This window comes from Corynebacterium sp. DNF00584, assembly GCF_001552965.1.
Taxonomy (GTDB): Bacteria; Actinomycetota; Actinomycetes; order Mycobacteriales; family Mycobacteriaceae; genus Corynebacterium; species Corynebacterium phoceense.
Genome location: NZ_KQ959728.1, coordinates 1 through 113570, shown reverse-complemented (window position 1 = coordinate 113570; position 113570 = coordinate 1). Strand labels below are relative to the sequence as shown.

97 protein-coding genes and 1 pseudogene (1 of these 98 running past the window's edge) are annotated in these 113570 nt (G+C 64.4%); 51 read left to right on the top strand and 47 right to left on the bottom strand.

The window, feature by feature from the left end; translation table 11 throughout:
* Positions 1-412 carry the 3' portion of a DUF3151 domain-containing protein gene (locus HMPREF0307_RS00925; RefSeq protein ID WP_066485111.1) on the top strand. It extends 8 nt beyond the left edge of the window, so only the last 412 of its 420 coding nucleotides appear in the window; its start codon lies beyond the left edge, outside the window; its stop codon occupies positions 410-412.
* A 60-nt stretch (positions 413-472) separates the two neighbouring features.
* Here HMPREF0307_RS00925 and HMPREF0307_RS00920 read toward each other — a convergent pair whose 3' ends face one another.
* The 3 genes from HMPREF0307_RS00920 to HMPREF0307_RS00915 form a co-directional block, all read right to left on the bottom strand.
* Positions 473-724 (bottom strand): hypothetical protein, encoded by a 252-nt coding sequence (locus HMPREF0307_RS00920; protein ID WP_066485101.1) that lies wholly within the window; start codon positions 722-724, stop codon positions 473-475.
* Complete coding sequence (locus HMPREF0307_RS13405) at positions 721-855, bottom strand: hypothetical protein (protein ID WP_255356834.1); 135 nt, start codon at positions 853-855, stop codon at positions 721-723. Before HMPREF0307_RS13405 ends, HMPREF0307_RS00920 begins: the two co-directional genes overlap by 4 nt.
* Before the next feature lie 91 nt (positions 856-946).
* Entirely contained in the window at positions 947-2008 is a 1062-nt protein-coding gene (locus tag HMPREF0307_RS00915) for a Cj0069 family protein (RefSeq protein ID WP_066485099.1), read from the bottom strand.
* Positions 2009-2311: 303 nt separating this feature from the next.
* Between HMPREF0307_RS00915 and HMPREF0307_RS00910 the strand changes: the two genes are divergently transcribed.
* From HMPREF0307_RS00910 to HMPREF0307_RS00900, 3 genes are all read left to right on the top strand, one after another.
* Positions 2312-3169 carry a sulfurtransferase gene (locus tag HMPREF0307_RS00910; protein ID WP_066485097.1) on the top strand — a complete coding sequence of 286 codons (858 nt, stop codon included), beginning with the start codon at positions 2312-2314 and terminating at the stop codon, positions 3167-3169.
* 174 nt (positions 3170-3343) lie between these two features.
* Entirely contained in the window at positions 3344-5122 is a 1779-nt protein-coding gene (locus HMPREF0307_RS00905; RefSeq protein ID WP_066485091.1) for an acetyl/propionyl/methylcrotonyl-CoA carboxylase subunit alpha, read from the top strand.
* Positions 5123-5361: 239 nt separating this feature from the next.
* Complete coding sequence (locus HMPREF0307_RS00900) at positions 5362-8178, top strand: class I SAM-dependent DNA methyltransferase (protein WP_066485090.1); 2817 nt, start codon at positions 5362-5364, stop codon at positions 8176-8178.
* Between the two features lie 186 nt (positions 8179-8364).
* Here HMPREF0307_RS00900 and HMPREF0307_RS00895 read toward each other — a convergent pair whose 3' ends face one another.
* From HMPREF0307_RS00895 to HMPREF0307_RS00880, 4 genes are all read right to left on the bottom strand, one after another.
* Positions 8365-11796: a pyruvate carboxylase gene (locus HMPREF0307_RS00895; RefSeq protein WP_066485083.1), complete on the bottom strand. Its 3432-nt coding sequence runs from the start codon at positions 11794-11796 to the stop codon at positions 8365-8367.
* 316 nt (positions 11797-12112) lie between these two features.
* The gene (locus HMPREF0307_RS00890; RefSeq protein WP_066485081.1) at positions 12113-13264 is read right to left on the bottom strand and encodes a bifunctional 2-methylcitrate synthase/citrate synthase; all 1152 of its coding nucleotides are present in this window, start codon (positions 13262-13264) and stop codon (positions 12113-12115) included.
* A gap of 192 nt (positions 13265-13456) precedes the next feature.
* Positions 13457-14386 (bottom strand): methylisocitrate lyase, encoded by a 930-nt coding sequence (gene prpB / locus HMPREF0307_RS00885; protein WP_066485079.1) that lies wholly within the window; start codon positions 14384-14386, stop codon positions 13457-13459.
* A 1-nt stretch (position 14387) separates the two neighbouring features.
* Positions 14388-15911 carry an MmgE/PrpD family protein gene (locus HMPREF0307_RS00880; protein WP_066485070.1) on the bottom strand — a complete coding sequence of 508 codons (1524 nt, stop codon included), beginning with the start codon at positions 15909-15911 and terminating at the stop codon, positions 14388-14390.
* 221 nt (positions 15912-16132) lie between these two features.
* Between HMPREF0307_RS00880 and HMPREF0307_RS00875 the strand changes: the two genes are divergently transcribed.
* Together HMPREF0307_RS00875 and HMPREF0307_RS00870 are read left to right on the top strand one after the other, a co-directional pair.
* Positions 16133-17446 (top strand): short-chain fatty acyl-CoA regulator family protein, encoded by a 1314-nt coding sequence (locus tag HMPREF0307_RS00875; RefSeq protein WP_066485066.1) that lies wholly within the window; start codon positions 16133-16135, stop codon positions 17444-17446.
* Between the two features lie 275 nt (positions 17447-17721).
* On the top strand, positions 17722-18540 hold the full coding sequence (locus tag HMPREF0307_RS00870; RefSeq protein WP_066485060.1) for an Ltp family lipoprotein: 819 nt from the start codon (positions 17722-17724) through the stop codon (positions 18538-18540).
* A 30-nt stretch (positions 18541-18570) separates the two neighbouring features.
* Here HMPREF0307_RS00870 and HMPREF0307_RS13510 read toward each other — a convergent pair.
* The 5 genes and pseudogenes from HMPREF0307_RS13510 to upp form a co-directional block, all read right to left on the bottom strand.
* Positions 18571-18999, bottom strand: a pseudogene (locus tag HMPREF0307_RS13510) (DUF1345 domain-containing protein); the annotation flags it as partial.
* A 153-nt stretch (positions 19000-19152) separates the two neighbouring features.
* The gene (locus HMPREF0307_RS00860) at positions 19153-20613 is read right to left on the bottom strand and encodes an NAD(P)H-quinone dehydrogenase (protein ID WP_369799404.1); all 1461 of its coding nucleotides are present in this window, start codon (positions 20611-20613) and stop codon (positions 19153-19155) included.
* Between the two features lie 300 nt (positions 20614-20913).
* A complete protein-coding gene (locus HMPREF0307_RS00855; protein WP_082723161.1) occupies positions 20914-22167 on the bottom strand; it encodes an amidohydrolase in 1254 nt (417 codons plus the stop codon).
* A gap of 89 nt (positions 22168-22256) precedes the next feature.
* The gene (locus HMPREF0307_RS00850) at positions 22257-22649 is read right to left on the bottom strand and encodes a helix-turn-helix domain-containing protein (RefSeq protein ID WP_066485050.1); all 393 of its coding nucleotides are present in this window, start codon (positions 22647-22649) and stop codon (positions 22257-22259) included.
* Between the two features lie 136 nt (positions 22650-22785).
* Positions 22786-23421 carry a uracil phosphoribosyltransferase gene (upp, locus tag HMPREF0307_RS00845; RefSeq protein ID WP_066485047.1) on the bottom strand — a complete coding sequence of 212 codons (636 nt, stop codon included), beginning with the start codon at positions 23419-23421 and terminating at the stop codon, positions 22786-22788.
* Positions 23422-23490: 69 nt separating this feature from the next.
* Here upp and HMPREF0307_RS12775 point away from each other — a divergent pair, with 69 nt between their 5' ends.
* The 3 genes from HMPREF0307_RS12775 to HMPREF0307_RS00835 are packed head-to-tail and all read left to right on the top strand — an operon-like array spanning position 23491 to position 26107.
* Entirely contained in the window at positions 23491-23793 is a 303-nt protein-coding gene (locus tag HMPREF0307_RS12775; RefSeq protein WP_141628602.1) for a transducer protein Htr23, read from the top strand.
* Positions 23794-23797: 4 nt separating this feature from the next.
* A complete protein-coding gene (locus HMPREF0307_RS00840) occupies positions 23798-24862 on the top strand; it encodes a C40 family peptidase (protein WP_082723160.1) in 1065 nt (354 codons plus the stop codon).
* A gap of 6 nt (positions 24863-24868) precedes the next feature.
* Positions 24869-26107 (top strand): hypothetical protein, encoded by a 1239-nt coding sequence (locus tag HMPREF0307_RS00835; RefSeq protein WP_066485038.1) that lies wholly within the window; start codon positions 24869-24871, stop codon positions 26105-26107.
* 133 nt (positions 26108-26240) lie between these two features.
* Here HMPREF0307_RS00835 and HMPREF0307_RS00830 read toward each other — a convergent pair whose 3' ends face one another.
* The 3 genes from HMPREF0307_RS00830 to HMPREF0307_RS00820 form a co-directional block, all read right to left on the bottom strand.
* Positions 26241-27284: an alpha/beta hydrolase gene (locus HMPREF0307_RS00830; RefSeq protein WP_066485032.1), complete on the bottom strand. Its 1044-nt coding sequence runs from the start codon at positions 27282-27284 to the stop codon at positions 26241-26243.
* Positions 27285-27286: 2 nt separating this feature from the next.
* Positions 27287-27796, bottom strand: coding sequence for a hypothetical protein (locus HMPREF0307_RS00825; protein ID WP_156435888.1), 510 nt, complete (start codon positions 27794-27796; stop codon positions 27287-27289).
* Positions 27797-27922: 126 nt separating this feature from the next.
* Positions 27923-28933 (bottom strand): amidohydrolase family protein, encoded by a 1011-nt coding sequence (locus HMPREF0307_RS00820; RefSeq protein WP_231724977.1) that lies wholly within the window; start codon positions 28931-28933, stop codon positions 27923-27925.
* Between the two features lie 39 nt (positions 28934-28972).
* Here HMPREF0307_RS00820 and HMPREF0307_RS00815 point away from each other — a divergent pair, with 39 nt between their 5' ends.
* On the top strand, positions 28973-30340 hold the full coding sequence (locus tag HMPREF0307_RS00815; protein ID WP_066485582.1) for a D-alanyl-D-alanine carboxypeptidase family protein: 1368 nt from the start codon (positions 28973-28975) through the stop codon (positions 30338-30340).
* 48 nt (positions 30341-30388) lie between these two features.
* Here the strand turns inward: HMPREF0307_RS00815 and HMPREF0307_RS00810 are convergent, their stop codons facing one another.
* The 7 genes from HMPREF0307_RS00810 to HMPREF0307_RS00780 all read right to left on the bottom strand — a co-directional run bounded on the left by HMPREF0307_RS00810 (position 30389) and on the right by HMPREF0307_RS00780 (position 36718).
* Positions 30389-31351 (bottom strand): RDD family protein, encoded by a 963-nt coding sequence (locus HMPREF0307_RS00810; RefSeq protein ID WP_066485023.1) that lies wholly within the window; start codon positions 31349-31351, stop codon positions 30389-30391.
* A gap of 161 nt (positions 31352-31512) precedes the next feature.
* A complete protein-coding gene (locus HMPREF0307_RS00805; RefSeq protein WP_066485020.1) occupies positions 31513-32607 on the bottom strand; it encodes a YhjD/YihY/BrkB family envelope integrity protein in 1095 nt (364 codons plus the stop codon).
* 58 nt (positions 32608-32665) lie between these two features.
* Positions 32666-33718 carry a tryptophan--tRNA ligase gene (gene trpS / locus HMPREF0307_RS00800; protein ID WP_066485017.1) on the bottom strand — a complete coding sequence of 351 codons (1053 nt, stop codon included), beginning with the start codon at positions 33716-33718 and terminating at the stop codon, positions 32666-32668.
* A gap of 167 nt (positions 33719-33885) precedes the next feature.
* Positions 33886-34077: a hypothetical protein gene (locus HMPREF0307_RS00795; protein ID WP_066485014.1), complete on the bottom strand. Its 192-nt coding sequence runs from the start codon at positions 34075-34077 to the stop codon at positions 33886-33888.
* Positions 34078-34192: 115 nt separating this feature from the next.
* Positions 34193-35104 (bottom strand): exodeoxyribonuclease III, encoded by a 912-nt coding sequence (locus HMPREF0307_RS00790; RefSeq protein ID WP_066485011.1) that lies wholly within the window; start codon positions 35102-35104, stop codon positions 34193-34195.
* A 10-nt stretch (positions 35105-35114) separates the two neighbouring features.
* Positions 35115-35399, bottom strand: coding sequence for a hypothetical protein (locus HMPREF0307_RS12415; protein ID WP_066510857.1), 285 nt, complete (start codon positions 35397-35399; stop codon positions 35115-35117).
* Between the two features lie 131 nt (positions 35400-35530).
* Positions 35531-36718, bottom strand: a complete 1188-nt coding sequence (locus HMPREF0307_RS00780) for an MFS transporter (protein ID WP_082723170.1) — start codon at positions 36716-36718, stop codon at positions 35531-35533.
* Between the two features lie 323 nt (positions 36719-37041).
* Here HMPREF0307_RS00780 and HMPREF0307_RS00775 point away from each other — a divergent pair, with 323 nt between their 5' ends.
* The 6 genes from HMPREF0307_RS00775 to HMPREF0307_RS00750 all read left to right on the top strand — a co-directional run bounded on the left by HMPREF0307_RS00775 (position 37042) and on the right by HMPREF0307_RS00750 (position 44465).
* On the top strand, positions 37042-38151 hold the full coding sequence (locus HMPREF0307_RS00775) for an iron-siderophore ABC transporter substrate-binding protein (protein ID WP_066484994.1): 1110 nt from the start codon (positions 37042-37044) through the stop codon (positions 38149-38151).
* A 192-nt stretch (positions 38152-38343) separates the two neighbouring features.
* Positions 38344-39267 carry a FecCD family ABC transporter permease gene (locus HMPREF0307_RS00770; protein WP_369799411.1) on the top strand — a complete coding sequence of 308 codons (924 nt, stop codon included), beginning with the start codon at positions 38344-38346 and terminating at the stop codon, positions 39265-39267.
* Positions 39264-40316 carry a FecCD family ABC transporter permease gene (locus tag HMPREF0307_RS00765; RefSeq protein WP_066484992.1) on the top strand — a complete coding sequence of 351 codons (1053 nt, stop codon included), beginning with the start codon at positions 39264-39266 and terminating at the stop codon, positions 40314-40316. Before HMPREF0307_RS00770 ends, HMPREF0307_RS00765 begins: the two co-directional genes overlap by 4 nt.
* Before the next feature lie 49 nt (positions 40317-40365).
* On the top strand, positions 40366-41178 hold the full coding sequence (locus tag HMPREF0307_RS00760; protein WP_066484987.1) for an ABC transporter ATP-binding protein: 813 nt from the start codon (positions 40366-40368) through the stop codon (positions 41176-41178).
* Positions 41179-41204: 26 nt separating this feature from the next.
* Entirely contained in the window at positions 41205-42122 is a 918-nt protein-coding gene (locus tag HMPREF0307_RS00755; RefSeq protein WP_066484984.1) for a siderophore-interacting protein, read from the top strand.
* Between the two features lie 126 nt (positions 42123-42248).
* Positions 42249-44465: an NADP-dependent isocitrate dehydrogenase gene (locus tag HMPREF0307_RS00750; RefSeq protein ID WP_066484980.1), complete on the top strand. Its 2217-nt coding sequence runs from the start codon at positions 42249-42251 to the stop codon at positions 44463-44465.
* A gap of 158 nt (positions 44466-44623) precedes the next feature.
* Here the strand turns inward: HMPREF0307_RS00750 and HMPREF0307_RS00745 are convergent, their stop codons facing one another.
* Positions 44624-45430: a MerR family transcriptional regulator gene (locus HMPREF0307_RS00745; protein ID WP_066484977.1), complete on the bottom strand. Its 807-nt coding sequence runs from the start codon at positions 45428-45430 to the stop codon at positions 44624-44626.
* Positions 45431-45618: 188 nt separating this feature from the next.
* On the opposite strand from HMPREF0307_RS00745, the gene HMPREF0307_RS13230 reads away from it, so the two are divergent.
* Complete coding sequence (locus HMPREF0307_RS13230; RefSeq protein ID WP_066484975.1) at positions 45619-47580, top strand: site-specific DNA-methyltransferase; 1962 nt, start codon at positions 45619-45621, stop codon at positions 47578-47580.
* Positions 47581-47592: 12 nt separating this feature from the next.
* On the top strand, positions 47593-50556 hold the full coding sequence (locus HMPREF0307_RS00735; protein ID WP_066484972.1) for a restriction endonuclease: 2964 nt from the start codon (positions 47593-47595) through the stop codon (positions 50554-50556).
* On the opposite strand, the gene HMPREF0307_RS00730 is transcribed toward HMPREF0307_RS00735, so the two are convergent.
* Positions 50553-51953 (bottom strand): phytoene desaturase family protein, encoded by a 1401-nt coding sequence (locus HMPREF0307_RS00730; protein WP_148138797.1) that lies wholly within the window; start codon positions 51951-51953, stop codon positions 50553-50555. The genes HMPREF0307_RS00735 and HMPREF0307_RS00730 overlap by 4 nt on opposite strands.
* Before the next feature lie 282 nt (positions 51954-52235).
* Between HMPREF0307_RS00730 and HMPREF0307_RS00725 the strand changes: the two genes are divergently transcribed.
* The 3 genes from HMPREF0307_RS00725 (at position 52236) to HMPREF0307_RS00715 (ending at position 56292) form a co-directional block, all read left to right on the top strand.
* Positions 52236-53465: an amino acid permease gene (locus HMPREF0307_RS00725; protein WP_231724974.1), complete on the top strand. Its 1230-nt coding sequence runs from the start codon at positions 52236-52238 to the stop codon at positions 53463-53465.
* A gap of 331 nt (positions 53466-53796) precedes the next feature.
* Positions 53797-54171, top strand: a complete 375-nt coding sequence (locus HMPREF0307_RS00720) for a hypothetical protein (RefSeq protein ID WP_066484959.1) — start codon at positions 53797-53799, stop codon at positions 54169-54171.
* A gap of 45 nt (positions 54172-54216) precedes the next feature.
* Positions 54217-56292, top strand: a complete 2076-nt coding sequence (locus HMPREF0307_RS00715) for a M3 family metallopeptidase (protein WP_066484955.1) — start codon at positions 54217-54219, stop codon at positions 56290-56292.
* Positions 56293-56466: 174 nt separating this feature from the next.
* Here the strand turns inward: HMPREF0307_RS00715 and sucD are convergent, their stop codons facing one another.
* Complete coding sequence (sucD, locus tag HMPREF0307_RS00710; RefSeq protein WP_066484952.1) at positions 56467-57384, bottom strand: succinate--CoA ligase subunit alpha; 918 nt, start codon at positions 57382-57384, stop codon at positions 56467-56469.
* Between the two features lie 30 nt (positions 57385-57414).
* Positions 57415-58629, bottom strand: coding sequence for an ADP-forming succinate--CoA ligase subunit beta (gene sucC, locus HMPREF0307_RS00705; RefSeq protein ID WP_066484947.1), 1215 nt, complete (start codon positions 58627-58629; stop codon positions 57415-57417).
* Positions 58630-58801: 172 nt separating this feature from the next.
* Here sucC and HMPREF0307_RS00700 point away from each other — a divergent pair, with 172 nt between their 5' ends.
* Entirely contained in the window at positions 58802-59992 is a 1191-nt protein-coding gene (locus tag HMPREF0307_RS00700) for a saccharopine dehydrogenase family protein (RefSeq protein WP_066484935.1), read from the top strand.
* Positions 59993-60068: 76 nt separating this feature from the next.
* Here the strand turns inward: HMPREF0307_RS00700 and ppc are convergent, their stop codons facing one another.
* Positions 60069-62789 (bottom strand): phosphoenolpyruvate carboxylase, encoded by a 2721-nt coding sequence (gene ppc, locus HMPREF0307_RS00695; protein ID WP_066484931.1) that lies wholly within the window; start codon positions 62787-62789, stop codon positions 60069-60071.
* Positions 62790-63071: 282 nt separating this feature from the next.
* Between ppc and HMPREF0307_RS00690 the strand changes: the two genes are divergently transcribed.
* Together HMPREF0307_RS00690 and HMPREF0307_RS00685 are read left to right on the top strand one after the other, a co-directional pair.
* Entirely contained in the window at positions 63072-63302 is a 231-nt protein-coding gene (locus HMPREF0307_RS00690) for a helix-turn-helix domain-containing protein (RefSeq protein WP_066484925.1), read from the top strand.
* Between the two features lie 39 nt (positions 63303-63341).
* On the top strand, positions 63342-63584 hold the full coding sequence (locus tag HMPREF0307_RS00685) for a helix-turn-helix domain-containing protein (protein ID WP_066484917.1): 243 nt from the start codon (positions 63342-63344) through the stop codon (positions 63582-63584).
* Here the strand turns inward: HMPREF0307_RS00685 and pdxT are convergent.
* Together pdxT and pdxS are read right to left on the bottom strand one after the other, a co-directional pair.
* Entirely contained in the window at positions 63581-64231 is a 651-nt protein-coding gene (gene pdxT / locus HMPREF0307_RS00680; RefSeq protein WP_066484914.1) for a pyridoxal 5'-phosphate synthase glutaminase subunit PdxT, read from the bottom strand. The genes HMPREF0307_RS00685 and pdxT overlap by 4 nt on opposite strands.
* A gap of 4 nt (positions 64232-64235) precedes the next feature.
* The gene (gene pdxS, locus HMPREF0307_RS00675; RefSeq protein ID WP_066484911.1) at positions 64236-65123 is read right to left on the bottom strand and encodes a pyridoxal 5'-phosphate synthase lyase subunit PdxS; all 888 of its coding nucleotides are present in this window, start codon (positions 65121-65123) and stop codon (positions 64236-64238) included.
* 80 nt (positions 65124-65203) lie between these two features.
* On the opposite strand from pdxS, the gene HMPREF0307_RS00670 reads away from it, so the two are divergent.
* Positions 65204-66553 (top strand): MocR-like pyridoxine biosynthesis transcription factor PdxR, encoded by a 1350-nt coding sequence (locus HMPREF0307_RS00670; RefSeq protein ID WP_066484909.1) that lies wholly within the window; start codon positions 65204-65206, stop codon positions 66551-66553.
* 35 nt (positions 66554-66588) lie between these two features.
* Here HMPREF0307_RS00670 and HMPREF0307_RS00665 read toward each other — a convergent pair whose 3' ends face one another.
* From HMPREF0307_RS00665 to HMPREF0307_RS00655, 3 genes are read right to left on the bottom strand one after another with little or no spacing between them, the layout of a single operon-like run.
* Positions 66589-67266, bottom strand: coding sequence for an anti-sigma factor (locus HMPREF0307_RS00665; RefSeq protein WP_066484906.1), 678 nt, complete (start codon positions 67264-67266; stop codon positions 66589-66591).
* Positions 67263-67826: a sigma-70 family RNA polymerase sigma factor gene (locus tag HMPREF0307_RS00660; RefSeq protein WP_230384013.1), complete on the bottom strand. Its 564-nt coding sequence runs from the start codon at positions 67824-67826 to the stop codon at positions 67263-67265. The genes HMPREF0307_RS00665 and HMPREF0307_RS00660 overlap by 4 nt, the downstream gene beginning before the upstream one ends.
* 53 nt (positions 67827-67879) lie before the next feature.
* A complete protein-coding gene (locus HMPREF0307_RS00655) occupies positions 67880-68239 on the bottom strand; it encodes a hypothetical protein (protein WP_066484898.1) in 360 nt (119 codons plus the stop codon).
* A gap of 189 nt (positions 68240-68428) precedes the next feature.
* Between HMPREF0307_RS00655 and HMPREF0307_RS00650 the strand changes: the two genes are divergently transcribed.
* Complete coding sequence (locus tag HMPREF0307_RS00650; RefSeq protein WP_066484890.1) at positions 68429-70033, top strand: cytochrome c biogenesis protein DipZ; 1605 nt, start codon at positions 68429-68431, stop codon at positions 70031-70033.
* Between the two features lie 41 nt (positions 70034-70074).
* A complete protein-coding gene (locus HMPREF0307_RS00645) occupies positions 70075-70683 on the top strand; it encodes an MBL fold metallo-hydrolase (protein ID WP_066484883.1) in 609 nt (202 codons plus the stop codon).
* 98 nt (positions 70684-70781) lie between these two features.
* On the opposite strand, the gene HMPREF0307_RS00640 is transcribed toward HMPREF0307_RS00645, so the two are convergent.
* The 3 genes from HMPREF0307_RS00640 to HMPREF0307_RS00630 form a co-directional block, all read right to left on the bottom strand.
* The gene (locus tag HMPREF0307_RS00640; RefSeq protein ID WP_369799410.1) at positions 70782-71567 is read right to left on the bottom strand and encodes an SPFH domain-containing protein; all 786 of its coding nucleotides are present in this window, start codon (positions 71565-71567) and stop codon (positions 70782-70784) included.
* A 66-nt stretch (positions 71568-71633) separates the two neighbouring features.
* A complete protein-coding gene (locus tag HMPREF0307_RS00635; protein WP_066484871.1) occupies positions 71634-72290 on the bottom strand; it encodes a hypothetical protein in 657 nt (218 codons plus the stop codon).
* A 24-nt stretch (positions 72291-72314) separates the two neighbouring features.
* Positions 72315-74912: a nitric-oxide reductase large subunit gene (locus HMPREF0307_RS00630; protein WP_066484869.1), complete on the bottom strand. Its 2598-nt coding sequence runs from the start codon at positions 74910-74912 to the stop codon at positions 72315-72317.
* Positions 74913-75412: 500 nt separating this feature from the next.
* Between HMPREF0307_RS00630 and HMPREF0307_RS00625 the strand changes: the two genes are divergently transcribed.
* The 3 genes from HMPREF0307_RS00625 (at position 75413) to HMPREF0307_RS00615 (ending at position 78699) form a co-directional block, all read left to right on the top strand.
* On the top strand, positions 75413-75628 hold the full coding sequence (locus HMPREF0307_RS00625) for a hypothetical protein (protein WP_066484867.1): 216 nt from the start codon (positions 75413-75415) through the stop codon (positions 75626-75628).
* Between the two features lie 153 nt (positions 75629-75781).
* Positions 75782-77113 (top strand): O-acetylhomoserine/O-acetylserine sulfhydrylase, encoded by a 1332-nt coding sequence (locus HMPREF0307_RS00620; RefSeq protein ID WP_066484858.1) that lies wholly within the window; start codon positions 75782-75784, stop codon positions 77111-77113.
* Between the two features lie 437 nt (positions 77114-77550).
* Positions 77551-78699 (top strand): homoserine O-acetyltransferase MetX, encoded by a 1149-nt coding sequence (locus HMPREF0307_RS00615; RefSeq protein ID WP_066484850.1) that lies wholly within the window; start codon positions 77551-77553, stop codon positions 78697-78699.
* 146 nt (positions 78700-78845) lie between these two features.
* On the opposite strand, the gene HMPREF0307_RS00610 is transcribed toward HMPREF0307_RS00615, so the two are convergent.
* Both HMPREF0307_RS00610 and HMPREF0307_RS00605 read right to left on the bottom strand, forming a co-directional pair.
* A complete protein-coding gene (locus HMPREF0307_RS00610; protein WP_082723159.1) occupies positions 78846-79238 on the bottom strand; it encodes a DUF3017 domain-containing protein in 393 nt (130 codons plus the stop codon).
* Between the two features lie 13 nt (positions 79239-79251).
* Positions 79252-80109: a bifunctional methylenetetrahydrofolate dehydrogenase/methenyltetrahydrofolate cyclohydrolase gene (locus HMPREF0307_RS00605; RefSeq protein ID WP_066484849.1), complete on the bottom strand. Its 858-nt coding sequence runs from the start codon at positions 80107-80109 to the stop codon at positions 79252-79254.
* 24 nt (positions 80110-80133) lie between these two features.
* Between HMPREF0307_RS00605 and HMPREF0307_RS00600 the strand changes: the two genes are divergently transcribed.
* Positions 80134-80604 carry a tRNA (cytidine(34)-2'-O)-methyltransferase gene (locus tag HMPREF0307_RS00600; RefSeq protein ID WP_066484846.1) on the top strand — a complete coding sequence of 157 codons (471 nt, stop codon included), beginning with the start codon at positions 80134-80136 and terminating at the stop codon, positions 80602-80604.
* 91 nt (positions 80605-80695) lie between these two features.
* On the opposite strand, the gene HMPREF0307_RS00595 is transcribed toward HMPREF0307_RS00600, so the two are convergent.
* From HMPREF0307_RS00595 to HMPREF0307_RS00585, 3 genes are read right to left on the bottom strand one after another with little or no spacing between them, the layout of a single operon-like run.
* Positions 80696-82120 carry a PH domain-containing protein gene (locus HMPREF0307_RS00595; protein ID WP_369799403.1) on the bottom strand — a complete coding sequence of 475 codons (1425 nt, stop codon included), beginning with the start codon at positions 82118-82120 and terminating at the stop codon, positions 80696-80698.
* Complete coding sequence (locus HMPREF0307_RS00590) at positions 82117-82590, bottom strand: PH domain-containing protein (protein ID WP_369799402.1); 474 nt, start codon at positions 82588-82590, stop codon at positions 82117-82119. The genes HMPREF0307_RS00595 and HMPREF0307_RS00590 overlap by 4 nt, the downstream gene beginning before the upstream one ends.
* A gap of 38 nt (positions 82591-82628) precedes the next feature.
* A complete protein-coding gene (locus tag HMPREF0307_RS00585; protein ID WP_082723158.1) occupies positions 82629-84767 on the bottom strand; it encodes a BCCT family transporter in 2139 nt (712 codons plus the stop codon).
* Positions 84768-84986: 219 nt separating this feature from the next.
* Between HMPREF0307_RS00585 and HMPREF0307_RS00580 the strand changes: the two genes are divergently transcribed.
* The gene (locus HMPREF0307_RS00580) at positions 84987-85181 is read left to right on the top strand and encodes a hypothetical protein (RefSeq protein ID WP_066484840.1); all 195 of its coding nucleotides are present in this window, start codon (positions 84987-84989) and stop codon (positions 85179-85181) included.
* A 31-nt stretch (positions 85182-85212) separates the two neighbouring features.
* Complete coding sequence (locus HMPREF0307_RS00575) at positions 85213-85668, top strand: hypothetical protein (RefSeq protein ID WP_066484837.1); 456 nt, start codon at positions 85213-85215, stop codon at positions 85666-85668.
* Here the strand turns inward: HMPREF0307_RS00575 and HMPREF0307_RS00570 are convergent.
* Complete coding sequence (locus HMPREF0307_RS00570) at positions 85661-88906, bottom strand: error-prone DNA polymerase (RefSeq protein WP_066485563.1); 3246 nt, start codon at positions 88904-88906, stop codon at positions 85661-85663. The genes HMPREF0307_RS00575 and HMPREF0307_RS00570 overlap by 8 nt on opposite strands.
* Positions 88907-89036: 130 nt before the next feature.
* Between HMPREF0307_RS00570 and HMPREF0307_RS00565 the strand changes: the two genes are divergently transcribed.
* The 3 genes from HMPREF0307_RS00565 to HMPREF0307_RS00555 all read left to right on the top strand — a co-directional run bounded on the left by HMPREF0307_RS00565 (position 89037) and on the right by HMPREF0307_RS00555 (position 91844).
* Positions 89037-89915 carry a MetQ/NlpA family ABC transporter substrate-binding protein gene (locus HMPREF0307_RS00565; RefSeq protein ID WP_066484834.1) on the top strand — a complete coding sequence of 293 codons (879 nt, stop codon included), beginning with the start codon at positions 89037-89039 and terminating at the stop codon, positions 89913-89915.
* A 211-nt stretch (positions 89916-90126) separates the two neighbouring features.
* Positions 90127-91170 (top strand): methionine ABC transporter ATP-binding protein, encoded by a 1044-nt coding sequence (locus tag HMPREF0307_RS00560; RefSeq protein WP_231724972.1) that lies wholly within the window; start codon positions 90127-90129, stop codon positions 91168-91170.
* A complete protein-coding gene (locus tag HMPREF0307_RS00555; RefSeq protein WP_066484832.1) occupies positions 91167-91844 on the top strand; it encodes a methionine ABC transporter permease in 678 nt (225 codons plus the stop codon). The genes HMPREF0307_RS00560 and HMPREF0307_RS00555 overlap by 4 nt, the downstream gene beginning before the upstream one ends.
* Before the next feature lie 56 nt (positions 91845-91900).
* Here HMPREF0307_RS00555 and HMPREF0307_RS00550 read toward each other — a convergent pair whose 3' ends face one another.
* A complete protein-coding gene (locus HMPREF0307_RS00550) occupies positions 91901-92779 on the bottom strand; it encodes a sucrase ferredoxin (protein ID WP_066485557.1) in 879 nt (292 codons plus the stop codon).
* Positions 92780-92875: 96 nt separating this feature from the next.
* On the opposite strand from HMPREF0307_RS00550, the gene HMPREF0307_RS00545 reads away from it, so the two are divergent.
* Positions 92876-93505, top strand: a complete 630-nt coding sequence (locus HMPREF0307_RS00545; RefSeq protein ID WP_066484829.1) for an AMIN-like domain-containing (lipo)protein — start codon at positions 92876-92878, stop codon at positions 93503-93505.
* On the opposite strand, the gene HMPREF0307_RS00540 is transcribed toward HMPREF0307_RS00545, so the two are convergent.
* Together HMPREF0307_RS00540 and HMPREF0307_RS13225 are read right to left on the bottom strand one after the other, a co-directional pair.
* Positions 93502-95073: a Y-family DNA polymerase gene (locus HMPREF0307_RS00540; RefSeq protein ID WP_066484827.1), complete on the bottom strand. Its 1572-nt coding sequence runs from the start codon at positions 95071-95073 to the stop codon at positions 93502-93504. The genes HMPREF0307_RS00545 and HMPREF0307_RS00540 overlap by 4 nt on opposite strands.
* Before the next feature lie 47 nt (positions 95074-95120).
* Positions 95121-95525: a hypothetical protein gene (locus HMPREF0307_RS13225; protein WP_230383985.1), complete on the bottom strand. Its 405-nt coding sequence runs from the start codon at positions 95523-95525 to the stop codon at positions 95121-95123.
* A 482-nt stretch (positions 95526-96007) separates the two neighbouring features.
* On the opposite strand from HMPREF0307_RS13225, the gene HMPREF0307_RS13505 reads away from it, so the two are divergent.
* The 3 genes from HMPREF0307_RS13505 (at position 96008) to HMPREF0307_RS00530 (ending at position 97444) form a co-directional block, all read left to right on the top strand.
* The gene (locus HMPREF0307_RS13505) at positions 96008-96208 is read left to right on the top strand and encodes an aldo/keto reductase (protein ID WP_369799409.1); all 201 of its coding nucleotides are present in this window, start codon (positions 96008-96010) and stop codon (positions 96206-96208) included.
* A 290-nt stretch (positions 96209-96498) separates the two neighbouring features.
* Positions 96499-96756, top strand: coding sequence for a hypothetical protein (locus HMPREF0307_RS12770; RefSeq protein WP_141628582.1), 258 nt, complete (start codon positions 96499-96501; stop codon positions 96754-96756).
* A gap of 10 nt (positions 96757-96766) precedes the next feature.
* A complete protein-coding gene (locus HMPREF0307_RS00530; protein ID WP_066484822.1) occupies positions 96767-97444 on the top strand; it encodes an SDR family oxidoreductase in 678 nt (225 codons plus the stop codon).
* On the opposite strand, the gene HMPREF0307_RS00525 is transcribed toward HMPREF0307_RS00530, so the two are convergent.
* On the bottom strand, positions 97441-99354 hold the full coding sequence (locus HMPREF0307_RS00525) for an FAD/NAD(P)-binding protein (RefSeq protein ID WP_231724970.1): 1914 nt from the start codon (positions 99352-99354) through the stop codon (positions 97441-97443). The genes HMPREF0307_RS00530 and HMPREF0307_RS00525 overlap by 4 nt on opposite strands.
* A 105-nt stretch (positions 99355-99459) precedes the next feature.
* Here HMPREF0307_RS00525 and HMPREF0307_RS00520 point away from each other — a divergent pair, with 105 nt between their 5' ends.
* Genes HMPREF0307_RS00520 through HMPREF0307_RS13500 form a run of 6 tightly spaced genes read left to right on the top strand, consistent with a single transcriptional unit; the run spans position 99460 to position 105979 of the window.
* Positions 99460-101112, top strand: a complete 1653-nt coding sequence (locus tag HMPREF0307_RS00520) for a TIGR04028 family ABC transporter substrate-binding protein (RefSeq protein WP_066484819.1) — start codon at positions 99460-99462, stop codon at positions 101110-101112.
* Complete coding sequence (locus HMPREF0307_RS00515; RefSeq protein ID WP_066484816.1) at positions 101112-102080, top strand: ABC transporter permease; 969 nt, start codon at positions 101112-101114, stop codon at positions 102078-102080. The genes HMPREF0307_RS00520 and HMPREF0307_RS00515 overlap by 1 nt, the downstream gene beginning before the upstream one ends.
* A complete protein-coding gene (locus HMPREF0307_RS00510; RefSeq protein WP_066484813.1) occupies positions 102080-102901 on the top strand; it encodes an ABC transporter permease in 822 nt (273 codons plus the stop codon). Before HMPREF0307_RS00515 ends, HMPREF0307_RS00510 begins: the two co-directional genes overlap by 1 nt.
* Positions 102898-104508, top strand: coding sequence for a dipeptide ABC transporter ATP-binding protein (locus HMPREF0307_RS00505; RefSeq protein WP_066484811.1), 1611 nt, complete (start codon positions 102898-102900; stop codon positions 104506-104508). Before HMPREF0307_RS00510 ends, HMPREF0307_RS00505 begins: the two co-directional genes overlap by 4 nt.
* 13 nt (positions 104509-104521) lie before the next feature.
* Entirely contained in the window at positions 104522-105757 is a 1236-nt protein-coding gene (locus HMPREF0307_RS00500) for an alkylhydroperoxidase domain protein (protein WP_066484809.1), read from the top strand.
* Between the two features lie 51 nt (positions 105758-105808).
* Positions 105809-105979, top strand: a complete 171-nt coding sequence (locus HMPREF0307_RS13500; protein ID WP_082723168.1) for a PspC domain-containing protein — start codon at positions 105809-105811, stop codon at positions 105977-105979.
* Between the two features lie 57 nt (positions 105980-106036).
* Here the strand turns inward: HMPREF0307_RS13500 and HMPREF0307_RS00495 are convergent, their stop codons facing one another.
* Positions 106037-106690, bottom strand: a complete 654-nt coding sequence (locus HMPREF0307_RS00495; protein WP_066484806.1) for a LuxR C-terminal-related transcriptional regulator — start codon at positions 106688-106690, stop codon at positions 106037-106039.
* A 2-nt stretch (positions 106691-106692) separates the two neighbouring features.
* The gene (locus tag HMPREF0307_RS00490; protein WP_066484805.1) at positions 106693-107838 is read right to left on the bottom strand and encodes an ATP-binding protein; all 1146 of its coding nucleotides are present in this window, start codon (positions 107836-107838) and stop codon (positions 106693-106695) included.
* Between the two features lie 112 nt (positions 107839-107950).
* Between HMPREF0307_RS00490 and HMPREF0307_RS00485 the strand changes: the two genes are divergently transcribed.
* The 5 genes from HMPREF0307_RS00485 to HMPREF0307_RS00465 are packed head-to-tail and all read left to right on the top strand — an operon-like array spanning position 107951 to position 113533.
* Positions 107951-108964 (top strand): PspC domain-containing protein, encoded by a 1014-nt coding sequence (locus tag HMPREF0307_RS00485; RefSeq protein WP_066484804.1) that lies wholly within the window; start codon positions 107951-107953, stop codon positions 108962-108964.
* Positions 108964-110574, top strand: a complete 1611-nt coding sequence (locus HMPREF0307_RS00480; RefSeq protein ID WP_066484801.1) for a permuted SH3 domain-containing protein — start codon at positions 108964-108966, stop codon at positions 110572-110574. Before HMPREF0307_RS00485 ends, HMPREF0307_RS00480 begins: the two co-directional genes overlap by 1 nt.
* On the top strand, positions 110571-111242 hold the full coding sequence (locus tag HMPREF0307_RS00475; protein WP_066484795.1) for an ABC transporter ATP-binding protein: 672 nt from the start codon (positions 110571-110573) through the stop codon (positions 111240-111242). The genes HMPREF0307_RS00480 and HMPREF0307_RS00475 overlap by 4 nt, the downstream gene beginning before the upstream one ends.
* Positions 111239-112510 (top strand): ABC transporter permease, encoded by a 1272-nt coding sequence (locus HMPREF0307_RS00470; RefSeq protein ID WP_066484792.1) that lies wholly within the window; start codon positions 111239-111241, stop codon positions 112508-112510. Before HMPREF0307_RS00475 ends, HMPREF0307_RS00470 begins: the two co-directional genes overlap by 4 nt.
* 9 nt (positions 112511-112519) lie before the next feature.
* Complete coding sequence (locus tag HMPREF0307_RS00465) at positions 112520-113533, top strand: threonine aldolase family protein (protein WP_066484786.1); 1014 nt, start codon at positions 112520-112522, stop codon at positions 113531-113533.
* Positions 113534-113570: the final 37 nt, after the last annotated feature.

The window sequence follows — 113570 nt, the reverse complement described above, 5'->3', positions numbered from 1 at the left end:
GAAAGACATGCTTGCCCCGGATCCCATCCTGCTGCCGGAAGACCCCGGCCACGACGTCACCGACCTTACGCAGGGCGCCGTCGAACACCCCAGCTCCCCGCTCGTGTGGGCGCTGCTCGCCGAAAAGGAGCTCGCCCGCGTCCGCGAGGACGAGGCCTTGCCCACCGCCTACATCACGGCCTACGCCCTCGCCCGTACCGGCTACCACCGCAGCCTCGACCGCCTGCGCGGCAACGGCTGGAAGGGCTGGGGTCCAGTCCCCTTCGCCCACGTGCCTAACCAGGGCGTCCTACGCTCCTGGGCCGCCCTCGCCCACGCCGCCCAGGCCATCGGCGAGACAGACGAGTACGACCGTCTGCGTCAGATGCTCTCCGACGCGGACCCGGACTGCGTGGCGCAGCTGCTCGACTAAGGCGCGCTTCACGCGCGACAGAACGGGACCCCATGTGGCTTGACGGATACCTCGAGCAATTCAGAAACCGCCTCGCCGATTTCCTCGCGGAGGCCGCGTGCCCACGGGGATGGTCTGCGCCGCGGCGAACCTCACGGCACCACGCATGCCGGACCAGACGATGACAGAACCCTCGCGGCGAGCAGCGCCGTGCGCAGGGTGACCAGAGCCGACGTCGTTGATGAGTCCCTCGCCATCGAGGATGGAGATGACGCGGCGGTTGACGCCGGCCTTCTTCACGATGGAGGTGGCGACGGCATCGGAAGGGCTCATGACGGCGCCGGCCGCAACGCCGTGGCGTAGAGCAGCGGCGGGAGGATGAGGTCGGGCTCGATGTCGAGCTCCGGGACCGGTGTGACGACAGCGACGACGACGCTCACCACGAGCAGCATGATGACTGCCACGACGATTTAAAAAAGCACCTCCCGATCATATGGGAGGTGCGGGTCATCGCCAGATTCCTAGGTTCTCGCGTTGACCGTGAAGGCACGTGCGCTACGCGTCGGCCGCCTCGACGCGGGAGATGGCTTCCGCAGCGACCTTCTCCTGGATGCCCATGTCGAGCTCCGAGGTGAAGCCCACGCAGGAGCAGTTGATCTCGCCGAGGACGTAGGTATCCTCGCCGTTCTCGCCGTCGGCGAGCATGAAGTCCGCGGTCCAGATGAGCGGGACGTGGCCGGTCTCGCCAAGCTTCTCGGCGATGACGGGGCGGGCGCGCTCGAACATGGCGAGCAGCTCCGGCCAGGCTTCCGGCTTGTCGTAGGTGTACTTCGCGCCAGAGAAGAGCGTCGCGGAGAAGTTGTCGCCACCCTCGGCCGGCTTCTTGTGGACGATAAAGACCGGCTCATTGCCCACGAGGAGAATGCGGATTTCGCCTTCGACAATGCGCGGCATGAAGCGCATGTCGACGAGCATGCCGTTGTCGCCGATGATGTACTGGTCGCAGAAGTCCATGAACTCGCCCAGCGTGTAATCATGCGTCTTGTTGTCGACAGCCTCGGTGCACTTGAGCGCCGTGTCGAGCGGCAGCGCGGTGCCCGGCTCGACGGAGGCAGCCAGATCTGCATCAGCGAGGCGAACGCGCCAAATGCCCTCACCCGTGGAGCCGCGGTTCTGCTTGAGCACACGCTCACCGAAAGACAGGGAGGTAGGGAAGGTCTCGTGGAAGTCGGAGACCTCGTAGTAGGCCGCAGTGTCTTCCGGCACGAGCGGGGTGTCATTGAGCTTAACCAGAGCGTCCTTGGCGCCGTAAGCCATCATGTCGGCCGGGGTGGACATGCCCACGAGCCCGGCGTCCGCCAGCTTGGTGAGCAGCTCGAAGTAGCCCTTCTCGCCGCCGGGGATGTTGCCGGGGTTGACGCGCGAGATGTAGGCGTCAAAGTTCTGGGAGACGCGCTCGAAGATCTCGTCCGCGTTGTCCGGGTGGAAGTAGATGACCTCCGAGTCCCATCCGTTGGCCTTGATGGCCTCCACGATGGGCATGGTGTCCTTGCGGTGGCCGTCCGGTCCCTTGTCGGAGCCGCCTTCAACCTCAAAAACCACGATTGCCTTGTGCACAGCAATTTACCTTTCGTCCCTGGGAAAAATTGTTGTGGGCGCGTAAAGGGAATTCCTCCGGCCCTCGCCTAAAAATTACCTGAGTACACTCGTTTTCGCGCGCTAAAGAAACCGTGATTAACCCCACCTACCCACGGCCCACGCACCCCACCTGCATCGTTGTTATAACCAGCCCCCCACGTGTATCCGAGACCACATTACGTTACCCCTTGTTGGGTATCGCGGTATTGTAAAAGGGCTAAAGACTACGCTAGGGAGTTCACCCTCAGCCCGTCCTGAATCAACAGAAAGGCCACCAGGACCATGATTGAGACCGACCCAAATCCGTCGTTCCAGGACTACGCCGTTCCTTCACGCATGGTTTCCGCGCCGTGGCTGTCCGCCCGCTTGGGCATTCCTGGCTTGCGCGTCATTGAGGTCGATGAAGACAACCTCCTCTACGACATCGGCCACATCCCCACGGCCACACGCATCAACTTCCACACGGATCTGCTGGACAAGCTCACCCGCGACATCATCGGCCCCGAGGATTTCGCAGCACTCATGCGCTCCAAGGGCATTCACCGCGACGACACCATCGTCGTCTACGGCGACAAGAACAACTGGTGGGCCACCTACGCCCTGTGGGTCTTCGAACTCTACGGCCACCCAGACGTCCGCCTCCTCGACGGCGGCCGTGACGCCTGGATGAACGAGGAACGCGATACCTCCTACGCCGTCCCGGAGCACCCGGAGTCCGAGTACCCCGTCACCGAACGCGACGACGCGGACCACCGCGCCTTCGTCGCCGAATTGGGCGACGCTTCCCTCGTCGACACTCGCCCCACCGAGGAGTACCAAGGCATCGCCACGGAGTTCTCCCCCAAGGGCGATTCTTCCTACGGCACGACCATCCGCCACGGCCACATCCCGGGCGCCGTCAACCTGCCGTGGTCACTCGCCGTGCATTCCAACGGCGCCTTCCGCTCACGCGCCTCGCTCGACGAGGCCTACGCGGAACTCGATCCAAAGAAGGACACCATCCTCTATTCGCACCTCGGTAGCCAGGCAGCCCACACGTGGTTCGTCCTCAAGTTCCTCTTGGGATTTGAGAAGGTCCGCAATTATGACGGCTCCTGGGCCGAGTGGGGCAACATGATCCGCATGCCCATCGAGCGCTAAACCCTTCACACCACCGAACGAGCCCTTACCGACACGCCGCACCGTCTTTAACCGCGACAAAAGTGCAGGTAAGGGCTTTGTCGATCAAATTTCTAGAAACCTGACGGATCACTCATGTTTTTGTGTGCGATAATAGTCCGAGCACAAACAAACTAGGAAGGTTTTAAATAAGCCGTGACTGTTGAAACCAAGAAGATCACCAAGGTGCTCATCGCCAACCGCGGTGAGATCGCCGTGCGCGTCATCCGTGCCGCACGTGACGCTGGAATTGCCTCTGTCGCCGTCTACGCCGAGCCGGACGCGGACGCCCCGTTCGTCGCACTCGCTGACGAGGCCTTCGCCTTGGGCGGTCAGACCTCTGCCGAGTCGTACCTCGACATTGCCAAGATTCTCGACGCCGCCGCGAAGTCCGGCGCCAACGCCATCCACCCGGGCTACGGCTTCCTCTCCGAGAACGCCGAGTTCGCCCAGGCCGTCCTCGACGCCGGCCTCATCTGGATTGGCCCCTCCCCGCAGTCCATCGCCGATCTCGGCGACAAGGTGACGGCCCGCCACATTGCGGAGCGTGCCGATGCCCCCATGGCCCCCGGCACCCCGGACCCGGTCAAGGACGCCGCCGAGGTCGAGGCCTTCGCTGACCAGCACGGCCTGCCCATCGCCATCAAGGCCGCCTTCGGCGGCGGCGGACGCGGCATGAAGGTCGCCTACGAGCGCGACGAGGTCGCCGAGCTCTTCGAGTCTGCCACCCGTGAAGCCACCGCCGCCTTCGGCCGCGGCGAGTGCTTCGTCGAGCGCTACCTCGACAAGGCCCGCCACGTCGAGGCCCAGGTCCTCGCCGACCAGCACGGCAACGTCATCGTCATGGGTACTCGCGACTGCTCCCTGCAGCGCCGCTTCCAAAAGCTCGTCGAGGAGGCCCCAGCCCCGTTCCTCACCGATGAGCAGCGCGCCACCATCCACGAGTCTGCCAAGCGCATCTGCCGCGAGGCTGGCTACTACGGCGCCGGCACCGTCGAGTACCTCGTCGGCTCCGACGGTCTCATCTCCTTCCTTGAGGTCAATACCCGTCTGCAGGTCGAGCACCCGGTCACCGAGGAGACCACCGGCTTCGACCTCGTGCGCCAGCAGTTCCGTATCGCCGAGGGCCTGCCACTGGAGATCACCGAGGATCCCGCTCCGCGCGGCCACGCCTTTGAGTTCCGCATCAACGGCGAGGACGCTGCCGCGGGCTTCATCCCGGCACCGGGCACCATCGTCCAGTACTCCGAGCCCGCCGGTCCCGGCGTGCGCGTCGACTCCGGCGTCCAAGCTGGCACCGTCGTGGGCGGCAACTTCGACTCCATGCTCGCCAAGCTCATCGTCTGGGGTGAGGACCGCGAGCAGGCCCTGCAGCGCGCCCGCCGTGCCCTGGCCGAGTACACCGTCACCGGCCTGCCCACCGTCATCCCCTTCGACCGCGCCATCGTCGAGGACCCCGCGTTTACCGCAGAAGACGGCTCCTTCGGCGTCTACACCAAGTGGATCGAGGAAGAGTGGGTCAACGGCCTGCCGCCGTACACAGATCCGGACGCCGACGCTGGCGCGTCGGCAGAAGACAACGAACCCGGCCAGAAGTTCGTCGTCGAAATCGGCGGACGCCGCGTCGAGGTCGCCCTGCCGGGCAATCTCTTCTTCGGCAACACCGGCGGACGTAAGAAGACGAAGAAGCGTCGCGGTGGCGGCGCCAAGGCAGCCGTCTCCGGCGATACCGTGGCAGCGCCCATGCAGGGCACCGTCATCAAGGTCAACGTCGAAGAAGGCGCCGAGGTCAATGAGGGCGACGTCGTCGTAGTCCTCGAGGCCATGAAGATGGAAAACCCCGTCAAGGCCCACAAGTCTGGCACCGTAAAGGACCTCAAGGTCGAGAACGGCACCCAGATCAACAAGGGCGAGCCCATCCTCGACATCAAGTAGGACATCCCACCCTAGCGGCATCGCTTGCCGATGCCCCCTCACCCAAGCCCGCAGCATGCCGGGGCATCGCTTGCCAGTGCCTCGTTGCCACCACCTCTGCCGCCGCTTGCTCCCCTGCACGCGGCGGCAGAATCATTTCTGCAACTCTGCGCAATCGCACTTGACACCGCCCACCCGTCCCTCGCACAGATTCGGTGTTTCGGCCTTGTGTCTGTCGTGCGCATGAGACAATTGCCTACATGGCTGAGATGACACATGCGCAGCGTGTTGCTGCTGCTAGAGATTTCGCTTCGCGGTGGAAAGACCGGGGTGCTGAGAAGTCAGATACCCAACAGTTTTGGATTGATTTGTGCTCCGAGGTGCTGGGGATGGGAAATCAGACCACGGCGTTGCATTTTGAGTCTCGTACCTCTGGCGCAGGCTGGATCGATGTTGTGGTCCCCGATGCGAAGACGTTCATTGAGCAGAAGTCGCTCGGCATCGACATGGACAAGCCGGAGCCGCGCCAGGGCACGATGGTCACGCCGTACCAGCAGGCTAAGCGCTATGCGGACCAGCAGCGTAACTCCAAGCGCCCGGACTACATTGTCATCTGTAACTTCGGTGAGTTCCGCATTCATCATCTTGATGATGACTTTCCAGAAACCGAGTATGAGTCCTTCAAGCTTGAAGAGCTGCCCGAGCAGCTGCATCTTCTCGACTTCCTGGTCAACCCGCAGGCGCAACGTGCCCGACGCGAGCAGAAGGCATCACTGCAAGCTGGCGAGCTTATCGGCAAGCTCTACAAGCTGCTGCGCGAGCAGTACGTTGACCCGGATTCTGCCGCATCCCAGCATGCACTCAACGTGTTGTGTGTGCGCTTGGTGTTCTGCCTGTTTGCCGAGGACGCGGGCATCTTCCCGAAGAACGCGGTGTTGAACTACTTAGCCCCTTTCAATGCGTCCGCGTTGCGTCTCGCCCTCAAGCGCCTGTTTATCCAGCTCGATACACCGTTAGACCAGCGTGACCCGTATGATGAGCAGGCACTTGCGGTCATGCCCTACGTCAACGGTGGCCTGTTCACAGGCACAGATGTTGAGATCCCTAACTTCACAGACGAAATTCGCGAGCTGCTCATTACCGAGCTGTCGGCGGATACGGACTGGTCGCACATTAGCCCAACGATCTTCGGTGGTGTCTTTGAGTCCACACTCAATCCTGAAACTCGTCACCAAGGGGGTATGCACTACACCAGTCCTGAGAACATTCACAAGGTCATTGACCCGCTGTTTTTGGATGCGTTGACCGATGAGCTGACAGACATCATCAATGAGCCGGGTGTGGGTGCAGTCAAACGGCGCAACAACCTCAAGCGCTACCACGATAAACTTGCCAGCCTGACCTTTTTCGACCCTGCTTGTGGTTCGGGCAACTTCCTCACTGAGACCTATATCAGTCTGCGCCGCTTGGAAAACAAGGTGCTCTCTGAGTTAGCGAATGACCAGACCGCGCTCGATTTTGGCGGTGAGTCCTCACAGATCAAGGTGCATATTAGCCAGTTCTACGGCATTGAGATCAACGACTTCGCGGTATCGGTCGCGCAGACTGCGCTTTGGATTGCCAAGCTACAAGCCGACGCGGAGACCGAGATTCTCACCTCAGCAAACATCGATAACCTTCCGCTGCGCGACTCTGCGAACATCATGCTTGGCAACGCGCTACAGCTCGACTGGGCAGACATCCTTGAACCGGACCAGTGCAGCTTCGTTATTGGAAACCCACCATTCTTGGGCGCGCGTAACCAGTCCAAGGAACAAAAGGCCGAGCTACAGGCCACGTTCAAGTCCATCGGTGCGACGAAGAACCTGGGCAACATCGACTACGTAGGCGGCTGGTACGCCAAAGCCGCCAAGTACTTAGGCGACTACGACATCCGCGCAGCCTTTGTCTCAACCAACAGCATCTGCCAAGGTGAGCAAGTCGCGAACGTATGGAGCCGTCTCTGGGACATGGGCATCCGCATCGACTTCGCACACGACACGTTCAAATGGACCAACGGCGCAGCAGACCAAGCAGCCGTCTACTGCGTCATCGTCGGCTTCTCCAAGATCGGAGGACCAAAGACACTCTTCCACTACCCCACAGTGACGGGCGAGCCTGAAATAAGCCACCCGAAACAACTAAACGCTTACCTCAAGGACGCGCCCGAGGTCTTCGTATGGAGCCGGTCTAAGCCGCTCTCAGATGTACCCAGTATGGGGATTGGCTCGCAACCTATCGACGATGGAAACTACCTGTTCACAGCCGAAGAGAAAGCGGAGTTCCTGGCCGCTGAGCCGAGGGCAGCGCCCTTCTTCCACCGCTGGTACGGCTCGCGCGAGTTCATCCAAGGCGTTGAGCGTTGGGTCATGTGGGTCGGCGATGCTATGCCGGCACAGCTTCAAAGCTTGCCCCGGGTGAGAGAACGAGTCGAAGCAGTTAGGGCATACCGCCTGAAGTCAAGGCGATCACAGACGCTGAAGGCCGCTGAAACTCCACAACGATTCGGGACGCAGATTATTGCGACCTCGAACTCTCTACTCATCCCTGAAGTGTCTTCTCGGCGCCGAAACTACATACCTATCGGATTCATCACGCCGGAAAACTTTTGCTCGAACAAGGTAAAGCTAGTCCCCGAAGCCACGAGATACCATTTCGCAGTGCTTCATTCTCGGTTACACAATGCATGGATGCGCGTAGTCGGCGTTCGCCTGAAGTCCGACTACAGCTACTCAGGCAGGATTGTTTACAACAACCTCATCTGGCCAGATGTCACGCCCGAACAGGAAGCGGAAATTGCCCAGCTCGGCCAGGCCGTGCTCGACGCACGCGCCCAGTACCCAGACTCGACCATCGCGCAAATGTATGACCCCGACAACGACTGGATGTACCCCGAGCTCACTAAGGCTCACGCGGCACTGGATGCAGCTGTCGAGCGTGCCTATGGTCTAGAACCCGGTTGCGAAGAAAAGACCATCGTGGAGCACCTATTCAAGCTCTACTCGCAAGCCGTAGAGAAAGCTGAAAAGGCTTCCTAGCAGGAAAAGAAAGTCTCACCCAACGCCGGACAGCTATAGTCAAAAGCGCAGTTTTAACGCGGGCCAAAGACGACTCGCACTGTGTGCTGAAGGGATTTAGGCGGCATCGGCAGCCTCCTGCGCCATGATGACAGCCCACCGGACCTGCAGGTTCGATGGGCTGTACGCTGGGTGAGCTACCTGGTATTACTTAATGACGGCAATGAGGTCGCCACCCTCTACCTTGGTGGCCTTGCCAATGGCGACACGCTCGATGACGCCATCCTTGGTCGCGGAGATGGAGGCTTCCATCTTCATGGCCTCAATAACTGCAACCTGGTCACCGGCCTTGACCTCGTCGCCCGCAGAAACGGTCGGGTTGACCACACCAGCGAACGGAGCGGCCACGTGGCCCTCGTTGCTCGGGTCGGCCTTCTCGACGGTGGCGACGGTGGATTCGACGTTATTGTCGCGGACCTTCATCGGGCGAATCTGACCGTTGACCGTCAGGACAACGTTGCGCATACCCTTCTCGTCGGCTTCGCCGAGCGCATCGAGGCGCACAGTAATCGGCTTGAGGTCAGCACGGTCGTTGGATCCGTCAGCGAAGTAGTGAACCACGTACTCGTGGCCTTCTTCCAGACCGTAGAGGAACACCGTGTCCGTGAGGGCCTCCGTGTTTCCGTACTTACGACGGAATTCGTTGAACTCCTCAAACTGCTTCGGGAAGAGCAGGCGGTTGAGGGAGTCACGGCGTTCCTGCGAGTTATCGGAGTCAAGGTGCGGCTGCTCTTCAGCGGGCACCTCCTTGACGGTCACCTCGCCCGGCGTACGGCCCTCGAGGACGCGGTCGCGCAGCTCCGGCCAGCCGCCCGGAGGGGTACCGAGCTCGCCGCGCAGGAACGCGATGACGGAATCCGGGATGTCGTACTTGGACGGGTTGGCCTCGAACTCGGCCGGGTCCACGCCAGCACCCACAAGCTGCAGGGCGAGGTCGCCCACGACCTTGGAAGACGGGGTGACCTTGGTCGGACGGCCGAGCATCTCGTTGACGGCGGCGTAGGTGTCCTCGATGACCTCGAAGCGGTCCTCGAGGCCCAGAGCGGTCGCCTGAGCGCGCAGGTTGGACAGCTGACCACCCGGGATCTCGTGGCGGTACACGCGGCCAGTCGGGCCAGGAATACCCTTCTCGAACGGCTTGTAGAGCTGGCGGACGGCCTCCCAGTACGGCTCCAGATCGGAGACGGCCTTGAGGTCGAGGCCAGTGTCGCGCGCGGAGTTGGAGAATGCCGCGACGATAGCAGACAGGGACGGCTGCGACGTGGTACCGGCCAACGGAGCGGAGGCACCGTCGACGACATCGGCACCGGACAGCGCCGCCGCGTAGTAGGTCGCCATCTGGCCACCCGCAGTGTCGTGGGTGTGGACGTGCACCGGCAGGTCGAATTCCTTGCGCAGTGCCATGACCAGCTTGGAGGCAGACTCCGGACGCAGCAGGCCCGCCATGTCCTTGATAGCCAGCACGTGTGCACCCGTGCCCACGATTTCCTCGGCGAGCTTGAGGTAGTAATCCAGCGTGTAGAGCTTCTCATTCGGAGAGCACATATCGCCGGAGTACGCCATGGCAACCTCAGCCACGGACTTGTCATTCTCAAGGACAGCCTCGATAGCCGGACGCATCTGGCTCACATCGTTGAGGGCGTCGAAGATACGGAAGATATCGACACCAGACTTGGCGGCTTCGTCCACAAAGGCGTGGCACACCTTGTCCGAGTACGGCGAGTAGCCAACCGTATTGCGGCCGCGCAGCAACATCTGAATATTCTGGTTCGGCATGGCCTCACGCAGCAGGTCAAGGCGAACCCACGGGTCCTCCTTGAGGAAGCGCATCGCGACATCGTAGGTCGCTCCGCCCCACGCCTCCACCGAGTAGAGGGACGGGGTCATGCGGGCCACGGCCTCCGCGGCGGAGACGAGGTCAGTACCGCGCACACGGGTGGCGAGCAGCGACTGGTGCGCGTCACGGAATGTCGTGTCCGTAACGCCGAGAGCCTGCTGATTGCGGATCTTTTCTGCCCAAGCCTTCGGACCCAGCTCAAGCAGATCGTCACGAGAACCACGCGGCAGCTCAGAGTTGCGATCGAATTCTGGGAGCTTGTCGAACGGACGAAGCGCGGTCGGACGCGTGCCATTCGGCTTGTTCACGGTGACGTCCGCGATGTAGTCGATGATACGGCCGGACTCGTCCACAGCCGGCGGAGCCTTGAGCAGGTCCGGGTGGGACGCGATAAAGCTGGTGTCGACGCGGGTCTCGGTGAAGTCCGGCTCGCGCAACAGGGCGCGCAGGAAGCCGATGTTGGTGGCAACGCCGGCGACGGTGAACTCGTTGAGGGCGCGCTGTGCACGGGCGACAGCCTGCTTGAAAGTGACGCCACGGCAGGTCATCTTCACCAGCAGGGAGTCGAAGTTCGGGGAAATCTCGGCGCCGACGGCAGTCGCGCCATCGAGACGCACGCCCGCACCACCCGGAGAGCGGTACGTGGTCAGGGTGCCGGTATCCGGGCGGAAACCGTTGTTCGGGTCTTCAGTCGTAATACGGCACTGCAGGGCCGCGCCGGTGATGTGGATATCCTCCTGGTGCAGACCAAGCTGCTCGAGGGACGCGCCCGCAGCGATGTGCATCTGCGACTTCACGATGTCGACACCGGTGATTTCCTCGGTAACGGTGTGCTCGACCTGGACACGGGGGTTCATCTCGATGAAGACGTGGTTGCCGCGCTCGTCCACGAGGAACTCGACAGTGCCAGCGCCCTCGTAGTTGATGTGCTGGCAGAACTTCACGGCGTCCGCACAGATGCGGTCACGCAGTTCCGGATCCAGCGTCGGAGCCGGAGCGATCTCCACGACCTTCTGGTGACGACGCTGCACGGAGCAGTCACGTTCGAAGAGGTGGATGACGTTGCCCTGGCTATCGGCGAGGATCTGGACCTCGATGTGCTGCGGCTTAATCACGGCGGTCTCAAGGTAGACGTGACCGTCGCCGAAGGCAGCCTCGGCCTCGCGGGAGGCCTCCGCGCACTTCTCGCGCAGCTCAGACTCGTTCTCGATGAAACGCATGCCGCGTCCGCCGCCGCCTGCGACTGCCTTGACGAAGAGCGGGTAGGTGAAGTCCTTGGAGTACTCGACGAGCTTGTCCACGTCAGTGGACGGCTCGGAGTCCTTCAAGGTCGGCAGGCCCGCCTCCTGAGCGGCGTGCACCGCAGCGGCCTTATCGCCGGTGAGGTCCAGGGTCTCCGGAGTGGGTCCAATGAACTTGATTCCGGCCTCGTTGCAGGCACGGGCAAGGTCCGCGCGCTCAGAGAGGAAGCCGTAACCCGGATAGATGGCATCCGCGCCCGACTTCTTGGCGGCACGAATCACCTCATCGATATCGAGGTAGGCCTTCACCGGGGCACCCTCGGCGCCAATGCGAACGGCTTCGTTGGCGAATGCACGGTGGAAGGAGTTGCGATCCTCACGTGGGTAAATTGCAACGGTCTTCGCGCCAATTTCGAAAGCGGCACGGAAGGCACGGACAGCAATTTCGCCGCGGTTGGCTACAAGCACCTTGTTGAACGTCGGTAACGCGGTGGCAGACACTGCAGTAGGTTCCTTTCGGATTGTGGTCATTGGTTCACGTTGCTACGAGGTAGTTCAGAAAACTAATGCCAGCACGGGTGATCCACATCTCAGATTAGTAGTGCGTGATGCACGATGCGAACACGATCCCACACTATTGGTACTAAAGGGGGGTAAAACGTCCCGAAGGCCGGACGCCCGACGTATAAAGTCTGGCGCCGGCCGGGGAAATTCAGGGGCAACGGAGGAGTGTAGGGGGTTCCGTTACAGATAGGTCATAGGAAACGTCGTTCCCTCCGGGGTGACGCCAGGAATACCCCGGCGCCACAGGCGGCGATTAGAACTGCTTCGGCGGAACGGAGCGCTGAGCCTCACCGTTGTAGGCAGACAGCGGGCGGATGAGCGAGTTGTTCTCGTTCTGCTCCACGATGTGTGCGGTCCAACCGGTGATACGGGACATCACGAAGATCGGGGTGAAGAACTCGATGTCGAAGCCCAGGATGTGGTACGCCGGGCCCGTCGGGAAATCGAGGTTCGGCTGAATCTTGATGGAGGTGTTGTCGTACATGGTCTTTGCCATGATTTCGTACATCTCCACCCACTGCTCCTGGCCGTGCTCCTTGGCCAGCTCGCGGAAAGCGGCCTCCATGGTCGGAACGCGGGAGTCACCGTTCTTGTAGACGCGGTGACCGAAGCCCATCACGAGCTCCTTGTTCTTGAGCTTGTTGAGGGTCCACTCTTCGGTCTTCGCCGGGTCGCCAACCTCAATGAAGTTGTGCATGACGGCCTCGTTCGCACCACCGTGCAGCGGGCCCTTGAGGGCGCCGATAGCACCGACGACTGCGGAGTAGGTGTCGGACATCGTGGAGGTGATGACGCGCGCGGTGAAGGTGGAGGCGTTGAAGGAGTGCTCAGCGTAGAGGATGAGCGACTTGTCGAAGGCCTCGATGTCGGCGCGGGAGTTGGCCGGGGAGCCCTCTTCCTCACCGAAGACCATCCACAGGAAGTTCTCGGCAAAGCCCTTCTTACGCGACGGCTGGATGTAGCCTTCACCGCGGCGACGACGGATGTCGAGCGCGATGATGGTCGGGATCTTGGCCATCAGCTCGAGAGCGGTACGACGGATGTGCTCGGAGTTCTTGGTGTAGGCCTCCGGATCCTGAGCGCCGATGAAGGAGATGGCGGTGCGCAGGACGTCCATCGGGTGGCAGGACAGCGGCATCGACATGATGAGGTCGATAAGGTGGCGGTCCAGGTGGCGCAGAGCCTTCTCACGTGCAGAGAAGCGGATGAGCTCCTCCTGAGTCGGAAGCTCGCCGTTCCACAAAAGGTAGGCAACCTCTTCGAAGGAGCAGTAGCGTGCCAGCTCCTGAACGGGGTAACCACGGTAGGTCAGGGAGTTGGTCTCCGGGACGACCTTGGAGACGGCGGTCTCGTCAACGACGACGCCGTACAGGCCCTTGCGGATTTCGGGGGTGTTCTCAGACATTGTGTTCTCCTTGTGCTTGGAAAAGTGTGTGGGACGAAAGACGCCACGAACCGTGGCGCGGTTCTTTTACTTGGATTGAAGGAACGACGTTCCAAGAAGGTTCGCCGCTGTGCGCTCGAGGCACGGGGTTCCGCGCTTCGAACGCAGTAGCTCGTCATACCGGCGAAGCGCCGGTCGGCAGGAGCCGGGGTTTTACTCGAAGGTCGGCTTGTAGGAGTCCTTGGAGTAGGTGAACACCGCCTGGTCGAAAGCGTTGTACTCGTTGTAGCGAACAAGTTCGTACAGGCGAGAACGGTGCTGCATGCGCTCGAGCCACTCAGTCTGGTTGCCCTCTTTCTCCATGAAGCGGAGGAACTCTTCGGTGGCGCCCATGGCGACACGGAAGGTGGACACCGGCCAGATGACAGCGTTGTAGCCCAGGTCCTCGATTTCCTTGGCGGACAGCAGCTCGGTCTTGCCGAACTCCGTCATGTTCGCCAGGAGCGGGGTATCGACAGCGGCGCGGAACTTCTCGAAGTCCTCCTTGGAATAGAGGGCCTCGGTGAAGATCATGTCGGCTCCAGCGTCGGCGTAGGCCTTGGCGCGTTCGATGGCGTCGTCGATGCCGTGGATGCCAGCGGCGTCCGTACGGGCGCAGATGATGAAGTTGGGGTCGCGGCGCTCGTTGACCGCGGCGGAGATGCGGCGGACCATGAGGTCGGTCGGGACAACTTCCTTGCCGTCGAGGTGGCCACAGCGCTTCGGGTTGACCTGGTCCTCAAGGTGCATGCCGGCGAGGCCAGCGTCCTCAAGGGCCACCACCGTGCGAGCCGAGGACATCGGCTCACCGAAGCCGGTGTCAGCGTCGACGAGGACCGGCAGGTCGGTGGCGCGAGCAATCTGGCCGGAGCGGTGGGCGACCTCAGTGAGAGTGGTGAGGCCGATGTCCGGCAGGCCCAGGTCGTTAGCGAGGACGGCGCCCGAGATGTAGACGCCTTCGAAGCCGCCGATGTCCTGGATAAGACGCGCGGTGAGCGGGTTGAAGGCACCCGGGAGGCGGGTCAAACCCGGCCCCTCCAGGGAGGCGCGGAACTCCGCGCGCTTCTCGGCGTTGGTCTTGGTAGAACCAAACAGTCCAGCCATGTTAGAAAATTCCTTCCGGCTTCTTGGGGGCCTTCGCGAGGTGGTCCGGGGTGACACGGACGTTGAGCTCGTTCAGGTCGGTGAGGTTCTCGAGGTCCTGGACGGCGGCGAGGAAGCGCTCCTGCTCTTCCTCGGAGACCTTGCCAGCGGCCAGCTTCTTGAACTTGTTGATGTACTCCTCGCGGCCGAACGGACGGGCGCCGAGCGGGTGAGCATCAGCGACGGCGCGCTCGTCCTCGATAACGGTGCCGTCCTTGAAGGTGATGACGGCCTTGCCGCCGAACGCCTTCTCGGAAAGGTCGTTGGAGTGGTAGCGGCGGGTCCACTCAGGATCCTCGACGGTGGAGATCTTGTGCCACAGCTCGATGGTCTCCGGGCGGTGCTTGCGCTCGTCGGAGTAGGAGTGCTCGTAGTCCCAGTCGCCGTCCTCGAGGGCAACGGCGAAGATGTACATGATGGAGTGGTCGAGCGTCTCGCGCGATGCGTCCGGGTCCATCTTCTGCGGGTCGTTCGCACCGGTACCGATGACGTAATGGGTGTGGTGCGAGGTGTGGAGGACGATGGACTCGATGTCCGCCAGGTCGCGGCCCTCCTCGGCGAGGCGCTTCTTCAGCGCGAAGGCCATGTCGATCTGGGCTTGTGCCTGGTACTCCGCGGAGTGCTCCTTGGTGTAGGTGTCGAGGATGGCGCGCTTTTCTTCGCCCTCGGCCGGCAGCGGGATGGTGTAGGTGCGCTCCGGGGAGTGCAGCATCCATGCGATGAAGCCGTCCTCACCTTCCCAGATGGGAGCCGGGGCGCCCTCGCCGCGCATCGCGCGGTCGACAGCCTCGATGGCCATCTTGCCGGCGAATGCCGGAGCGGAGGCCTTCCAGGAGGAAATCAGGCCCTTGCGGGACTGGCGGGTCGCGGTGGTGGTGTGGAGAGCCTGGCCGATGGCCTGGTAGATGGTGTCGACATCGAGGTTCAGCATGGTACCGATACCAGCGGCGACGGACGGGCCGAGGTGAGCGACGTGGTCAATCTTCCACTCGTGAAGGCACATGCCCTTGACGAGGTCGACCTGGATCTCGTAGCCGGTAGCGATACCGCAGATGAGGTCCTTGCCGGTGAGGCCCTTGTGCTGTGCGACGGCAAGGATCGGCGGGATGTTGTCGCCCGGGTGGGAGTACTCGGCGGCGAGGAAGGTGTCGTGGTAGTCGAGCTCGCGGACGGCGGTGCCGTTGGCGAGTGCGGCCCACTCGGCGGAGTACTTACCATCAACACCGAAGACGGTGGACCCGTTGCCGCTCGCATCCGAAGAATGAGGATGCGACTGAGCCATGACGCGGGCGGAGGTGACCGGGCCGCGGACGACGGACGCCATAGCAACGGAGGCGTTGTCGATGATGCGGTTGATGATCATGTCCTTGGTGTCGGCCGGAACCTCGACCTTGTCTGCGGCAACCTTGGCGATCTTGTAGGCGAGGTGCTCCTCAATCGGGAAATCCTCGGCGGACTTGTGGGTGCGTACTTCGTGATTAATCACCGGAATTTAAACTCCTTTTTAAGTGTGGAAGCGTGGAGTGCATCGCAAGGAAAGCGAGCGACGCACTGTGGCACCGCGTTGTTGCGATAGCAATCACATTACTTTTTTCGACGTGCCCTAGGCCACAAGTGACCTTTGCGTAAATTTGTGGCATTATTATGCATACTCTGTAAAAGCTGTAAAACTCGCAGCCAGGACGCAGATCTGAAGGAGCACCATCCATGAGCAAGCACTACGCGGGGGCACGAATCCACGCGCTCCGCAAGCAACGCGGGCTGACGCAAGTCGCCATGGCCAAGACTTTGGGGCTATCCACGAGCTACCTCAACCAGCTCGAAAACGACCAACGGCCACTCACTGTGACCGTGCTCATGCAGCTATCGCAACGCTTTAATGTGGACCCCAGCTACTTCTCCACAGAAAAAGATTTGCATGCCATCACGGAGCTGCGCCTCCTCTTCCCCGGCGCGGAAGAAGACACATTGGCAGACCTCGCCGGCCGGTTTCCTGAGCTCATGCCGGGACTCACCCGCGCCGCCGCCCTCGTCCCCCGCGAGCAAGAAGGCCCCTTCGAAGCCGTCCGCGAGTTTTTCTATAACGCGCACAACTACATCCATGAACTCGATGTTCTCGCGGAGGAACTCGCCGGCCAGCTTGGCCAGCGCGTTTTCCGTCGGGCTCGCCTTGCCTCGCTCCTCGAAGAGGAACTCGGCGTCTCGGTGCGCTTTGGCCGCACCGGCCCTCGCCGCGAATTCGATCCGGTCCGCCGCGAGCTCAATCTGCGCGGCGGCCTCACCGAAGCGCAGCTGGTCTTTGAGATGTCCTTGCAGTATTGCCTTCTCGCCTATCAAGACCTCTGCGACAACCTCGTCTCCGAGTTGCCCGAAGGCGTCGCGCGCGACATCGGCAGGCTGGGCCTCGGCCAGTACTTCGGCGCCGCGGTGACCATGCCATATAACGAGTTCCTCGCCAAGGCGGAGGAATCCCGCTACGACATCGACATGCTCGCCGGTGACTTCGGCACCGGATTCGAGACCACTGCCCAGCGCCTGTCCACCCTTCAGCGCCCCGGCAACACGGGTGTGCCCTTCTCCTTCATTCGCACAGACCGCGCCGGCAATATCTCCAAACGCCAGTCCTCCACGAGTTTCCACTTCGCCCGCTCCGGCGGCACGTGCCCGCTCTGGGTCGTCCACCGCGCCTTCGAGACCCCCAACCGCATCACCCGCCAGGTCGCCTCCATGCCCGATGGCCACACCTCCCTCTGGATTGCCCGGCACGTCCAGGGTCCCGCCAAATCCTTCGGCACCCCGCGCAAGGAGTTCGTAGTGGGGCTTGGCTGCGACATCACGCAGGCCGATCGCCTTGTTTACGCGGACGCCCTGAACCTCTCCCCCTCCGCCGCCACGCCTATCGGCCCCGGCTGTCTCGCTTGCCCGCGCACCGACTGCCCGCAGCGCGCCTTCCCGCAGCTAGGCCGCACCATCCGCCTCAATCTCAATACGACAGCGGACCAGGCGTACGACACCATTTAAGGCGCAGGCTCGGCACCCTTGCACCAGCTTGCCGATGCCCCCTTTTCTTTCCGCTCGCACGAGCGTTCTAGGCCCCGAGCCTCCATGTCACCTGTGCGCGAGAAACTACCTGTGTTCCGCGCGAGAGGGCATCCGGTCTCTTTCCCTTTCCCGGAGGCCGGGCCTCGTTCGGAACACCTCTCCTCTCGAGTCCTCTCCACCCGTGCCCTGCGCAGGAATGCGCAGGGCGTGGCCCCACGAGTATCTCGCTTCTTCTCACAGAAAGGTGTCATTCCATGACCACCCCCAACCCCTACGGCTCTCCTCTTCCCTCCTCCCCTGAGCCTTCCTCTGCAGCATCCTCGTTCGCCCCCGTTCAGCCGGAAAAGAAGGCGAAGAAGAAGCGTCGCTGGCCGTGGATCGTCGGCGCGGCCGCAGTCCTCCTCATTGGCGGGGCGCTTACCAACGGCGGCGGAGATGATTCCTCCACCACGGCGTCCTCGTCCTCAGAAGCAACCACCACTGCGACAGTCGAGTCCGCCGGACAGGAGGGCACTGACACTGCGACAGCTGTACCAGCCGATCTCGTCTCGAACGGCGCCGCGAACACCGGAGCCGTCGGGTCCGGAAAGGCAGACAACGCCGCAGGCTCGGACGTCTCCCCTGAGTTCCGCAACGCGCTGCGCTCCGCAGAGAACTATCTCAAGCTCAAGGGTTTTTCCAAGGCCGGCCTCTACGGCCAGCTCACGTCCGAATTCGCCGATCACTACTCGGCCGAGGCGGCACAGTACGCGGTCGACACCGTCGAGGCAGACTGGAACGCAGAGTCGCTCCAGGCTGCAGAGAGCTACCTCGACCTCAAGGGCTTCTCCAAGGCTGGCCTCTATGACCAGCTCACCTCTGACGTTGCCGATCAATTCACCCCGGAGGAAGCACAGTATGCCGTCGATTCCGTGGGCGCTGACTGGAACGCGGAAGCCGTCGAAGCCGCCAAGAGCTACCAGGAGCTCATGCCCATGTCCGGTCCCGAGCTGCTCAACCAACTCTCCTCTGAGTACGGTGACAAGTTCACGCAGGACGAGGCTGCTCAGGCCGTCGCCGCGCTCGGGCTCTAGCTTGCGCGGACGGCAGGTCTGCGCAGCGACGAGACGACGCATTCCCGCATCGGTCACGGTGACGTCCGAGGTTGCACACGTCGTGCCCAGCGCGAAGGCCACACACAACAAGTCACTGGCGACAGGCTCCTCGTCCCTACCGAATCGCCCACCAGAATGGCCATGCTCTTGGTAACGCCGCTCACACAGCGCAGCACATCCCAGGTGGAAGATCGTCCACAATGCCACGATGCCCAGGCTCACAAGGAGCGCCACCACGGGACTTTCCACGTTAGCGAGCATCGCGTTTGTGGAGCTGAGCGCAGTCAACGCGTTAGAGGCCCCCATGGCGCTCGGCGCGAAGAGAAAGGTCCACGACCACGCACGGTTAAGAGCGGCCGCGGCGGCGCTGGAGGCTAGGGACGAGCCGGGCGCGGGGGCATCGGAAAGCTCCTGCGTGCTGCGGCTGTCATGCCACACCGGGATGACCACGGTGGACACCAACTATCCGATGAGCGTTCAGAATTAGTTCGTGAAGACGCTAAGGCCTGCGAAAACGACGACGAGAAGCTCGGGCAAGGCAAACCCTGCCGAGCTCCACGTCGTTGTAGTCCCTTGTTCTGAAACGAAAACTTAGGACAGATCGTCGTGCGCAACGAGGCGGCGAGCCGCCTCCGTGATGGTGCCCGACAACGATGGGTAGACCGCAAACGAGTCTGCGAGCTGGTTGACCGTGAGCTGGTTGGTCACGGCAACGGCGACGGGCAGAATGAGCTCCGAGGCGGTCGGCGCGACGATGACGCCGCCGATGACGCGGCCGGAGGTGGCGCGGCAGAAGAGCTTGACAAAGCCGTGGTTAAGGGAGCGCATCTTCGCGCGCGGGTTGGTGTTGAGCGGCATCATGATGGTGCGCGCGGAAACCTCGCCAGCCTCAATCTCGGCCTGAGTGAAGCCCACGGCGGCGATCTCGGGGCGGGTGAACACGGCGGTGGCCACGGTCTTCAGGCGCAGCGGGGACACGCCCTCGCCCAGCGCGTGATACATGGCGATGCGGCCCTGCATGGCGGCGACGGAGGCGAGCGGGAAGAGATCCGAGCAATCGCCCGCCGCGTAGATGCCGGCGACGTTGGTGCGCGAGACGCGGTCGACCTTGATGTGGCCGGACTTCTGGGTGTGGACGCCCACGTGCTCGAGGCCCAGGTCCTTGGTGTTCGGGACGGAGCCGATGGACATGATGACGTGGGAGCCATGGATCTCGCGGCCGTCCTGGGTCTTCACCACGACGTTGCCGTCCTCGGTGCGCGCAACAGACTCCACGCGGCAATTCTTCTCCAGCTCCACGCCGCGCTCGGCGAGGACGGTCTCGAGCACATCTGCGGCATCGGCGTCATCATGCGGCAGAATGCGGTCGCGGGAAGCGACCATGGTGACCTTGACGCCCATCTCGGCGAAGGCGGAAACGAACTCGGCACCGGTGACGCCGGATCCGACGACGATGAGGTGCTCCGGCTCCTCCTTGAGGTCATAGACCTGCTGCCAGGTAAGGATGCGCTCGCCGTCCGGCTGTGCGCCCGGCAGGATGCGCGGGGTGGCGCCCGTAGCAACGAGGACGAGGTCCGCCTCGAGCTGCTCCTCGGTGCCGTCAGCACGCGTAACGTCGACGAGGTGGTGCGTGCCGCGCACGCCGGTCTGGTCCTCAGAGAACTTCGCGCGGCCGTCGATAACCTTCACGCCGATCTTCTCCAGGCCCGCCCGCACGTCCGCGGACTGCTTCGCAGCCAGTGCTTGGACGCGCTCGTTAAGAGCATCGAGCTTCAGCTGCAGCGAGCTGAGCTGATCGTTAAGCCCCATCGCATCTGCACGGCGGAAGTCCGTCCGGAGGTTCGCGCCAGCGATGAAGGACTTGGACGGAACGCAGTCGAGGAGCACGGAGGAACCACCGGGCCCCTGCTCCTCAATGAGCGTGATGTGGGCGCCGTACTTGGCGCCGGCCGTTGCGGCCTCGTACCCGGCGGGGCCACCGCCGATAATGACAATGCGCGGGGTGTCTTCGATCACCTGTGCAGTCTGGGCAGCAGCCTTATCCTGGGTCACTTTTATTTCTCGCTCCTTGTGAGATTTCGCGGGTCACGCGTGCGGTCGAATGGGGCAAGGATGCAGGGGTTGTCGTGGGGTCGAGTTCCACCGTGTCCTCGCCGTTAATGCCGGCGCACTGCCCGCATGATCGTCGCAGGACAGCGCGCCGCGCCTATTCCGATCTTTCGGGACACACGCCTGCGCCATCCGCATCCACCAAGTGGGCAGGCACACTCGCCTGTTAGTGTAGTGCCCGCATGCCCCCTCACGCACGCCGGGCCAGGTGACACAGCTCCTTAGCCCCGACCAGCTGAGGTGTTAGACCTCGGCCGTCGCAAATCGATCGACGACGGACCCGAAGAGCTTGATGCCCACCCCGATGGAGCGCTCGTCGACGATGAGGTCGCCCATGTGCAGGTCGTACTGTTCGCCCTCGCCCGACCAGCAGCCGAGACGCGCCATGGAGCCCGGCACGTTTTCGAGGTACCACGAGAAATCCTCGCCGCCCGAGGACTGCGGTGCTTGGACGACGCACTGCGGGTCGATGGCCGCGGCCGCTGCGGTAAGCGCGGCCGTCGCCACGTCATCGTTGAGCACCGGCGGCACGCCGCGGTGGTACTGGAGGTCATACTCCACGCCGAGGGGAGCGAGGACCTGCTCAATGAGCTCGCTAAAAAGCTTCTGCATGCCACGCCACACGTTGATGTCTGCCGTGCGCATGGTGCCGGTGAGCGTGCCCGTCTCCGGCATCGCGTTGGGCGCAAAACCAGAATTGATCTGGCCGAAGACCAGCACGGTACCGGTGCGCGGATCCACCCGGCGCGACAGCAGCCCCGGCAGGTCGGTCACGACCTTGGCAAGGGCAAAGATGACGTCCGCGGACAAGTGCGGGCGGGACGTGTGGCCACCCGGTCCCTTGACCTCAATCTCGACGACGTCCGTGGCCGAGGTGATAGCCCCCGCGCGCACGCCGATGCGTCCCACGCGCAGCTTGGGCTCGGCGTGAATGGCAAAGATGGAGTGCACTCCCTCGAGCGCGCCCCAGGACACGACGTCCGTGGCACCCCCTGCCCACGTCTCCTCCGCCGGCTGGAAGATAACGCGCACGCCGACAGGCAGACCGTGCTGCTCGTCGTATTCCTTCAGCGCGCAGGTGAGCCCCAGCACGACCGTGGTGTGGACGTCATGCCCGCAGGAGTGGGAGACTCCCTTGTTCAGTGACGTAAATTCCAGCCCCGTGACTTCTTGGATGGGCAGCGCGTCGATATCCGCACGGAAGGCCACGCGGCCCTGCTCGCTGTCCGGGCCCAGGTCGGCCATGAGACCGGTCTCTGGGAACAGGTGCGGCTCCACGCCCCACTCCTCCAGAATCTTCGCGATGTAGCGCGTGGTCTCGACTTCGTTATTCGACGTCTCTGGGTGGCGGTGAATGTGGCGGCGCCAGCCGATGACCTCGGCGCGGTGCGCGTCGAACCAGGCCGCCACGAAACGCGAGACATCGCCCGGCCCCTCGCCGAAGACGTCAATCGACGTATCCGCGTGAGCGTAATGCGAGCTCGGTCGAGCGTTCATGAGGTACCTCCTGGGTCTTTCCCAACGAGTCTAGACTAGACCAAGCGGTACAGAAAATCTGGCCCGGTTTTAATGCGGCCAACCCCGGGCTATTCGAAAGCCCACTTCCCGCTAAAACGCCGGCGATTCACGTAATCCGATGGAAACGGTGCGATGTGTTCCGGCTTCACGAGGAGCGTCCAGTCATCCTCTCCATCCAGCGCGCAGATTTCCTCCACCATGCGCGCCGCACCAGGAAGCAACGATGCCGGCGGGACTTCAAGCCCGAGCGCCAGCTTATAGATGGTGGACAAGCGTGGGTCCGCGAGCCCCTCCCCGTAATGATCGTTTCGCTCTAGGTTCGAAATCTGGTTGCGCGATAAGCCCGTGATGTCTGCGAGCGCTTGCTGCGAGATCTTCCTGCCCTCGCGCAGCGCTTGGAGCGTGATGGAAAAGCCGTGGCCATAGCTTGACCACATGAGTCGTTCGACAGCGAAAGTCATGTGTCCCCCGAGTAGTCGGACCCGCGCACCCCAGCGCGGGCTTTCTACCCCGGGATTCTAAAACGACGGCCACGAACGCGCCACCGCTGCGGCGAAACACTTACGTCACCGCAGCTCAGCGGCCGCTGCTTGCGGCTTAAAGGTCAATATTGCGTGGTCCGTAGAGGCGGTCGCCAGCGTCGCCCAACCCCGGCACGATGTACGCGTCTTCGTCGAGCGAAGGGTCGATGACGGCGGTCACGAGACGCACCGGCAGACCGGAGTTGGCCAGTGCATCCACGCCTTCCTGTGCCGAGACCATGCAAATAGCCGTGATATTCGTCGCACCACGCGCGGCAAGCAGACGCAGGGCGTGGAGCAGCGAACCACCCGTGGCAAGCATGGGATCCACAACGAAGACCGTACGGCCTGACAGATCTTCCGGCAGCGCCTCGAGATACGGCACCGGCTCGTGCGTTTCCTCGTCGCGGGCCATGCCGATGAAACCAACCTGTGCATCCGGAATCATGGACAAGGCGGGGTCAATCATGCCCAGGCCAGCGCGGATGATGGGAACGATGATCGGCGGGTCTTGCAGGCGCGTGCCTTGCGCGGTGTCCACGGGGGTCACGCAGTCAAAGTGCTCAACGGGCAGGTCGCGCGCGGCTTCGTAGACGAGCATGGTGCCCAAGTCTTTCAAAGCAGCGCGGAAGGCGGCGTTATCGCTGCGCGCGTCGCGCATGAGCGTGAGGCGGGAGGCAGCCAGTGGGTGGTCTACAACGTGGATATCCATGCCCCCTACTCTAAAAGCTTTTTTAAATTTTGTGGGAACCTTTCGGCGCGCAGCACAGTCCAATGAGGCATGAACACTTTTACCTTGGACCCCGAAGTAACCCGCTCTCTTGCCCGTGACCTCGATCAACAGTCGCTACCCCAACCTTTGGCACTGCCCTCACTGCCGGGCGGCTGCCTCAGTGACTTCTGTTCGGCGCTCACCGCAGCGTTTCACAATGTTGCCGCGCGTGACGAAATGATGCGCTCCGACTTGGCACATCTCGCAGAAGTCGCCGTCGTGACAACGCACGCAGCACTCACCGTGGACAGCGATGGCGCTGCGGCTTTCGCCAACGAGAACGTCGCCCCACGTCCAGGAACGGAGGGATGAGCTCATGATGGTCATCATGGACGCCATTCGCCAGATTTCGGCGCTGCGTCCCGCCGAGCTTCCCGCCGTCCCCACGCCACGCATGCCGGATGTCTCGAGCGTGCACGAACTGGCCCGCATCACGGATGGCACACCAGAGAAGATCCTGCGTGCCGTGGACTCGCTACGAGCGGACTCGGCGCAGATTGAAAAGCTGCAGCGCGAGGCCCGCCAACTCGCTTTTGGGTGCATTCGTGACCTCTTCGCCTTGGGCCTGCGACTTCTCCAAGAGGCGGTACCCATGGCGCTGGGCTTGCTCATTCCCAATCCGGCTGCACAGATGGCTGCCCGCGCCGCCCTGCAAGGGCTGGCCATGCGTGGCCTCGCGGAGGCCGGGCAGCGCATTATGCAACTCGTCCATGAGCTCATTCCGCTCGCCCGTCCCCTTCTAGAGATAGCCGGTCGCGCCGTCGCCTCGGCCGTAAGCGAGGAAGGCCACGTCGCCAAAGACTCGCTCAAGTCGGAGCAGTCCCGTGCACTTCCCGGCGCGCCCGCGCCCTCCGCCGCGCCCGAGATTCGCCCCGCTGCGCTGGAAGACACCACCGCTGGCAGCAGTGCACGTCCGGCCACCAGCAGCTCCAGCAGTTCCGCGCAAGGTCAGGCCGCCGTCAACGCGGCGCTGTCGCAAATCGGCACTCCGTATACCTGGGGCGGGACCGGCGCCGGTGGCTACGACTGCTCCGGATTGACGCAATGGGCGTGGCGCCAGGCGGGCATCGAATTGCCGCGCCTTGCCGAGCAGCAAACGGTAGGCCGCCAAGTCACCGCCGCAGAGCTCCAGCCCGGGGACCTCGTCGTCTGGGACGGCCACGTGGCCATGTATGCCGGTGACGGCCAGATCGTCGAGGCCGGAAGCCCCGTCCAGACCAACCCGCTGCGCACCACCAACATGGGCATGGCGTTTAAGGGCTTTGGCGACCGACCGGCTAATTCCACCGAAGTTTATGGGCGCAGCCTCGGCATGGGTACAAGCCGCTTCTGCTCTAGTGCGATCGCGTGCGCATCCGTCGCGCACGGTTGGGTAGACTGAGCTTTTATGAGCACCCGCGCAATCGTACCGATTAAGCTCTCGCTGACTGAGGGCGACTTTTATACCCTGTGGGCCCCGAAGTGGCGCCAGAACGGCACGGAGTGGCAAGCCTTCTTGGGCGATGATGAGTCGATCCTCCTCTTCCGCACCGAGGCCGAGCTGCTGACGTTCTTGGAGTCAGGCCAGCGTCACGACTTGCTGGATCACCCCAACTGGGAAGCTTTCAACTCGCGGCCCGCGAACCGCGTCTCCGTCGCGCCGCGCGATGACTACGACCTCATCGGCATGCCTGCCAAGCTGGCGGAGCGCCCCGGCCACGAGGCCGTGTCCACCGTCGCACGTGACTTGGAGGTCGCCGAGGCTCTCGCCTCGGTCGCGGGTGCCGAGCACACCACCATCTTCTTCGCCACGCACTCCATCCTGCGCAACACGGTGCGCGGCTCTGAGCACTACACGGGCGATGAAGGCCTGCGCGAGTGGTCCGGCGTGGGCCGCGTCATCCTCACCAACTGGAAAGAGATCATCGAAGACCTCGACAAGCACGTCAAGGTCGTTCCCACCACGGACTTCAGTGAGGATAAGGTGACCGACGCCGCCGCGCGTATCTCCGCCGCCACCGCTGCCGCGGCCAAGAAGCGTCAGGAGGACGAGGAAGCCCGCAAGGCCGAAGCCGCCGCCGCGGATCCGTACGACAAGTCGGTGTGGGCCGCCGCTGGTATCGACCCGGTGAAGATCACCATCGACCGTAAGACCGTCTACACGCTGCGCACCTATCTGGGCGAGCGCCCGGTCTTCCTGGGCAAATGGGGCGAGATTTACTCCTTCCCCACCCCGAAGCAGCTCGTGCGCTGGATCATGGAAAACGATGACCATGACCTCGCCCATGTGTCCACGTGGGAGGACATCATCACCGCCGCCAACGCCGGCGAGCTTGAGGTCCAGGTTCACCCGGACAACCAGTACACGTTTAACAACCTCGTGCGCGACATCGAGCAAGGTCCGGAGGCCGTGGACAACGACCAGCTCGCTCGTGCCTACGAAATCTGCGCGGACGCCGCAGACTGGGCCGGCGACGACTCGATTAACTCCTTCATGTTGGCGAACCCGCGCTTCCAGGACTACCTGGGTTATATGCTCGGCTCCACGGAGCATGCTGGTTACGTGCCGTCCAAGCCATACAGCGATCATTCCTCCGCTTGGCGCAGCCTGGAAGAGATGCTCATCAAGCGCTTCTCCAAGTTCTAAACAGCACGATAACCGCTGCTAGAGCACTGCGTCGGTCACCCCGGCGCCGTGCGAACACCGAACGCCCGCTGCCCCACGTCATCGACGTGGGCAGCGGGCGTTTGCTGTGCGACTACATGTTCTCCTCCGCGCTTTAGGGAAGCAGGTACGGCCGCAGCGCCGCGATGAGGTTTGCGGTGAGCTGGGCAGTCTCCGGTGACTTCGGCGCGAGCGCGTCACAGCCATGGTAGGCACCGGGAACCTCCACGAAGTCGACGGGAACGCCCGCCTCCCGCAGCTTGTCCGCGTAGGCACGCGACTCGTCGTAGAAGAGATCGAGCGTGCCGATGGAAATCCACGTCGGCGGCATGCCGGTAAAGTCGCCGCGCTCGACGGGGGACGCATAGGGTTCCGGCTCCCTCTCAAGGTGATCAGCGCCGAGGTACGCAGCCCACGCCGCACGGTTGAAGTTAGCCGTCCAGACAAAGTGCCCGCGCCCGCCCTCGACGGGGCGCTGTCCCGTGCGGTGGTCGAGCATGGGATAGACCAGCCCGTTGAAGACAATGGGATGGCCCTCATCGAACGCGCGTTGTGCAAGGCCTGCGGCTAGTCCACCGCCGGCGCTATCGCCACACACCGCCACGGGGCCGGAGGTGCGTTCCTGTGCCCAGCGCAGCGCCGCGTAGCAGACGTCAAAGTCCGCCGGGAAGGGATTCGCCGGGGCCTTGGGGTAATACGGTGCCACGATGATGGCGCCCAGCGCTCGCGCGATGGCCGCGTTGCGAGTGTCATACATCTCCGGCGCACCGACCAAATGTCCGCCACCGTGCGTCCACACCATGACCGGTATGTCGCCCCAGTCGGGTGCATCCGCCGCGGCATCCACAGAGTCCGGCACGAGCACGTGTACGTCGCAGGACACGCCCTCGGGTGACTGCACACGCAGGCGGGAGGCCTGCACATCGTCGCCGGTGGGCTGCGCCATGACGGCGCGGCGCCCCAGTCCTGCGATCGTCATAGCCACTGCGCCTGGCACATTCGTAAACGGGACCCACGTCGCGGGCGTGCGCAGCGTCGGCGAGACGGCGCTGCGGTCAGCCCGCCATTGCGGCACCAGAGCGGCGGCTGCGCCGAGCGCGCCAAGGACCCCGGCACTGACGAGGGCGCGGGAGGCGAAGCGGGAACAGGTAAGGGACATCACTATTCTTTCGTGTGGGTGCGGCAACGGCGCACGGCATCGAGGGAAACGACGTCGGCATCAGGCGCATCCGGCGCCGCCGGTGTCGCGGATTCTGTGGAGCCAGGGGGCTGCGCGGTCGTGGCGCGTTCACCGCCCAGAACCGTGAGTGGTCGTCGCGCAGCGCGGCGTGTGGCGGCGAAGCGGTGAATCTCCTGCCCCACGGCGGGCTCGCCCAGGATAATCACCTGGGCAAAGGAGGCCTCGTCCACGGTGTGCAGCGCGCGGGGGCTCAGCAACGCGAGGGTGCACTCCTCCAGATAGCCGCGCACCCGCGTCGCCGCGTCAGGGCCCAAGGATTGGAGCTCGGTCTCGTCTACCTGTGGCTGTGCCCCGCCCGGTGTGGCAAGTACAACATAGTGCCCAGCCGCCTTCGCAGTACGGTGCGCGTCGACGAAGGCAGCGGCATCAAAGGCCCCCTCGCCAGGCAGGATGATAAGCACCGAAGACGCAGTGTTTGACGCTGAAGACATACCCCCATTGAACACGCGTCACCGCGCGATGGCACCCCACCGCGGCGCCACTGGCGCATTGAACAGCGTGTTCGTCGGTTCCTGGCAGGCCGTCTTCAGGAAGCGTGCCGGGCGCGAGACATCGGGCTAGTGCGTATGACCGTGATCGTGGTCGCTAGCACCGTCCGCGTCCTCGCCGCGGAAGAGAGCGTCCTCGGCGAATTCGGGGTCGCCGAGTTCCTCGTAGGCCGGCAGGATGGTCGTCTCCAGGAGCTTCTCACGCACGACCTGCGGAGCGAAGGCGTTCTCCACGGCCTTGACGGTGAGGTCGAAGAACTCCTCGAGACCGTAGCTAAACGTCTCGTTGAGCGCGACGAACTGGTCGGTGAGCGTGCCCACCTCCGGCAGTCCGGCAGAGATAGTGCACGTAAAGCCCAGCTGCTGCAGAAGCGGCAAGGGGTGATCGGACAACTCCTCGAGTTGGCCGCGCATGATTTCTACCGCGGGGCTAAAGGTCACCGGGATGCGTCGGTCGCACACCCAGCCGGAGACCTCGCCCGGAGCGATGCCGTCAAGGTTCGCGGTGAAGTCATCTACCAGCGCCGTCGCGTGGGAGAGACGGTTCACGCCCGCCTGCACGCCCGCAGCAACATCGTCGAGCTCGCCGTCAGCGTGAAGCTCGAAAGGAAGGAAGCCCCTGCGCAGGGTGGCAACGAGCGCGTCCAAATCCGGTAAGGGCTGCGCCACATCGCTGCCCAGAGCAAAGCCGACGACGCGGGCGCCCTCGGTGCCGCGGTCAGCCTTGTCCTTGCGTGCGGCGGCGACGGTGAGCGCGGCCAACTCCTGCAGAGTGGTGGACCCACGCAAGCCCATGATCACGAGGCGGGCGTCGATCCCCGCGTGATCGAGCCCGGCAAGCGCGGCATCGACAGCCTCCTGCGCGCTGAAAGGATAAGTCTCCGCATGGAGACGCAGCTCCGCGTAGACGACATTATCGGCGGCCAACGCCGCCACCGCGGCGGCCGTGGCCGCCGTGAGGTCTGCGGGAGTGGCGGCATCGGAAGGCACATGCTCTTGGAGGGTGACTTTCGGCAGGCCAGCGAAGGTGTCGCGGTCCGAGTCCTTATTTTCCGGGCTAATCAAAGGTGCGTCATGCATGCCCACCATCGTAGGCGGGCGCCTAAGATGTTTCACGTCATGAAAAAGCTCGCCACCCTGTCGCTCGCCGCGGTGTGTTCCGCGGCGCTCAGCGCCCCAGTCCTCAGCCCCGCCCCCGCCCGTGCGCAGGAGGATCCTGCCGCCACGGCACCGGCCCCAGGCGACCCCGCAGGCGGCCCCGCTGGCGACCAGGCGGGCGAGGAAGGCGACGCCACAGAAGAGTCCGTCACCCCGACCTACCGCACGGAGGCACCCAACACGGATACGTGTCCGCAGTCCCTCGTGCCGCCAGAGCCGGTGACGACCTCGGAGCGTCTCGCGCCGGGCCAACCTGCGCCCACTCCCCTGCCGGCTACGCAGACCAGCGACTGCGGCGTGAAAGCGCCGAAGGGTTTCACGGTGGACAAGGACGTCCTTGCCGCGGCGTTCCTCGTCGCAGACGTTGACTCAGGCGAGATCATCGCGATGAAGGATCCGCACGGGCGTTACCGCCCGGCGTCCATCATCAAGGTGCTCCTCGCACTCGTCGCCATCGAGGAACTCGACCTCAACCAGAAATACACCGCCACCGCGGAGGACGCGAACGCGGACGGCTCCGCCGTGGGCATTGGCGAGGGCGGTGTCTACACCATCGAGCAACTTCTTCAAGGCCTCGTCATGGCCTCAGGCAACGATGCCGCGCACGCGCTCGCCCAAGCCCTGGGCGGCGATAAGGCGACCCTCGACAAGGTCAATAAGAAGGCCCACGAGCTGGGCACCACCGACACCGTCGCCGCGAGCTACTCCGGTCTCGACGCGCCAGGCATGTCCACCTCGGCCTACGACCTAGGCCTCATCTACCAGGCCGCGTACCGCAACCCCACCTTCGCGCGCCTGGTCAACACGGATCACGTCGACTTCCCCGGCTACGGCGACCTGCCCGGCTATGAGCTGTGGAACGACAACGGCCTGCTCATGAACGATCCGGAGGGCATCGGCGGCAAAACCGGATACACGGATGACGCGCACCATACCTTCGTCGGCGCCGTCAACCACGGCGGCCGTCGCCTCATGGCGATCATCCTCAATACCACCGTGGAGCACGGCCCCCGCGCGTGGGAGCAGGCCCAAAAACTGCTCCACGAGTCTTATGACGTCCGCCCCGGCCAGGGCGTGGGCACGCTGGCACCCGCCGAGGATCCTTCCGCGACCCACACGGTGACGGCCACACAGGACCCTGTGGCGCCCAACGCCGCGGAGCCTTCCGATGCCCCCACCACCTCAGCGCGCGCACACGCCTACGACCCAGTCCTCGACGATCTCAAGCCGTGGATGAGCTGGCTCATCGTGGGCCTCGTCGGGCTCTTCGCGCTTATCGCCGCGGTGCTCACGCTCCGCGGGACGACGGGTCGCCACCACAAGCGCTAGCCTTTGTCCCACGCACATGCCGCGGCTCCCGGATGAACATTCGTATGTCTAGCGGCGCGACGAACGCTTGACCACTTCGGCATGGGCGAAGCGATCGTGGGCACCCAGCATGCCGTTATCGGGCGAGATGGTGCCGACGCTGATGAGTCCACCAATAAAACCGACGAGCTGGCCGAGTCCCGGCACGATGTTGACGAGGCGGAACCAGTTTCGTTTCATCGCCTGTCGCAGGCTAAGCCGCTCGTGCGTGTCGACGTCGCGCACCTCGTAGCCTGCCGCCAGCTTGATGGGGCTGCCGCCCCAGAGCACCTCGGGGAGGATGAAGTACGCCGAGAAGACGACGAAGAAGAGGAGCGCAGCGATGGCGTCTCCGCTGTCGCCGAATACGCTGAGCGGCGCAAGCACCGCACCGCCGACCATCGTGGCGAGGAAACCGTCCACGATGCCCATTGCCCAGCGAGTGCCGGGCGTGGCGCGTTGCGCGACCGCGCCGTAATCCACGACGCCGGTGGGCTGTCCCCACACTGGGTGCGCGGGGCTGGGCACGTTGTTATTCGGCCCCACGCCCGGCGTGTGTGCGAAGTTAAGAGAAGAACCGTACGGGTTCACCGCAGGTTGATCGAGCTGGGCGTACTGGCCATAAGGGTTCTGCGCAGGGCCCGGCTGTGCGTGCTGGTGCGGCTGCGGGGCGCTGGCGGCCTGCGCGTTAGTGTCGTGGTCGGGTTCCGTCCACCCCGTGTAGTCCTGTGGCCACGTGCCAAAGTCGCAGAGGTACTGCAACTGCGCCCACGTGACGCCACGGCCAGCGCGGAGCGCTTCATCGTAAAGCGCGCGGGCCTCGTCGTTGCCTAGGATGCCGTAGCCGATATTCGTCTCACGCCGCGTATCCGCCGACGTGGAATAGCCCTGCTGAGACAGGCGCGCGTCGCGCGCCGAAAGCAATACGCCCAGAGCAGTCGAGTTCTCCTGCGGATCAAGACCAAAGTGGGTGTAGAGGTTCGGTGCATGCATGGACGCTCACGGATCCTTTCGTTGCTGCACTGCGCACCCCATCGCGCTGCGAGAGCGCCGCGCGGGGTGCCGCAGAGACTCTGCTGGGTGTGTTTGTGGCGCTATTGTATCGCCCGCGCCACGACTCGCTCGAGCGAACGGCGGGGTGACGTGCGGATGAGCTACTTGCGGCGGAGCAGGGCCACGAGACCGGCGCCCACCGCGCCGAGAGCCGCGCCAATGCCCAGCGTGGTGCCCGTGGACGGACCGCTCTTCATCTCGTTGCGCACACGAATAATCGCCGGTGCGGGGACGTCCACGTCCTCGGCGTTGACGAGAGACTCCTCCGTCGTCGCCGTCCAGGCTGAGACATAGAGCACCACGCGCCAGACGAGGTACATGACAACCATGAGGACAATGACGGGGCCGAAGACGGCGCCCGCCGGGTTGCCTGCAGCAGAGGACATGATGACGGTGGACAGCTGCTTGAGGACCTCAAAGGCCACGGCGCCGATAAGGGCACCCATGAGGCCGGACTTCTTCGGCACCTTAGTGCGCGGCAGGATGACAATGAGCCACCCGAACACGAGGAAGTTCGCAATGAGACCGACCACTAGGCCGACGAGGAAGATCACGATATTCATGCCGGGGAAAGATTCAATGCCCACCCAGTCGAAAACCTTCTGCGTGAGTCCAGACGAACCGGCTGCGGTAACGCCGAAGGCGATGACGAGCGCGACGAGCAAACCGATGAGGCCGAGCAAGTCGCTAAGCTTCTTTTGAATGAAGGTGCCGCCTTCATTCGCGTCGATCTTCCACATCGCGGAGATACCAATGCGCAGGTTGTTCATCCATCCCAAGCCGGACCACAGGGTGGTCAGACCACCGATGCCGAACATGGCGCCGCGCTGATCGACGGCGGTTTCAAGAACCTCGTTGAGTGTCGAGCCTAAATCACCCGAGACAGACTCGGTGATGCGGTCCTGCAATTGCTGAAAAAGATCGGGGCGCGATGCCAAGACCGTTGCCGCACCCGCGGTAAGCAGCATGAGCAACGGGAAGATAGCGAGCACCGAGTAGTACGTGGTGGCTGCGGCGAACTGGTTGCCGCCCTCAGACCCGTACCGATCGAGCGTGCGCATGATGTGGTCGACGAAGGGCGAACGCTCACGCACTTTGTCGACGGCACCTGGCTCGTCATCATATGCGCGTTCAATGCCGTACACGTCGGTGCGTGCCTCGTCGTTCTTCGTAGACGGAGATGACGCTGCTGTCATGCGGACGAGAGTCCTTTCTTAGAAAGAAATAAGTTACTCGTCCTAGAATATCGTGGTCCTAGCCACGGCGGGGGCGGAGGAAGCCAACCTTGTCATAAACGTTATCGAGCAGGGGCTGCGCGATCTCCTGCGCGCGCTCCGCGCCGCGGGCAAGGATGGACTCGAGCTCGCCGCGGTCCGCCATGAGTTCCTCATAGCGTGCCTTGAGCGGCGTGGTGAACGCTTGGAGGGCATCGGCAGTGTCGACCTTGAGGTGACCATAGCCCTGACCTGCGTACTTCTCGACCAGGGCATCCACGGATTCGCCGGTAAGCGCGGACTGGATGATAAGGAGGTTGGACACGCCCGGCTGGGTCTCACGGTCGAAGGCGACAGAACCCAGATCATCCGTGACGGCGGACTTGATGCGCTTGGCCGAGGTCTTCGGATCGTCGAGCAAGTTGATGATGCCCTTCGGGTTCGAACCCGACTTCGACATCTTAGAGGTCGGATCTTGAAGGTCGTAGATTTTCGCGGAGCCCTCCGGGATGAACGGCTCGGGCACGCGGAAGGTCTCGCCATACTTGGCGTTGAAGCGCTCGGCCAAGTTGCGCGTGAGCTCGAGGTGCTGGCGCTGGTCCTCCCCCACCGGCACGAAGTTCGGCGAGTACAGCAGGATGTCCGCCGCCATGAGCATGGGGTAGGTAAACAGGCCCACGGAGGTGCGGTCCGAGCCTTGCTTGGCGGACTTGTCCTTGAACTGCGTCATGCGTGAGGCCTCGCCAAAACCGGTGAGGCACTGCAGGACCCAGGTGAGCTCCGTGTGCTGCGGAACGTGGGACTGCACGAAGAGCGTGGACTTCTCCGGATCGATGCCCAGGGCGATGAGCTGGGCGGCACCGGCGATGGTGCGCTGGCGCAGCGCCTCGGGATCCTGCTCCACCGTGATGGCGTGCAGGTCCGGGATGAAGTAAAAGGCCTCGAAGGAATCCTGCAAGTCAATCCACTGCTTGAGGGCTCCCAGGTAATTACCCAAATGGTAGGAATCCGCCGTGGGCTGGATACCGGAGAGGACGCGGTGCGTCGCGGCGTCGGTGCTCCCCGCGGTTGCTGCAGAATTCTGTTCAGTCATAGTCATTCAGTGTAGTGCGCGGCCTCCTGCGTGCAAGGCCCAGGGTTAGCCTCGCGCTACACGGCCATTCTTCATGTCAACACCCACCGGCGTACGCAACTCCCCCACAGAGCGAAAGCCGCCCCTCCCGAAACGGGAAGGGCGGCTCAGCGTCGTGAACGCGAGAACTAGATCTTGCGCTTGGTCGGGCTGTGGGTATCCAGCGCGTTAGAGAAACCAGCGACCATGAGTGCGCCGCCTACGCCCATGAGGACCATCGGTGCCAGGGACAGGAAGGACGGGCCTTCGACGCTAAACCACCAGATGGCGGCGGCCAAGATAACAGCGCCGAGGATGAATTCAATTGCTGCGCGTGCCATGCAGTTGCTCCAAGTTCTCGCGAGGAAAGAATGATATAGACGTCACAGAGTTTAACACCCGGCACACGCTTCAATCCATTAATGCCCGCTTTCGGCCGCTCGCGCGGGGGTAGCCTTAGCGGTACTCCACCACAAGCGGCGAGTGATCGGACCAGCGTTCCTCGACGCTCGGGGCCTTGTCGACCCAGGTGCGCACGGCGCGGTCGAGCATCGCACGGGTCGCGGCTTGATAATCGATGCGCCACCCTGCGTCGTTATTGAAGGCCTGACCACGGTAGGTCCACCACGTGTACGGGCCTTCCAGCTCCGGCTGGAGGCGACGCGCGGCGTCAAACCACACCGGCTCATGGCCGGCCGCGCGAGCCGCCCAATCCGTCTTCGTCGCGTACTCCACCACGCCGTGGTACTCGCCCAGGCGCGCCTTGACCTGCGGCTCAGAATCCGGGAATGCGCCAAAGACGAAGTCCATGAAAGCGCGCTCCTCCGGCAGGTGGCCAGCCTTCTTCTCGTTCGCCTTGTTGTTCTTCAGGTCCTGCGCGCGGTGGCAGATATTCCAGTCCCCGCCGATGACCATCTGTGGAAACTCGTTGGCACGCTCCTCGAGCACATCCGCGAACTCGTCCAGGAAGCGGTACTTCTCATCCAGCTTCGGCGAGTCCGTGTCGCCGCTGGGCAGGTAGAGGGAGGCGACGCGCTCGCCGTTGGCGACGGTGGCCTCGATGTAGCGACCGGAAGATGCAAAGGAACCGAAACCCACAGAGACATCGGAAAGCTCCGTGCGGGAGAGGATGCCCACGCCAGCGCGGCCCTTGGCATCCGACTCAGCCTGAACCAGGTGCCAGCCCGCCTCGAGCGACGGCGCCAGGGCCTTCTCCGTCTCCTTGGGGTTCGCGCGCACTTCCTGCATGAGCACAACGTCCGCCGGGGTCTGGGCCAACCAGGCGTTCATGCCCGGGTTGAGTTCGTTGCGCTGCTTGCAAGCGGCGCGGATGCCATTGACGTTGACGGAAGCGATGGTAAAAGTCATGCCGCCTACTCTAGCGGGCGGACGAGCGGGCCAAGCGCGCGGCCACGACGCAGAGGACGACGGCGGCGGCTGAGAGCGCGGCGCCAGCAAGCGCCGGCGAGCCGAAGCCCAAGCCCGCGCCGACAACCACACCGAGCGCGTAGGCCGAAATGATGGCCGAGGCGGTGTCCTCACTCACCCCGAAGTCCGCCGCGATGAGTGGCAGCAAGCCCATGGAGGTAAATTCCGTGGTACCGAGCGCGAAGGCGCCGAGTGCCATGGCGAGCATGGCGATGGTACGGCGACGCCGCCCCATCTCCGTCTGGCGGGAATGGGGCGGCGGTGGAGCCGGCGGCGGGGCGCCCGGCCGGTGGGCTGGGATTCTTCGACTATCCGCGTGGTGTCCTTGTATATGGTGTCCTTGCGTACAGTGCGAGTGAGTGCGTTTTAGCTTTGCTCGACGATCTTGACCTTGGGCGCAAACGCCTCCGGGTCGCGACGCATGATGCGGCGCTTATCCCACATCGTGACGAACCACAGGGAAACGCCCACGAGGGCAAGCGCGGCACCGGCCAGCGCCGTCGAGTTGTAGGAGAAACCGGCGCCCACGACAATGCCGCCGATGGCGGCGCCCATCGCGTTCGCGATGTTAAGGGCCGACTGGTTGAGCGCGGAGGCGAGCGCCTGGGCATCACCGGCGACCTCCATGAGGCGCAGCTGCAGCGAGGGCACGAGGACGGAGCCGAAGAAAGCGAGGACGCCGAAGACGAGGGCTCCGGTCCATGCATTGTGCGCGGCGAAGTAGAAGGCGACGGCCAGGCCCAGCATGCACGTGAGCGCGATGAGGATGGCGCCGTCCATGTTGCGGTCTGCCATGGCACCGCCGGCGCCATTGCCCAGCGTCATGCCAATGCCGTAGGCCATGAGCACGGCCCACGTCCACTTCGCGTCCATGCCAGCGACCTCCGTCATGGTCCACGTGATGTAAGTGTAGATGGAGAACATGACCGCGAAACCGGCGATGCCCATGAAGACCGTGAGCCACACCTGGGAGTTCTTCAACGCGCCCATCTCCGTGGCCAGGGAGGTCTGTTGCATCTTCGTCATGTGTGGCATGAGGAAGTAGAGCAGGACCATCGTCGCGAGCGCAATGATGACCACCAGGAGGTACGCCGCGTGCCACGTCATGGCCTGGCCGAGCGCCTGTGCGGCCGGCACACCCACGACGGTGGCGACAGCCAGGCCCATGCCCACAAACGCCATGGCCTTACCGCGGTCGCCCGCCGGGGACATGGAGGCCGCGGACAGGTTGGCCACGGAGAAATACGCGCCATGCGGCAGGCCAGCAACAAAGCGGGCGATGACGAGCACCGCAAAGTTGGGCGCCAACGCCGTAAAGAGGTTGCCCACGAGCAGGAACGCGATGAGCAGCAGGATCAGGCGGCGGCGCGGGAGCTTGCCTGTCACCGCGGAGATCACCGGCGCGCCCACCACGACACCGAGCGCGTAGAGAGAGATAAGAATCGACGCGGAGTCCTCAGACATCCCGAAATCGTGCGCGATAAGCGGCAGCAAGCCCATGGACACGAACTCGGTCGTGCCGATAGCGAATGCGCCCAGCGCCATGGCAAGCATGACGAGGGTGCGGCGCGTCGAGGAAATCTCGGTCTGGCGCGGCACGCGCGGGGCGTTGGGGTCGCGGGGATGCTTACGCTGGTCAGTCTTTGCGGAGGAGTCAGTCACGAGCAAGGACGTTAGCTAATTATGAGTGCTCTTCGTAAGTTGGAAGCGACATTCACGACGAATCAGACATGACTCACCACGTGTGACATGGTGCACTCACCGCCCGCCCGATATCCCCCGGTAGGCTGCGCCTTTCTTTCCCGCAGGCCGTAGGCGGTAGCGTAGGCTCACCTAAACAATGCAAGCCTTACTTACCATGAAGGATGTCTCTGATTATGGCTCACGCACGTTCCTCCGCTCGCACGTTCTCACGTCTCGGTGCGCGCCCGCTTACCGCAACGCTCGCTGGGCTCACGTGTCTCTCGCTCGCGCTCACCGGATGCTCGTCCACGGATTCCGCCACCACTGGCGGCTCTGACTCCCAATCCGCGCCCAACGCACAGTCCTCCTCTGACTCCGCCGCGGCGTTCCCCGTCACCGTCCAGCACGCCTTCGGCGAGACCACCATCGAGGCCGCCCCGCAGCGCGTCGCCACCGTAGGCTGGGGCAACCACGAAGTACCGCTGGCCCTCGGCATCGCCCCCGTGGGCATGTCGAAGGTGACGTGGGGCGACGACGATGGCAATGGCATCCTGCCCTGGGTCGAAGACAAGCTAACCGAGCTCGGCTCGGAGACCCCTGTTCTCTTCGATGAGACGGACGGCATTCCCTACGAGCAGGTCGCGGAAACCAAGCCGGACGTCATCCTCGCCTCCTACTCGGGACTCACGCAGGAGGATTACGACACGTTGTCCAAGATCGCACCCGTCGTCGCCTACCCCACCCAGCCGTGGACCACCTCGATGGAGGACATGGTCACTATGAATGCGAAGGCCCTGGGCAAGGAGGACGAGGGCAAAGAGCTGCTCGCTGCCCTCGATAAAGAGGTCTCTTCGACCTTGGACTCTTACCCCGATCTCAAGGACAAGAAGGTGCTGTTTACCTCCTTCGGCGGCGCCTCCGATCCGTCCAAGGTGGGCTTTTTCACCACCGAGGATCCCCGCATGGGCTTCCTCGCCAACCACGGCCTCGCCGTGCCGCAGGTGGTCAAGGACAACACCGAGGGCGCCGACTCCTTCTGGGTCGAGGTCTCCGCGGAGCAGCCAGAGCTCTTCGAGGACGTCGATCTCTTCGTCTCCTACTCCCAGGGCGGCGCGGAGGCCGACGCCCAGGCGCTCAAGGACATGCAAAAAGACCCGCTGCTGTCCAAGATCCCCGCCATCAAGAATGGCCACGTCGCCTGGCTGCCGGAGGGACCGCTGGGTGCCGCATCCAACGAGTCGCCGCTGTCCATTCCGGCCACCATCGACGACTACTTCTCACTCCTCAACGACGCCGCCCAGTAACCAGCACAGTAACCCGCCGTGACGCACCAGATGCCCCGTCTTCCCGAGACCACCGAATCCCCGAACCGCCCGCGTCCCCGCCCAAGCACCGATTCAGGCCCGGACTCAGGCACCCGCACGCACGCCCGCCGCGCCAGCATTGTCCTCGCCGGCACGCTCCTCGCGCTCGTATTCGCCGTCGTTGCGTCTGTCATGTTTGGCGTCCGCGTCATCGGCGTGACCGACGCCCTCGCCTCGTTGCAGGGACACGCTGACACTGCGGCGCAGGCGGCAGCCTATGTCCGCGTGCCGCGCACGATCCTTGCCGTCCTCGTTGGCGCAAGCCTCGCCGTCGCGGGCACGGTCTTTCAAGGCGTCACCCGCAATCCGCTCGCCGATCCCGGCATCTTCGGGGTGCTCGCTGGGGCATCGCTCGCCGTCGTCACTGGCATCACGTTCTTCGGGCTCGCCCGCCCATTCAGCACCATGGCCGTGGCCATCGTCGGTTCCTTCTTGGCCGCGACCTTCGTCTACGCGGTGGGATCGCTCGGCCGCGGCGGAGCGACGCCGCTCAAGCTGGCGCTCGCGGGCGCGGCCACTGCGGCGGCCATCTCCAGCCTCGTCTCTGCCATCGTGCTCCCCCGCGCCGACGTCATGGATACCTTCCGCTTCTGGCAGATCGGCTCCGTGGGCGGCGCGCAATGGCCACACCTCGCCGCCGCGGCCCCGCTGTTACTCCTCGGCGCCGGCATCGCCGCCTACTGCGCGCACGGGCTCAACGCCCTAGCGCTGGGCGATAGTCTTGCCAGCGGTCTGGGATTCCATGCCGCCCGCACGCGGCTTCTCGCGACCATCGGCGCGGTTATCCTCTGCGGCTGTGCAACGGCGCTTGCCGGCCCCATCGCCTTCATCGGGCTCATCGTCCCGCACCTCATGCGTGTGCTCGTGGGCACCGATCACCGCGTCCTCCTGCCAGCGTGCGCGCTCGGCGGTGCGGTCGTCCTAACCGTCGCGGACACGGTGGGCCGGCTTATCGCCCGGCCCGAAGAACTCGCCGTAGGCATCCTCACGCCTTTCCTCGGCGCCCCTCTGTTTATCTGGATAATCCGCCGCACGAAGATACGAGAACTCGCATGACCGCCACGACCACCACGCCCGCGCCCCGCACGCAGCACGAACTCGCCCGCGACATCCGCGCCGCCCGCCGTAATCGTGCACGCTCGCACGCTCTGCGCACCACTGTCCTCGTCCTCCTCGTCGGCGGCCTGTGGCTCGCCAGCCTCGTCTTCGGGGAGGTGACCTACTCGCTCGGCGACATCGCCCGCGTCATCGCGGGGCAGACCGTCCCCGGCGCGTCCTTTAGCGTCGGCGAGCTGCGCCTGCCGCGCGCCACCGTCGCCGTCGCCGTGGGCCTCGCGTTTGGCATCGCAGGAACCACCTTCCAAACCATGCTGCGCAATCAGCTTGCCTCGCCTGACCTCATCGGCATCTCCTCGGCGGCCTCCGCCGCGGGCGTCACGGGCATCGTCGCCTTCCATTGGTCACAGACCGCCGTCTCGGCCTTGTCGCTCGCCGCCTCACTCGTCGTCGCCGCGGTGATCTACCTGCTCAGCCTCAAGTCAGGTTTCTCCGGTACCCGGCTCATTCTCATCGGAATTGGCATCTCCGCCATCCTCAATTCCTGGGTGACGTACCAGCTCTCCCGCGCCGCGGCATGGGACCTCGGAACCGCCACCCGCTGGATCACCGGCTCTCTCAACACGATGAGCTGGGAGCGCGGCGCCCCGCTGCTTCTCACCGTCGCGCTCTGCGTACCGCTTATGACAATCGGCCGCCACCAACTCGCGGTACTCCGGCTTGGCGATGCCCTCGCCACCGGCCTCGGCCTGCGCCTGGGCGTCGTGCGGGTCGCACTCATCGCCGGCGCCGTCACGCTGATCGCCGTGGGCACCGCCACTGCTGGCCCCGTCGCCTTCGTGGCCTTTATGTCCGGACCCATCGCCACTCGGCTCTACCCGGGAGGGCTCACCTCTCCGCTGCCCGCCGGTCTCATCGGCGCTGTCCTCGTCCTCGCCTCCGATCTCGCGGGGCAATTCGCCTTGGGTACCCGCTACCCCGTGGGCGTCATTACCGGCGCCCTCGGCGCGCCTTTCCTCATCTATCTGCTCACCCGCGCCCGCCGGTAACAACACAACGCAACGCCCGATAAACCCACCTACAAAGAAAAGAGCTTCCATGCACTCCGAACTCCGCGCGGATTCGCTCACCGTCGGCTACGGCGGCACGCCCATCCTGGACGATCTCAGTCTCACCGTCACGCCGGGCCGCATCACCTCCATCATCGGACCCAACGGTTGCGGTAAGTCGACGCTGCTCCACACGCTCTCGCGTCTGCTCAAGCCCGCGAGCGGTTCAGTCCTCCTCGACGGCCGCGACATCTCGTCGGTTCCCACCAAGGAACTTGCGCGCACCCTGGGGCTCTTGCCGCAATCCCCCACCGCGCCCGAAGGCATCACCGTCGCCGAACTCGTCGGCCGCGGCCGCTCGCCGCACCAGAATTTCCTCGGCCAGTGGTCGCAGGCGGACTACGACATCGTCGCCCAGTCCCTCGCGGCCACCGGTCTCACAGAACTTACCGAGCGCAGCGTCGACGAACTCTCCGGCGGCCAACGCCAGCGCGTGTGGATCGCCATGGCGCTCGCACAGCGCACCGACGTGCTGTTCCTCGACGAGCCCACGACATACCTCGACGTCAAGCATCAACTCGACGTCCTCGATCTCCTCGTCGACCTCAACGAGGAACGCGGGACCACCATCGTCATGGTCCTCCACGATCTCAACCTCGCCGCGCGCTATTCGGACGAGCTCATCGCCGTCTCCCACGGCAGAGTCCTCGCCCACGGCACTCCTGCAGACGTCGTCACCGAAGACACCGTCCGCGCGGTCTTCGGCATCGACTCCACCATCGTGCGCGATCCCGTCTCCGGCGCACCCGCAGTCATGCCCATCGGCCGCCATCGCGTCTCCACCCCATCCACCACCCACTAATCAACTCGCCTAGTAGAAAGGAAGCTATGCCTTTCCTCGCCTTCCGCGCCCACGTGGTCTCCACTCAGCGCATTTCCCCGTCGTTCCAGCGCATCCGCCTGGGTGGCTTGGAAGACATGGGCCCCGCCGGCCCCACCCGCGACCTGCGCATTAAGCTCATTTTCCCTGGATCTCAAGGACTGCCTGCGCTTCCCGAGGGCGATGCCAATTGGTTCGACCACTGGCGCAGTCTCGATCCCGCCGCGCGCGGCCCCATGCGCACCTACTCCGTGCGCAACCATGTGGGCAGTGAGATTGACGTGGACTTCGTCCTGCACACCGCCCCTGGCGCGACGGGCCCCGCCTGCGCGTGGGCTCAGGCCGCGCGCCCCGGCGATGAAATCCTCGTCATCGCGCCGCCGCTTTCCGATGCCTCCGGTGGCGGCATCGAGTTCTCTCCAGGTTCCGCCTCCCAGATTCATCTCTTCGGCGACGAGACGGCCCTACCCGCCATCGCGCGCATCATCGATGAATGGCCGTCAACTCCTGTGGGACTCACCGGCACTGCCCACATTGAGGTCCCCTACGCCCAGGACCAGCAGATCCTCGCCGCGCCCAACGGCGTGGACGTGCGCTACTACGCGCGCGGCACCCGCCCGCACGGCGAGGCACTCCTCACCGCCGCCGCGCAGCTGCTTAAAACCGAGGTTCCCGAGTACTCCCCCACCGGAATGAGTCCAGAGGAAACGGTGTGGGAAACCCCCGTTTTCTCGGCCTCCGGCGAACCCCTCGACGCCAGCTCCGATGCCCACACCGCCTCGCCGGCTCCTGACGCCTACTTCTGGATCGCCGGCGAGTCCACGCTGGTGACCACCATGCGTCGCATGCTCGTCAAGCAGGTTGGCGTCCCCCGCGAGCAAGTGTCCTTCATGGGCTACTGGAAGCGCGGCCGCGCCGAAAACTAATGACAGTCCCGCCCCGCTCAAACGGGGTTAACCGCGCTCACAAAACCCACCCAACGTGTCGCAGGCAAACCGTACAACAGGTATTCTTGAGCGTCGAAGATTTTTTCAACTTTATTTAGGAGAATCATGGCAAAGATCATCTGGACCCGCACGGACGAAGCTCCGCTGCTGGCTACCTACTCGTTCAAGCCCGTCGTTGAGGCCTTCGCCTCCACCGCTGGTATCGAGGTCGAGACCCGCGACATCTCCCTGGCCGGCCGCATCCTGGCACAGTTCCCGGAGACCCTCGGCGACCAGAAGGTCGATGACGCTCTGGCAGAGCTGGGCAAGCTCGCTAAGACGCCGGAAGCCAACATCATCAAGCTGCCGAACATCTCGGCGTCCCTGGTTCAGCTGAAGAAGGCCATCGCCGAGCTCCAGGCTGAGGGCTACAAGCTCCCGGATTACCCGGATAACCCGTCCACCGAGGAAGAGAAGGCCATCGCCGCCGCCTACGACTCTGTCAAGGGCTCCGCCGTCAACCCGGTTCTGCGCGAGGGCAACTCTGACCGCCGCGCCCCCATCGCCGTGAAGAACTTCGCTAAGAAGAACCCGCACCGCATGGGCGCTTGGACCGCTGATTCCAAGACCAACGTTGCCACCATGGCTGACAACGACTTCCGCCACAACGAGAAGTCCGTCATCATGCCGGCCGCTGACACCCTGACCATCAAGCTGATCGGCTCCGCCGATCAGAACGAAACGATCCTCCTCGACGGCCTCAAGGTCCTCGAGGGCGAGGTCATCGACGGCACCTTCATGTCGGCCAAGGCCTTGGACGATTTCCTGCGAGACGCAGTCTCGCGGGCCAAGGAAGAGGGCGTCCTCTTCTCCGCTCACCTCAAGGCCACCATGATGAAGGTCTCTGACCCCATCCTCTTCGGCCACGTTGTCCGCGCCTTCTTCGCTGACGTCTTCGACAAGTACGGCGAGGAGCTCTTCGCCGCTGGCCTCAACGGCGAAAACGGCCTGGGCGCCATCTACGCGGGCCTCGAGAACCTCGAGAACGGTGCGGAGATCAAGGCTGCCTTCGACGCTGCCCTCGAAAACGGCCCGGACCTGGCCATGGTCAACTCTGACAAGGGCATCACCAACCTGCACGTTCCGTCTGACGTCATCATCGACGCCTCCATGCCGGCCATGATCCGCACCTCCGGCCACATGTGGAACAAGAACAACGAGGAGCAGGACACCCTGGCTGTCATCCCGGACTCCTCCTACGCTGGCGTTTACCAGGCCGTCATCGAGGACTGCAAGGCCAACGGCGCCTTCGACCCGACCACCATGGGTACCGTCCCGAACGTCGGCCTCATGGCGCAGAAGGCGGAGGAGTACGGCTCCCACAATAAGACCTTCAAGATTGCTGCTGACGGCAAGGTCCAGGTCGTCAACTCCGCTGGCGATGTGCTCATCGAGCACGACGTCGAGGCTGGCGACATCTGGCGCGCATGCCAGACCAAGGACGCCCCGATCCAGGACTGGGTCAAGCTGGCCGTCAACCGCGCTCGCCTGTCCGGCATGAAGGCCATCTTCTGGCTCGACCCGGAGCGCGGCCACGACCGCAACATCACTGAGCTGGTGAAGAAGTACCTGCAGGACCACGACACCGAGGGTCTCGACATCGAGATCATGGATCCGGTCTCCGCAACCAAGGCGTCCGTCGAGCGCATCCGCAAGGGCGAGGACACCATCTCCGTGACCGGTAACGTTCTGCGTGACTACAACACGGACCTCTTCCCCATCCTCGAGCTGGGTACCTCCGCGAAGATGCTCTCCGTCGTTCCGCTCATGGCTGGCGGCGGCCTCTTCGAGACCGGTGCAGGCGGATCCGCTCCGAAGCACGTCCAGCAGGTCGAGGAAGAAAACCACCTGCGTTGGGACTCCCTCGGCGAGTTCCTCGCCCTGGCCGAGTCCTTCCGCCACGAGCTCAACGCTCACGGCAACGAGAAGGCTGGCGTCCTCGCCGCCGCTCTCGACAAGGCTACGGAGACCCTGCTCGACGAGGGCAAGTCCCCGTCCCGCAAGGTCGGCGAGATCGACAACCGCGGCTCCCACTTCTTCCTCACCCTCAACTGGGCCAAGGAACTGGCTGCGCAGTCTGATGACGCTGAGCTCGCCGAGCACTTCGCTCCGATTGCCAAGGCTCTCGAAGACAAGGCTGATGAGATCGCTCAGGCCCTAATCGACAACCAGGGCCAGCCGGCTGACCTCGGCGGCTACTACGCTCCGGACGAGGACAAGCTCAACGCTGTCATGCGCCCGGTCGCTGCGTACAACGAGATCATCGACGCACTGAAGAAGTAGTCCTTCTTCTCCACAGACTCGGCCCCACCTCCCTCATTCCCGGGAGGTGGGGTCGTCCCCCGTTTTCTGAGCTTGCCGATGCCCCTTTGGGCCCCGCGCAGCACCGCGTCACCGTCGCGGCCCAAGGCCGCGAGCGGGCTTCGGTCATTCCCACACGGCTATTCCCACACGGCTGCGTCCGGGTCGACACCCTGCGCTGCCGCAGCCGCATTGATCGCGGCCTGCAGCCACTCCGCTAACCCAGCCTGCCGCTCGTCGTAGTGAGCTCGAAAGCGCGGGTCAGCGGTGTATCCGCTCGCGATGAGAACGTGCTTCGCGGGGCTTACCGGGAAATGCTCGCACAGCAGCGTGCGGTGTTCCTCAACGAGCGCACGAGCTTCCTCGGACTCTGGCGTCGTGCCGGCCCCGCATGCCGCCGCCAAGCGGACCTCGAGTTCATCGGTGCGCGACTTGAGGTCTGCCCAGTCCTCCGCCGTGCGCTGCGCAGCGTTCTTCTGCGATATCGCCCAATCATCCGAGCCGCCGTAGCGCTCTTCTGCTTCCTCGTGGTGCTCGGCAAAGTGAGCGTCGCCCAGCACCGTGGCGATTTCGTCAACGCTGAGATTCGTATCCTTCATTTCTTCCTCCATGAGATAGTCGAGGGCATCAAGCATCTCGTCGAGCTTGTGCCGTTTGTCCATGAGCAATGCGCGTTGTCGAGCGAGGTGCTCGAGGGACGTTCCCTCAGCGTCGAGTACCCGCGCAATATCGGCGAGTGCCATGCCCGTCGCACGGTAGATCAGCACGCGCTGTGCCCGTGCGATGTCTGCGTCGGAATACACGCGGTAGTTCGCCCACGTACGAGCGCTCGGCACCACAAGTCCGCGTTCTTCCCAATAGTGCAGGGTGCGCACGGACACGCCGAGGACGGCTGCGGCATCGCTAACACCGCGGCCCTCGCCGTCAAACTTGTTGTCGTTGCTCATGAACCCATCACAGTCCCTTACGCTACGTGAGGGTCAAGTCTTAAGCGTCACGCGCGTGACGTCATGAGCACGGAATCGACTGCAGGCATCCCAATCGTAGAAAAGAAATGCGAACTTTCCGCGCCTATGTCGCCTAGCTCTCTATCCTGGTATGGGCGCACAGGTCGAACACGCAAAGGAGACATTTCATGGCCCAGGACGCCCTGAACACCGATACGGACACGATTCACGAGGTATCGGGCGTTAGTCCGGACTTCCGCACCGAGCTCGCTGCGCAGTTGGCACACCTTGTCCCTGAAGCCGTCGCCGACGGCACCATCGACATCGACAAGCTCACTGAGCTTCTAGGCGGCGACGCATCCGGAACTGCGGAGCGCTTTGGCTTGTTCTGGCCGGGGAAGAAGCGCGCCATGCGTGCCGCCCAGCTGCCCACTTCCGCAACGCTGCGTCCGGAAAAGGGCAAGTCCAGGAACTGGGACTCTGCGACGAATGCCTTCATCGAAGGCGATAACCTCGAGGTCCTCAAGGTGCTCCAGAAGCACTATCACGGCCACATCAAGCTCATTTACATCGATCCTCCGTACAACACGGGCCATGACTTCATCTATCCGGATAACTTCAAAGACGGCATCAGGAACTATCTCGGGTGGTCGCAGCAGACGAGCAGCGACGGCAAGAAGCTCTCCACAAATGCCGAGTCCGAAGGCCGGTACCACTCCAACTGGCTCAACATGCTCTATCCGCGACTCAAACTTGCGCGCAATCTGCTTACTCCTGACGGTTACATCGCTATCAGCATCGATGACAGCGAGCTTTCCAACCTCGTGACCATGTGCCGCGAGATCTTCGGTGAGGACAACGTCATCAACACCATTCCCGTGAAATCGAGTGAGACCTCGGGCGTGAAGATGTCGCACGTCGACAAGCGCCTGCCCAAAATCAAGGAATATGTGGTGCTCTGCACGCGCGACCACACGCGGGCATCGCTCAATCGTGTCGACGTCCCCAAGAGTGGCTCTGCTGATGGAACGCTGGACAAGTACCTCAAGTACTACAACAAAATTATTATCAACCCCAGCGCCCCGGCCGAGGAATGGGTTCTCACCTCCGTCAAAGACGCCATGGTCGAGCAGGGACTTCCCACTACTGCAGACGCTGTACGGAAGTTTAAGGTCGAGAACGCGGAGCGCGTTGTCTATCGCACCAACAACGCTTCGCTCAGCGACATGGCCTTCGACACTCCTATTGCACGCGTGACGTCTCCCACGGGCATCGAGTACATCTGGTGGGAAGGCAAGCAGATGCTCTTCCTCAGCGATTATCTGAAAGAGTCGCTCTGCGATCTGTGGACGGATATCTCCACTATCAACCTCAACAAGGAAACCAACGGCGTCAAAGGCTTCCGAAATGGCCAGAAACCGCTCAAGCTCTTGCAGCGCATTCTGGCGCTGACCACGCAGCCAGCGAGCAACGACATCGTGCTCGACTTCTTCGCGGGCTCTGGCTCAACGGGTCACGCCGTCATGAAACAGAACTCCGAAGATGGTGGCAACCGGCGCTTCATTCTGGTGCAGCTTCCGGAGCCGTTGCATGAGAAGAACAAGGAGCAAAAGGAAGGGTATAAGTTCTGCACGGAGCTGAAACTCGAACCGACGATTTCCTCGTTGTCTCGCGAACGCGTAAGGCGTGCCGCCGAAGAATTCGATGCTGGGTTCCGCTCTTACACGCTCGCCGATACCAACTTTAAGAAGTGGCAGCCCCAGCCAGGAATCGACGCCGAGACGCTGAGCCAGACCCTGATCGACCTGCGCGGCAGCAGCAATGACAATGCGGATCCCGAGGATCTCCTCGTGGAAATCCTCCTCAAGCAGGGGCGCTCTCTCGTCGAATCGATTCGCGACATCGACATCGATGACCTGCCGTACACCATCGTTGGGGAGCAGCATGCCGCCGCCGGGGAGGACCGCACCTGCCTCCTGCTGTACCTTAACGAGCATGTAAAACCGAGCGTCGAGCAACTACGAGCAGCCGTCGCGACTGCGCCAGCTGAGTTCATCATTCTGGAGGATGCTTTCCAGGGAGACGACGAGCTGAAGACCAATGTGGTGCAGATCTGTGCAACACACAACGTCGAGCTGCGGACTGTGTAAGGAGCACTCATCATGAAATTCAAGTTTGATCCGAAGCAGGACTATCAGCTCGCCGCCATCAACTCGGTCACGGAGTTGTTCAAGGGACAGCCGAAAGATGCCGGCAGCCTCGTCTCTTCTTTGAACCTTCCAAGCCAGCCTGTCGACCTGGCAGCGACGACCCTCGACGGAGAAGAGGACGACGCTCTCTTTAACATCGATGTCAGTGCAGAGATCGGCGCAGTGGGCAATAACCTGGTGGTGGGTGACGACCAAATCCTGCGCAATCTGCAGGAGATCCAGAATCACAATGGGCTAGAGCCTGCCACTGAGCTCAAGGATGGGCGGCAGTTCGATATTGAGATGGAGACCGGTACGGGTAAGACCTACGTCTATCTGCGTACCGTGTTCGAGCTCGCACGGAAGTACAACTTCACCAAGTTCATCATCCTCGTCCCCAGCGTTGCGATTCGCGAGGGCGTGAAAACGAGCATCGAGCTCATGGCCGATCACTTCCGGCAGCTCTACCCGGATCAGCCCTTCGATCACGTGGTCTACAGCGGCAAGGACGCCGAGCAAGTCCAGTCCTTTGCGACGTCCACCAGCATTCAGATCATGATCATGACGATTAGCTCTGTGCGCAGCAAGGGCGACCGCCTCATCATGCACCAGACTCGTGACAAGCTCAACGGCCTGCGCCCCATCGATTTCCTCCGCGCGACGCAACCCGTCCTCATCCTCGACGAACCGCAGAACATGGAGTCCGATCTTGCGAAGACCTCGCTCGAGGGACTCAACCCTGCGTTCATGCTGCGCTACAGCGCGACGCACCGCGAGACCCGCAACGTGGTCTACCGGCTCGATCCGGTCGACGCGCACGAGCTAGGACTGGTCAAGCAAATCGTCGTGGCGGAGACCACGGAGCATGGAAACGACGCCAAGCCGTATATCAAGGTGGTGTCGGTGAAGAGCCAGCCGTGGCAAGCCCGTCTCGAACTCGACTGCCGCAAGAAGGACGGTTCGTTCAAACGTCAGGAAAAGAACGTCACAACGAACCAGGATCTAGCGAAAGTCACGGGTAACCCGGCGTACGAGAACAACTGGCGCATCAACGAGATCAACCTCGACGCGGGCGGCTTCGTGGAACTTACCCACCACGGCATCCTTCGTGTCGGCGAGTCCATCGGTTCCAATGACGACGCTGTGTACCGCGAAATGATCCGAGAAACCATCCGTGAGCACTTCCGCCGTGAGTCGATGCTGCGCGAGCAAGGCATCAAGGTGCTCAGCCTCTTCTTCGTCGACAGGGTCCACAGCTACCTCGGCGATGGCGCCGACAATGACACCGCGAACGGCAAATTCGCGCAGTGGTTCGACGAGCTATTTATCGAAGAACGTGCGCGGTCTCCTCGTTACGAAGAGTTGCTGCCGCAAGATCCCGTCGAGCTGCGCCGCGCGTACTTCTCACAGATTAAGAAAGGCGTCTACGACGATACGAGCGGCACATCGAAGAATGACGAGGACTCCTACGACCTCATCATGAAAGACAAGGCGCGCCTGCTCAGCGAGGACGAACCTGTACGCTTCATCTTCTCTCACTCGGCGCTGCGCGAAGGCTGGGACAACCCTAACGTCTTCCAGATTTGTACGCTGCGCGAGATGGGCTCGGAGACCGAACGTCGCCAGACGATCGGCCGCGGTCTGCGTCTACCTGTGGACCAGGACGGCGTGCGGCTGTCCGATCAATCCGTCGCGCAGTTAACCGTCGTCGCCAACGAGTCCTACCAACAGTTCGCCAGCAATCTCCAAAAGGAATACACGAAGGCGGGCGTTGCCATCGGCTTCATTGGCAAGGGCCACTTTGCGAAGATTCGACGGCCGGACTCCGAGGACGATAAAAACATCGGCTACGCAACCTCGGAGCGTATTTGGGAGGAGCTGAAGGACCGCGGTTTCCTCGACGAGGACGGTCGCCTTACCAAGGATTTCACCCCCAATGCTGACGGCTTCGCCCTTGACCTCAGCGACGAGTTCAGTGACGTTGAACACGAAGTGCTTGCCCTCATGAAGCGCGCGAGCATCGGAACACATATCAAACCTATCCGTCATCGCACGACACGCAGGCTCAACAAGGAACTGTATTTCGAGTCTCCCGAGTTCACAGAGTTCTGGAAGACCATCACTCAGCGCACAACCTTCAGCGTCTCCGTCGATCGCGATGAGCTCATTGAAAACGCGGTCGAAGGGATCAAGAATGCCCCAGAGATCGAGCCGCTGCGAGTGCAGGTGACCAAGGCCAAGCTGACCATCTCCCGTGGCAGCACGGAGGGCGAAGAAACTAGTAGTCCGCGCGCCACCGACCTCCGAAGGAGCTTCCAGCTCCCAGATATCGTGACGGAGCTCCAAGAGGCGACGTCGCTCACCCGCAGGACAATTATCGATATCCTTCTACAAAGCGATCGGCTCGACGAGTTCATCGGTAATCCGAATGACTTCGTTGCAATGGTGCGCACCATCATCCAGACCGAGCTTTCAATGCTTGTGACCAAGGGCGTGCAATACGAGAAAATCGATGGCAGCGTCTATTCCTTGTCGGAGCTGCGCGAAGACGGAGTGAAAGAAAAGCAGCACTTCCTCGAAAACCTCTATGAGGTCAAGAACAAGACAAAGACAGACTATGACTACGTGGTCTATGACTCTGACACGGAGCGGCAGTTCGCCAAGCTGCTCGACGGCAACGACGACATCAAGCTATTTGTGAAACTGCCCCCGAAGTTCAAGATCGACACTCCCGTCGGCCCGTATAACCCGGACTGGGCGATTGTTAAGCGTGTGGACGGCGAAGACAAGCTGTATATGATTCGCGAAACCAAGTCCACGATGGATCGAAACAAGATCCGCGCCAGCGAACAAGCGAAGATTGATGCAGCAGAGGTCCACTTTGCAGCGATAGGCGTGAACTATTCCAAGAACGCCCCAGGGCACTGGAATATCTAGGCGCTGTGCAACACCGCGTGCGCGGCGTGCCACCCCGGCATGCCGTGCACACCACCGCCGGGCGCGGTGGCGGCAGACGCGAGGAACACCCGTTGCGTGAGCTGGTAAGGGTTGCGCACAAAACCGGGGCGTAGGAACAGCTGCGTGCCGGTCATGGCGCCGCCGGCGATGTCGCCGCCCACGAGGTTGGGATTCCATGTCTCGAGGTCCGTCGGACTCATGACGCGGCGGGCGAGCACGTGGGCAGTGAACCCCGGCGCGAAGCGCTCAAGCTGTCCCTCGATGTGTTCGAGCGCTGAGCCAGTGAAACCGTGAGGCACGTGGGCATAGGCCCACAGCGTGTGGCCGCGTCCAGGATCCGCGGCAGACTGCTGGGCGACGAGCACGACGGGGCGGGCGGGCATCTCGCCGCGCGCGATGGCGCGCTCGGCGGCGATGAGGTCCGGCACGGTACCGCCGAGGTGAACGGTGCCGGCCTCCCCTACCGCCGGGTCCCGCCACGGGACTGGGCCATCGAGTGCGTAGTCGATCTTGAACGCACCGGGGCCGTAGCGCCAATCGCGCAAGACCCGTGCGCGGCGTTCCGGCACGATGAGGTTGCGCAAGCCGAGCACTTGGCGCGGGGTGAGCGCGAGCACGACGGCATCGAAGCGGGTGAGCTCCCGCATATCCGTCACGGGATGAGCGGTGTGGATAACGCCGCCGTGGGTCGCGAGGACACTCGCCAGGGCATCGGTAATGGCGCCGGAGCCGCCGCGCGCCACGGGCCACCCCGTCGTCATGCCCAGCGCGCCAAAGAGGACGCCGAAAGCGCTCGTGAACGGCAGGGTCGGCGAGCACAGCGCGTGGAGTGCCGAGCCGATGAAGAGCGCGCGGGCTGCTTCCGTCCGGAAGAGTGCGCGGGCTTGCGCACTCGCGGGCGGCGCGGCGCGCACGCCGAAGCGTGCCATGGCCAGCGGGTGCGGCGGGACGCCGGTGAGGGGACGCAGGACGTTGGCGAGGTGGGTATCGGAAAGCTGCGCAATGGGCGCGTGCAGCGCACGCCAGGCGGGACCATCGACGCCAAGACGCCGCGCGGTGGCGTTGAGGTCCCGATGCAGCAGGGCCGCAGGATCATCATCAAAGGGATGCGCGAGCGGATAACGCGGGTGGGCCCATTCGAGGCCGTGGTCCTCGAGACCCAACGCACGGAAGGCTGGGCTCGCGACGCCGAAGGGATGGGCGGCCGCGCCGAGGTCAATCGTCCGGTCATAGAAGCGGACGCTGCGCGCGGCGCCGCCCGGCGCGGGACCAGCCTCGAAGACCTCGACACGCAGCCCGGCGCGCGCCAGCACCGCCGCGGCGGTGAGGCCATTGGGCCCGGCGCCCACGACGGCGGCGCTGCGGAGAGTGGTCATGCGGCCAGAATACAGCGAGTCCAAGCCCCCAGTAATGGCGACGCTGCTCGTCATTACTCTGCACTATGGCGAGCAACCTCGGCATAAACGCCTCTCGATGGCGTGTCCGGGATCCGGCTTTCGACTAACGCGCTGCGTCTGTCTGTATCCATCGCCGCAGGCTCGTCACGCCGCGGGAGATGACCTTTGCCGCGTCCGCTGAGCGGGGCGGAACCAAGACATTATCGAACAATGAGTAGCATTATCCGACGAAAGAAAACCGGCAAAGAATTGTAGGTCATAGTGGATCAACGAACGACGTCCAAGCGCTCCTTTAATGCGCAGTGGACCATCACGCTCTTCGGCACCGCCGTGGGCGCGGGCATCCTCTTCCTTCCTATCTCGGCCGGCAGCTTTGGTTTTATCCCGCTGCTCATCGCGACGCTCCTCATCGGCCCGATGACGTATTTCTCGCACCATGCGTTCTCGTGGATCATGAACCACTCGCCTATTCCCGGCGCGGACGTGCTCATGGTGCTCACCAAGTTTTTCGGGCGCAATAAGGGCATTCTGCTCGCGGCCATGTACTGGTTCACCGTCTTCCCCGTGGTGCTCATCTACGGCGTCTCCATTACGAACACGGTGGAAAGCCTCATCGTCAACCAATTCCACGGGCCGGAGATCTCCCGGTGGATCCTCGCGCCGCTGTGCGTGGGGCTGATGACGGCAGCGCTCGCCTTTGGCAACAAGGTGATGCTCGCCGCGGCGAATCTCGTGGTCTACCCGCTCATCTTTGCCTTGGGCGCGGTCTCGCTCTACCTCATCCCGCAGTGGGATTTCGCATCCTTTATGCAGGCCGGCGACCATAGTGCGCTGGGTATCCTCACGTCCATCCTGCTCATCCTGCCGGTGCTTGTCTTCGCGTTCTCCTACGTCGCGGCCCTCTCGCAGTTCTGCGTCGCCGCGCACAAGGACGGCCGCCCCACGGCGAATGCCATCCGCAACTCGACCATCCTGCTCACGGTCTTCACCATGTTCTTCGTATGGTCCTCCGCGCTAGCCATGGGTGCCGACGGCATGATTGAGGCCGAGGCTCAAAACCTGCCCGTCCTCTCCTACTTCGCGAACGTCACGGACAACCCGTTCCTGTCCTACATGGCGCCCGTCGTCGTCATCTGCGCGGTGGCGTCGAGCTACTTCGGCCACGCCCTGGGCACCATCGAGGGCACCCAGTACTTGGCAGAGCTCGCCATGCCGGGACTCACGCGCCGGCTTAGCCCCCGCGCCTTCGACCTGTGGACGTACTTCTTTATCTTCGTCACGGTCTCGCTGGCCGCAGTCTTTAACCCCTCGATTCTCAGCCTCATCACGCTCGTGGGCGGCATCTTCTTTACCTTCCTCACCTACCTCCTGCCCATGCTCTGCGTGCACTACGTCCCAGCCCTCGAGCAGTACCGCGGCCGCGCCACCAATGTCTTCGTCACGGTCATGGGTCTCATTGTGCTGGCCACAACCGTGGTCACGATGTTCTAGCGTTTCGTTTACCCTTTCGACGCCGAGTCCCCGCATGGCCTCGGCGTCTCCGCGTTGCCAAGCAACGCAGATTTCTTTGCTCGACTCAGAGGCTTTCTTGCTTCATTAACCTCACAAGCCTCGATTGTGGCCTGAATTCGCTGTTTTCACGTCTCCTCCGAGTCCATGACCTAGATATATGCAAAAATTCAATTCTTTGCCTGTTTCTTGCTTCTGACGCAGAAAATTCCTCTTCTAACGGTCACGTCCCTGCCGCACACCGCACGCACCAACCCATGTCGAGGGCCCCTGCTAGCGTATGAATCCTGCACCCCCTACGAAAGGCATAATCATGCGTCCCCTGTTTTCTTCTGAATCCGACGTCGTCTACGCCATGCTGGCGCATGCCTCGGACGCCATGCATTCCTTGAGCGCGGAGCAGCGCAAGGCCATTGCTGCGCGCGTGCCGGAACTCAAGGTGTACAAGCACTGTGGATGTGGCACGTGCCCCACGGTCTATCTCACGGCAGGTGAAGAGCCGCCGGAGCCGCGTCGCGACGCCAACGGCAAGGCCGTCCCGCAAGGCTCCGATTACGTGCTCACCGCCGATTGCCCCGAGGCGATGGTGCTGCTGCACATCGCAGGCGGAATCCCGGTGGAGCTCGAAGTCGCTCCTTTCGACGACCACAAGGTCGAACTTCCTTGGCCCGAACAGCTCGTGTTTTAAGGGATTCTCCTGCCGCCGGTACGAGGAAATCGGTAGATTAGTCGCATGACTAATCCACTTCTTTCCCCCTCCACGCTCCCCTACCAGCTCCCGCCGTTTGCGGAGATTAAGGTCGAGCACTTCCGTCCCGCCATCGCCGAGGCACTCACCCGCCACGACGAGGAGATTAAGGCCATCGTCGACAACACGGCCGACCCGACGTGGGAAAACACCGTCGAGGCCCTCGAGCGCGCTGGCCAGGATTTAGAGCGCGTGCTTTCCATCTTCGGCAACCTGTCGGGCACGGATGTCACGGACGAGATGGAAGAGATCGCCGCGGAGGTCTGGCCGCAGGTCGCCGCGCATTCGGATGCGATCTACCAGAATGAGGTCCTCTACGCCCGCCTCAAAGAGGCGACCCCGCCGGCCGACGAGGAGTCGCAACGCCTCCACGCGCACCTGCTGCGGACTTTTGCGCGCCAGGGCGCGGACCTCGGCGCGGCAGAGAAAGAGCAGCTCTCCACCATCAACCAGCGCCTCTCGGCGCTCTCCGAGGAGTTCGGCCGCAACCTCATGGCGTCCACCCGCGAGCGCGCTGTGCACTTCGACAGCGCGGAAGAGCTCAAAGGCCTGCCCGCCGATCGCATCGAGGCCGCCAAGGCCTACGCCAACGAGGTAGGCCAAGACGGCTACGTGCTCCCGCTCGAGCTGCCCACCGTCCAGTCGGAGCTCGCGCGCCTGGCCGATCCGGCCGCTCGCGCCAAGGTCTATGAGGCCTCGCGCGCCCGCGGCAGCGAGAATAACCTGAGCGTGCTCACCGAGATGGCGCGCCTGCGTGCCGAGCGCGCGCAGCTGCTCGGCTACGACACCCACGCGGACTACGTCATCGCCGAGGAGACCGCGCAGACCGCCGAGGCCGCCCGCCGCATGCTCGTCGAGCTCGCCCCTGCCGCCGAGGCTAACGCCGCCGGCGAAGAAAAGCTGCTCGCCGAGGAAGCCACCCTGCACAACGAGGACTTCGGTGCCGCGGACTGGGCCTACTGGGAATCCCAGGTTCGCGCCCGCGACTTCTCCCTCGACGAGGACGAGCTGCGCCAGTACTTCCCTCTCGACCGCGTTCTCGAGGATGGAGTCTTCGCCGCGGCCCACCGCCTCTACGGCATCACCGTCGTCCCGCGCGAGGACCTCGAAGGCTACGCCGAGGGCGTGCGCGTATGGGAGGTCTTCGACGAAGGCCAAGACCCCACCGCTGATCGCGATAGCGGCATCGGCCTGCTGCTCACCGACTACTTCGGCCGCCCCTCCAAGCGCGGCGGCGCGTGGATGAGCGAGTTCGTGGGCCAGTCCCACCTGCTGGGCACCAAGCCCGTCATCGTCAACGTCATGGGTCTTACCAAGCCCGCGGACGGCTCCCAGCCACGCTTGAGCCAAGACGAGCTCCACACCGTCTTCCACGAGTTCGGTCACGCACTGCACGGCCTGCTCTCCGACGTGCGCTACCCCACCTTCTCCGGCACCCGCGTCCCGCGCGACTGGGTAGAATTCCCCTCCCAGATCAACGAGAATTGGGCCCTCGACCCGGCCATGGTCAAGCGCTACGCCCGCCACGTGGAGACCGGCGAGGTCATCCCGGACGAGCTGCTCACCAAGGTCCGCGAGGCCCAGACCTTCGGTCAGGGTTTTAGCACCGTCGAGTACCTCGCCGCCTCCATCGTCGACCTTGCCTGGCACTCCCTCACGCCTGCCGATGCCGCCGCCATCGCCGCATCCCAAGAGTCCATCGACGCCTTCGAGCGCGCCGCCCTCGACGACGCTGGCCTGCACAACCCGCACATCGCGCCGCGCTACCGCTCCGCGTACTTCAATCACATCTTCGCCGGCGGCTATTCCGCGGGCTACTACTCCTACCTGTGGGCCGAGGTCCTCGACGCCGACGGCTTCTCCTGGTTCAAGGAAGAAAACGCCGCGGGCCCCGAGGCTTCCGATGCCGCCGCCCGCGCCGCCGGCCAGCGCTTCCGCGACCTCGTCCTGTCCAAGGGCGCGTCCCGCGACTTCACCGAGGCCTACCGCGAGCTGCGCGGCCGCGACAAGGACGTCGCCCCGCTGCTCGCCCGCCGCGGCCTGTCCGGCGCCACCGACTAACTGCACACGCCTAACGACACAGGCCCGACTAGACGGAAAATACGACCGATAAATCGCCGAAAATTCGACCGATAAGTCGCGGAAAATTCGACTGATAGAGGCTGTGAACAGCATGTTCACGCCATGCCCACGCTGCGCGCTAGGGACGGCCCAGCGCGCGGCGGCATCGGAAAGCTAGCGGCTCGCCGAGGTCAAGCTCGCGGACGAGCCGACGAGGATCTCGCGCATGAGCTCCGCGGCCTGAGTGGGGGTCTTACCCACCTTGACGCCGGCGGCCTCGAGCGCGGACTTTTTGCCCTCGGCGGTGCCGGAACCGCCCGAGACGATGGCGCCGGCATGGCCCATGGTCTTGCCCTCGGGCGCGGTAAAGCCCGCAATATAGGCGACGACGGGCTTGGTCACGTGGTCGCGGATGTACTCGGCGGCGTATTCCTCCGCGTCACCGCCAATCTCGCCGATCATGATGATGGCCTCGGTGTCCGGGTCAGCTTGGAAGGCCTCGATCGCCGCGATGTGCGTCGTGCCGATAATCGGGTCGCCGCCGATGCCCACGCAGGTGCTAAATCCGAGGTCACCCAGCTCGTACATCATCTGGTACGTGAGCGTGCCGGACTTAGAAACGAGGCCGATCTTGCCGGGGTTCGGCGCGGTGTTCGCGGGAATGATGCCAGCATTGGAGACGCCCGGCGTGATGAGCCCCGGGCAGTTCGGGCCGATAATGCGGGTGGTGCCCTTCTCGCGGGCAAGCGCGAAGAACTCCGCAGTATCGCGCACGGGCACGCCCTCGGTGATGACGACGACGAGGGGCATTTCCGCGTGGATGGCCTCCTCGACTGCGGCCTTCGTGAACTTCGCGGGGACAAAGATGACAGACACGTTCGCGCCGGTGGCCTTCATGGCCTCACGCACGGAGCCGAAGACGGGGATGGTCACGCCATCATTGAACTCGAGCTCTTCGCCGGCCTTCTTGGGATTCACACCGCCGACGATGCGAGAGCCCGAATCGAGCATGCGCTGGGTGTGCTTCATGCCTTCGGAACCCGTCATACCCTGGACGATGATGGCAGAGTTTTCATCAAGGAAAATCGACATAGAAGTCTCTTTCTGGTTCTCGGAATAGGGTTAGACAGCAACAAGGTTTGTGCGGGAGGCGAGCTCCGCGGCGCGCAGTGCAGCCGCATCCATGGTGTCGACCTGTTCGAGGTGGTCGAGCGCTGCTTCTTTGAGGATCTGCCGGCCCAGCTCCGCATTGTTACCGTCGAAGCGCACGACGAGCGGCTTGGGCGCGATGCCATCGGCGGCGAGAATCTTAAAGGCTTGAACGATGCCCTTGGCGACCTCGTCACAGGCGGTAATCCCGCCGAAGACGTTAACGAAGACCGACTTGACCTGGGGATCGCCGAGGATAACCTCAAGACCGTTGGCCATGACCTCCGCGTTCGCGCCGCCACCGATATCGAGGAAGTTCGCGGGCTTGGCGGCGACGTCATCGCCCTCGGCGAGCTTGTGCCCCGCGTACGCGACGACGTCGAGCGTGGACATGACGAGGCCAGCGCCGTTGCCGATGATCCCGACGTTGCCGTCGAGCTTGACGTAGTTGAGCCCCATCTTCTGCGCCTTGAGCTCGAGCGGGTCTGTGGCCGAATGGTCCTGCAACTCAGCGTGGTCGGGATGGCGGAAGCTCGCGTTCTCATCAAGGGTGACTTTACCGTCGAGCGCCAGAATCTTTCCATCGTTGGTTTTCACCAGTGGGTTGACCTCCACGAGCGAGGCATCTTCCTCTACGTAGACTTCGTACAGCTTCTTGAAGACCGGCACGAGCTGCGGGATATCCGCCTCATCGAACCCGGCCTCGTACGCCATGTCGCGCGCGAGTGTGTCCGTCATGCCGTCGAGCGGCGAGAAGCTCCGGCGGATAAGCACATGCGGACGCTCCTGCGCGAGCTGTTCGATTTCCACTCCGCCCTCTTTGGACAGCATGGCCAAGTACCGGCGCTTCGTGCGGTCGAGCACAATCGAGAAGTAATACTCCTCAGCGATGTCAGCACCCTGGGCAACCATCACCTTGCGGACAACATGCCCCTTGATATCGAGACCCAGAATCTCATCCGCAACGGCTGCTGCTTCTTCTGGACTACGCGCGACCTTCACGCCGCCCGCTTTACCGCGTCCGCCGACCTTCACCTGGGCCTTGACGACAACGAGCTCGCTGCCCGCCTTCATGAGTTTTGCCGCGGCACGTTGCACTTCCAGCGCCGAGGTCGCCATGATGCCGCCCAGCACGGGGACTCCATGCGCTTCGAAGAGGTCACGAGCTTGGTACTCGTAGAGATCCACAATTCCTCCGTTCACAAGTTCTTAGAAGTGTGTCATGCCTCACCTATCCTAAATTTTGCGAGCATCTTTTGCAGAGAAATTGGCAAAGAAGTTAATCTTTCACGCCTGCCCGTCCCTTCAACCGCCCACTCCACGACCCCGATGCCCGCGCGCTTCGATAGACTTACCAGCTATGGCACAGGACACAAATCTCACGTCGGAACGCGACTTTGACATCATCCTTTTCGGAGCCTCGAGCTTCGTCGGCAAAATCACCGCCCGCTATATCAAGGCGAACCATCCCGAACTCAAGGTGGCGCTTGCCGCCCGCAGTGCCGGGCGAGTCAACGGATTGAAACTCGGCTACCCCGTCATCGTTGCCGACGCCATGGACGCCAAAGCCATGGACGCACTCGCCAAGCGCGCGAAGGTCATCATCACAACCGTGGGCCCGTACACGCGGTACGGCGATAACCTGGTCGCCGCCTGCGCCCAGAACGGCACCGGCTACGTAGACCTCTGCGGCGAGGCGCTCTTCATCCACCGCAGCATCGACAACTGGCACGAGGTCGCCCAGGAGACCGGGGCCCGCATTGTCCATTCCTGCGGATTCGACTCCGTTCCCTCCGACATGGGCATGTTCTACCTCCACCAGCACGCGAACCGCCCGCTCACCGAGGTCACTATGTCGGTGGAACGACTCTCCGGTGGCCTGTCCGGCGGCACGATCGACTCCATGCGCGAAGTCAGCGCCGACGCGAAGCGCATGCCCAAGGGCGGCGCAATCCTCCACAGCCCCCATTCCCTTTCGCCGGACCACAAGCAGGAGCCCGACCTCGGCCCCGAGCCTGACCGCTTCGTGGAATACGACGAGCTCGTGGGCCAATGGGTCGGCCCATTCTTCATGGCCATGTTCAATACGCGCGTCGTGCGCCGTTCCAACTCGCTTATGAATCACGCCTATGGCGAGCGCCTGCGCTACCGCGAGGCGATGACCACCGGCCAAGGACTCCTGGGTCAAGCAAAAGCACAGCTCCTCCACGCCGCGACAGTCGCCGGCTTCGCACTGATTATGATTCCCAGCCTGCGCAAGCCCCTCTCCCGCTTTATCCCCGAACCAGGCGACGGCCCCAAGGACATTGAGAAGGGTGGCTTCACCATCGCCCACTACGGCAAAGACGAAGACGGTCATGTCTATGTCACCGAGGTGTCCGCCGAGGGCGACCCAGGGTACAAGACAACCGCCATGATGCTCACCGAAGCAGCCGTCACCCTCGTGAACCATCCTGGCGAAGGCGGCGTCCTCACGCCGGCAACAGCGCTCGGCGCCCCTTATATAGAGGCATTGGATTCCCACGGCATGCGATTCCGCGTCCGCCAATAATCCCATCCACAGCGCCCAGCCCCCGCGAGGGACGCGTTGTGGGCTGTGTTGATAGCTTCTGCAGCTACGCCCGGGCTTAGCCGGCGTTGCGCAAGGCGGTGGCGAGACCGTTCATCGTCACCTGGATGGTCTTCGAGACGAGGAAGGAGTCGTCGCCAGCGCGGTAGCGGCGCAGCAGCTCAAGCTGGACCGCGTTGAGCGGCAGGAGGTACGGGTAACGGCGCTTCAGGGAGCGAGCCTGGCGCTGGTTTTCCGCCGTGAGGTCCGCGTTGCCGGTGACCTTGAGGTAGACCTCGCGGGTGAGCTCAAACTCGTCAGCGATGAGCGTGTAGATGCGGTCGGCCACGTCTTGGTCGCTCACGAGGTTCGCGTAGAGACGCGCGAGGGCGATCTCCGCCTTGGTCATGACCTGCGCCATGTTGGACAAGACGGCGCGGAAGAAGGGCCAGGTCTGGTAGAGCTCGCGCAGCTTATCCCAGCGCGCGGCGTTCTCCCCTGCCCAACCGGAAAGCGCGGTGCCTACGCCGAACCAGCCGGGGACGTTGGTACGCGACTGCGACCAAGAGAGCACCCACGGGATGGCGCGGAGGTCAGAAATCGCGGTGGTCTGCTTACGGGCCGCGGGGCGGGAGCCGAGGTTGAGGTCGCCGATTTCGTGGAGCGGAGTGGACTCGGTGAAGTACTGGATAAAGCCCGGGTCGCCGATGAGCTCACGATACTTTTCGCCGGAGCGCGCGGAGAGCTCGCGCATGAGCGCGTAAGAACCTTCTGGGTCGGCGATGGGTTCGGTATCAAAGAGGGAGGCCTCGAGCGCGCCGGCCGCGAAGGCCTCGAGGTGGCGGCGAGCGGTCTCGGGCGCGCCGTATTTCGCGGAGATGACCTCACCCTGCTCGGTGATGCGAACAGAACCGGAGACGGCACCCTTGGGCTGGGCAAGGATGGCGTCATAGGTCGGGCCGCCGCCACGGCCGACGGCGCCGCCACGGCCGTGGGCCAGACGCAGCTCAACATTGTGGCGCTGGCACAGCTCGACAAGTTCGAGCTCCGCGTCGTAAAGCGACCAGTTCGCCTGAAGGTAGCCGCCGTCCTTGTTGGAATCCGAGTAGCCGAGCATGACTTCCTGGACGTCGCCACGAGCGCGCAGGTAGTCGCGATAGAACGGCAGGGACCAGAGCTCTTCCAGGATGTGGGCGCCGGCCTTCAAGTCATCGATGGTCTCGAAGAGCGGGACGACGTCGACGTGGGTGAGCCCCACCTCCTTGAGCAGAACCATGGGCTCGAGGATGTCGCTCACGGTACCGGTCATAGCGATGATGCAGTGCGCGACGGAGCGCTCGCCGAACTTCGCGACGGCCGCGGCAGCCGCGCGGAAGATACCGAGCTCCTTCTCCGCGAGCTCGCCCAGCGGGGCGTGGTTCGGGTAGAGCAACGGGCGCGGCGTACCCAGCTCACCCACGAGAAGCTCGACGCGGGCAGTCTCGTCGAGCGAAGCATAGTCGTCGGTGAGACCGGCGGCAGCAAAGATATCGGCGAGGACGGCCTCGAAGGACTCAGAGTTCTGGCGCATGTCGAGCGTGTAGAGGTGGAACCCGAACGTCGAGATAGCGTCGCGCAGGCGTGCCAGACGGTCCTCGGCGATGATGTCGTCATTGTGCTGGCGCAGCGAACGGTCGATGATGTCGAGGTCATGCTGCAGCTCCGCGGGCCCCTCGTATGGCTCGGCGGGCGCGGCACCCGAGGCTGGCAGAAGGTCGGGGCGGCGGCGCTCCGTCAAGGGGGCGACGGTCGCCGCCTCGTCGCCGAAGAAGTGCCTACGCGTGGCGGCGACGCGGGCACGGATCCCGAAGATAGCGCGGCGGTAGGGCTCGTCGACGCGGGACTCCCAGTCATTATGGGCGGCATCGGCAAGCTGCTCCAGCTCCGTGGAGCAGGAGGAATAGCGGTCCGAGAGGGAGAGCTCGCGCTCGAGCTCCGCGAGCTGATCCTCGTAGTACTTGAGCGCCGTCTCCGCCGCGCGCGAGGTGGCGTAGGTGAGCGTATCCGCGTTGACGAAAGGGTTGCCGTCGTGGTCGCCGCCGATCCAAGAGCCGGGGCGCATGAGAGCGGCTTCGGGAAGCTGCAGCCCGAAGGTCTCCTTGAGGCCCTCGCGGACGGCACGGTTGAGCGCCGGAATCTGCTCGAGCAGGGAAAGCTTGTAGTAGCGCAGCGCGACGTCAACCTCGTCTTCGAGGGTCGGGCGCGCGATGCGGATGAGCGCGGTCTGCCACAGCAGCGTCATACGCAGGTACAGCTCGCGTTCAATGTCCGACTCATCGCCGCCGAGATGCCACTGCTGGAGGAGCTTCTTAATGCGTGTCTGAGTATCGAAGACCGTGCGGCGGCGAGTTTCCGTGGGGTGCGCGGTAAGGACCGGCGCGACCACGGCATCACGGACGACGCGGGAAGCCTGAGCCGCGGTGACCGGCGAATCCTTGAGCTTGTCAAAGGTCGTGCGCAGGGAGACCGGCGCAGGCACGGACTCGTCCGCAAGGTCCTCGACCAAGTTGGCAAGCAGCGCGAAGTAGGAGAAGGCGCGAGCGACGAGGTTGGCCTTCGTGATGTCGAGGTCGCGGAAGACGGCAAGCAAGTCCTCAGCGCTGGCGTCCCCGTGGGCGACATCGAAAGCTAGGCGACGCGTGGACTCGACGAGTTCGTAGACACCCTCACCCTCCTGCTGCGCAATGACGCGGCCAAGTACCCGTCCAAGCAGGCGGATATCGTCTTTGACGAAGTCACGGGACGAGCTGGCAGTGGTCATGAGGAGTCCTTTCTATGCCGACTCGGCGCGGATTCTGTACTGTCTCAGCACAGCCGCTGAGTTAACACACTGTGGTTTACAGGATTTACATAAATGTAGCCCACGTCACTATTCTGCGCCGGGTTAAGGTGGCGCACTACCCCCAGTTGTGGTGCAAGCACGGGAAGCACGACCAGCACTCACCCGCCGCGCCGCAGCCCCCTTTTCAAGTAGCGGCACCCGCCACGACGTTTTAGACTGGCGGGACACCATGCATATATCGGGGAGACGGGGGCCTACGCCATGCTCACGGCTGGAACAATCGGGGATATCGCGCGCGAACGCCGCCGCGAAGGAGGACTGACACAGCGACACGTCGCCCGGCGCGCCCGCGTGTCCGAGCGCTTCGTGCGCGACTTAGAAACAGGGAAAGGCACAGTACAGCTCGACAAGGCGCTCGCTGTGCTCGCAGCGATTGGACTGCACGTCCGTGTCGAAACGGCAGGCGCACTGCCGTTCGACGCGATGGCATAAAATGGCACGATCATGCCGGTTTTCCGTCGGTGAGGTTCGATGGACACACAGGAATTGGGCCGCTTCGCGAAGGAACAACGCCGCGAAGCTGGCCTGAGCCAGCATGACGTCGCTCTCCTCGCGGACGTGCCTGAGCGCTGTGTCCGAGCCTTCGAATCCAGCAAAGGCAGCGTTCACCTCGATAAGGCCATTTCCATCTTGTTTGTCGTGGGTTTCGACCCCCGGCGACGCCGCGACCTCACCCACGTGCTCGCGTATCGCCGCCGGTTGTGGGGCGCTTAGGCCACAGCCGAGGCCGCCGGAATCTGCGCCAACCACGCCGCATGGATGCGGGCATCACCATTTTCCTCAGGATGGAAACTCAGCGCGGTGATGGCGCCAGAGCGCACGCCCACGATGAATTCGCCCTCGCCAGCGTTACCGGAGACGGTGGCGATAGCCTCCACACCCGGACCGGTACGGGTAACGATGGGCGCGCGAATGAACGAAGCGTCCACGTCGACGACGTCGCCGCCGACTCCGGCTTCGCCGTCGACTCCCGCTTCGCCGTCGTCGAGAATGACTGGAACGACGCGCTCCGCGGAGAAACGCTGATTGCCAAACGCATTGCGGCGCACAGTGACGTCGAGCGCGCCCAGGGTCTGTTGGCCAGCGGCGGGATTTTCGAGCTCGCGCGCGAGGTAGATGAGCCCAGCGCAGGTGGCGAGCACGGGCAGACCGGCGTCGATGGCGGCGCGCAGCGGTTCGGCCAGGCCGAAGGACCGCGCGAGGCGGTCAATGACGGTGGATTCGCCGCCAGGAAGAACAAGACCGTCGAGGCCCTCAAGGTCCGCCACCTGGCGCACTCGGCGCGTGTCCGCGCCAAGAGATTCGAGAACCTCGATGTGCTCTTCGACCCCGCCCTGGAGGGCAAGCACTCCAATGCGCATGGGATTACCAGCCGCGCTCAGCGAGGCGGTGCGGGGCCGGGACATCGGCGACGTTGATGCCGACCATGGCCTCACCCAGGCCGCGGGAGACGCGAGCGAGCGCGGACGGGTCGTCGTAGAGGGCGGCTGCCTCGACAATGGCCTTGGCGCGGGCGGCCGGGTTGCCGGACTTGAAGATGCCGGAACCGACGAACACGCCTTGGGCGCCCATCTGGCGCACGAGGGCGGCATCGGCAGGCGTAGCCACGCCACCAGCAACGAAGAGAACGACGGGCAGTTCGCCGGTCTCGGCGACCTCGGCGACGAGGTCGTACGGAGCCTGCAGTTCCTTCGCTGCGACGTAGAGCTCGTCCTTGTCCAGGTTGCGCAGGCGGGCGATCTCGCCCTTGATGGTGCGCAGGTGCTTGACGGCCTCGGAGACGTCGCCGGTGCCAGCCTCGCCTTTGGAGCGGATCATGGCAGCGCCCTCGGTGATGCGGCGCAGGGCCTCGCCCAGGTTCGTCGCGCCACAGACAAACGGCACGTCAAAGTCCCACTTGTTGATGTGATTGACGTAGTCCGCCGGGGAGAGAACCTCGGACTCGTCGATGAAGTCCACGCCCAGCTCGGCAAGAATCTGCGCCTCGACGAAGTGACCGATGCGCGCCTTGGCCATGACCGGGATGGACACGGCATCGACAATGCCCTCGATGAGGTCCGGGTCAGACATGCGGGCCACGCCGCCCTGCGCACGGATATCGGCAGGAACGCGTTCGAGCGCCATGACGGCGGCGGCGCCGGCGTCCTCCGCGATCTTGGCCTGTTCCGGGGTGACGACGTCCATGATGACGCCGTTCTTGAGCATGTCAGCGAGCCCGCGCTTCACACGGGTAGTTGCAATCTGTTCAGTCATGGCGACTATTTCAACGCCGCAAGTGGTCTATTACAAGAGCCAATTTCACCCAATTGAATTAGACCACTTACCCTTACCCCATGCACGTCATCCTCGACCCGGCTGATACCCGCACCCTTCCGGTGCAACTCGCCCACGCCATCCGCGACCAGATTTCCGCACGCATCCTCTCCCCCGGCGAGGCCCTTCCGTCGACGCGCCAGCTCGCCGCAGAACTCGGCATTTCCCGAGGTAGCGTCGTTGCTTCCTACGATCAGCTCCTCGCCGAGGGCTACCTCGAGGCCACCGTCGGCTCCGGCACGCACGTGAGCCGCCGCCTTCACCACAACCCCGTTTCCCCAGCCCCGGAACCGGCCATACAGAAGCCTGCCCGCGCGCTCGTGGAACTTACCCCCGGCGCCCCAGACACCGCGGGCATCATTACCCCCGAATGGCGCTCCGCATGGCGTCGCGCGGCGTCCACTCCGCTTTCCGATGCCCCCGCCTCCGGCCTCCCCGCCCTCCGCCACGAGGTGGCTGCACACCTCGGCACCATGCGCGGACTCGCCGTCGACCCAGCGCACATCCTCATCACCTCGGGCGCCCGCGAAGGACTGGCGCTATTACTCCGCGCGCTTGCGCCAGCGCTCGGCGGCGCACTCACCGTGGGCGTGGAGTCCCCCGGTTACCCCAGCTTGCGCCGCATTCCCTCGGCCTTTGGCCATGCCGTCGCGGAAATCCCCACGGACTCCGAGGGCGTGCGCGTCCCCGCCACGCCGCTCGACGCGCTCATCGTGACGCCCAGCCACCAGTACCCGTATGGCGAATCACTGTCGGCCGCGCGCCGTACGGAGCTCGTCGCGTGGGCACGACGGACGGACGCCCTGCTCATCGAGGACGACTTCGACTCGGAGCTGCGCTACGCGGGCCAGCCACTGCCAGCGCTCACGGCTTTGGAGCCCGCGCGCACGGCGTTGCTGGGAACCTTCTCCTCGGTCATCTCCCCCGGCGTGGCCTGCGGCTATCTCGTCGCGCCATCCTCGCTCGTGCCGCGGCTACGCGCGGTACGCGAACTTACCGGCCAACCGGTCAGCCTCATCACGCAATCCGCGCTGGCACGCTATCTCGCTAGCGGCGCGTTGCGTCGCCACACCGGCTCCGTGCGCCGCGCCTATCGCCGCCGCCGCGACCTCGTAGATTCTTACCTCGGCGACCTTCCGGGCACGCAACTGCTCCCCATCCGAGGTGGCCTGCACGCGGTGTTGCTCTGCGAGAAACCCGCCGATGAGGTTGTTGCGGCGGCTGGGCGTCTGGGCGTGGGGCTCACCGCGCTCGCGGAGTACTGGGGCGGCGAGGACGCACCCGGCGGCGTGGTTCTCGGCTTCGGTCACTTAGCCGATAGCGAGCTCGACGCCGCGCTGCGCGTCGTCGCGACGGCAGCGCGGCTTTAGGCACAGCTCGACATGCCAGCTGCCCCGCGCGCGGCTTAAGCGTTGAGAGTCACCGACGCGAGCATGCGTCCAGAGGGCTCCGCGCTGCCAGCCATGGGCTCTTCAGTGACGAGCACCTTGGTGACGTCACCGTCGAAAGGCATCCACACGCCGTCGTGCGGGTCCTGCCCGATGACGCCGGCGGAGCTCATCTCGCCGGTGCTCGACACGGCCCACACCTGCGCGCCCATGCCAGCGTCTAGTTCCGGCTCGCCGTCGACCATCGCGCCGGCTTTGCCCATGTCCTCGGAAGACACAATCTGGAGGCGTGCGCCTTCGGCTTCGGCATCGGCGCTGCGCAGATCCTCCGCGCCCATGATGGCGTGCATTTCCTTCTCGCCAGGGCTCTCCGGGGCCGGTGCGTCTTGGGCCAGCTGCGTGTCCTCGCCAGCCGGAAGGAACTGCGCGACGGTCACGCCGCCGATAACGAGAACGAGCGCCGCGGCGACCACCGCGAACCAAGGACGCCGGCGCCGCGCGCCGAGGTCAATGACGCCGCCGTCACCACTGCCGCTGTCGTTACCGCCCCCGGCAACCACAGTGGTCGGTTCCTGTGGCGTGCGCTCGAGGCGCTCGAAGACAGCGTCTTTCAGACGGGCCGGTGGCTCGACCTCGGGCACGGAGTCGAGGAAGTTCTCAAAGCTCGCGTCGTCGAATTCACGCGTATTACTCATCGTTCCTCCCTCGCCATCAGTTCCTTAAGTTTGCGGACGCCATCGCGCACGCGCGTCTTTGCGGTGCCCAGCGGTACTCCCGTTGATTCTGCCAGCTCGGCGTGGGTGAGGCCACCGAAGAAGGCCAGCTCCACCGCCGTGCTGTGGGGTTCACCAATAGCAGCGACGGCGGCGCGCAGACGCTGCGACTCCACACGGTCGAGCGCGTCTGTTTCCACGTCATCACCCCGCAGCGCCGCGCGGAGCGTGGCTTCGCGGTCATCCCGTTCGACGCTCGCGATGTGCGAGCGCAGGCGATCCACCGCGCGGCCGTGGGCGATGCGTCCCACCCAGGTGCGTGCCGAACCCCGCGCCGGATCGAAGTTTGCGGCCTTAGACCACACCTCGACGAAGACGTCTTGGGCGACTTCCTCAGCAAGAGCCGGATTACGCAGAACGTGGAGCGTCACGCCGTAGACGAGCGGTGCCAGTGCGTCGTAGAACTCGGAAAAGGCATGCGTATCCCCCGCCGCAGACGCAACGAGCAAGTCGTTGAGTCGATCTAGCTTATCGGGAGACATTGTCGACACGGACGTTGATCTTACCTTCCCCTCGAGGACGGGAGCGGACATCTTTAGTGTGACATTGAGCCGGACATAGGCGCTTCGGTCATCATCTCGTCCGACATCATCTCGTCGGTCATCATAGCGTCTGACGGCTTCATCTCATCAGACATCATCGAATCCGAGGGCTGCATGGAATCCGACATCATCGCGTCCGAGGGCTTCATCTCGCCGGACATCATGGAGTCAGAAGGTGCCATCGAGTCAGAAGCCACGGCACCGGACGGAGCCATGGAATCCGACATCATGGCATCCGAAGGAGCCATCGAGGGAGTCTCCGTCGCCGGAGTGTTCTTCGTGTCATTGCAGGCAGCCAAGCCAGTGGCAGTGAGCGCGAGGGCGGTAGCGGCGGCGATGAGTTTGATCTTCATGAGTGTTCTCCTTTAGAGGTAACGGGTTCTGCCGTGCGGGGGTGCGCGGCCTTACGTGAACTCATTCGGAGCACGCGGCTGGGGCGGATTGGAATCGACGAAAACTTTTTTCAAGCCATCCGCACCGGGGCTCGGCGCCGAATAAAGGGCAGACCGTACGAAAGAACCGTCTGAAAGAAGGAAACCATCATGGTCTCGACTACGCTCACCACCCTGGCAGTGGGGCTTGCCGGAGGGCTCATCACGGGCATCTCCCCCTGTATCCTGCCTATTCTCCCGCTCGTGCTGGCCGTGAGCGGCGCGCCTGGCGAGGAGCGCTCACGAGCGCGGCCGTGGCTCATCATCGCAGGCCTCGTCACGAGCTTTACCGCCGTCACGCTCTTTGCCACGACGGCGCTCAACGCCCTGCATCTGCCCGGTGACCTCGTATGGAAGGTGGGCCTGGGTCTCCTCGTACTCGTGGGACTGGGCATGATCTTCCCCAAGGTCCAGGAGCTCCTCGAGTGGCCGTTTCTCAAGCTGCCGAAGGCCGGCGGGTTGCAGGCCAAGGTTCGCGACAAGGGCGGGTTCCTCGTGGGGCTCGCGCTCGGCGTCGTCTTTGTTCCTTGCGCCGGGCCGGTCCTCGCCGCCATCAGCGTGGCGGGCGCCACGGGCCACGTCGACGCCCATATCCTCGTGCTGTGTTTGTCCTTTGCCGTGGGCGTGGCCGTGCCGCTCCTCATCTTTGCACTCGGCGGTGAGCAGATCGGCCGGCGCGTGAGCTTCTTCCAGTCACATCAGCGCGGCGTGCGCCTCACCTCGGGCTTCCTCGTCATCGCCATGGCAGGTGCGATCGCCACGGGCGCACCGGCCTGGCTCCAGCAGAAGCTGCCAAGTCTCAGCCAACCCGAGGTACAGGCGGCATCGGCAAGCTCGGGTGCGGTCCCGGAATTTGCCGGGCTCACCGGCTGGTTCAACACGGATACACCCGTGGACCCGCGCACGAATGGCAAGGTGACGCTCATCGATTTTTGGGCGTATGCCTGCATCAATTGCCAGCGCAACAACGTGCATATCGCGAAGCTCTACGACACGTACAAGGACTACGGCCTGGAGGTCGTGGGCATCCACGCGCCGGAATACCCGTTTGAACGCGAGTCCTCCAACGTGCGCCGCGCGGCCGCGGAGCAAGGCATTGCCTACCCCGTCGCACAGGACAATGACTTCGCGACGTGGCGTGCTTTCGGCAACCAATACTGGCCGGCGCATTACCTCGTCGACGCGCAGGGGCAACTGCGCGGCAGCCACGCGGGCGAGGGCGACTACGCGGAGACGGAGCACCAGATTCGTTCTTTGCTGCAGGAACGCGACCCGCAGGTACGCCTACCCACGCCGGTCGAGAGCACTGAGGCCGCCGTGGGTGCAGCCGACCGCAATCCGGAAACGTACCTGGGCACCGACCGCGCGCGGTATTTCGACAACCCGGCGGCCGAGTATGTTGATGGCACGCATTCCTTCACGGCGGTGACGCCGCGGCAGGGGCGCTACGCGCTGGGTGGCGAGTGGACGCTGGCGGGTCAGCCGATTACCGCGGGCCGCGACGCGACGGTGGATCTGGCCTACCACGCGGCGTGGGTCCAGGTGGTCGTTGCAGGGCGCGGGACCATCACAGTGTCCGATGGCGACACGACTCAGGAGATTCCGGTTACCGAGGACGGGACGATTGACCTCCTGCGCGGGGACGCGGCCCGAGAGGGCACGCTCCATCTGGCGGTGACCCCGGGCGTGGAGCTGTTTTCGTTCACGTTCGGATAAACCTCAACGGCGCGTCGTGTGGCGCAGCTAGGCTGGGACGCATGAAGCTCACCATGCTCGGCCACTCCGCCATCGCCATCGACGCGCCTGAGGGCACCATCATTATCGACCCGGGTTCACTCACCGACCCGGCGTGCCTGAAGTCCGCGGACGCGGTGCTACTCACGCACGCGCATCCGGACCACCTCAACGTCGACGCGGTGCGCGACTCCGGCCTGCCGGTGTGGGGCACGGCCGAAGCTATCGCGGCTTTGGGTGACCGCGCGGAAGACACGGTGGTGCAGCGTGACTCGGAGTTCGACATTTTGGGCCAGCACATTCGCGTCTTTGGTGGCCAGCACGCAGAGATCCACCCGTCACTGCCACGGCCAGAGAACCTGGGATATTACATGGATGGCTTGCTCCATCCGGGCGACGAATACGTCGAGTGTCCTCTGCCCGTTGAGGTACTCCTCCTGCCGATTGCGGCGCCGTGGGTCAAGGGGTCCGAGGCCGCAGACTACGCAGTCAAGGTTGGCGCACGCGTGACCATCCCCATCCACGACGCGGTGCTCTCCCCCGGCGGCAAGGCGATTACTGACGGCATGCTGGGCAAGGTGGGCGTGCCCGGATACCAGCGTGTCGAGACCGGTGAGACCGTCGAGTTCTAGGCACTCATACACGACGCCGGCCCGCCCCATCATGTGATGGGACGGGCCGGCGTTGGTGTCTGCGGAGTTACACCGCGTAGCTCCTTCTCAGGTGCGTTCTAAGACTCTTTCTCAGACTGTGCAGTCTCGGTCTTGCCGGAGAGCTGCGACATGTTCTTGTTGAAGTCCTGGAAGCCCTTGGAGAAGGTGCCCAGGTTTTCCATGAAGCCGCCCATGATGTCGATGGGCAGCGGGAACACGATGGTCGAGTTCTGGTCTGCGCCCAGGTCGAGGACGGTCTGGAGGTAGCGCAGCTGCAGCGCGGCCGGAGCCTTGCCCAGCTCCTCAGCGGCCTCACGCAGCTCACGCGAGGACTGAAGTTCGCCGTGCGCGGAAATGACCTTTGCGCGACGCTCACGCTCGGCCTCCGCCTCGCGGGCCAGGGCGCGCTGCATCATCTCAGGAATTTCCACGTCCTTGATCTCCACGATGCGGGTGATAACGCCCCAACGTTCGGTCTGGCCGTTAATGATAGTGGCCAGGTCCTCATTGAGTTCCTCGCGGTGAGCAAGGAGATCATCGAGGTCCGCACGACCCAGCAGGGTACGCAGGGTGGTTTGGGCGATCTGGGAGGTCGCGACGGCGTAGTTTTCGACCTGCAGGACGGCCTTTTCAGCGTCCGTCACCTCGAACATGACCACGGCGTTGACGCGCACGGAGACGTTGTCCTTGGTGATGATTTCCTGCGGCGGGATGGTCAGCGTCACCACACGCTGATCAACGCGCTCAAGCTTGTCGATTCCCGGCCACATGAAGTGCAAGCCCGGCTGCAGGAGCGGACGCAAATGGCCAAAGCGGAACGCCACACCGCGCTCGTATTGCTTGATGACCTTCAGGGAATACATCAAGAACACGATAATGAGCGCGATAATAATGCCGATCACGATCGGCCAAAAGACGAATGCTGACATTTAACTTGCTTCCTTTTCCTTGCGGCGATCCGAGCCATAACGCGTCCGCGTACTATTTCCGTACTTCGAGCTGAAGCGGTCAATCTGCGCAGACAGCTCGGCTTCGCGGTTACTCATCTCCGGCACCACAATCTTCGGTGCGTTCGACGGCGTATTCCACAGATGGCGAGCCAACGGGTACACGCCGAGGCCCGTGATGACGATGAGGGTGCCGACGGAGATGAGAATCTCCGAGAGCGAGTGGTTGGTGATCATCGAGCACAGCGGCAACAGGTATGCCATCGCAGCGACTCCCAGAGCGATACCGCGATGGAAACGCCCGGAATCCGAGTGCGGCCACGGATCGAGCTGACGGGTGACCTCGCGGCCATGGTGCGAGACCGTGCAGGCGTCCTTGACGGGGCAGGTATTACACACCGTCGGGTTTGCGCGGTAGCGCATGACGCGGTTTTCCGGATCGAAGCTCGATGGCCACAGCCACTGATCCTCGGGGCACTGCCAGGCATCGTGTTCCTCGAGATAACGGAACGTGCCCGCCTGATTACTCATCGTGCGGTTCGCGGTCTGCTTCGCTATAAGGTCGAAGCCCCACGCCACCGCGACGAGAAAGAGACCATAGGCCGCCGCGAGGACGGTAAAGATTCCAGGTGCGTCCATAACGAATGTTCGCTTGCCTTTCTTTTACTTCTTATCAGCGTCGGTGCCGTCAGCACCGTTACGCTTGTCGGACCCGTAGGTGCCGCCCCACTTCGTGCGGGAATCGAACTTCGGATCCTGCGGACCGGAGGCCGCCGAGTCGCCGCGACCGGAATCCGGATCGACTTCCTCAACGAACGCACCGCGCTCGTCGATGTAGCCGTACTTCCGGCCAGCCACGCGGCGACGATCGTCGACACGGCCCTTGCCACCAGAGACCAGGCCCACGGAGGAGCCGACCGGAATCTCACCGGCGTGGTCATCGTCATCCGGAGCGATGATGCTAAAGAGCGGATCGGTCGGGTGCTCCTCGATGGTGGGGATCTCCTTGTTGTAGAGCACGCCCTTGAGCGCCATCCACAGGAACGGGAAGATACCGGCAAGGAACATGACGTCACCCGGCATACGCAGCCACTCCATGATGAAGTTGCCCGGCTCCGTGATGTAGCCCAGGGAGCGTGCCTCGACATACCCGGAAGCAACAGACTCGTAGAGCTGCATGATGCCGAGCGGCAGAAGGGAAATGACAACCATCCACAGCAGACCCAGGTTGGTGAGCCAGAAGGACCATGCCATGGCCTTATCTGACCACTTGTCCTTGGGGATGAGGTAGCGCAGGGCGAAGGCAGACAGGCCGAGGGCCAGGAAGCCATAGACACCCATCATGGCGCCGTGCGCGTGGTTGGCGGTAAGCGCCGTACCGATTTCGTAGTAGGAGACGATAGGCAGGTTGACCAGGAAGCCGAAGATACCGGCGCCCAGGAAGTTCCAGAAGCCCACGGCAACCAGGAACATGACGGCCCAGCGGTGCGGGAACGGACGCTCGCCTGAGGCACGCTGACGGGAACCGAGCTGCATGAAGGTCCAGGCCTCTACGGTAAGCAAGGTCAGCGGGACGACCTCGGCTGCGGAGAAGAAGGCACCGAGAGCCATGTGTTCGACCGGCGTACCGGAGAAGTACAGGTGGTGCATGGTACCCAGGACGCCACCCGTGGAGTACAGGATGATGTCGAGGAAGATAATGCCCAGGGCGATCTTTTCGCGAATGACGCCCAGGAGGACGAAGACGTAGGCCACCATCACGGTGGTGAACAGCTCAAGGAAGTCCTCCACCCAGAGGTGGACGACCCAGAAGCGCCAGAACTCGGCGACGGAGATGTGCGTCTCCGAGCCAGCCAAGTTACCCACGGCGTAGAACGCCGGGATGGCAATGCCGGCGTAGAAGAACATCCACGGCATGTTGGATTTGTTCTCAGTCTTCAAACGGCCACGCAGCTGGCGGAAGAGGATGAAGATCCACACGAACATGCCCACGGTGAGGAGCACCTGGAAGAAGCGAGGCAGGTCAAGGAACTCCCACTGCTGAGAAAACAGCGTGCCTTCCTTGATGTAGCCCATGGTGGACAGCCACTCGAAGGCCATCGAGCCGAAGACAACAAAGGCGATCGCGCCGAGCAGGAACCACACGAGCCAGTGCTGGCCCTTCGGTTCCTTCTTGCCCACGAAGGATGCAATGAAGATACCGGCGGCAAGCAAACCACCTGCGGTCCACAGCAGGGACAGCTGCAGGTGCCAGGTACGCGACACGTTGTACGGGAGGATCTCCTGCAACGGGATGCCGAAGAAGCCAGTGAGCTCGGTTCGGTAATGCTGCGAGGCCGCGCCTAGGAGAGCTTGGATGAGGAAGAGTAAGACGATGACGAGGACGAACCAGGCGACAACCTTCTGGGACTTGGTCAGACCCACCTCGCTCGGCTGAGTGAAGTCAAGGTTCGGAGCCTCTTCTGCGTGCCAGCCGATGGACTTGGACCAGCGGCCGTAGATGGCGAAGATGAGGCCGGTGCCGCCGATGAGCGCGATGAGCGAGAGCACAGACCACACGACGAGGTCAGCGGTCGGGCCGTTATCCACACGCGGCTCAGCAGGCCAGTTGTTGGTGTAGGAGTAATCGTGGCCCGGACGCTCAGCGGCCGAGGCCCACGCGGTCCAGCCAAAGAAACCGACCAGGTTGTTGATCTGCTTGTCATCGGTGATGAACTCGGAAGGAAGGCCCTTTTCATGGGAATCCTCGCCGAAGTACTTGGCGTAATAGGCCTTGTTGAACTCAAAGGCAGCAATCTGGTTGTCCGTCCACTCGAGAACCTTGGTGTCCTCGTTGTAACGGTTGGTACGGAATTCGTCGATGACCGCTTGTTCCGGCGTGACGTTTTCATCAATGAAGTCCGGGTAGCCGTTCTGGTCATTGAGTTCGCGCGCCTTGTCGGCCGCCATGCGCAGGTACTCTGCAGTGTAGTCGGGGCCGAGGTACGCGCCGTGGCCCATGACTGAGCCATACTGCTGCAAACCACGAGCCTGGTACAGAGCCTGGCCGTTGAGGATCTCTTCCTTAGTCAGGATGGTCTCGCCGGTCGACTGTGACACGATTTTGTCGGGCAGGGGCATTGAGGCGGTGTAGGTACGGTACGCCAAGAAACCCATGACCAAGAAGCCAAAGATCATGACGAGAGCGACACCCTGCACCCACACGCTACTCAGCTTCAGTACCGGCTTGGACCGGTCTTCGCTGCTAGTGGTGATAGACATGTATCTTCCTGTCGATTCAGATAGTGAACACCGCTTCCACGTCGCCGTGCACACCAATGAGATACAGCGTTGTGCTCAGTGTTGTACTCACACGGCTGTACTCACGCGGTTGTACTCACACGATGCACACGGAACGAGCGAGAGCGCGGTGCATTAGAGATATTCATGGGCCCCAAGGACGGAGTCCACCACGGATAATTATGAACGGAAAATCCAGTTTTAAATAGAGCGCGGCACTTCCACTGCCACAAATGAAGTCAACCGAAAGAGGTAGAGCGCGCCTTGACACACGAACAGAGTGACCATTCACACCCCAAAGGATGTAGCCACACCAATCCCGCTCGCTGCAATTTTTACGGTAGAACCCGGATAATTTAACTTCATTATTCAACTTATAGCCCCGAATATATGACTTTGGTCACTAGTGGCCATATAGGAAACTTTTCCAATCGCGCGGCCGAGATATTGAATTAAACCGAAAAAGCCGTATTATTTGGATCATGAACTTCGCAGAACACACCAAGCGCAACTGGGTCATCACCCTCTTTGCCGCCATCTTCTTCGCAGCCATCGTGTCCATGATCTTCCTCAACGACCCGCACGAGACCATGCTCGTCGCCGTCGTCTTCGTCGCCTCAGCCCTCATCCTCTTCGGCGCCATCCTGGGCATCTGGTACCTCATCCAGAACCGCAAGAAGAGCTCCGCCGCCCAGTAGCGGCCACACTCCACCCCTCTCCCTGCGGAGCCCTAGATCGAGCGTATCTATTTACCGCTCGGTCTAATTTTATTCGTACCCCTACCGGGTGAAATGCGCGGAACTCCTGGAATCCTTGGCCACGTTTGGACAGCTTGGTCTAGTGTTTCTGGCATGACTACGAAATATGACAACACCAACTTCGCCGACTGGTCCATCGAAACCCGTGCCCTCCACGTAGGGCAGGATCTGGATGGCTCGACGAACTCGCGCAACATTCCGATTTACCAGACGACGTCCTACGTCTTCGACAGCGCCGAGCACGCTGCCGCTCGCTTTAACCTCTCGGATGCAGGCCCGATTTACACTCGCCTGACCAACCCGACGGTGGACGCCCTCGAGCGCCGCATCGCAGCCCTGGAAGGCGGCGTCGCCGCCGTGGCTTTCGCGTCCGGCCAGGCCGCTGAGACCGCCGCCATCCTCAACGTCGCTTCTGCCGGCGACCACATCGTCTCCTCCGCGCGCCTTTACGGTGGCACCACCACCCTGTTCGCCGTCACCTTGAAGCGCCTGGGCATCGACGTCACCCTCCTCGAGAACCCGGATGACCCGGCCGAGTGGGAGAAGGCCGTCCAGCCGAATACCAAGGCTTTCTACGGTGAGACCTTCGGCAACCCCATCGCTGACGTCCTCGATATCCCAGCCGTCGCCGAGGTCGCTCACAAGCACCATGTTCCGCTCATCGTCGACAACACGATCGCCACCGCGGCGCTTGTTCGCCCGCTGGAACTCGGCGCCGACGTCGTCGTCGCCTCCACCACGAAGTTCTACTCCGGCTCCGGTTCCGCCGTGGGCGGCATCCTCGTCGACGGCGGTAAGTTCGACTGGACCGTCGAGCGCGACGACAAGCCCGTCTTCCCCTATTTCGTGGAGCCGGATGAGGCTTACCACGGCCTCAAGTACGCCGAGCTCGGCGCCCCGGCGTTCGCCCTCAAGGCTCGTGCGGGCCTGCTCCGCGACACCGGCGCGGCCGTCTCCCCGTTCAATGCCTGGCTCACCCTCACCGGCCTGGAGACCCTCTCCCTGCGCGTGCGCAAGCACAACGAGAACGCGCAGGCCGTCGCCGAGTACCTCGCTGGCCACGACAAGGTCGCCAAGGTCAATTACGCGGGCCTCGCGGACTCCCCGTACAAGGCGGTCAAGGAAAAGATCGGTGCCGAGTACACCGGCTCCGTTCTCTCTTTCGACATCGCCCCGGGCGAGCGCGACGCCAAGGAGGTCGCATGGGCTTTCATCGACGCCCTGAAGCTGCACTCTAACCTGGCCAACATCGGCGACACCCACTCGCTCGTCGTCCACCCGGCCACCACCACGCACTCCCAGTCGGACGAAGAGGGCCTGCGCGTCGCCGGCATCAACCAGGCCACCATTCGCCTGTCCGTCGGCATCGAGGACATCAAGGACATCCTCGCCGACCTCGAGCTGGGCTTCGCGGCCATCGCCTAACCGCACCTCACCAGCCAACGGTCAGCAAACGCTGGACATCGGCCGGCTCATGCTGGCCCCGCTTTCTTCCGCGGCCGCTCCTCCTGGAGGCCGCGCGTGCCACAAAAGTCCCGCCGCTCGCGTCCTGGGAAACGCGAGCGGCGGGATTTCTGCGTCAAGGTTGCTTACAGGTCGAGGGTCTCGACCCACTCCTTCGCGATGCTCTCGGCGGGGACTTGGCCATTGACGCTGCGCGCGTTCATGAGGAAAAGTCATCCACTCCAAGTATCGCCAACGTCCGCCGCTCCGTCACGACAGCACGCCGCCGCTACCGCACATGAATCTAATACCAAAACAGACCAAGCGGTTCATCTACACTTTGAACCAGACGCCTGGACACTCAATCCGGGTTTCGCCATGAAATCGATTCGCCCCTCCGCAGAAAGGATCGCCGCTAGATGTCGTACCCCACGTTCGCGCTCGAAGGCGAGCTCGCCTTCACCGATATCGGAACCCTGCGGACTGAGGCGGGCGCCGAAATCCCTGCGGCGACCATTGCCTATCAGCACTGGGGTGCTTTCGCCGGCGACCCGGATGGCGCCAATAACGTCCTCCTCATCGAGCACGCGCTCACTGGCGACTCCGACGCAGCGGACTGGTGGGGCGATCTCATCGGACCTGGCAAGGCGCTCGACACCACGCGCTGGTGCGTCGTATGCACCAACGTCATCGGCGGCTGCAAGGGCTCTACCGGCCCCGCCAGCAAACACCCGGACGGCGGCACCTGGGGCTCACGCTTCCCGGCACTTTCCATTCGCGACCAAGTCCAGGCGGAAAAGCAATTCCTCGACGCGCTCGGCATTCACCGCGTCCACGCCGTCATCGGCGGCTCCATGGGCGGTGCCCGCACGCTGGAATGGACGCTGCTCTATCCCGAAAAGATGGACGCCGCCTGCGTCATCGCCGTGTCCGCGCGTGCCTCCGGCTGGCAGATAGGCATTCAAACCGCACAGATTTCCGCCATCGTGCGCGACCCGAATTGGGTCGGCGGCGATTACTACTCCACCGGCAAAGTCCCCGGCGACGGCCTCGCCGCCGCCCGCCGTATCGCGCACCTCACCTATCGCGGTGAGCAGGAAATCGACGAGCGTTTCGGCGCCCAGCCCCAGCGCGGCGAAAATCCTCTGGGTCCCTACCGCAGCAACGACCAACGCTTCGCCGTGAACTCCTACTTGGACTACCAGGGCGCTCGTCTCGCCGATCGCTTCGATGCCGGCAGCTACGTTGCGCTCACGGAATCCCTCAACCGCCACGACATCGGCCGCGGCCGCGGCGGACTCATCAAAGCGCTCGCCCAAAGCAAAGTTCCCACCATGGTCGTCGGCGTGGACACAGACATTCTGTACCCCTACCACCAGCAGGAACACCTCTCCCGCAACCTCGGCAATCTCCTCGCCATGGCGAAGGTCGTCTCCCCGGTCGGTCACGACGCCTTCCTCACCGAGACACGCCAGATGGACCGCATCCTGCGCAACTTCCTCACGCTCTCCGCGCCGGATGGCCTGAACTTCGGCCCGGCCTACGTCGGCGACGAATACTACATCTAATCGCCGACGCCGCACTCACACTCTCCGGAGCATGTGCTGCCGCGCGCCTAGAACTTCACGCCGAAACGCGCGAGTGCCTCGCGCGCCTGAAGCTGAATCTGGGTCCACTTGCGATCGATAGCCACCATGACGCGCTTACAGCACGACTAACTCCCCAGCGCGTCCACCGACGTCGACAGGAAAAGCATCGCCGCGCCCACAGCTGCGGTGAAGACGGCGTCAAAGTGGCGCGAACGCACCGCGAGAATGCCCACGCGCTCTGAGTCGCAGGTCAGACGCACGACGGTGAGCCACAGCAGCCCAGTACCCAGCGCAAAGGACGCACGCCGCCAGTGTTCAAACGCAGCAAAGCCTGCCGATGCCGCCACCAACACGACGAAGATCCCAATCATCACCCATTGCACGGTGCTCGGCAGCCGCGAGGCCTTGAGACCGATGTCGTGCGGATTAGCCAGGGACAGCCCCTCCGGAGTCGTCTGCGCAGACGCGGAACGAGCAACCGAGCGGCGCGGGTCGTGCTGGTCGCGCTGTGGCTCCATGCCGTGCACGCTCTTAGGCCTGGGCAGCAAGTTGCTCGGCACGCTCGACGATGTTGTAGACAAGGAACGCACGCGTGAGAGGGCCCACGCCGCCCGGGTTCGGGGAGACGAAACCGGCCTTCTCCCAGACGTCCTCGGCCACGTCGCCAGCGAGCTTGCCGTCGACGCGGGAGACTCCGACGTCGAGCACGGCCGCGCCTTCCTTGACCATGTCCGCGGTGAGCATGTGTGCCTTGCCGGCGGCAGCGATGATGACGTCCGCCTCGCGGGTCTCCGCGGCAAGGTCCTTCGTGCCGGTGTGGCACAGCGTGACGGTGGAATTCTCGCTGCGGCGGGTGAGCATGAGGCCGATAGGGCGGCCGACCGTGACGCCACGGCCGATGACGACGACTTTGGCGCCATCAAGCTCCACGCCGTAGCGGCGCAGCAGGTGGATGCAGCCGTTCGGGGTGCACGGCAGCGGGGCCGGCTCATTGAGAACCAGCTTGCCCAGGTTCACCGGGTGGAGGCCATCGGCATCCTTGTCTGGATCGATGCGCTCGAGGATTTTGTTTTCGTCGAGGTGCTTGGGCAGCGGCAGCTGCACGATGTAGCCCGTGCAGTTCGGATCCGCGTTGAGCTCGTCGATGACAGCTTCGAGTTCTTCCTGCGTGGTTTCCTCCGGCAGATCCTTGCGGATGGAGTTGATGCCCAGTTGCTCGCAGTCACGGTGCTTCATCTTCACGTAGGAATGGGAGCCCGGGTTGTCGCCCACGAGGACCGTCGCCAGGCCCGGGGTCACCCCCTGCTCCTTGAGCTTCGCCACACGAGTGGCCAGGTCTGCAAAGATCTCGTCGCGGTACAGGGTGCCGTCTAGTTTGGTAGCGCTCATGCCCACCATCCTAGACTGAGCACTATGAGCCAGCTGCACATCGTCTTTGATAACCCCGTCATTCCTACTAATACGGGCAATGCCATTCGCACCGCCGCCGTCACCGGTGCCACGCTCCACCTCATTGAGCCGCTGGGCTTCAACTTCGATGACAAGCACTTAAAACGCGCTGGCCTCGACTACCACGACCTGGCAGATCTACAGATCCACAAGGACTTCCAGGCCTGCATGGATGCCCTACCCGGCGCGCGCGTCTTTGCCTTTACCACGCACACCACCAAGTGGTTCACCGATGTCGAGTACCGCGACGGCGACGTGCTCCTCTTTGGCACCGAGCCCACCGGCCTGCCCAAGGAACATCTCGAGCACCCACGCATCACCGAGCAGGTCCGCATTCCGATGATGCCCGCGCGTCGCTCGATGAACCTGTCGAACGCCGCCTCGACCGCCGTCTTCGAGGCGTGGCGCCAGCTGGGCTTTGAGGGAGCTGTCTAGTCCCGCCTCGACGTGCTCTGCGCAAGATCAGCGCGTGGGAGGACACCCTCAAGCACAAGCCCGAATCCACGCCGGAGTAAAGCTCACCGTCTTAGGCTTCTGGCTCGCCGTCCCCGGCCTCGGGCACGGCGGCGAGCTCCGGCAGACGCCGGGCGCGCAGGCGCTCCATGAGGAGGGCGGCATCGGCAGGCTCGAGCTCTTCGGCGGCCATCTTCACGGGACCGTTGACGAGCTCGAAGCGCACCGTGCCCACTGTGAGCAGCTGCGCGAGCGGCCCCGCCTTATAGGTGACCTCCTGGATGTGCGGCAACGCGACGGCCATGACCCGGCGCGTGAGCCGCCCGCGATGGACGATGGCTACGCCCTCATGCAGGGTCACCGACTGGCGCGCACGGTCCATGGGCGACGCCCACCAGGCCCGGCGCGGCGAGGTAAACGTGGGCTGGGTATGGCCTTCTGGCAGGGCTACGGCGTCGATCTCCGCAGGCGAGAGATCGGAGACCACCGCGAACATCGCGAGCGCCTGCTCGCGCGTGCCCACCGGGACGATGCGCGTGGAACCCGACTGCTTGCCGCCTGCCGTGCCATAGCCAGCGACGGAGACGTGCACCTCGTACCAGCCGAAAGGCCGCCACGTCCACGGCTGGGACACGCGCACGCCATGGATGCGCGAGAGACGAATAGCCTGCCGGCGCCTATCCGCCAGACCATAGTTCACGTTGAGGACGCCACGGTCCGCGTCGAGGCGCGCGCTAAAACGCCACGAGGTGTCGACGAGATTCCACATAGACGGCACGAAACCAACGATGATGGGGATAACCGAGGCATTCGCCACCGGTAACGCAAGCAGGCCGAAAGCCACGGCGACCATCACGAGGGTGCCGGGTCGCAGGGCCTCTGCGAGAAGCGTGCGGCCAATGGGAATCTCCGGCAAGACCGCCGAGTGCTCCGCGTCCTCCGACTCTGTCACCGCACCGCCGTCCGCCATGGGTCGCGCATGCACGTGCGCCAAGACCTCGCGGCGCACCTCCTCCGCCTCGGGCTTGGGCAGATACCCAATCTGGATAACCGACGCGGTGCCGCCGGCGGTTTCCACGCGCACCTGCGCCAGTCCGAAGATGCGGGCGATGACGGACTCGACGACGTCGACGGCTTGAATGCGGTCATAGCGCGCCGAACGGAAGGAATTAGACAGCACGCCGTGGCGCAGCGATACCTCTTCTTCGTCGATTTTGAAGCCCAGCTTGCGCCACCACAGCTCGCTCACGAACCAGATGACGACGCACACCACGACAAAACCCGCGAGGGTGAGCAGCGAGTCGCGCCCCATGTCCCGCCAGTGGCCGTCGCGCAGGTAGGTCACGAAGTCCGCGACCATCTCTAGGTTGAAGTTGAGGATAAAGATCGCGACGATGGCCAGGATGAGCGACCAGAACCGCAGCAACGGCGTGAGGCGATGGACGCGGCGGAAACCCTCCTCGTCGACCGGCATGCGGCCACGCGCGTGACGGCTCACAGCCCGCTCATCCTCTCGCGTGCTTGGACTGCCAGCCGTTCGCGCAAGGCGTCAGCTTCTTCTGCCGGCAATCCCTCAATGGTGGCGTCCGTGCCTGCCGATGCCGTGTGCAGCTTCACCGTCTTCATCCCATAGGCCCGCGCCACGGGCCCCGCGGTCACATCCACGAACTGGATGCGGCCATAGGGCACGACCGTGAACGTATGCCACAGCTTTCCCTTCGTAATGAGCAGCTCATCCTCGGTCTCCAGCCATCCCATGTTGCGCACCTGCGCCGGAATGAGCCACAGCAGCCATACGAAGAGCACGGCGAAGAAGGCCGTACCGATGTGCCACCACGATCCCCAGAAGTACGCCGCCACCACGCACGCCACCGCACAAAGGACAGTCCACGTGAGATTGACGATATAGCGCACCTTCACCAGCGCGGGCGAGACCGCATTCATATTCGGCGGAACGACAGGATTCATGATGGTCACACTAGCAAAAGGCCAGTGTTTTCTTCGCGCTACTTCTGGTTGCCAGAGTCTTCCTCCGCGACGCTGTCAGTCGCGGCGGTATCCTCCCCCATCGCCTCGACAACGTCCTGGATATCCGCGTGCCCACGCTCACGTGCTTCTTCTTCGGAGATGTACTCACCCTCCTCGTAGTCGTAGGGGATGGGCGTGCCTTCCTCGTCCGTGCGCACGTACCACTCGGTGGCTTCTTCCGAGGTGGAGTCGAAATCGGCGCCGGCCGCGTACTCCGAGTCAGGCTCGGTGGGCTCGACGGCAAGCGCGAAGTCGTCGCCGTGCTCGCGCACGCCTTGAACCACGGCGTTGGCAAGTGCGTGTTCCTCGTAAGACTGGCGAATGACGGCTGGATCAAAGCGCAGCTCACGAATGAGAGCGACGACCATGAGCACGATGATGAACGCGAACGGCAACGCCGTGACGGTGATGAAGTTCTGCAGGCCCTGCAGCGCCTGCTGGCCACCGGCGACGAGGATAACGACGGCGATGCCCGCCATACACGCCACCCAGAAGATGGTCACCCATTTCTTGGGATGTGGGTTGCCCCGCTGCGAAAGCTGGGAGTTCACCAGGGACGCGGAGTCCGCCGTCGTAATGAAGAAGACGGCGAGCATGACGACGACCACCGGTGCGATGAACTGCGCGCCCGGCAGGTGGTCGAGCACGATAAAGAAGATCTCCGCCGCAGCCGGCATGGAGTCCGCCGTGCCATCCGGCGCGATGGTGCCCTGCGTGCGCTGTATCCACATGGTCGTACCGCCCAGAATGGTAAACGCCGCAACGATGATAAACGACGGGATAAACAGCACGCCGAAGACGTACTGACGGATGGTGCGCCCGCGCGAAATCTTCGCCACGAACACGCCCACGAAGGGCGACCAGGACACCCACCAAGCCCAGTAGAAGGTGGTCCAGCTCGACAGGAACTCCTGCATGTCCTCGCCCTGGCCCATATTCGCGCTGAGCATTTCCGGAGACTTGGAGATGTACTCGATGATCGTCGCGGGCAGCACGTTGGCGAGGAACGCGGTAGGGCCGACAATAAAGAAGAACAGAGCGAGGACGAGCGCGAGTGCCAGGTTGATATTAGATAACCAGCGCACGCCCTTGGCAACGCCGGACACGGCGGAGATGATGGTGCCAATGGACAAGACAACGATGATGCCGATGGCGAGCGCGTTGCCCGTCGGTGACCACCCAGAGACGACTGTGACGCCCTGGGAGATCTGCATGGCGCCGATGCCCAGGGAGGCCGCGGTACCGAAGAGCGTGGCGATAATAGCCAGACCATCAATGATGCGGCCCTGCCACGAGTCTGTGGATTTCGCACCGAACAGCGGCATGAGGATGGAGCTCATGAGCGGCACGCGTCCGCGCCGATAGGACACGTACGCGACGGCGAGGCCGACCACGGCGTAGATGGCCCACGCGTTGATGCCCCAGTGCATGGCAGCCTGGGCGAGCGAACCCATGATTGCTTCTTCCGATGCCGCCTCATAAGCGCCCGGCCGCGGCGAGAGGTAGTACGTGAGCGGCTCGAACGGACCGAAGAAGATGATGCCGATGCCGATCCCGGCACCGAAGAGCATCGCCGCCCAGCTCACCGTCGAGTATTCGACGTCCTCGCCGTCGACGCCAAGCGGGATGCGCCCGTACTTCGACACCGCGAGGTAGAGCAGGAAGAACAAGAGTCCGGCGGCGAGCGTGGTGAAGACCCACCCGAAGTTGTGCATGACCCAGGTCAGAGCCGTAGACGAGATGTCAAAGACCTGTTGTGGCTTGGCCACACCCCAGACGACGAAGGCGATGATGAGGCCACCCACGACGAAGAGGATGGGTTTATCCACGCCGTAGCGCACTTTCTGTGAGTCGATGGACACGCCAGGCACCAGCGCCGGGTGGATATTGTGCGGATAAATGATGTCTTTGAGAATCCGCTTGGCGGTGCGCGTGCGGCTGCGGTCCGCCACGGTGGGCTCCACCGTGGTCGCTGGTTTCAGCCCGTGGGCATCGGCCCGCGGGCTGGCGTGCGCGTTGCGTTCAAAGTTCGACGCGCGGTCATCGGCTTGGTCACCGGAGGAATTCGAGACCCCCGAGACGCCGTCAGAATTTTTCTTACTGCTGTCTCTATTCATTGCGTGAAAGCTTTTCCATGATTGGTCTACTAACTCCTTACCCATTCAGGCTAACGAAAATCTGCAGCGCACACACCCAAACGCTGCAGTTTCCCTAAATACAGACACATTGCTTCTGCCCCGAATGCCCGTCCCTGTGGCTCGCGCCCCGAGGCACTCGACGAGTACGAGCTCCAGCGCCTCGCCGAGGCCCGCAACGATGGTCTCCGCGCTGCGCTCATGGCGAGCATCGGGCTCCTCATCGTTACCGGCCTCATCGCGGTCAGCGCCCGCCTCACCGGCTTCATGGACGGCGTCTTCGTCGCGCACATCTACTTCAAGCTCATCTGCGCCCAGCTCGCCTTTGTCCCCTTCACCGTCACCCGCTCCCTCGCCGGAAAAATCAACCGCGACGAGCTCATCTCCTCCGAATAACCCCATCCCGCCTAGTTCAAAGGAAACGACCATGTCACGTCAGAACTTCTTGCACCTTGCACTTGTTTCCCTCGTCCCGCTACTTGTTGCAGTCGCGCTCAATTCCCTCGAGATAGAGTGGGCCATTTATCTCTGGGTCTTTGGCATAATCCTCATGTTGGTGGCGATTGGAGGTCTCCAAAAGACTATTGGCAAAGACAATTCGGATCCCGGTTTCGCGGACGAATACCAGCGTGCACGCATCGATCGCGCGCGCCCCCATTCGTTGAGCTTCGCTCTCTTCGTTCTGGGCGGACTTATGGTAGCGCTGCTATTCCTCCCGCTCCTCAATCTCACTGGTTCAGACATCCCGTGGCCAGAAGTACTCCGCTCCGCGGGCATGCTCGCTGGCGTGCTTATGTTTGGAGTCTCGCTAACCCAGCTCGGCACCATCTCGCTGGGCATGAGCGCAGACGAGCGCGCCGACTCTACACCCGCCACTATCTAAAGTCCCGCGACCCCCTTGAGAGCCACTCGGATAATTCGAGTGGCTCGAGTTTGTCCGCGGCCACGGTCACCGCCCCCGAGGCATTCTGCACGATGCCGCGCACGACGAGCGCCCGCGCCGTGCGCGCGAGCGTCTTATGCCGCGCCCACAGCCCGGGCGTCACCATGACGTTGAGCAACCCCGTCTCGTCTTCCAGTCCAAAGAAGGTCACGCCGGACGCGGTCTGCGGCCGCTGGCGGTGCGTGACAATCCCCGCGATCCGCACGCGCGAGCCATCCTCCACACGCTTGAGGTCGCGCGCCGTGAGCACGCCGTGCAGTTCTAGGTTCGCGCGCACGAAATCCATGGGCTGATGGTCAGCCGTCACCCCGGTCGCCGCAATGTCCGTGGCCATGAGCTCGAACGCGCTCATCCCCGGCAGCGACGGCGCCTCAATCGCGGAGAGCCCCGGCAACATCCCGGTGCGTTCCGTCGCGGCCACGCCCGCCTGCCACAGCGCCTGGCGGCGGTCCACGCCGAAGCAATCCAGCGCGCCCGCGGTCGCAAGCGCCTCGACCTGCTCGACATTAAGGTCCGCCCGGCGTGCAAGGTCTGAGATATCCACAAACGCCGCGCTTGCCGATGCCGCCTCCACCCGCTCCGCAGCCTTCCCACCCAAGCCTTTGACCAGGTTGAGGCCCACGCGGATGCCAAAGCCGCTGGCAGAGCCTTCGACCGGCACGACGCGGGCTTCCTTGCCCGACGCATTGACGTCCACCGGCAAGATCGAAATCCCGTGCCGCCGCGCGTCTTGGATCAGCGATTGCGGCGAGTAAAAGCCCATGGGCTGCGCGCGCAGCAGGCCAACGCAGAACTGCGCCGGATAGTAACGCTTGAACCACGCCGAGAAATAGACGAGCGAGGCGAAAGACTGCGAGTGCGACTCCGGGAAGCCGTAAGCCGCAAACGCCACAATCTTGTTCCACAGCGTGTCCGCGGTCTGCCCCGTGATGCCGTTGGTCTCGCGCAGGCCGGTGTAGAAGCGGTCGCGCAACGCCGCCATCTTCGCCGGCGAGCGCTTGGAGCCCATCGCGCGGCGCAGGCTGTCGGCCTCCGCACCGGAAAATCCCGCAGCGTCGACAGCAATCTGCATGAGCTGCTCTTGGAACAGCGGAATGCCCAGTGTCTTGCCCAGCGACTTCTCGAGCACCGGGTGCTCATACGTCACCGGCTCAATCCCATCGCGGCGGCGCAGGTACGGGTGCACCGAGCCGCCCTGGATGGGGCCCGGTCGGATGAGCGCCACCTCCACCACGAGGTCAAAAAAGCGCCGCGGTTTCAGGCGCGGCAGCGTGGACAGCTGCGCGCGCGACTCAACCTGGAACACACCCACAGCATCCGCGCGGCAGAGCATGTCGTAGACTTCCCCGTCCGCGAGGTCCAGCTCCCACAGGTTGACCACGCGTCCGGTCGTTTCCTCCACCAGATCGAGCATGTGATGCAGAGCTTCCAGCATGCCCAAGCCCAGTAGGTCGAACTTCACGAGCCCCGCCGCCGCGCAGTCATCCTTATCCCATTGCAGGACCGAGCGAGCTTCCATGCGCGCCCACTCCATGGGCACGACGTCCGAAATCGGCCGGTCGCACAGCACCATGCCACCGGAGTGAATGCCCAGGTGCCGCGGTTGTCCCTTGAATTGTTCCACAAGCTGCCGCACGTTCTCCGGCGGCTCGCCCTTGCCCTTGGCCCATGCGTCCGCGGTGCCCTGCGGGTAGCCCAGCGCGCGGGCCGCGTCGCGCGTGGCGCCCTTGCGCCGGTACGTAATGACGTTGGCGACCTGCGCCGCGCGCTCGCGCCCGTGTGACTCGTAGACATACTGGATGACTTCTTCGCGCCGCCCTGACTCGATGTCGATATCGATATCGGGCGGGCCGTCACGGTCCGGCGAGAGAAAGCGCTCGAAGAGCAGGCCCGCGGAAATCGGCTCGGCGTTGGTGATGCCCAACGCGAAGCACACTGCGGAATTCGCCGCCGAGCCGCGACCCTGACACAGGATATTCGTCTTCTTACAGAAGTCCACGAGGTCGCAGACGATGAGGAAGTAGCCTGGGAAGCCGAGCTTCTCGATGACCCCCAGCTCATACTCGATCTGCGTCCACGCCCGTTCCCTAATATCGGCGTCACGCGAAGCGTAGCGGACTTCGGCACGTTCCCACGTGAGGTGCTCGAGCCAGGACATCTCCGTGTGCCCCTCCGGCACGCCATAGTCCGGCAGACGCGGGGCGAGCGAGGTCCACGTAAAGGAGCACTCCTCCACCACGCGCAGCGTTTCCGCGAGCAGCTCGGGGCGCCCCGGCAGCAGTTTCGCCATCTGCGCTCCGCCGCGCATCCAGCTCGCCCCCATGGGATGCGCATTAGGCTCCGCCTCGCCCACGGAGTTGCGGCGCGCAAGCGCCCGCTTTGCACCGGCCAGCCGCGCGCGATCGCGGGTCGCCGCCGCGGGCCGCGCCGTCGCGATGGCGCGCAGCCCGGGCCGACGGTCGCGCAGCTCGTCGAGCGCCGCGTGGCGGTCCGCGTCCTCCGGCAGCTGCTCGCAGACATACTCCAAAACCAAGCTGTCTATTTTTATTCTTTCGCTAAAGATATCGAAAGAGTCAATCCACTCGTGGCCCAGAAGATAGAGACATTCCTCCCCCAGATCGTCCAGAATCGCCTCGAGCGGCGGGTAGGCAACCTCGCCTTTTGCGCGCGCATCCATGCGCGCGCGGGCGACGAGTCGACTCAGCCGCCGGTACCCCTCCGGCGTGCGCGCGAGCACCGTGAGCCGCCGGCCTTCCGTCGCCACAATCCCCACCGGCCGCGTGCCGCGCGCCGTGTCGCCAGGCGCCCGCTCGACCGAGAGCTCCACGCCATAGACCGCCGGTAAACCCGCCTCCGCTGCGGCTTCCACAAACTTCATAAGGCCATAAAAACCGTCCCTATCCAGGATCGCGAGCCCCGAGAGCCCCAGCTCCAGCGCGCGGGCAACCATATCCTCTGGTTCCGAGGCACCGTCAAGGAAAGAGTAGGACGAAACGGCATGGAGCTCCGCAAAGGCGGGACCCTGCGCGCGGCCCCGCGCGGCGGCATCGGAAGCCCCGGCGAGAGCCACCTCGAGCGCCGAGGGGGCATCGGCAGGCACGGGCGTAGGCCCAGGGCGGCCGGACAGGATGCGCTCCACGCGTGACCACGGCAGCGCCTCGCCTCCATTGAACCTCATGCGCCACATGATATTTCGAAAACTCGTTCCAATCAAAACTTTCCGTTCGTCCGACCCGGGATAGACAAAGCGGTTCGTTCGTTGCTACGTTGAGCAACAGCAAATTACCCCAAGTAAGAAAGTCTCCATCATGTTCCTCCGTCGCGTTCTCGCCACCACCGCCGCCGTGGCCATTTCCGCCACCGGCCTCGCCGCCTGCTCTTCCTCCGATTCGTCGGATTCCGCCTCCGGCGATAACCCCACCATCAAGGTCGGCACGACGGATGCCTCCAAGAAGGCCTGGGCCGCCTTCGAGGACGAAGCTAAGAAGGAAGGCTTCAAGGTCGAAATCCAGAACTTCTCGGATTACACCACCCCGAACCAGGCCCTCGACCAGGGCGCCCTGGATACCAACAACTTCCAGCACCTCAAGTTCCTCTCCGAGTACAACAAGGCCAACGGCACCGACCTCGTGCCGATCGTCGCCACCGAGATCGTTCCGCTCGCCCTGTTCTGGAAGGACCACGACTCCCTCGACGGCATCGAGGGCCAGGAAATCGTTATCCCGAACGACTCCACCAACCAGGGCCGCGCCATCAACGTGCTCGTCCAGGCTGACCTGGTCAAGCTGAAGAAGGAAGGCCTCATTACCCCGGCCATCGCCGATATCGACGAGGGCGCCTCCAAGGTGAAGGTCACCGCCGTCGATGCCGCCCAGACCCCGGCCGCCTACGGCGAGGGCACCCCGGCGATCATCAATAACTCGTTCCTCGACCGCGCCGGCATCGACCCGACGACCTCCGTCTTCCAGGATGACCCAAACTCCGAAGAGGCCGAGCCCTACATCAACGCCTTCGTCGTTCGCGCCGAGGACGCCACCAACGAAAACATCACCAAGCTCGCCGAGGTCTGGCATTCCGATGCCGTCCAGGCAGCCGTCTCCGAGGACTCCAAGGGCACCTCGGTTGAGGTCGAGCGCACCCCGGAGGAGCTCAAGGCCATCGTCGACCGTCTCACTGAGCAGCTCTAGTCCCGCCCCCTCTCCCCTTCCCCTTTCACTCCCGCACCCCCGGCTCCCTGCGCACGCACCGGGGGTCGCGCCCCTTTTCACCACCGTCTTCTTGTTAAATACGGTGCAGCAGACGCTGTAGTGACGCTGCAGTCAACATTGTCAGCCGCGTCGGGCACACTCAAAGCCCGACAAGAACACCCATAGTTTGAACCCATAAAGGACCCCACTCGTGACCACATCTTTGCCGCAACGCCACGGCACGCGCGTCGAGTTCCGCAACTTGAGCAAGGTCTTCAAGAACAAGAAGACCGAAACCGCCGCGTTGCAGGACGTCAGCTTCGCCATCGAGCCCGGACAGATCGTTGGCATCATCGGCTACTCCGGTGCCGGTAAGTCCACGCTCGTGCGCATGATCAACGCCCTCGACACGCCCACCTCCGGTGACGTGCTCCTCGACGGCACATCCATCGTGGGCCTGCCGGAGAAGAAGCTGCGCACCATCCGCCGCGACATCGGCATGATCTTCCAGCAGTTCAACCTGCTCACCTCCCGCACCGCGGCAGGCAATATCGAATACCCGCTGCAGCTGGCGGGCATGCCCAAGGCCGAGCGCACCAAGCGCGTCAAGGAACTTCTCGAGTTCGTCGGCTTGGCCGATAAGGGCGGCAACTACCCGGAGCAGCTCTCCGGCGGCCAGAAGCAGCGCGTGGGCATCGCTCGTGCGCTTGCGGTCAACCCCTCCCTGCTGCTCGCAGACGAGGCGACGAGCGCCCTCGACCCCACCACGACGCACGAGGTCCTCGAACTCCTGCGCCGCGTCAACAAGGAACTAGGCATCACCATCGTCGTCATCACTCACGAGATGGAGGTCGTGCGTTCCATCGCGGACCACGTCGTGGTCATGGAAAACGGCCGCGTCGTCGAAAACGGCTCGGTCTACGAGGTTTTCTCGCACCCGCAGACGGACACCGCCGCGAAGTTCGTGTCAACCTCGCTGCGCAATACCCCGGACCTCGTCGAGGCCGATGACCTACTCGCCCACGAGGGACGCCTGTTTACCGTCAACCTCACCGAACACTCCGGATTCTTTACCGCCGCGGCGAAGCTCGCCGAAGCTGGAGTGACCATCGCCATCGTCCACGGCGGCATCACGACGCTGCAGCGGCATTCCTTTGGCAAGGTGACGGTCCGCCTCAACGGCCCCGACGCCGCCATCGAGGAGTTCTACGCCACGCTTGCCCGCACCACCGACATTGAGGAGATTCAGCGATGACCGTCACCACCCTCGCCGCAGACTGGGATCGCCTAGGCGATACCCTCGTCACCGCCATCGTCGACACGCTCATCATGGTCTCCGTCACGCTTCTCGTGGCGGGCATCCTGGGCCTGGCGTTGGGCGTCCTGCTCTATACCACCCGCCCCGGCGGAATCCTGCAAAACAAGTTCATCTATTTCCTCATCAACGTCGCGGTGAACTTCGTCCGCCCTATCCCGTTCATCATTTTGCTGGCCTTCGTCCAGCCGCTCACCGTTGCCGTCATGGGCGGGTCTATCGGCCGTAACCCCGCGACCTTCGTCATGGTCATCGCTGCGACCTTCGCCGTGGCGCGCATCGTCGAGCAAAACCTCATGGCTATTGACCCGGGCGTTATTGAGGCCGCCCGCGCCATGGGGGCGAGCCCCTGGAAGATCATCACTTCCGTCATCGTCCCCGAGGCCCTCGGCCCGCTGGTCCTCGGCTACGCCTTCCTCTTCATCGGCATCATCGACATGTCCGCGATGGCCGGTTACGTGGGCGGCGGCGGCCTGGGTGACTTCGCCATCGTCTACGGTTACCGCTCCTTCGACTGGGAAGTCACCGTCGTCGCGACGCTTATCATCATCGTCATGGTCCAAGCAGCCCAGTTCTTCGGCAACTGGCTCTCCGCCAAGATCATGCGCCGCTAAGTCCCCGCGCATGCGCGTGGCCCCGCCCTCACACGAGGACGGGGCCGCGCTTCGTTCTAGAGCGTCTCTACGGAATCCGCGACCCACGCCTGCGACGTCTTCAGCTCGTCCCCACACGAGGAGACAATCCCGTAAACCTCGCGCTGGGTAAGCGTCACACGCCACGCACGCCCATCCGGGTGGCGCACGGTGACGGCACCCTCGCCGGGGTCTACCACCTCGAGTTCGCCGTAGTGCAGCCCCGTGAGCATGGCCGCGACAGCCAGCTCCGCCACCTGCCCGCGCGGGGGCAGCAGGCCGGAGCCGCGATTGGCGGGAACAAACATCTCGCCGCGCAGCGCCGCACGCGTCATCTGGCGCGCCGCCTCCTCATTGAGCCGGCCAAAGGAGTACGCCCACGGCATAAGCAGCAGCGTCGGCGCGAAGCGGTGACCCTTCATATGCGAGGCTTCCCAGACCATCTTGCCGGGGAATTCCTCGTTGAGCGCCGCAGCGAGCGGACGGCCCTTGATAGCGCAGCACTGGTCGCGCTTGGCGTGCGTGCATACCAGCACCAAGGGGGTATCGACAGGCTCGCCGCCATTGCGGCCCGGACCGGTGAGATCCAGGTCGAGCATGTCTTCCGGCTTTTCCAGCAGGAGCAGCTCCATCACCTGCTCCTTCGCCCACACGAGGTAGCAACGGTGCAACTTACCGACGTCACGGCCCTCACGACCTGGCAGGCGAATGAGCTGCAGGCCAGCCTGGCCCTTCATCTTCGCTTTGAGTTGCGCCGTGAGCTCCTCGCCAAACGTGTGGCCGTCCATAATGTCGTGCGACCACCGGCCTGGCTGTTCAAAGAGAACATAGACGGACTCTTGCTTCGCGGTACCGGGCAGCGGCTCCGGATCGCCGTGCAGGTACGCGTCGGAGCACAAGTTGTGCGTGGAAGTCATGTCCCCCAGCATAGCTTTGACAACAATCCGGTTAAGAAATGTGCTTTCTCACGATAGTAATTTTCGCTTTCTCCAGTGAACCTTTACGGTGGAGGAATGCATCCCTCTCAGGCCACTCCGTCCGCCGCACTCGCGTGTGCTCTCGGCGCCGCCTGCGTCCTGGCTCTCACCGCATGCTCCGCCGCTCCCACCAGCACTCCGGCCGCACACGAGGCCTCGTCTGCCAGCACCACGCTGAAGACGATGGCCGCGTCCGCCGAGTCCGGGAATACCGGCGCCGGACTCACTCCCTTGGGAGACGCCAACACCACCCTCAAGACGGAGCGCCCCGGCGCGCCTAGTCAGCTGCTCGTCACCAATATCCGCACGGGCAAGCACGAGGGCTTCGAGCGCGTCGTCTTTGATCTCGAAGGCACCGGCACGCCGGGCTGGTTCATCGACTTTACGGACCGCCCCACGCAGCAGGGCTCCGGCAACACCGTCAAGGTCGACGGCGACGCCGCCCTCAACGTCAACATCGACGGCACCGTCCTCCCCTTCGAGGTAGGCCACGACGACCCCGGCCTGAAGACCACGGACGGCCACGGCGGTTTTATCACCCAAGTCGTTCCCGTCGGCACCTTTGAGGGCCGCTCCCAATTCTTCATCGGGCTCAAGGGCCAGCACGCCTACTCCGTGCAGGCTCTCGAAGAACCCACGCGCCTGGTCATCGACATCCTGTCCTAAAAATAGGCCGCCTCCACACGCCACGCCCCGCGCGCGAAGTACAGCAGCCACGCCCGCTGCACCTCCTCGCCGTCGGCTTGTCCCACGAGCTGCAGCCGCGCCACTCGGCTTCCCGGCTCCGCCGTCCACCATTGTGCATCCACGGGCCAGGGCCCTGCCCAGCCCGCCACGCGGTAGACGTACGCGCCCCACTTCGCGGCATAGGGCTCGGCGTTGAGCTCCGCCTCCGCCGTAACGATAACCGGCTCATCTTTCGCGCTCACCAGGTAAAAACGCGAAGCAGGATGGTTCATGCCGCCACCCAGCCGCGCCGGCAGCGGCCCCGGAATCCGGCCCGGCCACGTGCCCCGTGGCGCCGGGTCGCGCGCCTCGCCATAGGGCACGAATTCCACGCGCTCAGCCACGCCGCGCCCGCCCGCCGGCCGCGGGACCAGCACTTTATCCACGCCCAGCTGCGACTGTACGCGCGCCACCGCGCGCCGCACCTGCTCATCGCTCGTCCGCGCGCCAAAGAGCTCACCCGCCTCCGGCGGCGCTACTTCCACCGGAACAAGCTCCAGCCTTCCGATGCCCCCAGCCTCCGCCGCCCGCGCCGTGCTCAGCCACCCATCAAGCTGCCAGCGCACCCGGTTGGCCGTCGCTTCCTCATCCAAGGCCTCGCGCGTGCGCCACACGCGTTCCAGGCGCTGGCCGCTCGTGAACTCCGCGACGACCTCGAGGCGCACGCACACGAGTCCCGCCGCGTCGAGCTTGCCATGCAACAAGCTGGCGAGTTGGCGCGCGGCGAATGCAGCGGCATCGACACGCTCGATGGGCTCTTCCGGGGTAAGCCCCACGCGCAGCTCCGTGACCGCCAGCTCCGGCGCGACACGACGGTCGGGCGTGGCTTGCGCGATGGACTGGGCCTTCGCACCCGCCTGTCCAAAGCGCGTGACAACCTGCCCGCGCGGCAGCCCGGCGAGCTCGCCCAAACGTCGCACGCCAAGCTTGCCCAGTTGTTCCACGAGCCGCGCATCCACGCCCAGCGCTGCTTCCGCGATGAGCACGCCCACCGGTTCACCCGCGAGAAACTCCCGCGACTCGCCCGCCGCGACAACCGCGCCGCGCCCGGCATGCCGAGCCGCGATGAGCGCCGTGGCAATCTCGTCCGCCGCGCCCACAAGACAATCCACACCCGCGCGTGCGGTGGCGTCGATGAGCATCTCCAACGCGCGATCTTCCCCACCATGGAACGCACCCGCCGCCGCGAGGTCCACGATCACCAGCCCCGGCCGCAGGATCTCCACCGAGGACGCCACGTCATCGAGCGAGTCCGCAATCGCCCCAAAGACCGCGCCGTCACGCTCCGGGTTTGCATCGAGGACGACCAGCTCCGGGCACACCGCCTGTGCCTGACGCACGCGCATGCCACGCCGCACGCCGGCCCCGCGCGCCGGTCCGTTGCACACCTCGACGTGATGGTTCGCCGCCACCGCCACCGGCCCCGCAACCACGCCCGGCGCCACCTCCTCGTCCAAGTCCGCGGCCTGCACCGGCCAATCCGGAAACCACAGCGCCGCAACACGCATGCCCGCCGCGCGCGAGCCATGCCGCTTTCTGCGCACTGCTGGCGCGCTCATACGAGCTCCAAACGGCGCCGCTGCCCGGCGGTTACGGTGCCGCGCTGCTCGCCCCGCTTCGTCCGCGCCGTCACCGCAAGGTCCACACCGCGAATGCGTCCCGCCCCGCGGCCGATGCCCCGGTAGGTCGTCACCTCACCGCGCAACGTCAACCGCGCGCCCGGCAGGTGCGGGCCTACCGTGACGAGCGCCGCATGCCCCGCACGCAGCTTCGCTAAGATGGGGCGCGCCCGCGTAGGGCTGAGCTCCGCGGCCGCGCCGTGATGGATGACAAGATCGAGACCCTCAACGAGCACGCTCGTGGCCTCCCACGGCTGCGCACCCGGGTCCGGCACCGCGATGATCCGCGCCGCTTCCCCCTCGTCGATCACCCGTGCGAGAGAGAGTTCGGGCCACCCCACAACAGCGGCGAACCCACCCGCCCGCGTAACCCGCGCAAGCAGTTCCACTGCGAGCGCCGGACAGTCGTTCAACTCCGTGACCGCACGGCGCTCCAGCCCGCCACCCGGCAACAAGCGCGCCAAATCGCCGCCCACTTCCAGCAGGTCAGCGCCCTCGACCGGCGGTTCCGCGTCGGGCACAGCACGCAGCACGCGAGCCGCCGCACCGCTTCCCGCCAGCGCCGATCCAGACTCCATGGCCGCAACCTGGGCGCGCAAAGCCGCGACGCGGGACGCTTTGTCCTCGCCGAGCTTTCGAACACCTGATCCAGTCACGCAACACAGTTTATTCACCCGCCCGACATGTGCAAACTACTGTTCGAAAAGCATGCTCAGCGTCATGCGGTTCCCCGTTCCTCAGCGCAGAATACACCCATGTTCGACCAGACGCTCACACTCAACGACAATCACACCATCCCCAGCTCGAACTAGGCACCTGACTTATCGATGACGACGCTGTCGTCGAGCCCGTCTACCACGCCATCGCACACGGTTACCGCCACATCGACACCGCACAGGCGTACGGCAACGAGGCGGGTGTAGGCCGTAGCATCGCCCGCGCGAAGAACTTTGTGTCACCACCAAGATCCAGGGAGAGATCAAAGACCACAACACCGCCCTCGCGTCGATTACCGAGTCCCTAAATAAGCTGGGGCTTATCTCCCTGCCCAAGTCCGCGACCACGAGCGCATCGACTCCAACGCCGACGTCGAGTTCGAGATTTCGGACGCCGACATGGAAACCCTCAACAACCTGCCGCCGCTCGAGAACTACGGCGAGGACGGCTTCTTTCCTGTCTTCGACAAGGCCGCCGCTCACCGCGAGGCCTAGTTCACACGCTCAAAGGCGTGCTTCCCGCAACGGGAAGCGCGCCTTTTGCATGCGGTTTTAGAGCGCGTCGTACTCCGCATCCGCGACCGGCTCGAGCCCTTCGTTGGTCGCGCCCTCGACCGGAGCGGAGCTCGCGCACCGGGTGAACGCGGCGAACCTGCGGCATAACCGAGAGCACTTCAATCCTTTCGCGCATCTGCCCGCCGCGGAGCAGGCCATGGTCAACAATTTCATGGTGTCGAGCTCCGTGGGCCTTGACCGGCACTGGGTCACTACAGGCAAGGCGATGCCCCTGCCCAGGCTGCTGAAGCTGTCCGGCCAGTTGCTCGAACATGGCGCCGCGGCGGTCGCACGCCGCTAGGGTTGTACGCATGGATAAAATCGCAGTAGTAACCGGAGCCACCGGCGGCATGGGCCGCGAAATCATCGCGGACTTGGCCCGCACCCACCACGTCTACGCGCTGGGCCGTCGTGCCGAGGCGCTCGAGGGCCTCGACAACATCACGCCCGTCGCCATCGACTTAGTCGCCGATATCGAGGACCTCCCGCTGCCGGAGCTCGAGCGCGTCGACGTCCTCGTCCACGCCGCCGCCCGCGCCGAGCACTTCTCGGTCGACTCGGCCCGCCCCGCGGACTGGCGCGCGCAGATGGATCTCAACGTTCACGCCCCCGCCGAGGTCACCCGCCTGCTCCTGCCTGCTCTGCGCGCAGCGGGCGGTACCGTGGTCTTCATCAACTCGGGCGCGGGCCGTCACTCCTATGCAGACAACGTCATCTATGCCGCAACGAAGCACGCGCTCTACGCCCTCGCGGATGGCCTGCGCCTCGCCGAGCCCGATATTCGCGTCTCCACCGTGGCGCCCGGCCCCACGGACACACCCATGTTGCAGGGCCTGCAGGATTACAACCCGGAACACGTCATCGCGCCGGTCGAGGTCGCCCGCGCCATCCGCGCCGTCGTCGACGCCGGCCCCACGACCCAACTCACCGAGGTCCAGGTCCGCCCGCGCCTCGAGCTCGCGCAGCGCGCCGCCCTCGGCCGCGACTAAATAAGCGCGAGCAGGTCCGCCGCGGTGCGGTCGGTTTCCTGCAGCATGAGCGGGTCTGTGCCCGGCATCGGCGAAATCGTCGTATCCGGCCACTGCGCGTACGTCGGAATGCCCACGACGTGCAGGCGCTCGTCCACCGCGCCGTCCGCGTGCACGGTCCGGCGCTCGTGCGTCGTCTCCGGCGAACCGGTCTCCTGCCCGTCATCCACGAACGGCCGCACGCGCTCCCCCAGCGACAGCGTGAGCGGGTCCGCGCGGTGCCGCACGTCCGGGCCGTGCATCCACGCATCAATGAGCACGCTTGCCGATGCCGCCTTCGTCCCCGCCGTGAGCGTCACCTCACCGTCGGCGAGCGCCAAGGCTGGGCGTGCGCCGAGAAACGTGACCAGCCCGGCATCGACGAGCGCGAGGAGCTCACGCGTACGGAACAGCGGCGGGCCCGAGCCCACCATCTGCCCTAGCGCCATGAACTGGTTGAAGGATCCCGAGCGCGAGTCCCAGCAGAACCGTCCATTCGAGCCTGCGATGGACGAGGGCTTGCGGCCCGCAGAGATCGCCCACAGGCCCGCCTTGAGCGGCGAGCGACGCGCGGCGACGGCCTCCGCGATGTCGCGTTCCATGCCCGTTGCAATATGTGCGGTGAGCTCCTCGCGCGTCATGCCTTCGGTGCCGGCGAGCGGGTAGAACCAGTCGGTAAGAACAAAGGGCTCGGAGGTGGCACGGCCAAGCTTGGCCTCGAGCGCGGCCGGGGTGACCGTCGCGTCGAACTGGTCGACGGGCAGGTCCTCGTCAATGGTCGCGAGAATCTCGGCGAGCGGGACGGTGAGCGCCTCGGGGCGTACCTCGGCGAGCGTGCGGTAGTACTCCGCAAACGCATCGCGCACGAGCGCCGGCCACAGCACTCGGCCAAAGTTGAGCGAGTTGGAGCCCGCCTCCACCTGGTTATCCGCGATGGTCGTACGCAGGCGCTCAAGGTTCGCCTTGGGCGGCAGCGAGTGATACTCGCTCTTCGGCAAGTACGGGTAGCCGCGGCCCGAGGAGACGATAAGGCGCGGCTCGCGGCCGGATGCGATGTAGCGCAGCCCGGCGCGCGCCGAGTCATCCTCAATGAAGCGGCCGCCGCGGTCCATGGTGAGGCGCGCCATGACGTCGAAGAAGCCCATGCCCAAGCCACGCACGAGCACGTCCTCGCCCGCAGGCACGGCGCTCAGGTTCTGCTCCACCGGGTTGGCCGGCGCGACCCACTCAATCTCCGCAGCCGCGAGCGCGCGCTCCTCCGCGTTCAGCGCAGGCGTCGTCCAGCCCGAGGCTATGACGGTTGTCGCGGCTTCAATGCGCGTGCCGTCGGAGAGCTCGATGCCGTCCACGCCGTCGCTCTCAGTCAGGCGCACCGCGCGGGCTGCGTGGCGCTCCACCGTCGCCGTCTCCGGCAGCTCGCCCAGCGCGACCTCGAAGACCCACGCGATGTACTCGCCGTAGAGCGCGCGCGACGGGTTCGACTCCGGCACAGTGGCATCCAGCTCGGCTTTAAATTCATCCGGTACGTGCGCGGGGTAACGCTCCACGAGCGCGGCCTTCGCGGCCGGAATTTCCTCGCCGCGCAGCGCCTGAATCCACTCGAACATCGTAGGGCCTTCAAGCACCGGCGCACCCACCGTGGAGCCCGGCTCGGTAAAGAGCGTCACGGCGCCGGCCAGCGTGTTCATGCACAGCGTACGGGTCTGTTCCGTGTTCCAGATGCGGCCGGAGCCAACCTGAGCGTCATCGATGATGTGGAGCTCCACCGCACGTCCCGCGTAGGCAGGCTCGCGCAGGTAGGCACCCAGGCGCTCGACGAGCGAGACGCCGCGCGGACCCGCGCCCACGATCGCAATCGCCGGAGCGGCGGAAGGAATTTTATTATCAGTCACCTCGTTGACAGTACTACTAGACAGATCAGTATGTAAAGATGAGACAAAATCGTCCACGGTGGTGTACTGTTCACTCTCGTTAAACTTCAACGCTAAAGGAAAACCGTGAAATCTCCCTTCCGTGCGACGCTCGCCGCCGCGCTGGCTCTCGCCCTCGCCGGGGCGGTGACGAGCTGCGCGTCTCCATCCTCATCGTCGGCGTCTACCGACGAGAATTGGATTACCTACCTCGAGCCCCAAATGTTTAGGACGCTTTATCCGCCGGCCGCAGGCTTTTACCCCAACGGCGGCGTGGTCAACCAGGTCACCGACCGCCTGCTCTACCAAGATCCGGAAACGCTTCAGCTCTCCCCGTGGATCGCCACCGACCTGCCTAAGATCAACGCGGACGCCACGGAGTACACCTTCAACATCCGCACCGATGTTACGTACTCTGACGGCACGCCGCTCACGGCCGAAAACGTCGTCGCGAACTTCGACCTCTACGGCAAGGGCGATAAGTCGCGCACGCTCAACTCCTCGGAGCAGATTACGAACTACGACCACGGAGAGGTCGTCGATGACGACACCGTGAAGTTCTACTTCTCGGCGCCCTCGCCCGGCTTCGCCCAGGCCACCGCCGGTTACAACGCGGGCCTCGTCGCCGACTCCACGCTGCAGCTCGACAACGAGGGTTTTGCCCCCGGCAACGCCGAGGCCGTCATCGGCTCCGGTCCCTTCGTCATCACAGGCGAGACGCTCAACACCGCCCTCGACCTCACCGCGCGCGACGATTACAACTGGGCCCCGCCCGCCGCCCGCCACCAGGGCCGCGCTCGTCTCGATGGCATCCACTACCGCCTCGCCGCGGAGGAATCCACCCGCGCCGGCGCGCTCGTCTCCGACCAAGCACAGATCGCCCGCCAGGTCTCCGCACCCGTGGAAAAGCAGCTCGAGGCCCAGGGCATCAACATCATCGCCCGCGGCACTAACTCGATGAATAACCAGCTCGCCTTCCGCTTCAACCACCCCATCCTCAAGGACAAGCGGGTGCGCGACGCGATCATGAATGGCATCAACCGCGAAGAGATCATGCGCATCCTCTTCTCGCCCACCTACCCCCTGGCCACGTCCACCGCCGCCGCGACCGGTCTGGGCTACAAGGACCAGTCCGCCGCCTACTCCTACGACCCCGAACACGCCACGGCGCTCCTCGACGAGGCTGGCTGGGTCCCCGGCGAAGACGGCATCCGCGTCAAGGACGGCCAACGCCTCACCCTGCGCGTCAACACCGCCCTGCCGCAACCGCGCTCCAAGGAGGTCCAGACCATGGTCCAGGAAGACATGCGCGAGCTCGGCATCGAATGGCTCATCAACGCCGGCGACCAAGCCACGCAGAACGCGGATGCCAAGGACATCGACAAAATCCAGGTCTATCACTCCATGGTCGGCCGCGCGGATTACGACGCCATCCACTCGCTGTACTCGGTCACCAACCGCGACGCCTTCCTCAACCAGGACGCCAAGGGCAACCCCATCGACCAGCACCTCGAGGACCTGCTCACCACGGTCATCTCCGCGCCCACCGACGCCGAGCGCAAACAGGCCACCGAGGACGTCCAGGACTACATCACCGAGCAGTCCTACTCCCTGCCGCTCTTCGAAGAACCCGTTGTCTACGCCGTCGCGCCCTACCTCAAGGGATTTAGCCCCGAGGCCGTCGCGCGTCCCTGGTGCTACGAGGCCTACATCGACCACGCCGCCAAGGAGGCCCAGTAATGGCCCACATCGCACGCCGCATCGGACAGGCCGTCCTCGTCCTGTTCATCACCTTCACCGTCGCCTTCCTCCTGCTCTCGGCCCTGCCCTCTGACGGCGTCATGGCCCGCTTCGGCGACCCGGCCCTGGGCCTCTCCCAGGCCGAGATTGACGGCATCCGCGAGGAGATGGGCATCGACAAGCCCCTGCTCACGCAGTACCTCACCTCGCTCGCCGGCTTCGTCACGGGCAACTTCGGCATCTCCACGCAGACCGGCACCGCCGTGAGCTCCATGGTCGCCACCGCACTGCCGCACACGCTCGCGCTCGCCGCGAGCTCCATCGCCCTGGCCATCGTCGTCGCGCTCGCCTTCGCGTTCCTCGCCACAACGGTCCCCGCCGTGGGCGGCTTCTTCCGTGCCCTGCCGTCGTTCATGGTCTCCCTGCCGGGCTTCTGGATCGCCATCCTCCTGCTGCAGTTCTTCTCCTTCAAACTCGGCTGGGTCCGCGTCATCGACCCGAGCCCCTTCGAGGGCCTCATCCTGCCCACGCTCACCCTCGCCGTGCCCATGGCCGCACCCCTCACTCAGGTGCTCATCCGGTCCATCGACGACACCCGCGCCATGACCTTCGTCCAGGTCGTCCGCGCCCGCGGCGCCTCCGAGTCCTGGGTCTTCTGGCGCAATATCCTGCACAACTCGCTCCTCCCCGCGCTCACCATGGTGGGCCTCCTCTTCGGCGAGCTCGTGGGCGGCGCCGTCGTCACCGAGACCGTCTTCGGTCGCCCCGGCCTGGGCTACCTCACTGTCCAGGCGGTCTCCAACCGCGACACCCCGGTCCTGCTCGCCATCGTCATCATCGCCGCCACGGCCTACGTGCTCATCAACCTCGTCGTCGACCTGCTCTACCCCGTCCTCGACGTCCGCCTGCGCGAGCGCCCGCTTTCCGATGCCCCCTCCACCTCCGCCCAGCTTGAAAGGACCGCCTAATGCGTCGCTTTACCACCACTGTCCCCGTGGTCCTCCCAGTGGTCCTCTCCGCGGTCATCCTCGTGGTCGCCTTCGCCTGGGCGCTCTTCCCCGGCGTGTTCACCTCCGCGGATCCGTACTCCGGCACAGATGTCGCCCTCCAGGCCCCGAACTCCGCGCACTGGTTCGGCACGGACGCCGTGGGCCGCGACGTGCTCGCCCGCGTTATCTTCGGCGCCCGCCAGTCGCTCCTCGGCGCGCTCATCGCCGTCGCCGTGGGCCTCGTCCTCGGCACGCTGCTCGGCCTTCTCGCCGGCACGCTGCGCGGCTGGGTCGACACCGTGCTCATGCGCGTCGTCGACGTCCTGCTGTCCATCCCCGGCATCCTGCTGTCGCTGTCAATCATCATCCTGCTCGGCTTCGGCTCACTGCAGGCCGCCTTCGCCGTCGGTATGACCACCGTCGCCGCCTTCGCCCGCCTCGCGCGCTCGCAGGTCATGACGGTCGCCAACTCCGAGTTCGTCGAGGCCGCCTACGGCTCCGGCGCCACCACCGCGCAGGTGCTCGCCCGCCACGTGCTGCCCAACTCGCTCACGCCTGTCCTGGCCCTGGCCACCCTGCAGTTCGGCACCGCCATCCTCCAGCTGTCCATTTTGGGCTTCCTCGGCTACGGCGCCCCGCCGCCCACGCCGGAGTGGGGCCTCATCATCGCCGAGGGACGCGACTTCATGGCCACCTCCTGGTGGCTCATCATCCTGCCCGGCCTGGCCATCGTTGCCGTCGTGATGAGCGCCAACTACCTGTCCCAACGCCTCCAGAACCGCGAAGGAGCCCGCGCATGACGCTGCTCACTATCGAAGACCTTTCGGTCTCCTACGGCGATAAACCCGCCGTCCAGGGCATTAGCCTGCACGTCGAACCCGGCGAGATGACCGCCATCGTCGGCGAGTCCGGCTCCGGCAAGACCACCACCGCCATGTCCGCGCTCGGCCTCAACTCGGCCAACGCACGCATCGACTCCGGCCGCATCACCTTCGACGGCCAGGACGTCACACACTTCACGCACAAGCAATGGCGCGCCCTGCGCGGCGCCCGCGTCGGGCTCATCCCCCAGGATCCCAACAACTCACTCAATCCGCTGAAGACCATCGGCCACTCCATCGAGGAAGGCCTGCGCATTCACGGCCGCACGCAAAACCTGCGCGCCACCGCCCTCGACTGGCTCGCCCGCGTCGGAATCGACGACCCCGAGCGCCGCTACGGCCAATACCCGCACGAGCTCTCCGGCGGCATGAAGCAGCGCGTGCTCATCGCCGCCGCGCTCGCCCTCGAGCCCGACCTCATCGTGGCTGACGAGCCCACCTCTGCCCTTGACGTCACCGTCCAGAAGACCATCCTCGATCTCCTCGACGACATGCGCCGCGAGCTCGGCCTGGGCATCCTCTTCATCACGCACGACCTGTCCGTGGCTGGCGACCGCGCCAACCGCATCGTCGTCATGGAAAAGGGCGAGGTCCGCGAAGAAGGCCTCGCCGCACGCGTCTTCGCCGACCCGCAGCACCCCTACTCGCGCCGCCTGCTTGCCGATGCCCCCTCCCTCACCGTCGCCGACGTCGACCGCCACCCCGAGTCCTTTACGTCGCCGCGCAAGATGGCGGCATCGGAAACCTTGGTGCAGGTCCGCGACCTCACGCGCACCTTCGGCGACTTCACGGCCGTCGACCACGTGAGCTTCGACGTCGCCCGCGGCACGACCCACGCCATCGTGGGCGAATCCGGCTCCGGCAAGACAACCACCGGCCGCATCATCTCCATGTTCGAGCAAGCCAGCTTCGGCACCGTGACCGTCGGCGGCCACGATGTCACGGCGCAGCACTCGAAGGCTGAGCTCAAGGAGCTGCGCCGTGGCATCCAGCTCGTCTACCAGAATCCGTACTCCTCGCTGAACCCGCGCATGTCCATCGGCGATATCATTGCCGAGCCGCTGCGTAACTTCACAGGAGCCTCGAAGTCCGCCGCCCGCACGAAGGCCCGCGAGTTCCTCGACCTCGTCGCCCTCGACCCACAGTTTGCCGAGCGCCGTCCCCGTGAGCTCTCCGGCGGCCAGCGCCAGCGCGTCGCCATCGCCCGCGCCATGATCGTCGAGCCGGAGCTCGTCATCCTCGACGAGGCCGTTTCCGCTCTCGACGTCACCGTCCAGGCCCAGATCCTGCGCCTGCTCGACCGCCTGCAACGCGAGCTCGACCTCACGTATATTTTCATCTCGCACGACCTCGCCGTCGTCTCGCAGATTTCGGACACCGTCTCCGTCCTGCGCCACGGCAAGCAACTCGAATCCGGCACCACCCGCGAAGTCTTCGCCCACCCGGCCAGCCCGTTTACCCGCGAGCTCATCGACGCCATCCCAGGCCAGCGCTACCGCGCCGGCGACCTCAATCTGGGGCTCTAAGAAAGGACCAGACATGTCTGACATCATCAACCTCCTCGCCGGCCTCGAATCCGAGTCCGACACCGCGACCGGCGCTGCCGCCGCTATCGCGACCGCCCGCTCCGCGCGCCCCGACGCCGTCTCCAACGCCCAGGCCAGCTTCGAGGCCCTCCTCGAGCCCGCCGAGCCCGGCACGTTCACCTATGCCGAGCGCTACGCCGTCGCCGCCTTCGTCGCGGGCCTCACGCACGCCGGCGGCAGCTTCTACCTCGATCTGCTAGCCGACGAGTCCGAAGAGCTCGTCGCCCCCGTCGAGGCCGCCATCGCCGCCGGCCGCACGCAAGGCCCCTATATCGCAGGCCCCGCCGCGCCCGCTTTCGCACTCCACAACGCCGCGGCACTCGGCGCGCGCCTCGCCGCCGCGCTCGACTACGCGCACCTGCTCACCTTCCATCCCAAGGACGCCTCACCCGCCGCGCTCGGCCATCTCTACGCCGCGGGCTGGGACGCCGACACCGTCGTCTCGCTGTCCCAGCTCGTCGCCTTCGAGGCCTTCCAGCTGCGCGTCGCCCACGGCGCCGCGGTCCTCGCCGGCCACGCGCCGGCCGCACCTGCCGCACCGAACCCGCGCCCCACGTCCGCCCCGGACTGGCAGCCCGTCGCGGGTATCAACACGGCCGAGGACGTCGTGCGCCCAGACAGCTTCGTCAACCACTCCCTCGGCTGGGTCCCCTGGATCGCCGCGCTCGACGAGGACGAGCTCACCGCAGAGCAACGCGACGCGCTCATCAAGCCCGAGCGCGCCAAGTCCGCCTACTTCCGCCTGCTCGCCCGCGACGCCGCCGCGCTCAAGGCCCGCACGCTCACCGACTTCGACATCTTCTACAACGTCGAAGGCGGCCTCCCCCGCGCCGAGCGCGAGCTCGCCGCCACCGTCGTCTCGCGCTTCAACGGCTGCGAGTACTGCGCCTCGGTCCACCAGGGCCGCACCGTCGAGGAAGGCGGCGACCGCGCCGCCGTCGACCGCCTCCTCTTCGAGGGCATCGAGGCCGACCTCGGCTCCGAGCTCTGGGACGCCATCCGCCGCGCCGCCCTCGCGCTCACCGCGACGCCTCTCGCCTTCGGACAGGAACACGTCAGCGCCCTGCGCGCCGCCGGCCTCAACGATATCGCCATCCTCGACGTCGTCAACGCCGCGTCCTTCTTCAACTGGGCCAACCGCCTCATGCTCACTCTCGGCACGGCGGAGCTACCCGCGCGCTTCCGCTAAGCGCACACATCACATCTCATTCCCTTTTATCCCTCCTGAGCAGGAGGGACAATACCTCCACGCTCAGCCGGATGTGAGCCACCCGCGGGCAGTAACACAAAAATCGCCAGCGTCTGCGCAGGCATCGCGCAGCGCTACGATCTCGATCCCACCGTGGTGCGCGCATACTTCATGGCGGCGGCCACGGCATTGCGCTCCTCATCGCGTTCATCCTCGTGGTGAGCTCGGCACCCCTCTCCGGGATCACGGAGAGAGTGGCATCGGCACCGTGCGCCCCCGCTAGGCCAAGTCGCGGTCCGCGGCCCAGCGCGTGAGCTGATAGCGGTTCGACTGCTGCGTCTTGCGCAAAATATTCGACGCGTGCGTCTCCACCGTCTTCACCGAGATAAAGAGACGCTCGCCGATTTCGCGATACGTGTAACCGCGCGCGAGCAGCCGCAGCACCTCGAGCTCGCGCCGTGTGAGCGCGTCAACCGCCGGGTCCACGGATTCGTCCGGCGCGCCGGGCTTCGACTCGGCAGGCGCACCCGATGCGAACGCATCGAGCACGAACCCCGCCAGCCGCGGCGAGAAATACGCATCCCCCTCATGCACCCGGCGCACGGCCGCGGCCAGCTCCGGACCTGAAATATTCTTCGTCACGTAGCCCCGAGCGCCGGCGCGGATGAGCGCGATGACGTCCTCCGCCGCGTCCGAAACACTCAGCGCCAAGTACACCGGTCCCGAGGCGCCACGCAGCACGGCCAACCCGCCGCCGTCCGGCATATGCACGTCGAGCAGCACCACGTCCGGGTGCGCCGACTCAATCCCGGCGACCGCCTCGGCGACCGTGCCCGCGTCGCCCACGACCTCGATATCCCCCGCGGCGGCCAGCTCCGCACGCACGCCGGCGCGGAAGACAGAATGATCATCGACGAGGAAAACAGCAACCATGGCTACAAAGCTACCGTGAGCTCCACCTCTGTGCCCTCTCCCGGACGCGAGTTCACCCGCGCGGTGCCCCCAGCGGCCTCCATGCGCGCGCAGACGGAATCCCGAATCCCATGCCGGTCCTCCGCTACCGCATCCATGTCGAAGCCCGCGCCGCGGTCGCGCACAAAAATCGCGAGCTCACCAGCCAGATTTTCTGCATACACGTCCACCGTGTCCACCCCCGCGTGCTTGCCCGCGTTGACCATCGCCTCGCGCGCGGCCTGCACCGCAAGCTTCGTCGCCTCGGTGAGCTCCACGTCCTCGCCCACCGTCACCGGCGCAATTCGCACCGGGAAGAGGTCCTCGACCTCGCCGCACGCCACGGCGAGCGCGCCGAAGACGGTCGCTGGCGCCGCCGACGGCGAGTCAAAGAGCCACGCGCGCAGCTCGCGCTCCTGCCCGCGCGCCAAGCGCGCGACCTCCTCCGGGTCCTCCGCCCGTTTTTGAATGAGCGCCAAGGTCTGTAACACCGAGTCATGCAGCTGCGCCGCCATGTCCGCCCGTGCTTCCGATGCCGCCTTCTCCGCGCCCTCGTCCGCCACCTGCCGCCACAGCTTCAGCACGAGCGGCACGACGAGCGCACCGAAGCCGACCACCGTGAGCAGCACCGCGGCCAACGCTGGCCCAAAGTCCGTCCCGCCGTTCCACCGCGCGACGGTAATGACCACGCCGGCCAGCACGAGCACGCCGCCCGCCCCCACGCTGACCTTATTCGTCACGGAGCCCAGGCCGCGGTCGTAGGCCTGCCAGGTAATCAGCGCACCGGCACCGACGATGACCAGCGGAATGAGCAGGCCTCCCGCGCTCATGCCGAGCCCGACGGCCAAGACGGCGGCAAGGACCAGCAGCCAATGGGCGCGGAAGTCAAAGCGCGAGGTGGGGGCGGGGGCATCGGCAGGCTTGGTGGCTACCCAGACGCCGGCGTAGAGGAACGCGCCCAGGCCGCCCAGGGCGCACAGCGCAGTGAACGCCAGACGCACAAAGAGCACATCGACGCCGAGGTGCCCCGCGAGCCCTGCAGCCACGCCCGCCACGACGCGGCCGTCCTGCGGGCGGGACAGGCGCGGGTAGGCGGGCTGGACCTCGCGCGGCGCATAGGGAGAAGTCATGCGTTTTATCTTCGCACGCGCCTCCCTGGCGCGGATCGGGGTAAACCCTGAACTTTAAAAATCAGGGCGTTCCCCGATAGCTCTTGCACGAACCGTGGGCGACGATAGAGACATGAACACCGCGACTCTCAACGAGATGTGGGCAACGCGCCCGCCCCGCATCCCGAGCTCTCAGGGCGGCAATGCCAAGATCGCCGGCGTCTGCGAAGGCATCGGCGCGCGCTACCAAGTAGACCCCACCCTCGTGCGCGTGGCCTTCATCGTCACCGCGCTCGTCCTCGGCGGCGGCCTCGCCCTCTACGTGCTGGTGTGGGCGTGCATGCCGCTCTACGGCAAGTCCACCGCGCCCATCCAGGACCTCTTTGGTAAACAGGATGGCCCCAAGTCCGAGTCCGGCCTGGGAATTTCACTGCTCATCCTGCTTATCATCGCTGTTGGCCTCGGCCGCTTCTTTGACGACCGGCAGATGGTGTCCACCCTGGTCATTGTTGTCCTCGCGGCCGCCGCGTGGTACGGCCTGCACCGCCATCAGCCCGTCCCGCCGGCGGGTCTGCTCGCCACCGCGCGGGAGACCGCGCCGGGCCCTGACATGTCGGTCTTCACGCCGGTCGAGGGCTACCCCTTCCCGCCTGGCCGCCAGACCCCGCCGGAGTGGGACCCTCTCGGCACCGTGCCCGAGGCCTGGGACCTGCCAGACCCCGCGCCCGCCCCCGCACCCAAGAAGAAATCCCACGAGGGTCTCATCGCGACGGTCGCCGTGAGCGCCGCTGTCGTCGTGGGCATCTCATTTATGTTGACAATGGCCGCGTCCGAAGAGAACACGAAGAACCACGCGGGCTCGGTCACCTATACCGTGCGCGACGCCGCGGACCTGCCAGACACCTACTCCAACGGCGTGGGCTCCATGACCGTCGACCTGCGCGAGCTCACGCTCGATAAGCCCCGCACGCTCACCATCGATAACGGCGTGGGCAGCATCGATGTCTACCTTCCGAAGAAGACGCCCATCGCCATTGAATGTGATACCGGACTCGGCACGAGCAATTGCACGCCGCGCAAGGACGCAGGTGCTAAGTTGACTGTGATTATCGACAACGAAATTGGCACTACAACTATCCACGAGTAATGAAAAAGAAGACTATCGCCCTCACCGCCACCGCCCTCGCCGTCCTCGCTGCGGGCGGTGGCGGCGCCTACTACCTCGCCGTCGGCCCCGACGGCGTGGTGCTCACCGCCGCCGATGTCACGACCGTCGCGGCGAAGGACATCACGCAGTCCGTGCCCGCCACGGGCTCGATCGCACCCGTCCGCGAGGTCTCGCTCGCCACGACGCAGTCTGGGCCCATCGTCACGCTCGACGCGAAGGTCGGCCAGCGCGTCACGGCCAACCAGGTCCTCGCCTCCTTCGACACGTCTGCCGCCGAACGCGAACTCCACAGTCAGCGTGCCGCTCAGGCCGCGGAAGAAATCGGCGCGTTCAATCAGGTCGAGGCCGCGCAGCTCGAGCTCACCCAGCTCCAGGACGCGCTGGCTCAAGGCCTCAACGGCGAGGTCAACGCCGCCCGCGCCTCCGTGGGCACCGCGCAGCACAGCTTCGACGACGCGCAGCAGGCCGTCGCCGAGTCCCGCGCCGCCGCAGATCCTTCCGTCGCCGAAGCCGCCGCCGCGGTCGACACGGCCCGCGCCGGGCTGCGCACCGCGAATAACGCATCGCTCCAAGCCGCGCTCGCCTCGCTCGGCGCGACGAACGAGGGCGAGGTCCCCGGCACGACCATGGCCACTGCACTCGTCCAGTGGACCGAGGCCGACCACGCGGTGAGCGACGCGCAGACCCAGCTCGACCACGCCGAGGAGTCCTACGCCCGCGCGCTCGAGGCCGTCGACCGCGAGGTCGGTGCCAAACAGCGCGCCGCCAACGCCGCCTACGCCCAGCTTTCCGATGCCCAGCTCGCCCAGCGCGCCGCCGAGCTCAGCGCCCAACAGCAAGTCGACGCGCAATCCCAGGCTGTCGACCACGCCCTCAAGTCCGCCGCGGGCACCCGCGTCGCCGCCGAGGAGGCCAACGCGAAGCTCGAGTTCGACATCTCCGGCGCCCAGCTCCTCTCGCCACTAAGCGGCGTGGTCACGACTGTCACCGCCCAGCAGGGCCGCCCCGCCGAAGGCCCGCTGCTCAGCGTCGCGGACGACTCCATGCTGCTCGTCAAGGCCACGGTCAAGGAGGCCGACATCGCGGACATCCAGGTCGGCGACCACGTAACCTTCACCTCCCCCAGCCAGCCGCACAAGGAATACACGGGCACCGTGTCCTTCATCTCGCCCGTCGCCGCCTCCCCCGCAGCGCCTGACGATGCCGCCTCCTCCGGCGCCGCAGCCGCCGCGCCCGCCGGCTCCGGCTCTGCGAAAGCCGAGTTCCCCATCGAGGTCCGCGTGGACGGCAACCGCGAGGGCCTACGCCTGGGCTCCACCGCGAAGGTCAAGGTCGTCACGCACGAGGACAAAGACGCGCTCACGGTGCCGCTCAGCGCACTCATCGACGGCGACAAAGCCGTGCTCGTCGTTTCCGACTCCGGCACCATCGAGCGCCGCGACGTGAAACTGGGCACCCGCACCGATTTCGAGGCCGCCGTGACCGAAGGCCTCCACCGCGGCGACCGCGTGCTTACCCAGGGCGCGGCCCACGAAGGCGACGTAGGTCAGCAGGCATACCTGCCCGACGCAGCGAGCGGAGAGAAATGAGCCTCATCGACATGCGGGGCATCGTCAAGCGCTTTAACGAGGGCACCGACGCCGAAATCACCGTCCTGCCCGGCTGCGACTTCTCGATGGAGCCCGGCGAGTTCGTCGCCGTCATCGGCCAGTCCGGCTCCGGCAAATCCACGCTCATGAACATCATTGGGCTGCTCGACCGCCCCACCGCAGGCGAGTACTTCCTCGACGGCGAGGACGTCTCCGCCTACGACGATGACGCGCTCGCCCGCCTGCGCGCCGACACGCTCGGCTTCGTCTTCCAGAACTTCAACCTCATCGGCCGCATCACCGCGCTTGCCAACGTGGAGATGCCCATGGTCTACGCCGGTGTGCCCCGCCGCGAGCGCGCCCGCCGCGCCGCCGAGCTCCTCGACCTCGTCGGCATGTCCGAGCGCGCCAGCCACCTGCCCAACGAACTCTCCGGCGGCCAGAAGCAACGCGTCGCCATCGCCCGCGCGCTCGCCAACAACCCGGAGGTCATCCTCGCCGACGAGCCCACCGGTGCCCTTGACTCCCAGACCGGCCGCCTGGTCATGGACCTCTTCCACGAGCTCAACCGCGAGCGTGGCACCTCCATCGTGTTTATCACCCACAACCCAGAACTCGCCGCCGAGTGCTCGCGCACCGTAACCATGACGGACGGAGTGCTGAAATGAATCTCACCGAATCCCTGCGCATGGCGCTCACCTCGCTGCGCACCAACAAGATGCGCTCGCTACTCACGCTGTTGGGCGTCATCATCGGCATTGCCGCCGTCATCGCGATCCTCACCCTCGGCTCCGCGCTCAAGGGCCAGTTCACCTCTGACCTCGACAAGGTCGGCGCCAATAACTTCCAGGTCCAGGTCAAGGAACGCACCGACGAAGGCGAGACCGACTATTACGTCGAGTCCTCCGTCGACGACCCCGACTCCCTCCTCACCCCCGAACAGCTCGAGCAGGTGCGCACGGCGCTCGCGCCGGACGTCGAGGGCGTCATCATCGGCGAATACGACACGCATCCGGGCGACCTGACGCCCGAAGGGGCATCGGAAAGCTCAGCGGTGATGGTGCAACCCACCAACCCGGACTACGTGACGGCCTCGCAGTTCACCGTCCGCACCGGCCGCGCACTCACGGACGACGACATCGCAGCCGACCGTGCCGTGACCATGCTCTCCGCCGCGACCGCCACCGAGCTCTTCGGCGACGCCGACCCGGTGGGCCAGACGCTGAATTTTGCCCCGCTCGACGGCACGGATCTGGAACTCACGGTCATCGGCGTCTACGACAGCCCCGCCACCGGCGCGCTCATCGGTGGCGGCGGGCCCGAACACGCGCTCGTGCCCTATCCCCTCGCTGCCCAGCTTTCCGATGCCCCCTTAGCCGGCGAGGCCTTTTCCTCCGTGTCCATCCGCGCGGCGGCCGGCACAGACAAGGCCGCGCTCGGCGCACGGCTCCAAGCGGCCTTCGACTCGATGTACGCCGACAACGAGGACTACCGCGTCGAGGTCACCGACTTTAGCAAGGACCTGGCGAGCCTCAACCAGCTGCTCACGGCGTTGTCCGCGGCGATTGCGGCTATCGGCGGGATCTCGCTGCTCGTCGGCGGCATCGGCGTTATGAACATCATGCTGATTACCGTCACGGAGCGCACGCGCGAGATTGGCGTGCGCAAGGCGCTCGGCGCGCGGCGGCGTGACATCCGCCTGCAGTTCGTGACGGAGGCCATCATCGTGTGTCTCATCGGCGGGCTCATCGGCGTGGTGCTCGGCGCTGTGGCGGGGATGATTGGATCCTCACTCATGGGCTACTTCGTGTTCCCGCCGCTCGGCGCGATTGTGGTCTCGCTGCTCTTCGCGCTCGCCATCGGGCTCTTCTTCGGCTACTACCCCGCGGGCAAGGCGGCAAAACTCGACCCGATTGAGGCGCTGCGCTACGAGTAGCCTGGCTGCATGATTCATTTCGGCAACGACTACAACGAAACTGCCCATCCCGCCGTCCTCGCGGCCCTCGCCGCGCCGGGATCACATGCGGGCTACGGTCTCGACGAGCACTCCGCCCGCGCCGCGTCGCTCATCCGTAACGCGTGTGCCGCGCCCGCCGCAGACGTGCACTTCATGGTGGGCGGCACGCAGGTCAACACGACTGCCATCGCCTCCCTGCTGCGGCCGTGGCAGGGCGTTATCTCCGCCGATACCGGCCACATCAATACCCACGAGACCGGTTCCGTCGAGCACGCGGGCCACAAAATCCTGACGCTACCCTCAGCGCTGGGCAAGATCACGGCCGCACAGGTCGCTGCGCTCGTCGAGGAGTACCGCGGCTCCGGCGTCCTCGAGCACGCCGTCGAGCCCGCGATGGTCTATATCTCGCAACCCACCGAATACGGCACCGTGTACTCACGTTCTGAGCTCGCCGCGTTGCGCTCCGTGTGCGATGAGTTCGGGCTCACGCTCTTCGTCGACGGCGCGCGCCTCGGCTATGGCCTCGCCGCCTCCGACGTCACGCTGCCGGACCTCGCGCGTCTCGCGGACGTGTTTACCATCGGCGGCACCAAATGCGGCGCCGCTTTCGGCGAAGCCATCGTCTTCGCCACCCCGCACCCCTACTTCCGCAACGCGATGAAGCAGAACTCCGGGCTGCTGGCCAAGGGCTGGCTGCTCGGCGCGCAGTTCGAGGCCCTCTTCACCGACAGCCTCTACGAGGCAATTACGGCGCATGCCAACGAACAAGCCCAGCGCATAGCCGCCGCCTTCGCCTCCGTCGGCATTCGGCTGCTCTTCGACTCACCCACCAACCAGCAGTTCGCACTCCTCACACCCGAGCAGGAGGCTGCGCTGTCCGAGGACTACGTCTGCCAGTTCTTCGAGGAACACGACGGCCTACGCGCCGTGCGTTTTTGCACGTCCTGGTCCACGCGCGACGATGACGTCGACGCGCTCTGTGCCTCCATCGCCCAACTCTAGGTCTACCCCTGTTCGAATACCCCTGTTCGACAAATGC

Bases quoted from the DNA above. Each gene is read 5' to 3' on its own strand.
- HMPREF0307_RS00590 (WP_369799402.1), bottom strand. From the start codon at position 82,590: ATGAATCCTGTCGTTCCGCCGAATATGAATGCGGTCTCGCCCGCGCTG.
- HMPREF0307_RS00765 (WP_066484992.1), top strand. From the start codon at position 39,264: ATGACCGCCACGACCACCACGCCCGCGCCCCGCACGCAGCACGAACTC.
- HMPREF0307_RS00910 (WP_066485097.1), top strand. From the start codon at position 2,312: ATGATTGAGACCGACCCAAATCCGTCGTTCCAGGACTACGCCGTTCCT.
- HMPREF0307_RS00550 (WP_066485557.1), bottom strand. From the start codon at position 92,779: ATGACTTCCACGCACAACTTGTGCTCCGACGCGTACCTGCACGGCGAT.
- HMPREF0307_RS00565 (WP_066484834.1), top strand. From the start codon at position 89,037: ATGTTCCTCCGTCGCGTTCTCGCCACCACCGCCGCCGTGGCCATTTCC.
- HMPREF0307_RS00660 (WP_230384013.1), bottom strand. From the start codon at position 67,826: ATGTCTCCCGATAAGCTAGATCGACTCAACGACTTGCTCGTTGCGTCT.
- HMPREF0307_RS00820 (WP_231724977.1), bottom strand. From the start codon at position 28,933: ATGCATGACGCACCTTTGATTAGCCCGGAAAATAAGGACTCGGACCGC.
- HMPREF0307_RS00470 (WP_066484792.1), top strand. From the start codon at position 111,239: ATGAATCTCACCGAATCCCTGCGCATGGCGCTCACCTCGCTGCGCACC.
- HMPREF0307_RS00635 (WP_066484871.1), bottom strand. From the start codon at position 72,290: ATGGACGCACCTGGAATCTTTACCGTCCTCGCGGCGGCCTATGGTCTC.
- HMPREF0307_RS00840 (WP_082723160.1), top strand. From the start codon at position 23,798: ATGATGGTCATCATGGACGCCATTCGCCAGATTTCGGCGCTGCGTCCC.
- HMPREF0307_RS00870 (WP_066485060.1), top strand. From the start codon at position 17,722: ATGACCACCCCCAACCCCTACGGCTCTCCTCTTCCCTCCTCCCCTGAG.
- HMPREF0307_RS00530 (WP_066484822.1), top strand. From the start codon at position 96,767: ATGGATAAAATCGCAGTAGTAACCGGAGCCACCGGCGGCATGGGCCGC.
- HMPREF0307_RS00780 (WP_082723170.1), bottom strand. From the start codon at position 36,718: ATGCTTGCCATGGCGCTGGGCGCATTCGCTATCGGCACGACCGAGTTC.
- HMPREF0307_RS00665 (WP_066484906.1), bottom strand. From the start codon at position 67,266: ATGAGTAATACGCGTGAATTCGACGACGCGAGCTTTGAGAACTTCCTC.
- HMPREF0307_RS00855 (WP_082723161.1), bottom strand. From the start codon at position 22,167: ATGAACGCTCGACCGAGCTCGCATTACGCTCACGCGGATACGTCGATT.
- HMPREF0307_RS13230 (WP_066484975.1), top strand. From the start codon at position 45,619: ATGGCCCAGGACGCCCTGAACACCGATACGGACACGATTCACGAGGTA.
- HMPREF0307_RS00575 (WP_066484837.1), top strand. From the start codon at position 85,213: ATGTCACGTCAGAACTTCTTGCACCTTGCACTTGTTTCCCTCGTCCCG.
- HMPREF0307_RS00825 (WP_156435888.1), bottom strand. From the start codon at position 27,796: ATGTCTTCAGCGTCAAACACTGCGTCTTCGGTGCTTATCATCCTGCCT.
- HMPREF0307_RS00485 (WP_066484804.1), top strand. From the start codon at position 107,951: ATGAACACCGCGACTCTCAACGAGATGTGGGCAACGCGCCCGCCCCGC.
- HMPREF0307_RS00580 (WP_066484840.1), top strand. From the start codon at position 84,987: ATGGCGAGCATCGGGCTCCTCATCGTTACCGGCCTCATCGCGGTCAGC.
- HMPREF0307_RS00790 (WP_066485011.1), bottom strand. From the start codon at position 35,104: ATGACTTTTACCATCGCTTCCGTCAACGTCAATGGCATCCGCGCCGCT.
- HMPREF0307_RS00735 (WP_066484972.1), top strand. From the start codon at position 47,593: ATGAAATTCAAGTTTGATCCGAAGCAGGACTATCAGCTCGCCGCCATC.
- ppc (WP_066484931.1), bottom strand. From the start codon at position 62,789: ATGACCACTGCCAGCTCGTCCCGTGACTTCGTCAAAGACGATATCCGC.
- pdxT (WP_066484914.1), bottom strand. From the start codon at position 64,231: ATGCGCATTGGAGTGCTTGCCCTCCAGGGCGGGGTCGAAGAGCACATC.
- HMPREF0307_RS00570 (WP_066485563.1), bottom strand. From the start codon at position 88,906: ATGAGGTTCAATGGAGGCGAGGCGCTGCCGTGGTCACGCGTGGAGCGC.
- HMPREF0307_RS00600 (WP_066484846.1), top strand. From the start codon at position 80,134: ATGAGCCAGCTGCACATCGTCTTTGATAACCCCGTCATTCCTACTAAT.
- HMPREF0307_RS00555 (WP_066484832.1), top strand. From the start codon at position 91,167: ATGACCGTCACCACCCTCGCCGCAGACTGGGATCGCCTAGGCGATACC.
- HMPREF0307_RS12775 (WP_141628602.1), top strand. From the start codon at position 23,491: ATGAACACTTTTACCTTGGACCCCGAAGTAACCCGCTCTCTTGCCCGT.
- HMPREF0307_RS00750 (WP_066484980.1), top strand. From the start codon at position 42,249: ATGGCAAAGATCATCTGGACCCGCACGGACGAAGCTCCGCTGCTGGCT.
- HMPREF0307_RS00495 (WP_066484806.1), bottom strand. From the start codon at position 106,690: ATGGTTGCTGTTTTCCTCGTCGATGATCATTCTGTCTTCCGCGCCGGC.
- HMPREF0307_RS00475 (WP_066484795.1), top strand. From the start codon at position 110,571: ATGAGCCTCATCGACATGCGGGGCATCGTCAAGCGCTTTAACGAGGGC.
- HMPREF0307_RS00920 (WP_066485101.1), bottom strand. From the start codon at position 724: ATGAGCCCTTCCGATGCCGTCGCCACCTCCATCGTGAAGAAGGCCGGC.
- HMPREF0307_RS00500 (WP_066484809.1), top strand. From the start codon at position 104,522: ATGTCTGACATCATCAACCTCCTCGCCGGCCTCGAATCCGAGTCCGAC.
- HMPREF0307_RS12415 (WP_066510857.1), bottom strand. From the start codon at position 35,399: ATGGGGCGGCGTCGCCGTACCATCGCCATGCTCGCCATGGCACTCGGC.
- HMPREF0307_RS00655 (WP_066484898.1), bottom strand. From the start codon at position 68,239: ATGAAGATCAAACTCATCGCCGCCGCTACCGCCCTCGCGCTCACTGCC.
- HMPREF0307_RS00645 (WP_066484883.1), top strand. From the start codon at position 70,075: ATGAAGCTCACCATGCTCGGCCACTCCGCCATCGCCATCGACGCGCCT.
- HMPREF0307_RS00690 (WP_066484925.1), top strand. From the start codon at position 63,072: ATGCTCACGGCTGGAACAATCGGGGATATCGCGCGCGAACGCCGCCGC.
- HMPREF0307_RS00805 (WP_066485020.1), bottom strand. From the start codon at position 32,607: ATGACAGCAGCGTCATCTCCGTCTACGAAGAACGACGAGGCACGCACC.
- pdxS (WP_066484911.1), bottom strand. From the start codon at position 65,123: ATGACTGAACAGATTGCAACTACCCGTGTGAAGCGCGGGCTCGCTGAC.
- HMPREF0307_RS00730 (WP_148138797.1), bottom strand. From the start codon at position 51,953: ATGACCACTCTCCGCAGCGCCGCCGTCGTGGGCGCCGGGCCCAATGGC.
- HMPREF0307_RS00545 (WP_066484829.1), top strand. From the start codon at position 92,876: ATGCATCCCTCTCAGGCCACTCCGTCCGCCGCACTCGCGTGTGCTCTC.
- HMPREF0307_RS00515 (WP_066484816.1), top strand. From the start codon at position 101,112: ATGGCCCACATCGCACGCCGCATCGGACAGGCCGTCCTCGTCCTGTTC.
- HMPREF0307_RS00585 (WP_082723158.1), bottom strand. From the start codon at position 84,767: ATGAATAGAGACAGCAGTAAGAAAAATTCTGACGGCGTCTCGGGGGTC.
- HMPREF0307_RS00685 (WP_066484917.1), top strand. From the start codon at position 63,342: ATGGACACACAGGAATTGGGCCGCTTCGCGAAGGAACAACGCCGCGAA.
- HMPREF0307_RS00510 (WP_066484813.1), top strand. From the start codon at position 102,080: ATGCGTCGCTTTACCACCACTGTCCCCGTGGTCCTCCCAGTGGTCCTC.
- HMPREF0307_RS00815 (WP_066485582.1), top strand. From the start codon at position 28,973: ATGAAAAAGCTCGCCACCCTGTCGCTCGCCGCGGTGTGTTCCGCGGCG.
- HMPREF0307_RS00770 (WP_369799411.1), top strand. From the start codon at position 38,344: ATGTTTGGCGTCCGCGTCATCGGCGTGACCGACGCCCTCGCCTCGTTG.
- HMPREF0307_RS00830 (WP_066485032.1), bottom strand. From the start codon at position 27,284: ATGTCCCTTACCTGTTCCCGCTTCGCCTCCCGCGCCCTCGTCAGTGCC.
- HMPREF0307_RS00835 (WP_066485038.1), top strand. From the start codon at position 24,869: ATGAGCACCCGCGCAATCGTACCGATTAAGCTCTCGCTGACTGAGGGC.
- HMPREF0307_RS00610 (WP_082723159.1), bottom strand. From the start codon at position 79,238: ATGGAGCCACAGCGCGACCAGCACGACCCGCGCCGCTCGGTTGCTCGT.
- HMPREF0307_RS00540 (WP_066484827.1), bottom strand. From the start codon at position 95,073: ATGCGTGTTGCGGCGCTGTGGTTTCCGGATTGGCCGGTGCAGGCCGCG.
- HMPREF0307_RS00625 (WP_066484867.1), top strand. From the start codon at position 75,413: ATGAACTTCGCAGAACACACCAAGCGCAACTGGGTCATCACCCTCTTT.
- HMPREF0307_RS00755 (WP_066484984.1), top strand. From the start codon at position 41,205: ATGCCTTTCCTCGCCTTCCGCGCCCACGTGGTCTCCACTCAGCGCATT.
- HMPREF0307_RS00465 (WP_066484786.1), top strand. From the start codon at position 112,520: ATGATTCATTTCGGCAACGACTACAACGAAACTGCCCATCCCGCCGTC.
- HMPREF0307_RS00605 (WP_066484849.1), bottom strand. From the start codon at position 80,109: ATGAGCGCTACCAAACTAGACGGCACCCTGTACCGCGACGAGATCTTT.
- HMPREF0307_RS00850 (WP_066485050.1), bottom strand. From the start codon at position 22,649: ATGACTTTCGCTGTCGAACGACTCATGTGGTCAAGCTATGGCCACGGC.
- HMPREF0307_RS00760 (WP_066484987.1), top strand. From the start codon at position 40,366: ATGCACTCCGAACTCCGCGCGGATTCGCTCACCGTCGGCTACGGCGGC.
- HMPREF0307_RS00875 (WP_066485066.1), top strand. From the start codon at position 16,133: ATGAGCAAGCACTACGCGGGGGCACGAATCCACGCGCTCCGCAAGCAA.
- trpS (WP_066485017.1), bottom strand. From the start codon at position 33,718: ATGACTGAACAGAATTCTGCAGCAACCGCGGGGAGCACCGACGCCGCG.
- HMPREF0307_RS00720 (WP_066484959.1), top strand. From the start codon at position 53,797: ATGCGTCCCCTGTTTTCTTCTGAATCCGACGTCGTCTACGCCATGCTG.
- HMPREF0307_RS00775 (WP_066484994.1), top strand. From the start codon at position 37,042: ATGGCTCACGCACGTTCCTCCGCTCGCACGTTCTCACGTCTCGGTGCG.
- prpB (WP_066485079.1), bottom strand. From the start codon at position 14,386: ATGGCTGGACTGTTTGGTTCTACCAAGACCAACGCCGAGAAGCGCGCG.
- HMPREF0307_RS00505 (WP_066484811.1), top strand. From the start codon at position 102,898: ATGACGCTGCTCACTATCGAAGACCTTTCGGTCTCCTACGGCGATAAA.
- HMPREF0307_RS00480 (WP_066484801.1), top strand. From the start codon at position 108,964: ATGAAAAAGAAGACTATCGCCCTCACCGCCACCGCCCTCGCCGTCCTC.
- HMPREF0307_RS00640 (WP_369799410.1), bottom strand. From the start codon at position 71,567: ATGTATTCCCTGAAGGTCATCAAGCAATACGAGCGCGGTGTGGCGTTC.
- upp (WP_066485047.1), bottom strand. From the start codon at position 23,421: ATGGATATCCACGTTGTAGACCACCCACTGGCTGCCTCCCGCCTCACG.
- sucD (WP_066484952.1), bottom strand. From the start codon at position 57,384: ATGTCGATTTTCCTTGATGAAAACTCTGCCATCATCGTCCAGGGTATG.
- HMPREF0307_RS00630 (WP_066484869.1), bottom strand. From the start codon at position 74,912: ATGTCTATCACCACTAGCAGCGAAGACCGGTCCAAGCCGGTACTGAAG.
- HMPREF0307_RS00745 (WP_066484977.1), bottom strand. From the start codon at position 45,430: ATGAGCAACGACAACAAGTTTGACGGCGAGGGCCGCGGTGTTAGCGAT.
- HMPREF0307_RS00700 (WP_066484935.1), top strand. From the start codon at position 58,802: ATGGCACAGGACACAAATCTCACGTCGGAACGCGACTTTGACATCATC.
- HMPREF0307_RS00900 (WP_066485090.1), top strand. From the start codon at position 5,362: ATGGCTGAGATGACACATGCGCAGCGTGTTGCTGCTGCTAGAGATTTC.
- HMPREF0307_RS00650 (WP_066484890.1), top strand. From the start codon at position 68,429: ATGGTCTCGACTACGCTCACCACCCTGGCAGTGGGGCTTGCCGGAGGG.
- HMPREF0307_RS00795 (WP_066485014.1), bottom strand. From the start codon at position 34,077: ATGGCACGCGCAGCAATTGAATTCATCCTCGGCGCTGTTATCTTGGCC.
- HMPREF0307_RS00810 (WP_066485023.1), bottom strand. From the start codon at position 31,351: ATGCATGCACCGAACCTCTACACCCACTTTGGTCTTGATCCGCAGGAG.
- HMPREF0307_RS00490 (WP_066484805.1), bottom strand. From the start codon at position 107,838: ATGACTTCTCCCTATGCGCCGCGCGAGGTCCAGCCCGCCTACCCGCGC.
- HMPREF0307_RS00715 (WP_066484955.1), top strand. From the start codon at position 54,217: ATGACTAATCCACTTCTTTCCCCCTCCACGCTCCCCTACCAGCTCCCG.
- HMPREF0307_RS00890 (WP_066485081.1), bottom strand. From the start codon at position 13,264: ATGTCTGAGAACACCCCCGAAATCCGCAAGGGCCTGTACGGCGTCGTC.
- HMPREF0307_RS00620 (WP_066484858.1), top strand. From the start codon at position 75,782: ATGACTACGAAATATGACAACACCAACTTCGCCGACTGGTCCATCGAA.
- HMPREF0307_RS00615 (WP_066484850.1), top strand. From the start codon at position 77,551: ATGTCGTACCCCACGTTCGCGCTCGAAGGCGAGCTCGCCTTCACCGAT.
- HMPREF0307_RS00670 (WP_066484909.1), top strand. From the start codon at position 65,204: ATGCACGTCATCCTCGACCCGGCTGATACCCGCACCCTTCCGGTGCAA.